The organism is Streptomyces sp. NPDC047525 (genome assembly GCF_040643025.1).
In the GTDB taxonomy this organism is placed as follows: domain Bacteria; phylum Actinomycetota; class Actinomycetes; order Streptomycetales; family Streptomycetaceae; genus Streptomyces; species Streptomyces durmitorensis.
In genome coordinates, this window is the sequence record NZ_JBEYTL010000007.1 from 1 (window position 1) to 99129 (window position 99129).

Sequence of the window (99129 nt, forward strand, 5' to 3'; positions counted from 1 at the left end):
TACTGCAGGGGGGACCCTGTGGGAGAGTAGGACGCCGCCGAACTATTATTAACGGGAAACCCCCGCACCCTCTGGGTGCGGGGGTTTTCTGCGTTTAGGGGCAATCTTTCTCAGGTACTCGGGATGCACCGCTTACTCCGGGCTCACCAATTTCGTGTCGTACGCCAGAATGACCGCTTGCACCCGGTCCCTCGCGCCCGTCTTCGCAAGAATGCGTCCCACATGCGTCTTCACCGTCGACTCCGCGACGTGCAGCCGCCCCGCGATCTCCGCATTCGTCCATCCCTGCCCGATGACCGTCAGGATTTCGCGCTCCCGGTCCGTCAGCGAGGCAAGGCGCGGGTCCCGGGCAGGGTCGTCGGTGTCCGCGCCCGTACGCGTCGGCAAGTGATCTGCGTATGCGTCGAGGAGGCGGCGGGTCAGGCTGGGGGCCACGACCGCGTCTCCCGTGGCGACCGCGCGGATGCCGGAGAGGAGCTCCTCCGGGAGCGCGTCCTTGATGAGGAAGCCCGAGGCTCCCGCGCGCAGGCCCGCGTACGCGTATTCGTCCAGGTCGAACGTGGTGAGGATCAGAACCCGGGTGCGGTCGCCCGCCGCCACGATGCGGCGTGTGGCCTCGATGCCGTCCAGGCCCGGCATGCGGATGTCCATCAGGGCTACGTCCGGGTGGAGTTCGGCCGTCATGCGGACCGCCTCGCTGCCGTTGCCGGCCTCTCCCACCACCCTCATGTCGTCCTGGCTCTCCAGGAGCATGCGGAAGCCGAAGCGTTGCATCGGTTGGTCGTCGACGATGAGCACGGTCGTCACTGAGTGGATTCCTTGGGGATGTGGAGTTCTACTTGCCAGCCGCCCGGCGGCTTTCGCCGCGGGCCTGCCTCAAGTGTCCCGTCGTACAGGGCCGTTCGCTCGCGCATTCCCGTGATGCCTCTGCCGCCGGAGTCCGCGGTCGGCGGCCCGCCCACCCCGGTGTCCGTCACTGTCGCCCGCACCCCGTCATCGCCGTACGCGACGTCCACATAGGCCGTCGCCTCAGGACCCCCGTGCTTGAGGGTGTTCGTGAGGGCCTCCTGCACCACGCGGTAGACCGTGAGCTGCCTGCCCGCCGGGAGCGAGTCAGGGCGGCCGCGCACCGTGCTGCGTACCGGAAGGCCCGCGGACCGTACCCCGTCGATGAGTTGGTCCAGGTCGGTGAGTGCGGGCTGGGGAGTGAGGGCTGCGGTCTCCGGAGCCTCCTCCCGCAGGACGTCCAGGAGGCGGCGCAGCTCCGTCAGGGCCTGGCGGCTCGTGGTGCCGATGGCCGTCAGGGCCTGGGCGGCTCGCTCCGGGGACTTGGCGGCGGCGTACGAACCGCCGTCCGCGAGGGTCGTGATGACCGAGAGGTTGTGACCGATGATGTCGTGCATCTCGCGGGCGATGCGCGTGCGTTCGGCGTTCGTGGCGAGCCGTGCCTGCTGGTCGCGTTCGACTTCGAGTTGCTTGGCGCGCTGCACGAGCGATGCCATGTACTCCTGGCGGGTGCGGAACGCGATGCCCATCAGGGCGACGATGGCGAAGCTCATCATCATCGGGACCACCTGCTGGTCCCAACTGCCCTGCGGGTAGCGGATGTGGCCGACCACGCTCGGCACCACGGTCAGGCAGTACGTCCAGGCCAGCGTGCGCGCCGGCAGCCGCATCGCGATGTTGAAGACCACGATGAGCAGCGTGAGCGAGGCCTGGAGGGCCGCGCCCGTCCAGGCGTTGACCAGGGTGGTCACGGCCATCACGCCGTAGACGGCGAGCGGATGGCGGCGGCGCCACAGCAGCGGCACCGAGAAGACGACCGTCATCGCGTACACCAGCCAGAGCGGGACGTTCTCGTTCTCGGTGATGTTGCGCCAGCCGTCGCCCGCGACGTCGATGAAGGCGGCGACCACGAAGAACCCGGTCAGCAGGAGGTCCCAGACCAGCGGGCGGCGCCGGTCGAAGGAGCGCACCCACTGGACGCCGCGCTCGACGTACCGGGTCAGCGGCTGGGCGCCCGCGGACCAGTCGTGGTCCGGGGCGCCGTCGTCGGCCGGGTGCGGGGAGATCCGGGGGGTCACGGCCTCATCCTCGTACGAGATCCGCTCATACGTCCCGTCGCTTCAGCAGATACGCCGCCGCTGCCAGGGATGCCACCGCCCACACGCACAGGGCCAGGAGGCCCGCGCCGGGCGAGAGGTCGCCGGACGAGGTGTGCAGGGCCGCGAGGGACTCGGCGGCCGGAAGCGGGAAGTAGCCGAGGGCGTCCTGCACCGTGTCGTTCGGGATCATCGTGGCGAGCTGGGGCAGGAGGATCAGGCCGCCGACGTACGCGCCGATCGTCCCCGGGACGCTGCGCATCGCCGAGCCGAGGCCGAGCACGATGACGCCGATGAGGGCGGTGCCCGCGGCGGAGCCTGCCAGGGCGCGTGCGATGCCGGGGTCGCCGAGCGCCGCCTCCAGGTCCGTGCCGCCGAGGAACATCTGGGCCAGCGGGAACGTGACGAAGTTCGTGACCACGAGCGTGCCGAGCGCGACCGTACCGAACACGGCGGTCTTCGCCCAGAGCACCGGCAGCCGGCGCGGCACCGCGGCCATCGTGGCCCGCACCATGCCCGTCGAGTACTCGCCCGCGGTGATGAGGATGCCGAGTACCGCGATCGCGACCTGGCCGATCTGGGTGCCGAGCAGGGCGTAGGTGACCGGGTCGATCTCGTCGTCGGGGCTGGGTGTGTAGGTAGCGGCGAGGATCATGCCGAGGACGACGGTGAAGACGCTCGCGAGGCCGAGCATGATCCAGGTCGAGCGGAGCGTCCACAGCTTGTGCCACTCGGAGCGGAGGATTCCGGGGGTGGTGAGGCGGTAGGGGGCGGTCGTGGTGGGGGCGGTCGGCGTGGCGGTGCTCATGCTGCTGCTCCTTCCGGCATGGGGGCGGAGACCGACGCGACGTACTCGACCGAGTCCCGCGTCAGGTCCATGAACGCCTGCTCCAGCGAGGCGGAGTGCGGGGTGAGTTCGAAGACCGGGATGCCGTGCTGCGCCGCCGTGCGGCCGATGTGCTCGCCGTCCGTACCGCGTACGTCGAGGATGCCGGGCGCGTCACTCGTGATCTGTACGCCGGGTGCGGCGAGCAGCTCGCCGAGCAGGCCCGCCTCGGGGGTGACGACCTTGACGGAGCCGGTGCCCGAGTCGCGTACGAAGGCCTCGACCGTCGTGTCCGCGAGGAGCCTGCCGCGGCCGATGATGATCAGGTGCTCGGCGGTCAGTGCCATCTCGCTCATGAGGTGCGAGGAGACGAGGACCGTACGGCCTTCCGCCGCAAGGGACTTGAGGAGGTTGCGGATCCACAGGACGCCCTCGGGGTCGAGGCCGTTGACCGGCTCGTCGAGGATGATCGCGGCCGGGTCGCCGAGGAGCGCGGCCGCGATGCCCAGGCGCTGGCCCATGCCGAGCGAGAAGCCCTTCACGCGCCTGCGGGCCACCTCGTGGATGCCCACGAGGTCCAGGACCTCGTCGACGCGGCGGCGCGGGATGCCGTGCGTGTGGGCCAGGGCCATCAGGTGGTGGAAGGCGGTGCGGCCCGGATGGATGGACCGGGCCTCGAGGAGCGCGCCCACCTCGTGCAGGGGCGCGGCGTGCGTCGCGTACGCCCGGCCGCCGACGGTGGAGCGGCCGCGGGTCGGGGCGTCGAGGCCGAGGAGCATCCGCATGGTGGTGGACTTGCCCGCGCCGTTGGGGCCGAGGAAGCCGGTGACGGTGCCCGGGTGGACGGTGAAGGTCAGGTCCTCCACGACGGTCTTGTCGCCGTAGCGCTTGGTGAGTTCGTATGCCCGAATCATGCTTCTGATGCTGGCGCTCGCGGGGGCGCGGGGCGTCGGACCAGGGGCGGGACGTGGGCGGGGAGGGGTAGTACCGGGGTAGGACGGCGACCCTGAGGCTTCGTCGGCGCCTAGCCGGGGAGCTCCGCGTGGGGCCAGCGGGTGCGGGCCTGTTCGCGGGAGCGCAGGAGGGCCAGGGTGGGCAGACCGCGGTCCGCGCCGGTGGACAGGAGCTCGGGGAGCTGGGGGAGCGGGGCCACGGCGGCCACGTCGTCGAGGACCAGCGTCATTGGTGGGTCGAGCCGACCGGAGGATGACCGTTCGGCCATGCGCCGGCCGTGCTCGACCACGCTTGAGGCGAGGGCCGTGAGGAGGGGCATCGCGCCCGGCCCCATGGGCGATTTGGGGTCCTCGATGGCTTCACCCACCACAAAAAGCGTGCCCCCTTCATCGATGAAGGAATCCAGGGTGAGGGCATCGGTTCTGTTTGGGGTGCACGATTCTCGTACGTTGAGAGTGAAGAGGGCGGAGAGCGCGCGTGCCGTCAACTCCTGGGCCATGTCGCGACGTTCCGGGTACGCGGTGAGGGCCGCCTCCAGTTCGCCCGCTGCTCCCGAGGCGGCCTTCTGGTGGGTGCGGAGGATGCGGACGGCGTCCTGGACGCCGGTTCCCTGGGCCCAGCGGTGTACGTGCTTGACGGGGCGGCCGTCCACCGCGGCGGCGTGCAGGAAGCTGCGGAGGAGGGTTTCCGCGGTGTCGGCGACGGTGCTGTCCAGCTTGGCGCTCGGCCTTATGGCGGCCAGCAGGGCGGTGGCTCGTTGGGCCGCTGTTGCCTTGTCCTCGCAGTTGGTCGTGGGGGACCAGTGCATTCTTGCGGGGGTGTCGCAGAGGTGGGAGGGGTCGTAGACCAGGACTGGGCCGAGCTTCGCTCTGGCGTCCTTGGTCTCTTCCCACAGGGTGGGGTCCGAGGTGAGTACTAGGGCTGCGCTTTCCGCGTCGCGGATGGCCTGGATTGCGTGTACTCGGCGGGTCTCAGCGGGGCCAAGTACCAAGGGCGTACGGGGTGTAGGGACCGTGACTGTCTCGGTGCTCGGCATCTTCGTGCTGTAACCCTCAGCGGGGTCGGCGCCCTGGTCATCCGCACCCGGCATAGTGGGCTGTGCCCACCCGTTCCGCCCTGCGGAACGCCTGCCCACAGCCGGGACGGCTGCGGGAGCGGCGGGCTCGGCGGCGGGGGCCGCCTCGGCCTGAGCCGGAAGCGCCTCGACAGGAGTCGGAGCCGCCTCCGCCGGAGCCTGCGTCTGCGGAGCCGGTGCAAGGCGTTCCTCGCGCCTGGCCCTCCGTACCGCCCGCCACCGCGTGACCGTGCCCATCACGAAGATCGTGAGTACCACGAGCACCATCAGCTGGCCGATGAGCAGGCCCCAGAACAGGCCGTAGCCCGTGAGCTGTGCCGCCGGGGTCGCCGGCCACGCGCCCGCGATGTCGTGGGGCTGCTGGAGCAGGTGCCGCATCGCCACCGGCGTATTGCCGAAGGTGACGTTCTTGGGCCAGGAGCCGTGCGAGAACAGGCCCGCGAGGCCCGTCGCCGACCAGACGAGGACCGTCAGGCCGAGCACGAAGGCGAGGCCGCCCACCAGGAGGCCGTCGGGGATGCCCCGTTCCCGTGACTCGCGGCGGCCGCCCCGGTAGCGGTCATCGGGCTCCGGCTCCCGGTATCCCATCGCTCATGCCACCCCGGAACGCGACGACGACGGACCGTTCATCTGTTGCTCCATGTAGGCCGCCCGCTCCTCCGCCTCCAGGTCCGCGGCCCGCAGCGCGTCGTCGCCGAGCAGTTGGTCCGCCGACGATTCGGTCATGGCGCGGTCGGTGAAGACCAGGGGGCGTTCGGTCTCCGTGATCAGGTGTTTGACCACCTGGACGTTGCCGTTCACGTCCCACACCGCGATGCCGGGCGTGAGGGTGGGGATGATCTCCACCGCCCAGCGGGGCAGGCCGAGGACCCGGCCGGTCGCTCTCGCCTCGTCCGCCTTCTGGGCGTAGATCGTTCGCGTCGAGGCCATCTTCAGGATCGCGGCGGCTTCCTTGGCCGCCGCCCCGTCCACCACGTCGCTCAGGTGGTGGACCACCGCCACGAAGGACAGGCCGAGCCGTCGGCCGAACTTCAGCAGGCGCTGGAAGAGCTGCGCGACGAAGGGGGAGTTGATGATGTGCCACGCCTCCTCCACCAGGAAGATGCGCTTCTTGCGGTCCGGGCGGATCCAGGTGTGTTCGAGCCAGACGCCCACGATCGCCATCAGGATCGGCATCGCGATCGAGTTGCGGTCGATGTGCGAGAGGTCGAAGACGATCAGCGGGGCGTCGAGGTCGATGCCGACCGTGGTCGGGCCGTCGAACATGCCCCGCAGGTCACCGTCGACCAGACGGTCCAGGACGAGCGCGACGTCCAGACCCCACGCCCGTACGTCGTCTATGGCGACGTTCATGGCCTCGGCCGACTCCGGTTCCGGGTGCCTGAGCTGCTCCACGATGTCCGTCAGGACGGGCTGGCGCTCCACGATCGTCTCGTTCACGTACGCGTGGGCGACCTTGAGCGCGAAGCCCGAGCGCTCGTCGAGGCCGTGCCCCATCGCGACCTCGATGATCGTGCGGAGCAGGGCCAGCTGTCCGGTGGTCGTGATCGCGGGGTCGAGGGGGTTGAGGCGGATGCCCATGTCCAGGGCGGCCGTCGGGTCGAGCCGGATGGGAGTTATTCCCAGCTCCTGGGCGATGAGGTTCCATTCGCCCACCCCGTCCTCGCCCTGCGCGTCGAGCACGACGACCTGGCGGTCCTTGAACCTCAACTGCCGCAGGACGTACGTCTTCTCGAGCGCCGACTTGCCGTTGCCCGACTCGCCGAGCACCAGCCAGTGCGGGGCGGGGAGCTGCTGGCCGTAGAGCTGGAAGGGGTCGTAGATGTATCCCTTGCCGGAGTACACCTCACGCCCGATGATCACGCCCGAGTCGCCGAGGCCGGGGGCGGCCGTCGGCAGATAGACCGCCTGGGCCTGCCCCGTCGACGTACGCACCGGGAGTCGGGTCGTCTCCACCTTCCCGAACAGGAAGGACGTGAAGGCGTCCGTGAGGATGGTCAGCGGATCCCGCATGTTGGCAGCCCTCGCCTCTAGCGTCGGATGCCGGTCGCGAACGGCAGCGTATTGACGAAGGCCCTGTGGTGCTCGCGGTCGCACCACTCCAGCTTCAGATACGACTTCCCGGCCGAGGCCCGGATGGTGCGCTTGTCGCGCGCGAGGGCTTCGGGGGAACGGGAGGAGACGGTGATGTAGCCGACGATGTTGACTCCCGCCGCGCCGCTCGCCAGGTCCTCGCCGCGCTGGTCCAGACGGGAGTTCGATGCGATGTCGCGGGGGTCGACCGTGCGGTTCAGCTTGGCCTGGCGGCTCGCCTCGGCCTCGTCGTTCGTCTTCTCCGTCAGCATGCGCTCGATGGCGACCTCGGTGGGTTCGAGGTCCATGGTCACCGCGACCGTGCGGATCACGTCCGGGGTGTGGACGAGCAGCGGGGCGAGGAAGTTGACGCCGACGGGCGTCATCGGCCACTCCTTCACCCAGGCCGTGGCGTGGCACCAGGGCGCGCGGGTGGAGGACTCGCGGGTCTTGGCCTGGAGGTAGGTGGGCTCCATGGCGTCGAGCTCGGCGGGCCAGGCGTTGCGCTTCGTCATCGCCTGGATGTGGTCGATGGGGTGGTCCGGGTCGTACATGGAGTGCACGAGCGACGAGAGCCGCCCCTGCCCGAGCGGCTGACGCACCCGGATGTCCGCTTCCTGGAGCCGCGAGCAGATGTCGGTCAGCTCGCGCGCCATGACGACCGCGAGACCGCCGTCCTTGTCGAGCTTCCGGCCGCCGTGCGGGCGGCTGGCGCGGGCCATCGCCTGGGCCTCTGCGGCCAGGTCGCGCGAGTAGTGCATGCAGGCCACCAGATACGCGCGGTGCTGCTCGCTGCTGGTGGAGACCATCGACTGGAGCTGCTCGTACGACTGCTGAAGCCAGGGCAGTGCCCGGTCGTCGCCTCGTACGCTGACGTCCTTGGCGTGGGCGTCCGGGTCGGCCGGGAGCGTGCGCGCGAGCATCTGAAGCCGCGTCACGAAGCCGTCGCCATTGGCGACATGCTTGAGCAGCGTCCCGAACCGGTCGACCAGCGCCTCCTGGTCCTCGGAGTCACGAAGACCCACACCGGGGCCCTCGATCTCGATGGCGGCGGTGACGGTCCGCCGGTCGGCATGCAGCAGCACGGCGATCTCATCCGGCCCGAACGGGGCGGCGAGCCAGCTGATGCGGCCGATGCCGGGCGGCGGGCCGACCTCGATCTCCCGGCCGTCGAGGCGGACGCCCGCCTCGGGGGTGGCCGAGCGGTAGGCGGTGCCGCGCTTGAGGGAGCGCTTGTAGCTGCGGTTGATCTCGAACCACTTGAAGAACGTGCGGCCCTTGTAGGGGACGTAGACCGCGGCGATCGCGAGCATCGGGAAGCCCATGAGCAGCACGATGCGCAGGGAGAGGACAGGGACGAGGAGTCCGCACATCATCCCGAGGAAGGCTCCCGCGATGATCAGTGCGATCTCGCCGGTCTCCCGGTTCTTGCCGACGATGGCGTTCGGCCGCGCGCGGCCGATCAGATATGTGCGGCGGGGCGCGACCGGTTGCGACACGTGGGACTGAGTCGTCAACGCCCTTCACCTCCCGTGCGTTTGGTACTTCCAGTGGAACCGTTTCCTGCCCCGCCGCGGTTGCGCGCGTGCGGTGTGCTGGTCGCGCTGCCCCGGGGCGGGGGTGCGGCGGAGGGGACAGATCCGCCGCCGTTCGATGAGCCGCCTCCGCCGCTGGGGCGGCTGCTGTGGGCGGCGACGCCGCCGCTGGCGGGGTTGGCGGGCCGCGGCTGGCTGTTGCCGCCGCCTCCGCCGCCTCCACGGGAGCTGTGGGTCTTGATGCCCTGGGAGACGAGGGACGCGGGGGAGGTGATGACGGCCGCGGCTCGGCTCTCTGCGCCCTGGGAGATGCGGTTGTTCCGGGAGTTGGCGATCTCGTCGCCGAAGCCGGGGACGAAGCGGTAGATCATGGCGCTCGCGAAGATGGCGAGCAGGATGATCGAGAGCCCGGAGACGACCGCGGAGAAGGAGTCGGGCCCGTCGCCGGCGGAGAGCGCTCCGGCCAGGCCGAGCACGATGACGATGATGGGTTTCACCAGGATCACCGCGATCATGATCCCGGCCCAGCGGCGGACGTGCGTCCACAGGTTCTTGTCGACGAGACCGGCGTACACGACGGTGCCGAGCAGCGCGCCGACGTAGAGCAGGGCGGCCCGGATGACGAGCTCGAGCCAGAGGATGCCGGCGGCGAGGATCGAGACGAGCGAGACGACGATCAGCATGATCGGCCCGCCGCCGATGTCCTCGCCCTTCTTCAGCGCACCCGAGAACGTCCCGAAGAACGTGTCCGTCTGACCGCCCGTCGCCTTCGCGATGACGTCGGTCACGCCGTCGGTCGCCGAGACGACCGTGTAGAGGATCAGCGGCGTGAAGGCGGAGGCGAGGACCGTGAGCCAGAGGAATCCGATGGCTTCGGTGAGCGCGGTGGTGAGGGGGACGCCTCTCACTGCGCGTTTGGCGACGGCGAGGAGCCACAGGAGCAGGGTCAGGATGGTCGAGGCGGCGAAGACGACCGCGTACTGCTTGAGGAAGCTGGGGTTCGTGAAGTCGACCTCGGCGGTCTCCTTCACGGCGTCGGAGAGCTTGTCGACGGTCCAGGAGGCGGCTTCGGCGCAGCCCTTTGCGAGGGAGGAGAGGGGGTCGGCGGTGGAGTCGATGGGGGCGTCGGTGGGGTATTTGCCGCTGCCTCCGCTTCCGCCGCCGCTGTCGTTGCCTTTTTCGCAGTACTTCTTGGCGGGGCCGTGGATCAGGTCGCAGGGGTCGTCTTCCGGTGCGGCGAAGGCACGCGTCGCGAAGAGAACCGCCGTGGTCTGCACGGCAGCGACGGCAGTGGCGAGCTTGAGTACGTGTCGGCTACCGGGCATACGTGAACCCTCCGTACCCTTCGACTGCCTTGGTGATCTCGTCTGATCCGGATGCACGGTCGTCGCCGGGGACAGGCGCCGGGCCGTCCTTCTGGGAGTGCGTGACGGCCTTCCAGTCGTCGCCCGTCCATCCAAGCTTCATGGTCATGGTGAACCAGCTGTTGGTGACGGGCTTCGTGGACTGCTCGCCGGCCAGGCCGAGCAGTCCACTGCACCAGACCTCCACCGTTGCCTTGTTGCCGGAAAGGCTGGTGACTTTGGTTCCGATCGGGGTCGTGCGCGAGACGAACTGGTAGCCCTTCGGCGTCGTCCCGTCCTCGTTCAGGCCCACGTTCTTGAAGAAGGCAGCGCCGTACGCCTTGTCGAGCCGTGCCTTGAACGTGCTCACGCTGGACGGTGCCATGACCACCTGGAGAATGCTGTCCCGCGTGGTCTTGTTGAACATGTCCGCCGAGCCCAGCGCCACCGCGTAGTTCGCGGCAGCGGACTCAGCCCCCTGCTCGCTCTTTGCGAACCCCGAAGGAATCCCCGACGTCTTGCCGTCGACCGGCTTCTGGCCGGAGGCGGCAGTGGGATCCGCCCCCGCCTTCTTGTCCCCGCCTCCCCCTCCGGAGGAGCCCTCATCCCCGCCACGGTTGGCGAAGGCGATGGCCGCGATCAGGAGCACCACCACACCGACCACCGTCACGAGACTCCGTGACGAAGAACGGCCGGATCTGCGCGGTCCTCCGTACCCGTCCTGGCCGCCCCCCTCGCCCTCGGGCAGCCGCGTCCGGGTCTCGCCCGAGCCGCCGTAGAGGCCGTCGTTCCGCTCGTCGTCGAGACTCATGCCGCGTACGCCCCCTCAACCTCTCGGTGAACCGCCACGTACGACGGTAGCCGTGCTGGTTCCCGCGCGGGCGCGGTGTGGTGACTCGACATCAGGGAGTTGCAACCTCAGCCGGTGGGCACGACGGATGGGTGGGTCGGAGGGGGACAGGGGGAGGGGGGACAGGGGGGAGGGGGACGTAAGGGAGTGGCGGGGCTATACCGCCATGCCGTACACGATGGTGAAGACCGTGCCGAGCGATCCGATGATGAAGACGCCGGTCAGGCCCGCGATGATCAGGCCTTTGCCCTGCTCCGCGCTGAAGGTGTCGCGCAGCGCCGTCGCGCCGATGCGCTGCTTCGCCGCGCCCCAGATCGCAATGCCGAGACAGAGGAGGATGGCGATCGCCATCACGACCTCGATCATCACCCGCGCCTCGTTGCCCAGGCTCCCGAAGGGACCCCAGTCGGGGGCGATCCCGCCGATGATGGTGGTGATGTCGCCCTTTTCGGCTGCCATAAGCATGTGTAACTCACCGCCCCTAGTGGGTTGTTCCGTCACCTCTGCCTACCGCAGTACAGAGGACAGCTCATTCTCGCCGACAAATGGGCCAGTGCATGTCGACTTGGCGTCATTCGTTGGCTGAAACGTATGGTCACTCTGTGTATCACGGTGAGTGACGCCGGGCAATGACGGCCCGGCGTGCCCTCTGACCAGGTCTCATTCTGACCTGGTCCGGTGACGGAGACTCACATCATGGGTCATGCAGGCCCGTCGGGGCCATCGAGGTCGGTGACGTCACTGACGTCATCGAGCCCGTCGAGCCCGTCGAGCCCGTCGAGGCCGTCGAGGTCGCCGAGGCCGCCGCCCGTCACGACGTACGAGCAGTCGGTGTAGCGGTAGCCGGGCTGGACCTTGCTGCCCTCGGCGTTGTTGCGGACGCTTCCCACGCTGCTCGCGTCGCGCTTGTAGAGGAAGTGGTAGTTGCCCGGGGGCAGGCGGAGCGTCTTCTGCGGGTGGCCCTTGCCCGCCAGGCAGGCCTTCTTGCCCTGGGCCTTGCTGGTGTACGTCTTGCAGCCGCCGCACGACGCTAGCTTGAGGCTGCCGGTGGTGGGGCCGGTGTAGAGGACTTCGAGCGGGCCGGGGCCGCCGTTCTCGACGACGTACGTGAGCTTCGCGCCGCCGGGCGACTTGGCCGGCGGCAGGCTGCTGCCGGCCGAGGGGCGGGCTTCGGCGATCTCGGCGGCGATGGCGATGTCCTTGGCGCGGTCGCGCTTGCCGTTGCTCTTGTAGGTCCCCGTGAAGTCGTTGAGCGTCTTGGCGGCCGCCCCGAACTTCCCGTCCTTGAACTCGTCCACGCCGCACGCGTACACCCCGGACTCCACCGCGCTCGCGGCGTCGCCGGAGAGGCCGCCGCCCGCGTCGGCGGGGAGCGCCTTGGCGGTGGTGCCGATGCCGCGGAGTTCCTCGGTGGCCTTGCAGGGGGCGGAGCCCTTCAGGTCCGAGGAGCGCGCGTCGATGGCGTCGCGGATCGCGGGCTCGACCTTCCCGGCCTGGTCGGATTCGGGGAACGTCCGCAGGAGCTCGCCGAACTCGCCGCCGGTTCCCGTGGCTGCCGTCGTGCCGGCCGCCGTGCCGAGGCCCTGGCTGCCGCACTCGTAGAGGGAGGTGGCGAGGCGGTCGTCGGGCCAGGTGGCGAGGGTGCCGACGCGGTCCTTGCCGAGGGTGCTGGGGAGGGTGCGCAGGTACTTCAGGGGTTCGAGCGCGTCGCAGTACTTGCGCTCGTCATAGGGCGCGGCGACGGACTTGTAGTACGCGCTGAGGCTGTCCGGCACGCGCTTGGCGGCCTTCGAGTCCGGGTGGTCGTCGCCGAGGTCGCGGTAGATGGCGAGGGCTGAGCGGTAGTCGTCCTTGACGGAGTCGAAGGTGCGGCCGTCGGCGGCCGTGACGATCTTGTCGGCCTTGTCGAGCCGGTCGAGCAGCATCTCCTCGACCGCGTCGTCGCGCGCGGCGTCGTACGCGATGACGCCGCCGGCGGGGACGGCGAGCAGGACGAGCCCGAGCCCGACGGCGAGCGGCGCGCGCAGCGGCCAGGTCCGGTGCGTACGGAGGGCGCGGCGGGCCCCGTCGGCCGCCGCGATGAGCAGGAAGGCCACGAAGCCGATGAGTACGCCGCCGGGGACGCCGTCGACCTCGGCGGGAAACGCCACGAAGAGGAGCCCGGCGGTCGCGGCCCAGCAGACGGCCGCCAGGAGCCAGCGCTTCAGGAGGACGTAGCCGAGGCCGAGGCCGGTGAGGTTGAGGAGCCCGGCGGAGAGGGCACGCAGGGTGTCCGGGGCGGCTGGGGGTGGGGGTGGCGGTGCGGGTGGGCCGATGGTGGGCGGGGCTGCGGGAGGCGGAGGCGGGGGCGTGGGCGGAGGTGATGAGGGAGGCGGGGGCGGCGGCGACGCGGAGGGGGGCGGTGAAGTGGCGGGTGGCGGTGGTGTCATCGGGGGCGGTGGCCCGAAGTGGCCGCCCTGACTCGGTGGTACCGCATCGCTCGGCTCCGCGCCGTGCTCGTCCCCAGGTTGCATTTCGGCTCCCCCCAGCCGTCACAACGCAGCGCTTTGATTTGCGCCCAATTCCCCAACGATCGGGGAAAGTTGGACACCCGTCAACCGCCCGCGCGCCCCTCAGTTCCGGTCAGTTCCGGTCGGCTCAGGTCAGTTCCGGCGGCCGAGCGCCTTCGCCCGGGTGTGGGACCAGCCGGTCAGGAGTACGCCGGCGGTGAGGGCCACGGCGTAGGCGATCAGGAGGGCCGCGAAGCCGCCGGGGAGCCAGCCCATGAAGCCGGTGTAGTCGTGGTCGATGAGCAGTCGGATGAGGCCTTGGGCGGAGAAACACATCAGGACTGCGCCGAGGGTCTGCAGGATGTCGTACTTCACGTTACGAACGTATCAGCGGGTTCTTCAAATCCCCTTCCACAGCAAGGGATTCATCTCTATTACGTCACACATTCCAGGTTCTAGAATGGGAGCCATGCGTGACGAAAAGAAGGCCAGCTGCACGGTCTGCCGTGCCGGAATGGGCACCTCGGGCAAGCGCGGCCGCCCCGCTCTCTACTGCTCCCGCAGTTGCCAGGCGCGGGCCTACCGGCGGCGGAAGCAGCCGCCGGTACCGGCGCCCGAGCGCCCCGCGCCCACGTCCGACGCCCGGTCGCGCAGGCGCAGGCAGATCGCCGAGGCGGTGTGGCGCATCGCCGCCGAGCGGGGCCTGGACGCGGCGAGCATGCGGGAGATCGCGGCCGAGGCGGGGGTGTCGCTGAGGATGGTCCAGTACCACTTCGGCAGCAAGCATCAACTCCTGGTCGCCGCCCTGCACATGCTCCACCGCGAGAACGAACGCCTCGCCAGGACCCGCATCCACTTCGACCCCGCGAACCTGCGGGGCGTACTGAGCGCGATGCTCGACGAGTTCCTGCCCCTGGACGCCCAACGGGCCATGGCCCTGCGGGTGTTCTCCGCGTACTACGCCCGCAGCCTCACCGACCCGGCCATCGCGGCGGTCTTCCTGAGCGACGACCACCCTCTGGAGGAACTCGTCGCCGGTTTCATCGCCACGGCCCAGGAGAGCGGGCAGACGGCCCCCGGCCTGGACGCCCGGCGCGAGGCCGACCTGCTCGTGGCCGCGGCGGTCGGGCTCGGCGGGGACGTACTGCATGGCCGCCGCACGCTGGACGACGTCCGGGGCACGCTGGATTACCACCTGGCCAAGATTTTCACCTCGGCCGCGGCCTGAGGATCCGATCGGGCTTGTGGGGTACGTCGACGGGACCAGTGGGCCCGCGACTTCTGCCCGATTTCCTTGCGCGGAAGGGGACTTAGCGTCGTACTCATGCGAATCGGACTGCTTGGAACAGGGAATGTCGCTCGTGCGCTGGCAGCTGGATGGCAAGGGGCGGGGCACGATGTCGTGCTGGGGTCGCGGTCTCCCAAGGAGCGGGGAGACGCGGAGGAGTTGGGCGGGTTCACCGTCGTGGGTCTTGGGGAGGCCGCCGCGCACGGGGAGGTGTTGGTGAATGCCACGCCCGGCACGGAGTCGGTGGGGGTTCTGCGGGGGATCGGCGCCGCTGCCCTGGCCGGGAAGACGTTGGTCGACGTCGGTGTCGGGTTCACCGAGAACATGGAGCTCTCCCACCCCAACTACAGCCTCAGTGAAGAGATTCAGGCGGCGTTCCCCGAGACGCCCGTCGTCAAGACGCTCGTCACCATGGACTCGGTGGTCATGACGAATCCGGGGAGCCTGGAGGAGACGGGCATGGTCTTCCTCTCCGGTGACGACGACGCCGCCAAGCGGACGACGCGGCAGTTGCTCGGCGACCTGGGATGGCCCGATGCCGCCCAGCTGGATCTGGGGGGCATCGGGACCGCGCGCGGTCAGGAGCACGCCGCGCTGCTGTTCATCGGGGTGGGGGACGCGATCGGCACGTACGGCTTCGGCTTCAAGGTGGTGCGGCCGACAACCGCTTGAGCGGCGGGAGTTGGGGCGTAAGAAAACCTCTGATCTGGTTCTTTCGGGCTCCGCCGAACTGTATGGCCCGTACCGGGACAGTCCGGGCAGAGTGACGTGTGCACGGCGGGAAACACACCGCCGATGCGTCATCCCAGACAGCGCCAGTACGGGGGAGACATGAACATCGGAACCAACGGAAGCGTCGAGTCCAACGGAAGTGCCGGGGTCAAGCGGCGCATCGCGGGGGCGGCCGTGGCCTGTGCCGCGGTCCTCGCCGTGGGCGGCGCCACGGCGTCGGCACAGGCGCAGGCGCCGACGCAGACGTCCTCGGAGGCATCTGCGGCCGCCTACCGCTGCAACTCCGGGGCGATCTGCGTGCACGGCTACAAGTGGGTGGACGGCCACAAGAAGTACTACTGGGCGAAGCCGTACTACTCCTGCATCAACCACGGTCCGTGGACGAAGTTCCACCCGACCTACTACATCAACAACCAGACGCGCGGCACCGTCGCGAAGTTCAAGGACAAGAACAAGAACACGATCCAGAAGACCGGAGGGGCCTACAGCAAGGGCAAGGTCAGGAGCCCCGGCGGCACCTACTACGTCAAGCCCTGCTGACACCGTCTCTCCACCTGTGCGGGCCGCCGGAGCCGTCCGGTGGCCCGCATGCCGGTTCGGCCGGGTCAGTCGGGTTCAGTCGGGTTCAGCCTGCCGGGGAGTCGCTGACCTTGCTCACCGGGCTGATCTCCAGCTTGACCGCGCCCTCGCCGTCGGTGACCGGGAGCGTGCCCGCGGGCCAGTCGAGGGTGACGTGCTTGGTCTCGTTCGGGGGCGTGACGACGAGGCTGGTGATGCGGACGCCGGAGCCGCCCGTGTTGTTGTACGGGAACGTGATGTTGAAGGCGGCGGACTCGCCGTCCTTCAGGACCCCGGGCGCGGGCTGCTCGCCGTTGCGGTTCACCGAGAGGGTGTCGCCCGTGGACGCCGTCAGGTCGACTCCGGCGAAGCCCTTGATGGTGCAGTCGCGGCCGCCGCCGTTCTTGAAGACGACGGTGACGACGCCTTCCGTCTTGTCCGTGGTGTTGTCCGTGGCATTCACTTCGAGCTCGTCGGTGCGGCAGATGCCGACCTCGCCGTTGCTGTTGTCGCCGGTGCCCGCGGCCGTGCCCTGGGCGGCTTCGCCGCCGCCGGAGGACTTGCCGGTGTCGGCGGCCTCTCCACCGCCGGACGCCTCTCCGGTGCCGGTGCCGGTGTCGGTGTCCCCGCTGCCGCCCTTGTCCGCCGACGCGGGAGGCGCGGTGGTCCTGCTGTCCGCCGCCCCGGTGTCGTCGCCGTTGCAGGCGGTGAGCGAGAGGGCGGCGACGAGACCGATGACTGCGGCGACGGCCTTGCGGGTGTGCTTCATGGGGTCCCCCGTAGTGGTGCTGCTGTTCAGTGGTGATCACAGCTAAGGGGGCGGGGTCCGGCGGGGGCAAGGAGCGCCGGGTCATCCGGGACGCTGGGATGGTTTCAGGGGGCTGACCTGCGTGAACGTGCCTTGCCTGGGATGGGGGAGTGGGATGGGTGAGGGGTGGTTTGATCATGGACATGCTGGTGATCTAGGGTCCCGGCGTCATGATTCGACGGGGGAACGGATACACGCATCATGCGTACGCGCTTCAGGCTGGCCGCGGTTGTCGGAGCTGCGGCACTTGCTCTCACGGTGACCGGGTGTGAGGGGGAGAGCGACGGGGCTGACGGTGCCGGTGCCGGTGCCGGTGCCGGGGATGGCTCCAGTGCCAGCACCAGCGCCAGCACCGCTCCCGGCATCGGCTCGGACCAGGCTCCCGCCCGTAACGGCGGTACCAGCGGTGGGCCCGAAGTCCGGCAGAAGTGGATGCTGGAGAACCTGCCCCAGGCGGACACCGTCATGGCCGCGGGCGAGTACCTCCAGCGCTTCACCACGTGCGAGCGGTACAGCATCGATCCGTCCGACGAGCGCTACTACCCCATGGACGAGAAGTTCGACATGTCCTGGGGCGTGCAGTCCCGCGGCACGTGCGACGACAGCGGGGACGGCTGGATCCGGGTCTTCAAGACCAGCGACATGGAGCAGTTCCAGACGGCGTACCGGGCGGAGATCGCCGAGGAGATGAAGACGAACGAACTCGCCGGTGTGAAGGGCGGTTTCGCCGTCGGCAAGGACTTCGCCGTGATCGCGCCGGACGGCGACACGATCCGGGATCTGTCGGCCTCCGGGCTCCTGGTCCTCAACTGCAACCCGAACTTCCAGCCGCGGGGAGATGTCTCGACGGCGCCCGCGTCGGTCGACGGATGCGTGCTGACGGACGAGTTCGTCCAGCAGTGAGCCCCGCCGTGCGGCGCCCTGCGCGAAGTGGTCGACGGAGGTCGGCGGTGATCCCCCGCAGGCACAGGTGCCGCCTCTACACTGATGCGCGGTGGACTCCCGCGCGGTGAGGGGTGGTTGACGGTGCGTAAGACGTGGCTGGTCGCAGCCGTCGGCATCAGTGGGGCGATGAGCTTCATCGCCCTGCTCGTCGTGGGGACGTACATGGCCGCCGGAAGCATGGCGAACGGGGCGGGCCAGGGGAACGTGGGCCTCGCCAAGGGCGCCGTTCCCAGCACCTATCAGCCCCTCGTGCAGAAGTGGGGCAACCTCTGCAAGGCGATCAACCCCGCCCTGCTCGCCGCGCAGCTGTACCAGGAGAGCGGGTTCAATCCGAACGCCAAGAGCCCGGCCAAGGCCCAGGGGATAGCGCAATTCATCCCGGGGACCTGGGCCACGCACGGGGTCGACGGTGACGGCGACGGCGATCGCGACGTCTGGGACCCGCAGGACGCCATCCCGTCCGCCGCCTCGTACGACTGCAAACTCGCCAGCTATGTGAAGGACGCCCCGGGAAGCCCGACGAAGAACATGCTCGCCGCGTACAACGCGGGCGCCTACGCCGTCATCAAGTACGGCGGCGTACCGCCATACAGCGAGACCCAGAATTACGTGAAGACCATCACGAACCTGGAGAAGAGCTTCGCCCGGCCCACCGGCAGGGTGCAGCCCTCGCAGCAGGCGGCAGGAGCCATCTACTACGCGCAGAAGAAGCTCGGCACGTTGTATCTCTGGGGCGGCAATGGGACCCCCGAACAGGGCGGCCGCTTCGACTGCTCCGGCCTTACTCTCGCGGCCTATCGCAGCGTGGATATCGATCTGCCGCGCGTGGCGAACGACCAGTACAACGCAGGACCACATCCGAAACGGGACGAACTGCTCCCGGGCGACCTGGTGTTCTTCTCCGACGACCTCACCAATTCCCGTGCCATCCGGCATGTCGGGATCTATGTGGGCGGCGGCTACATGATTAACGCCCCGCGGGCCGGTGCGGTGATCCGGTTCGACCCGATCGACACCCCGGATTATTTTGGCGCGACTCGCGTCACCGAGGACGGGGCGAATGCCGTGCCGGACAAGCTGTCGGACGCCTGAGAGCGCCGTGCGAGCGCGCCGCGAGCCCTTGTGAGGGGCCCTCACGGGGCGCGTGCGCGGGGGGTGATGTGGCTTGAACTCTCCGTCAGTACACTTCTCTGAGCTGCGGCGATGAGTCTCTCTTCGGTAACGTCTGCGTGATCATTCAGTGGAGAGTGGAACGTAGTGAAGGGGACTGCGCGTTCCCTTGACTGGAAGAGCGCGACCACCCAGTAGCGAGCGGCATTGACCACGCAGCAAGCGGCACGAAAACACGGGGGTTGATGGAAGGGCGCACGGCAAGGTGCGTCCGAGGCGAGAAGACAAGGGGCCGCAGCACCATGGCTGGACTCGATACAACCGGGTCGAACCCCGACGTCAGCCTGCTCTACGACATCAACGGCCTGGCTGAGGATTCGCCGGACTGGCTGGCAAAGTCGGTGGCATTCATCGGCGAGTACGGACTGCTGCTCGCACTCGTTCTGCTCGTGCTCTGGTGCTGGTGGGGCCAGCGAAAGCGCGGGGTGCTCGATGACGCGGCTTCCTCTGTCGCCGCTGTTGTCTGGGCGCCGTTGGCGGCCGGGCTCGCTGTCCTGGTGAATGTGCCGATCCGTGGATTTGTCGAACGTCGTCGCCCTTTCAAGGATCACGACGGTCTAGAGCTCCTTGTGCACGGAAAGACCGACTTCTCCTTCGTGAGCGATCACGCGACGCTCGCGATGGCTCTTGGCGTCGGCCTTTTCGTGGCCAACCGAAAGTTCGGTCTTGTCGGCATCGCCCTCGCCTTGCTCGAAGGGTTCTGCCGGGTGTTTATGGGCGTGCACTATCCGACGGACGTCGTGGGCGGATTCGCGCTCGGGACGGCTGTCGTGCTGCTGCTCTCGCCGCTTGCGATGGCCGCGCTCACGCCTGTGGCCAAGGCTGTCGGGCGGACGGGGTGGGGCGGGCGGCTGGTGTGGTCGCCGCAGCCGGAGGAGGCTGTGGCGGAGCTTCCTCAGCCTTCGCCCTCGGCGGCGTCCCCTGCGTCGGCCTCCGTTCCGGACGAGCGGGATCTTGCCGCGTAGCGTCCTCGCGGCGCCGCTTCAGGAGCCACCAGCCCGCGCCGGCCGCGGCAGCGGTGACACCTGCGGATGCGGCGGTCAGGGGCCCCGCGGCCGGGTGCTCGGGTTCGGCGGCGTGGGCGGCGGGGGCCGCCAGGGCCAGGAGGGCGGCGGTGGCCGCTGCGGTGGTGGCTATGCGTGGTCTCATACCCCCAGGGCAGCGGTGTCCTGCTGAGTGGGCCACCTGAGGGCGTGTCGGGTGAGCTGTTCGGGTTGCGGGGGCGGCCGTCCGGGGGACGGGGACGGATTTCCCAGAGCCAGTCACAACGCCTGGGGGAAGTCGAAGAAGCGCTTCGGGTCGTACTGCTTCTTCAGCTGCTTCAAGCGGCCCGCGGCCGAACCGTAGTAAGCCTCACGCCAGTTGCTCAGGGTCGGGTCCGCGTAGTTCTGGTACGCCGCCCCGGACGCGTACCGGCCCATCGCCCCATGAGCCGTTTTCAGCCATGCCTGCGCCGGCTTGCCGGACGTGCCCGGGCGCCAGGACGCGATGTACTGCGCCAGCATCCGCGAGCGGCGGTGCACGAAGGCCGTGGCCGTCGGGTCGACCCGGTTGATCGCGCCGCCAAGGGCGGTCAGCGCGATGCTGCCCGCGCTCGCGCCCGTCACGTTCTCCACCTGGGTGAGCAGCGCGCGGATTCCCGCCGCCGAGAGGGAGCGGTCGAAGAAGTCCGAACTCGCCGCGTACGTCTCGCGGTTCAGGGCCCCCTGCGGGCTCCTGCCCGGCGTCGCGCCGGGCAGGTGGCACTGGGCGTCCGCCGAGAAGGACGAGCAGCCCGCGTACACCTCCATCGACTCCTCGTACGAGCGCCGCTTCAGCGAGACGCTGCGGGCCGGGGCGCCGATCTTGTCCGCCAGGCGGTCCACCGCGTTCTGGAGTTCCCCGTACGTCCCGAGCGAGAAGCACGCGACCGAGACCGTGGGGGTGCCGCCGGGCGAATTCGCCAGGTGCGCCGACGACCAGATCTCGTCCGGCTGGTCGGGCCCCCACTCCTGCCACGCCTTGATGACCGCGGCCGCCTTCGACCAGGGCCAGGTCATGTAGGCCGAGACTCCCTGCGGCGCCGCGTGCGTGCGGAACCGCAGTTCCGTCACCACGCCGAAGTTCCCGTTCCCCGCGCCGCGCAGCGCCCAGAACAGGTCCTTGTTCTCGCTCTTGCTCGCCGTCAGCTGCTTGCCGTCCGCGGTGATGAGCGTCGCCGACGTCAGGCTGTCGCAGGTCAGGCCGTAGGCCCGTGACACCACTCCATGGCCGCCGCCCAGGGTGAGGCCGGAGACGCCGACCGTCGGGCAGGAGCCCGCCGGGATCGTCACGCCCTTCGCGGCGAGCGCGCGGTAGACGTCGATCAGCTTCGCGCCCGCGCCGACCGTCGCCGTCGAGCCGCTGGCCCGCGTCTTGTTCAGCTTCGACACGTCGACGATGAGACGGCCCGTGCCGGACGACCAACCCCCGTAGGAGTGGCCGCCGTTGCGTATGGAGACCGGGACGTCGTGCGCGCGGGCGTAGGCCAGGGTCGTGCGGATGTCGTCCGGGTTCGCCACGTACGCGACCGCCGTCGGCTTCAGGCTGTCGTAGCGCGTGTTGTAGAGCTGACGCGCCGCCGCCCACTTCGCCTCGCCCGGCTTGACCAGGGTGCCGTCCAGGTCCTTGGCGAGGGCGGTGAGGTTCGCCGCGGCGGACGCGGCCGCGCTCGACGTGCGGAGGGGAGTGCCGGAGCGCGGGCCGCTCGCACTGCGGGAGGTGGCGCCGCCGCTCCCGCTGCCCCCGCCCGAACCGCTGCAGCCCGCGGCCGCGAACGCCGCCGTCGCCGCCGCTGTCGTGCTGATGAACGTACGTCGCTCCATGACCCGCCTCCCGTTGCTTCCCGGAGTACGAGACGGGCTGCGGGACCCATGGGTTCCGGTGAGCGGAAAGGGGTGTTGGTCTATCCGTCCGACATGTGGGATTCGGCGTCCGTCCGCGCCTTGCTGCGCGCTCTGCGGGCCGGACCGCGCCAGCCACAGCTGCACCGTGCTGCGCAGAATCGGCCCTGCTCGACCGTTGTCGTGCGGTGGGGTTCGTCCTGTTGGTCCTCGGCCACGTCTCCACCGTACCCACGGCGGGTGAACGCTCTTACGCGTGACGGGTCAACGTACCGGTCGTTACACGGAACGACAGGGGGCTACAGCACCTCGCGGGAAGGCTTGGGGGTAGTCGGGCGATGGGTCAGCAGCACAGGCGCACAGGCGGGGCGGTCGTCACGGCCGCGGCGGTGGGTCTCATGGCCGTCGCCACGGGGTGCTCGGGAGGCGGGGCCGCGGCGGACGACGGGCGCAGCGCCTCCGAGGACGCCGTCGACGTCGTGCGGGACTCCGCGGACGCCCTTGTCCGCGCGGGGAGTTCCAAGGCGCGTACGTCCATGGAGATGGCGAGCGGCGGTACCCGCGTGACCATCCGCGGGCACGGCTCGTACGACTTCCGGCGGCAGGTGGGGCGGTTCGTGGTGGTGCTGCCGAAGGATCCCGCCGGGGACGAGGAGCACCGCCCCATCACCGAGCTGATGGCGAGCGGCGCGCTCTACATGAAGAACCGGGGCGCCGGGGTGCCCGCCGACAAGTGGGTGCGGATCGACACGGCGTCGCTCTCCGACGGCAATCTGGTCACGGGCGGGGCCACCGATCCGCTGGCCGCGGCGGAGCTGCTGCGGGGCGTGAGCAAGGCGTCGTACGTCGGGGAGACGGCGGTGGCGGGCGTGAAGGTGCGGCACTACCGCGGGACCGCGGACCTGCCGAGCGCCGCGAAGTCCGCCTCCGAGGGGCAGCGGCGGGCCCTGGGGGCGGCGGCGAAAGGGTTCAGCAAGGGCGGGGTGCCGTTCGACGCGTACCTCGACGAGCAGGGGCGGCTGCGGAAGCTGCGGCAGCACTTCAGCGTCGCGAACGCCGAGGTGGCGTCGACCACGCTGCTGTACGACTTCGGGGTGCGGGTGGACGTGCGGTTGCCGGCGAGCGAGGACATCTTCGCGGGGAAGATCGCCGAGAAGTGAGTGCCGCGGAGCGGTAATCACCGGGAAGTAGGGGTACCCGGCTAGTCGCGCCCGGGGGTGTGGAAATGGTCCGTCCGTGCCATGCGCGGTGTGTAGGCCGCTCCCTACTCTAGGAAGTCGGCAGCGGCAGGAAGCAAGGTCAGGAAGAGGTGATGGACGTGGCTCTGGTGCGCGGTACGACTGTTCAGGACCACGTTGCCCTTGCCGAGATCGAACTCTGCGGCGAGCTGATCATCGCGGCGAGTGCTGCTGGGGAGGAGCGGTTGAGCGCCGACCGCATCGACGAGGTCCTGAACGTCTCCACTGACGTGGAGCGGCACCTGGGCGAGGGCCTGGACTAGTCAGTCCCGGGCTCCGGTTTCCCCCAGGGCCGGGCGCGGCCCTGGGCTGAGGTCGTCGTGTCGCCTCGCCGTGCGTCTCAAGCCCGCCGCTTCGCGGCGGATCTTCCCCACCCGCCCACCCGTTACTCGGCGGGCAATCGGGGGCACGCCGCGGGGTAATCGGTGGGTGGGAGAGATGGGTGCGCCGCGGGGTAATCGGGTGGGTGGGTGGGAGACATCCGCCGCGAAGCGGCGGTCTCGGACCCGGCCGGTCTCGGCCCGGCCCGCCGCGGGGTGAGCCGGAGACAGGGCTGAGGGCCGGGCAGTGGTTTCCCGAGGCGGGAGCCTTACGTTCGCATCATGCGCGCGATCGCCTTCGTCGCTTCCTCGACCTTCGCGTCGATCTCGTCGCCGCCCTTGACCGCCGCGTCCGCCACGCAGTGCCGCAGGTGTTCCTCGAGGAGCTGGAGGGCGAAGGACTGCAGGGCCTTCGTGCCCGCCGAGACCTGGGTGAGTATGTCGATGCAGTAGACGTCTTCCTCGACCATCCGCTGCAGGCCACGGATCTGCCCCTCGATGCGCCGCAGGCGCTTGAGGTGCTCGTCCTTCTGCTTGTGGTAGCCGTGGACACCCTGGTCGTGGCCGCCGGGCTCGGAGGGCGCTTCGGTGTTCATGGCCACACCGGCCGCATCGGTGGTCGTCATCGCGTCCTCCTGCTCGGACTGCTTGGACAGTCACTCTTCTGGGCAGTGATAGAAAAGCCGCTGGCTCAACTGGCTTCCTATACCCCTAGTGGGTATAGAATACTCGATTGCTCGGGGGGCGTGCTGATCACTGTGCCTGATGGGCGACACTGGGGTCTGGCCGGTTAGCCGTGGCCGGATGATGCGCCTAGCATCAGCCTGACCGAATCCAAAGCACCCCGAGGACCCCACGTGCGCTTTCGTCTGACCCCCAGGGAGACGAGCTTCTACGACATGTTCGCCGCATCCGCGGACAACATTGTCACGGGCTCGAAGCTCCTGATGGAACTGCTCGGGGCTGACGCCTCCGCCCGAGCCGAGATCGCAGAGCGTATGCGGGCCGCGGAGCACGCTGGAGATGACGCGACACATGCGATCTTCCACCAGCTGAACTCCTCCTTCATCACGCCGTTCGACCGCGAGGACATCTACAACCTGGCGTCCTGCCTGGACGACATCATGGACTTCATGGAGGAGGCCGTCGACCTGGTCGTCCTTTACCAGGTCGAGGAACTCCCCAAGGGAGTCGAGCAGCAGATCGAGGTCCTGTCGCGAGCCGCCGAGCTCACGGCCGAGGCCATGCCGAATCTGCGGACGATGGACAACCTCACCGAGTACTGGATCGAGGTCAACCGTCTGGAGAACCAGGCCGACCAGATTCACCGCAAGCTTCTCGCTCAGCTCTTCAACGGCAAGTACGACGCCATAGAGGTGCTGAAGCTCAAGCAGATCGTCGACGTGCTCGAAGAGGCGGCCGACGCGTTCGAGCACGTCGCGAACACGGTGGAGACCATCGCGGTCAAGGAGTCCTGAGGCCTCTCCATGGACACCTTTGCTTTGATCGTGACCATTGGCGTCGCGCTCGGATTTACGTATACGAATGGCTTTCACGACTCTGCGAATGCCATTGCCACTTCCGTCTCCACCCGTGCGCTGACGCCCCGTGCGGCACTCGCGATGGCCGCCGTCATGAACCTCGCCGGTGCCTTCATGGGCAGCGGGGTCGCCAAGACGGTCAGTAAGGGCCTGATCGAGACGCCCGAAGGCAACAAGGGAATGTGGATCCTCTTTGCCGCCCTGGTGGGCGCCATTGTCTGGAACCTCATCACCTGGTATTTCGGGCTTCCTTCCTCCTCATCGCACGCACTGTTCGGTGGAATGGTCGGAGCCGCGCTCGCCGGTGGGATCGGGGTGATCTGGTCCGGAGTGCTCGACAAGGTCGTCATTCCGATGTTCATCTCGCCCGTTGTCGGCCTTGTCGCCGGCTATCTGGTGATGTGCGCGATCATGTGGATGTTCCGGAAGTCCAACCCGCACAAGGCCAAGCGCGGATTCCGCATCGCGCAGACGGTCTCCGCGGCCGGCATGGCGCTCGGACACGGTCTTCAGGACGCGCAGAAGACGATGGGCATCGTGGTGATGGCCCTGGTCATCTCCGATGTGCAGGACGCCGACGCGCCCATTCCGATCTGGGTCAAGATCGCGTGTGCGCTGATGCTCTCCGCCGGTACGTATGCCGGTGGCTGGCGCATCATGCGTACGCTCGGCCGCAAGATCATCGAGCTGGACCCGCCGCAGGGATTCGCCGCCGAGACCACCGGCGCGGGCATCATGTTCACCACCGCGTTCATGTTCCACGCGCCGATCTCGACCACGCACGTGATCACTTCCGCGATCATGGGTGTGGGCGCCACGAAGCGTGTGAATGCCGTGCGCTGGGGTGTTGCCAAGAACATCATCCTCGGGTGGTTCATCACGATGCCTGCCGCTGCCATTGTTGCTGCGGTGAGTTTCTGGATCGTGAATCTCGCGTTCCTGTAACCGGCCGTAAAAGCAAACGGAAAGGCCCGCCCCCCGGGAGCCAGGGGGCGGGCCTTTCTTTGTTGCCCCTGCGGTGGCACCGCCATGCAGCACCGCAAGGAGTCGGGGATACCCGGGGCGAGGCCTAGCCGAAACGGCCCGAGATGTAGTCCTCGGTGGCCTGCACGGACGGGTTGGAGAAGATCCGCTCCGTCTCGTCGATCTCGACGAGCTTGCCGGGCTGGCCGACCGCCGCGAGGTTGAAGAAGGCCGTACGGTCCGAGACGCGCGCCGCCTGCTGCATGTTGTGCGTCACGATGACGATCGTGAAGCGCTCCTTCAGCTCGCCGATCAGGTCCTCGATCGCGAGGGTCGATATCGGGTCGAGGGCCGAGCAGGGCTCGTCCATGAGCAGGACCTGGGGCTCGACCGCGATGGCCCGCGCGATGCACAGACGCTGCTGCTGACCGCCGGAGAGGCCGGAGCCGGGCTTGTTCAGGCGGTCCTTGACCTCGTTCCAGAGGTTGGCGCCCTTGAGGGACTTCTCGACGATGGCGTTCAGCTCGCTCTTCTTGTACGAGCCGTTGAGCCGCAGGCCCGCGGCGACGTTGTCGAAGATCGACATCGTCGGGAACGGGTTGGGGCGCTGGAACACCATGCCGATCGTGCGGCGCACGGCGACCGGGTCGACACCGGGACCGTAGAGGTCCTCGTCGTCCAGGAGCACCTTGCCCTCGACGCGGCCACCGGTGGTGACCTCGTGCATGCGGTTGAGGGTGCGCAGGAAGGTGGACTTGCCGCAGCCTGAGGGGCCGATGAAGGCCGTCACGGAGCGGGGCTCCACGGTCATCGAGATGTCCTCGATGGCCTTGTGGGCGCTGTAGTACGCGGTCAGGCCCGATACGTCGATTCGCTTGGCCATGGGGATCACTGCCTTAAGGGGGGTACGAGAGGGTCGCTGAGTGGCCGCGTCAGCGGCCCGTCTTGGGGGCCTTCCAGCGGGCTACGCCGCGGGCCGCCAGGTTGAGGATCATGATGAAGCCGATGAGGGCCAGGGCCGCCGCCCAGGCGCGGTCGTAACCGGCCTGGTTGCCCGCCGCGTACTGCTGGTAGATGTACAGCGGCAGCGAGGCCTGCGAGCCTTCGAACGGGTTCGTGTTGATCATGGGGTTGACCCAGACCAGGAGCAGGACCGGTGCGGTCTCGCCCGCGATACGGGCGACCGCGAGCATGACGCCCGTGGTGATGCCGCCGATCGCGGTGGGCAGGACCACCTTCAGGATGGTCCGCCACTTCGGGATGCCGAGGGCGAGTGACGCCTCCCGCAGCTCGTTCGGGACGAGCTTGAGCATCTCCTCCGTGGAGCGCACGATCACCGGCATCATCAGGATGGCGAGCGCCATGGCGCCGGCCCAGCCGGAGAAGTCGAAGCCCAGGATCAGGATCCAGAAGCTGAGGACGAACAGGCCCGCGACGATCGACGGGATGCCGGTCATGACGTCCACGAAGAACGTGACGACCTTGGAGAGCTTCCCGCGCCCGTACTCGACGAGGTAGATCGCGGTGAGCAGGCCGATCGGCACGGCGATGACGGAGGCCAGGAGCACCTGCTCCAGGGTGCCGATGATCGCGTGGTAGATGCCGCCGCCGGGCTCGTCGTCCGCGACCACGCCCATGGAGTGGGTCAGGAAGTAGCCGTTGAAGACGGTCGTGCCGCGCTCGACGGTCTCGTAGATCAGCGAGGTCAGCGGGACGACCGCGAGCAGGAACATCACCCACACCATCGAGGTGGCGAGGCGGTCCTTGGCCTGGCGGGTGCCCTCGACGGCGACCGCGAGGACGTACGAGGCGACGATGTAGAGGATGGCCGCGATCAGGCCCCACTGGATGCGGCTGTGCAGGTCCGCGCCCACGCCGATGCCGATGGCGACGGCCGCGGAGCCGAGCGCGACGACGGCCGGTGTCCAGCGCGGGAGGCGGGCGCCCTGCAGGCTCGCGGGCTTGACGATGGTGGCGCTCATGCGTTGGCCCCCGAGTACTCCTTGCGGCGCGCGATGATCATGCGGGCCGCGCCGTTGACCAGCAGCGTGATGATGAAGAGGACCAGGCCGGATGCGATGAGCGCGTCACGGCCGTACTCGGTCGCCTCGTTGAACTTGCTGGCGATGTTCTGCGCGAAGGTGCCGCCGCCGGGGTCGAGCACGGACGCGCTGATGAGGAAGGTCGGGGAGAGCACGGTGGCCACAGCGATGGTCTCGCCGAGCGCGCGGCCAAGGCCCAGCATCGAGGCGGAGATCACGCCGGAGCGGGCGAAGGGGAGCACCGACATGCGGATGGTCTCCCAGCGCGTGGCGCCGAGCGCGAGCGCGGCCTCCTCGTGCATCTTCGGGACCTGGAGGAAGACCTCACGGCTGACGTTCGTGATGATCGGCAGGATCATGATGGCGAGCAGGATGCCGACCGTCATCAGGGAGCGCGGGGCGCCGCCCTGGTACTCGAAGACGCCGGTCCAGCCGAAGTAGTCGTCGAGCCAGCTGTAGAGGCCGGTCAGGTTGGGCGCGACCACGAGGGCGCCCCAGAGGCCGTAGACGATCGACGGCACGGCGGCCAGCAGGTCGATCACGAAGGCGATGGGGGTCGCCAGCTTGCGCGGCGCGTAGTGCGAGATGAACAGCGCGATGCCGATGGCGACGGGGACGGCGATCACCAGGGCGATCACCGAGCTCACCACCGTGCCGAAGACCAGGACCGCGATGCCGAAGAACGGCTTGCCGCCGGTGGTGCCGCCGGCCGGGTCCCACTCGAACGTGGTGAGGAAGTTGCCCGTGTTGTCCGAGAGCGCGAGGGCCGCTCGGTAGGTCAGGAAGGCCGCGATGGCGGCCATGATCACGAGCAGCGCGATGCCGGAGCCGCGCGAGAGACCGAGGAAGATCCGGTCACCGGGGCGGGTCGCGCTGCGGCGTGGACGCTTCGGGGTGATGCCCGATGGCTTCACGTCATTGAGGGGTGGAGGTGCGGTCGTACTGCTGGGTATATCCATGGGATTCTCCGGTCTGCGGAGCCAATCACCGCTTCTTCAGCGGGAGTTGCTCCTGGCGGCGGTGCACCGGACGGTGCGGCCGGCCCTGACTCACGGGACCGGCCGCACTCGGTTCAGCTAGCTCAGGCCCGCGACGGTCGTGCGGACCTTGGAGATGATCTCGGCCGGGATCGGCGCGTAGTCGTTCTCCTTGAGGACGTTCTGGCCGTCCTCGCTCGCGATGTAGGTCAGGAAGGACTTGGTCGCGGCCAGGGTCTCGGCCTTGTTGCCCTTCTCGCAGAGGACCTCGTACGTCACCAGGGTGATCGGGTACGCGCCTTCGGCGGTCGGCTTGTAGTTGAGCTCCAGGGCGAGGTCGTTGCCCTTGCCGACGACCTTGGCCTCGGAGATCGCCTCGGAGGCGTTGTCGACGGTGGCCTTCACCGGCTCCTTGGCATCCGTCTTCAGGTCGACCGTGCTGATGCCGTCGGAGGCGTACGAGAGCTCGAAGTACGAGATGGCGCCGGGGGTCTGCTTGACCTGGCCCGCGACACCGGAGGAGCCGTTGGCGGACTGGCCGCCCTTGGCCTCCCAGGACTTGCCGGGCTCGTGCGACCAGGCGGAGGGGGCCGCGCCCTTGAGGTACTTGGTGAAGTTGTCCGTGGTGCCGGACTCGTCCGAGCGGTGGAACGCCTGGATCTTGGTGCTGGGCAGCTTGGCGTCGGGGTTCAGCTTCTCGATCGCCTTGTCGTCCCAGGTCTTGATCTTGTCGTCGAAGATCTTGGCGAGGGTCTCGGCGTCCAGGACGAGGTTGTCCACGCCGGGCACGTTGTAACCGACGGCGATCGGGCCGCCGACCATCGGCAGGTCGATGGCCTGGCTGTTCTTGCAGACCTTCTTCGAGGCCGCGATCTCCTCGGGCTTCAGCGCCGAGTCGGAGCCCGCGAACGCGGTCTGGCCCTGCATGAAGGCGGTGATGCCGGCGCCGGAACCCGTCGGGTTGTAGTTCAGCTGAACGTCCTTGCAGGTGGTCGAGTAGACCTTGCGCCAGGCGTCGATCGCGTTCTTCTGCGCGGACGAACCGGAGGCCGCGAGCTGGCCCTTGGCGTCATCGCACTTGATGTTGGCGTTGGCGTTGGTCTCCTTGCCGGTGCCACCGTCGCCGCCGCTCGTGTCGTCGGAGCCGCACGCCGTGAGGGCCAGGGCGCCGGAGACGGCGATGGCGCCGAGGGAGAGGGCGCGGAGCCGGTTCTTGCGCTGAAGCTTCACTTTTCGGGTCTTCCTTCCGGGAGCCGCCGGCCCTTTGCTGGCGGCGTGCGAGGTCTTCGTCGAGCGGTTCTGCGTTCTGCGTCCTGCGGTTCTGCGGTTCTGCGGTCTTACGTTGTGTTGTAAGGCTGAAATTAGGCAGGGCAGGTGAAGCCGCCAAAGGGCATGAGTGAACGGCGGGTGAACCTCGGCGGTCGGCCTGGTTAGGCAACGTGCTACGGAACGTAGCGGATCTGTTACGCCGGGTTGAGGACGCCGAGCAGGGCGTCGACGAGGTGCTGGTCACGGGGTTGCGTGAGCCTGTTGCGGGCCGCCGTCGGCGAGAGCCAGAGGATGCGGTCGACCTCGTCATTGGGTATGAAGTGGCCCTCGGCCACCTCCGCCGCCCAGTAGCGGACCTCTTTGGGGCGGCCCTGGGCCAGGTACCGGACCGTGGGGAGGCGGGCCCCGGGGGTGCAGCGGTGGCCGGTTTCCTCCTCGACCTCGCGCAGGGCACCGGCGAGGGCGTCCTCGGTCCGCTTCAGCTTGCCCTTGGGGTGCGACCAGTCGTCGTACTTCGGCCGGTGCACCAGGCAGATCTCCAGGCGGCCGTCGTGCGGGGAGTGACGCCACAGGACGCAGCCCGCGGCCAGGACGACTCCGCGCTCGTCGAGCGTCATGGGGCGCTCACCACCTCTGTCTCGCGGAGCCAGGCCTGGTGGAAGGCGAAGCGGGCCGCCTCGACCTCGTGGCGCTGGTCGGCGTGCAGGACGCCCAGGGCGTACGCCGTCGCCGGGGCGATGCGGGGGGTGCGGGCGGCCGATGCCGCCGCCGATGCGGCGTCCGCGGCCTCGCGGTGGCGGTCCAGGGCGTGGCCCGCTTCCGTCAGGCGCGGGTCCCCGCAGGGGTCGCCCGCGCTTCCGGTGAGGACTTCCTGGGCGTACCTGTGCAGGCGCAGGAGGGCGCGGGCCTTCAGCCAGGGGGTGTCCTGGGCCTCGGGGGCCTCGCCCGCGGCGAGGCCGTGCGTCAGCGCTTCCGCGTTGTACGGGTGGCCTGCCTGGCCGAGGGGGAGTGCGGCGACGGCTTCCGCGAGGTTCTCCTCGGCCTTTGCCGCCAGTGGCTTCAGGTCGTGGATGCCGGTGCTTCGGAGCGGGACCTCGCTCGCCAGTACGGCGACGTTGTCCGCCACTGCGTGGAAGCGGGAGGAGCCGAAGGCTTGCAGCGCGGCTGAGTGGGCCCTGGTCCGCGCCAGGGTGAGCTGCCGTTCCAGCAACGCCGCTGCCTTGGCTGCGCCTACTGTCAGGCCCCTCGGAGTACCGCCCTGTTCATCCGTACCCTGCGGTGAAGGCTGTGCCCACCCTCCCCCACTCTCGGCTGCGCTCGAGCGGGGGGACCCCCATCGCCGTGCGGAACGCCTGCCCACAGCCAGGACATCGGCATGATCCGTGGGCGGCGGTACCACCGGCGTACCCGAAAGGCGGTGCAGTGCGTCAAGCAGGCGTTCCAAGCGCGCCGCGTACGCATGTTCCCTCGCCAACGTGCCGGACAGCCAAGCCAGTTCGGGACGCAGCGCCGCCGCCCACTCCTGGTCCAGGAGCGGGCGGAACGTGTGCAGTGTGCCGCCGATGCGGCGGGCCGCGCGGCGCAGGGACATGGCCGCCTCCAGGGACACCTCGGCGCCCTGCGCGTCCGTCGTCGACTCGCGGTGCAGCCGCAGCGAGCGCAGGAACTCCGTGGCCTGGCCCTGCAGATAGGCCGACAGGACATCGCCTGTCGTCGTCTCATGGTTTAGCTGTGCCACGCCGGCGCCTCCGGGCGTCTATGAGCATCTCCTGTACGTTCCGCAGGGGCTGGCCCTCCGGATCCAGCGCGTGCCGGGTCCAGTTGCCGTCCGCGCCGAGGTGCCAGGAGGCGGTGGTGTCCGACATGCCGGTCTCCAGGAGCCGGTTCAGGGCCGCCCGGTGTGCCGGGTCGGTGACCCTGACCAGTGCCTCGATACGTCGGTCGAGGTTGCGGTGCATCATGTCGGCGCTGCCGATCCACACCTCGGGCTCGCCCGCGTTGCCGAAGGCGAAGACGCGGGAGTGCTCCAGGAAGCGGCCGAGCACGGAACGCACCCGGATCGTCTCCGAGAGCCCCGCGACGCCCGGCCGCACCGCGCAGATCCCGCGCACCCACACGTCCACCGGCACGCCGGCCTGCGACGCGCGGTAGAGGGAGTCCACGACCGCCTCGTCGACCATCGAGTTGCACTTGATGCGTACGTAGGCGGGGCGGCCCGCGCGGTGGTGCTGTATTTCCTTGTCGATGCGTGAAATGAGCCCGTCGCGCAGGGACTTGGGGGCGACGAGGAGACGGCGGTAGGTCTCGCGGCGCGAGTATCCCGAGAGCCGGTTGAAGAGGTCGGACAGGTCGGCGCCCACCTCCTGCTTGGCGGTGAGCAGCCCCAGGTCCTCGTAGAGGCGGGCCGTCTTGGGGTGGTAGTTGCCCGTGCCCACGTGCGAGTAGCGGACCAGCGACTCGCCCTCCTGGCGGACGACGAGCGAGAGCTTGCAGTGCGTCTTCAGGCCGACCAGGCCGTAGACGACATGGCAGCCCGCCTCCTCCAGCTTCCGCGCCCACTTGATGTTCGCCTGCTCGTCGAAGCGCGCCTTGATCTCGACCAGGACGAGCACCTGCTTGCCCGACTCGGCGGCGTCGATCAGCGCGTCGACTATGGGGGAGTCGCCCGACGTCCGGTACAGCGTCTGCTTGATCGCCAGGACGTCCGGGTCGGCGGCCGCCTGCTCCAGGAAGGCCTGCACGGACGTGGAGAACGAGTCGTACGGGTGGTGCAGCAGGACGTCGCGCTCCCGCAGGGCGGCGAAGATGTCCGGCGCGGACGCCGACTCCACCTCGGCGAGGTCGCGGTGCGTGCCCGCGATGAACTTCGGGTACTTCAGCTCGGGCCGGTCCAGGGCCGCGATGCCGAAGAGCCCGGTCAGGTCGAGCGGGCCCGGCAGCGGATAGACCTCGGCCTCGCTGATCTTCAGCTCGCGCACGAGGAGGTCGAGGACGTTCCGGTCGATGGACTCCTCGACCTCGAGGCGCACCGGCGGCCCGAAGCGCCGCCGCATGAGCTCCTTCTCCAGGGCCTGCAGGAGGTTCTCGGCGTCGTCCTCCTCCACCTCCAGGTCCTCGTTCCGGGTGAGCCGGAACATGTGGTGCTCCTGGATCTCCATGCCCGGGAACAGCTCCGCGAGGTGCGCGGGAGCGGCGATGACGTCCTCGATGGGGACGTACCGCGAGGGGGAGGCCTCCAGGAAGCGGGAGAGCAGCGGCGGCACCTTCACGCGGGCGAAGTGCGTGTGGCCCGACACCGGGTTGCGCACGACCACGGCGAGGTTGAGCGAGAGCCCCGAGATGTACGGGAAGGGGTGCGCGGGGTCCACGGCCAGCGGGGTCAGGACGGGGAAGATCTGCTGCCGGAAGAGCGTGAAGAGGCGGGACTGCTCCTTCTCGGTCAGCTCGTTCCAGCGGACCAGGTGGATGCCCTCGTCGGCGAGGCCGGACGCGACGTCCTCCTGGTAGCAGGCGGCGTGCCGGGCCATGAGCTCGCGGGAGCGGTTCCAGATCAGCTCCAGGACCTCGCGGGGCTGAAGGCCCGAGGCCGAACGGGTGGCGACGCCGGTCGCGATGCGGCGCTTGAGACCGGCCACCCGGACCATGAAGAACTCGTCCAGGTTCGAGGCGAAGATCGCCAGGAAATTAGCCCGTTCGAGTAGCGGTGTGTTCGGGTCCTCGGCGAGCTCAAGGACACGCTCGTTGAAGGCGAGCCAGCTGCGCTCCCGGTCCAGGAATCGGCCCTGTGGAAGCTCCTGGCCGTCGTGTCCTACCTGGCCGTCCTCGTCGTACGCGTCGAGATCCGCGTCGATGTCGGGGTCGAGATCCGACACCGCCGCCGACAGCGTGTGCGGGCGGTGCGCGGCGATGGAGCCGACGGAGGGCTGGGCGTGCTGGACCTGACCTTGCGTGCTGGGCTGGCTCATGGCCCCATTCTTCCGCGCGGGGACCCCGATGGGCGCGTCGGAGAGTGCCGGGGTGAGGACGAGCTTCCCGTTCATGGGGGGAGGGTCGGGCACGGCGGGCTGCATTGAGCGAGGGTCGCAAGCCAGTCTGAATCACTGGTTACGGCGACATGACGTGCGGGACATGTGCCGGAGTCCCCCGGACGTCTACACGTCCGGGGGTCTGTTCCCGCCGGGCGCGGGCTTCAGGGCGTACGGCGCCTGAGCACGCGGAACGCGGCGTACGCGGCTGCCGCGGCGAGGGCAAGGACGATGCCGGTCTCGATCAACTGGACGTACCAGAAGTGGGAATGGGGGTGGACTTCGGCGTACCAGCCGGTGATGCGGGTGTCGGACGGGCAAGGGAAGTCGGCCATCTGCTCGGGGGAACACTGTCCGGCCACGAACCGTTCACCGGCGGCGTTGTGGACCCCCATGTCCATGATGAGGGAGTCCACGGGGACGTCATGCATCGTGTAGCCCGTGCTCCTGCCCGAGGCGGGCCCCGAGACCGTGGTCACCGGGAACAGGTGCCAGCGCACGCTGCCCAGGGCGAAGAGAATGCCGCCGGTGACGACGCCGGTGACGGACATGCCGAGCAGCGTGCGCCGCAGGAGCAGTCCGGCGAGCGCGCCGACGGCCACCGCGAGCAGGCAGTATGCGATGAGGACGGGGCCGATCGCCTCATACACGCCCCGGTCGGACCAGGACAGGTTCCAGCGCCCCAGGAGGCCGGAGGCGCCGAGCTGGAAGACCCCCATGAGCGCGAGCGCCCCGGCCGCGCTCAGCGCCGCGGCCACGGTCAGCTTCGAGGCGAGCCAGCGCGCGGGGGAGACCGACTGGGTCCAGGCGAGCCGGTGCAGTCCGGTCTCCAGCTCACGGCCGACCATCGGGCCCGCGACGAAGGCACCGGCCAGCAGGGGAAGGATCAGGAGGGCCAGCGCGGCGTTGGCCATGTAGGCGTTCAGGAGGTCATGGGCGCTGGCGAAGCCGAGGAAGGCGTTCTCGCAGGGGCCGCCGCTGCTGCCGCAGTCGTTGATCGTCGCGGGATAGGCAGCCGCGGCCCACCGGAAGTAGCCCGTCAGCAGGGCCGCGAGGACGATCGCCGCGCCCGCGGTCCACAGCGCGGTGCGATGCACCCGGACGTCGGCCCAGCGCGGACCGCGCAGAAGAGGGGAGCTCATGCCGTCACCTCGCGCTCGGCGGGCGTCGTGCTCGGCGTCAGCAGCGCCGGTGCTTCGGGGGAGCGCAGATGAGCCAGCAACAGTTCCTCCAGGGACGGCTCTTCGACGTCCCAGCCGTCGGCGACCGGGCGGCCGTCGGGCCGGATCAGCGAGGCCAGGCCGCGCCCGGTGGCGCGGGACTCGACGACGGTGTGCGGGGCGAGATCCTCGACGGGGCGGCGCCCGGTGACCAGGGCGTGCGCGGAGACGAGGTCGTCGATGCCGCCGCCGAGCCGGACCCGGCCGCCGGACACCAGGAGCAAGTGGTCGCAGGACTCGGCCAGTTCGCCGACGATGTGCGAGGACATCACCACGGTCGTGCCGTGCTCGGCGGCCTGTGCCATCAGCGTCCCCATCAGCTGATGGCGGGCGAGCGGGTCGAGGTCGGCCATCGGCTCGTCCAGGAGCAGGAGCCGGGCCCGCTTGCCAAGGGCGAGGGCGAGCGCGACGCGGGTGCGCTGACCGCCGGAGAGCGTGCGCACGCGCAGCTTCGGGTCCAAGTCCCCCTCACCTACGACGCGTTCGGCGATGGCGGCGTCCCAGCGCCCGGGGTTCAGCTCGGCGCCGAGCCGCAGGGTGTCGGCGATGCTGAGCTGCGGATAGAGCGGCTTGTCCTGGGCGACGTACGCGACGTGCTCGCGCGCGGCGGCCGGGTCGGTGCCGAGCACGGTGAGCGTGCCCTCGGTGGGCCTCATGAGCCCGGCCGCGAGGGTGAGCAGCGTCGACTTGCCCGCGCCGTTGGGCCCCACGACCGCGCATATCCTTCCGGCGGGCAGCCGGAAGGAGCAGTCGCGCAGGGCATGGCCCCGCCGCCCGTAGCTCTTGGCAAGCGCGGCCGCCTCGATGGCGGTGTCGGTCATGCGTGGTCCCCCTTGGTCACGTGCTGTGCGTGCTCGGAGTCGTCCGAGTGCCCTGACTGCGTGAACTGCTCTTCGAGTACGGCGCTGAACAGCGCCGCGACGTCGTCCCTCTCCAGACCGGAGGCGCGGGCACGGGCGGCCCACTGGCTCAACTCGCCCCGCAGTGGGGAGTCGGCGGGCGTGGACCCCAGCGACTTCCGCACGAAGGTGCCGAGCCCGCGGCGGGCCTCGACCAGGCCCTCGCGCTCCAGTTCGCGGTAGGCCTTCAGGACCGTGTTCGGGTTGATGGCCGTCGCCTCGACGACCTCGCGGGCCGTGGGCAGCTTGTCCCCCGGTTCCAACAGGCCCAGGCGCAGGGCCTGTTGGGTCTGCTGGACGATCTGGAGATAGGTGGCGACGCCGCTGCGCCGGTCGATACGGAACTCGACCATGCTCTGCACCACCCTTTCACTAATTGAGTAGTGAAAGGGTGGTGCAAGGGGGTGCGTTCCGTCAAGGGGTCGATGACCTTGTAACGTCTGCCGCTCAGCATTGACGTGAACACGTTTGGAAAGTCGGGGGACTTACCTTGTCCATGCCTCCGCCGCCTCAAGGCGGCTACCAGCAGCCGTACGGTCAGCAGCAGCAACCGCAGTACGGCCAGCAGCCCTACGGTCAGCAGCCCTACGGTCAACAGCCGTACGGTCAGCAGCAGTTCGCACCGCCCCAGCCCCAGCCGCCCCAGCAGCCCCAGCGCCCGCGCGGCGGCGGCTCGTTCAACCGGCAGTCACCGCTGATGAAGGTGGTGACCCTGCTCATCGCCGCCGTCATCGCGGGCGTCTGGTGGTACAGCAGCCGGGGCAACACCACCGGCCCCGGCAGCGAGGCCGCCAAGGAGCCCGCGGCCACCGAGGTCGGCGACTGCGTACGGAACAAGGGGTCCGACAGCAGCCCGGACATGGAGACCGTCGACTGCTCCGGCGCCACGGCGGAGTACAAGGTCACGAGCACGCACGAAGTCGAGTGCGAGCCGGGTGAGTCCCGCTACGAGCAGACGCGGCGCGGGCGGGTGCAGTACAGCATGTGCCTGAAGCCGCTCGAACCGAAGTAGGCGAGAGGGCCCGGACAGCAGGAAGGGCGCGGTGTTCCTCCGGGGAACACCGCGCCCTTTCCGCGTTTCCTGCGGGGCCTATGACTCCGTCCGGTACATCAGATCCGTCTCGTGCGTGATGAACCCCAGCCGCTCGTAGACGCTCACCGCCGCCTTGTTGTCCGCGTCCACGTAGAGCATCGCGGTCGGCAGGCCCGCCCCCGCCAGGTGGTTCAGGCCGATGGTGGTCAGCGCCTTGCCCAGGCCGCCGCCCTGTGCGCCGGACCGCACCCCGAGGACGTACACCTCGCCGAGGCCCTCGTCCGCGTGCACCTTGGTCCAGTGGAAGCCGATCAGTTCGCCGTCCTTCTCGGCCAGGAAGAAGCCCTCCGGGTCGAACCACGGCTCGGCCTTGCGGTCGTCCAGGTCGCGCTGGGTGAGGGAGCCCTGCTCGGGGTGGTGGGCGAAGGCGTCGGCGTTCACCGCGAGCCAGGCCGCGTCGTCCTGGCCGGGGACGAAGGCGCGTACCGATACACCGTCGGGCAGGACGGGGTCGGGCAGGTCCAGGTCGCCCAACGAGCGCCGCATCTGGCGCAGTTCGCGGAAGAGGGTGAGCCCGAGCACCTGCGCGAGGTGCCGCGCGGCCGAGTGCCCGCCGTGCGCCCAGATCCGCAGCCGCCGGCCGGACTCGGCGAGCAGCGCGGTGCCGAGCGCGCGCCCGTGCCCGCGGCCCCGGTGCGCGGGGTGCACGACGAGCTCGGCGGCGGGGGCCTCGATGGGGTCGGTGTCCTCCAGCTGCGCGTACCCGACGAGCTCGTCGCCGACGCCGAGCAGCAGGTGCCGCACGCCGGTCCGCGCGCCTCCCCGCAGCTGCAGCCGCCCCTGCTCGGACACGGCCTGCTGGCCGTCCGAGCGGGCTGCTTCCGCGATGAGCCCGAGAACGGCGTCGGCCTGGTCGGAGGTGAGGGCGGCGACCGTGTCGATCTGCCGCAGGGGGGCGGGAGGCTGCTGCTCGTCAGTCATGGAGTCGAGGGTACGGCGACGGCAGGTCGAGCAGCAGATCACGGACGTATTCACCCGCGCGCTCGCTCGTCCCCGCTCGTCCCTCGTACGCCGTCACGCTTGTCCCAAGTGTCCGCAACGCCCCCCACGGCAACCACCTCGTAACCCGTAACCCCCTGTCGCGCTACGCGCGTTGACTTTAGGCTGCGCGGAGTTTCACACCCTCAGCCGTCTCATACCTCTCCCAGGGGGACCCGTGCCAGCCACTCCTCAGCCACGTCGGCCCAGACGCCGCGCCACTCGTGTGCTCGCCGCCGCGGCCGGTCTCGCCACGCTCGGTGCGCTGGCCGCCGCGCTGCCCGCGAGCGCCGGGCAGTCCGCCGGACAGGATGCTGCGGGCGCGGCGGGCAAGAAGCGCACCGTCGACGTGCAGCTGCTGTCCTTCAACGACTTCCACGGCAATCTGCAGCCGCCGGCCGGATCATCGGGCCAGGTCACGGAGAAGCAGCCCGATGGGACCGAGAAGAAGATCGACGCGGGCGGTGCCGAGTACCTCGCCACGTCTCTTCGTACGGCCCGCAAGGGGAACCCCTACAGCGTCACGGCGGCGGCCGGTGACCTCATCGGCGCGAGCCCGCTCCTGTCCGGCCTGTTCCACGACGAGCCGACGATCGAGGCGATGAACAAGCTCGACCTGGACGTCACCAGCGTCGGGAACCACGAGTTCGACGAGGGCGCCAAGGAGCTGGCCCGCATGCAGAAGGGCGGCTGTCACCCCAAGGACGGCTGCTTCGAGAAGGGCAAGAAGTTCAAGGGGGCGGACTACCCCTACCTCGCGGCCAACGTGACCGACGAGAAGACGGACAAGCCCGTCCTCAAGCCGTACTGGGTGTGGAAGCACAAGGGCGTGAAGGTCGGCTTCATCGGCGTGACCCTTGAGGGCACGCCCGACATCGTCTCGGCCGACGGCGTCAAAGGGCTCAAGTTCCACGACGAGATCGAGACGGTCAACAAGTACGCCAAGATCCTCGACAAGCAGGGCGTGAAGTCGATCGTCACGCTGATCCACGAGGGCGGCGCCCCGGCGTCGCAGAGCTACAACTACGACTGCGACTCCCCGGGCGCGGGCGACGGCATCTCGGGTCCGATCACCACCATCGCCAAGGGCATCACGCCCAAGGTCGACGCCCTGGTCACCGGGCACACGCACGCCGCGTACGTCTGCACGGTCCCGGACCCGGCGGGCAAGCCGCGCATGGTCACGTCCGCCTCGTCCTTCGGGAAGCTCTACACGGACACGACGCTCACGTACGACCGCAAGACCAAGGACATCGTCCGTACGAGCGTGAAGTCCGCGAAGTCGAAGAACCACGTCGTCAGCCGCGAGCAGGCCAAAGCCCGCGACATGACCTCGCTCATCCAGCGCTGGGACAAGCTGGCCGCGCCCATCGCCGACAAGCCTGCCGGTTTCATTTCCGGCGACATCCCCGGCCGTGGCGCCACCACTCCCGAGGCGCCGCTCGGCGACCTGATCGCGGACGCGCAGCTCGCGCACGGCAAGTCGCTCGACCCCGAGACGGATCTGGCGCTGATGAACCCCGGCGGCATCCGCTCCGACCTCGTCCACAAGGCGAGCGGGAGCGAGGGTGACGGCGTGGTGACGTACGGCGAGGGCTTCACCGTGCAGCCGTTCAGCAACACGGTCAATCTCGTCGACCTGACCGGCGCCCAGCTGATCACCGGCCTCAAGCAGCAGGTGAGCGGGTCGAACGAGGCATCCCCGAAGATTCTGCAGATCTCGGACGGCCTGACGTACACGCTCGACATGACCAAGTCGGGCGCCGATCGTGTCGTGACGGACTCGATCAAGCTGGGCGGCAAGGCGATCGATCCGGCCACCACGTACCGTGTGGCAATGAACTCCTTCCTCGCGGGCGGCGGCGACGGCTTCGCCGAGCTCGGCAAGGGCACGAAGCCGCTGGTCGGCAGCGATGACCTGAAGGCATTCAACGACTACCTGACCGCCAACTCCTCGGCGGACAAGCCGATCGCGCCGCCCAAGGCGGACAGGATCACCATCGTGAAGTGAATGACGCGTTAACAGATGCGCTCAGAAGGTGGCCCAAATCGGTGGTTACTGGGCGTGAGGCTTGGGGTGGGGTGTGAACGTATGGTGAAATCAGCTGATGCGTTCCCCCCACCGCATAGCCACGCTTCCGCCCGATCACAACCAGGCCTATCCGTCTGATGGTTGGCACGCCGCATCGGTTCCCCCAGAAGCAGCCTCAGAGGCGGTAGAGACCACCGCTCCCCTGAATCCGTACGACGAGCTCGGCGCCCTCGCGTCGCCGAACCCGCTGGAGGACTTCCTCCACGAGACGGACGACGAGGCCGACAGGTCCGACGCCCCCTGGCAGCCGCCGAACCACCGCCGCGGCAGCCGCAGCCGCCGCCGCAGCAACCGGTTCGCCGGGCTCCCGCTCGCCGCGAAGGCCGTCGTCGCACTCCTGGTCGCCACCGCCTTCCTCGGCCTCGGTGACCGCTGGGCCCTGCTCTACGCCGAGCACGAGGCCGCGGAGAAGCTCAAGGACTCCATGCACCTGAGCGCCACGCCCGAGGTCGACATCGAGGGCTTCCCCTTCCTGACCCAGGTCGTCGACAAGCGCGTGGACAAGGTCAAGGTCACCGTCCCGGACGTCGCGGCCGACCGGATCTCGCTCGCCCAGGTCTCCGCCACCGCCAACGACGTGAAGATCACCGGCGACGGCGCCACCGACATCAAGGGCGCCCTCATCTCCGAGATGAACGGCGAGGTGCTGCTCTCCTTCGACGACCTGAACCGTGAACTGGGCGCGTCCCAGGTCACGTTCACCGGCCACGGCCGCGACCAGGTGCTCGCCCGCGGCACGCTGCCCGTCGCGGGCCACGACCTGAAGCTGCGCGCCGACGCCCGCATCCAGCGCAACGGCGACCGCGGCATCTCCACCGACATCGGCAGGATGAGCCTGCAGATCGGCGACCTGGCGACCTACCGGCCCGGCACCCGCGAGTCCGAGGGCCTGCACCTCAGCAAGAAGTCCGCGGACCGGCTCGCCGAGGAGACCGCCAAGGCGAAGGCGCTGCTCTCCGTCCCGTCGATCGTCGAGCGGCTCGGGGTGCCGGACTCGGTGGTCAGCGGGGCACTCAAGAGCGACTCCAAGCTCCACGACCTGGTGGGCTCGCCGCGCTTCATCAACGACGTGATGGGCCTGAACCTCATCGACGTCGCCATGGGCCACCCCGAGCTCCTGAAGAAGCTGGGCCTCGACCCGGCGCTCCTCAAGGGCCTCTCCCAGCTCACCCGCCCCGTGCTCGCCGACCGCCTCACTCTCGCCTTCCAGCTGCCGAAGCTGCCGGGGGACGGGCACGTGTGGCTGAAGGACGTCAGCGTGCAGGACGACGGGATCCGGGTGCGGCTCACGGGTACGGGGCTGAGCATCGGCAAGTAGGGGCCTAGCCGGTCGGGGGCGGGGTGGGCGCACCCGGCAGGCGGACCGTCGCCACCGTCCCGCCGCCCTGAGCGTGCTCCAGCGCCACCTGGCCGCCCGACTGGTGCACGGTGCGGGCCACGATGGACAGGCCGAGGCCCGATCCGGGGAGACTGCGGGCCGACGGGGAGCGCCAGAAGCGGTCGAAGACGTGCGGGAGTTCGTCGTCGGGGATGCCGGGGCCGTGATCGCGGACGGTCAGCGCGCCGTCCTTCAGGGCCACCTCGACGGTGGAGCCGGGGGGTCCGAATTTCACCGCGTTGTCCAGGATGTTCACGGTGGCCCGCTCAAGGGCCGCGGGCTCCGCGCGGACGTACCAGGGGGCGAGGTCCGCGGCGAACGTCAGCTCGGGCCCGCGCAGACGCGCCCGCTCCAGTGCGTTCTCCACGACCTCGTGCAGGGCGATGACCTGCACCTTGCCGCCCTGCCCGGTGTCCGGGCGGGACAGCTCCTGCAAGTCGCCGATCAGCGAGGCGAGTTCGGTCATCTGCGCCGTCACGGAGGCGAGCAGGGCCTTGCGGTCGTCGGGCGGGATGGCCCGTCCGGTGTCCTCGCTGCGGGCGAGCAGCTCGATGTTCGTACGGAGCGAGGTGAGGGGGGTGCGCAGCTCGTGTCCCGCGTCGGCGATGAGTTGTTGCTGCAGGTCGCGCGATGAGGCGAGCGATGCGGTCATGGAGTTGAAGGAGCGCGAGAGGCGGGCGATCTCGTCGTCGCCCTCGGCGGGGATCCTCAGGTCCAGATCCTCCGTGCGGGCCACGTGCTCCACGGCCGCGGTGAGCTCGTCCACCGGGCGGAGGCCGGTACGGGCCACCCAGAGGCCGGCGGCGCCTGCGCCGAGTACGCCGATTCCGGCGACGAGGACGAGGACCAGGACCAGGTTGCCCAGGGTGTCGTCGACCTCGCTGAGGGGCCGGGCCACGGAGACCGCGAGAGGCTGTCCGTCCAGGGGGTAGGTGAGGACGCGGTACTTGGCGCCGTTCGACGCCGTGGCGGTGTGGATCACCTGAGTAGACGTGCGGTCGGCGACATCGACGTCCCCGGGGGAGACCTCGATGGACTGCTTGCCGGAGATGACGCAGCTGTTGCCCTTGCGGTCGACGACCTGGACCGTCGACTTGAACGGGTTCGGATCATTCTCCTGGTTGCTGATGACCGACGCGTGGCGGCACTGTCCGTTGCCGTCGATCAGGCTGAGCACGAGCTGATCCGGCACCCGGTTGGAACTCAGCGCTTCGTCCAGCGAGTTGATCAGCGCGGTGCGCACCACGAACCAGCACACGACGGCGGCCGCCGCGACCGCCAACGCGACCGCCGTGGCCACCAGCATGGCAAGGCGTGAGCGGAGCGGCAGCGCCCGGAAGCGCCGGACGAGCCCCTTCACTCGCCACCCCCGGACCCCGGCCGCAGCACGTACCCCACACCCCGCACCGTATGAACGAGGCGAGGCTCGCCCCCCGCCTCGGTCTTGCGGCGCAGGTACATGACGTACACGTCCAGGGAGTTGGAGGAGGGCTCGAAGTCGAAGCCCCAGACGGCCTTCAGGATCTGCTCCCGCGTGAGGACCTGCCGGGGGTGCGCGAGGAACATCTCAAGGAGGGTGAACTCCGTGCGGGTCAGCTCCACCGTCCGCGCCCCGCGAGTGACCTCACGCGTCGCGAGGTCCATCCGCAGGTCGCCGAAGGCGAGCGTGTCGCCCTCCTCGGCCTGGCCCGCCGCAGCCGCGTACGAGCTGCGGCGCAGGAGTGCCCGGATCCGGGCGAAGAGCTCGTCGAGCTCGAACGGCTTGACCAGATAGTCGTCGGCGCCCGCGTCGAGCCCCGTGACGCGGTCGCCCACGGTGTCGCGCGCGGTGAGCATCAGGATGGGCGTCAGGGACCCGGTGGCGCGGAGCCGGCGCGCGGCGGTGAGGCCGTCCATGCGGGGCATCTGGATGTCGAGGACGACGAGGTCGGGGCGGTAGGCCGCCGCCTTCTCAAGGGCGTCGGCGCCGTCGACGGCGACCTCCGTGCCGTACCCCTCGAAGGCGAGGCTGCGCTGCAGCGCCTCCCGCACGGCGGGCTCGTCGTCGACGATCAGGATGCGCTGCTGCTGCTCGCCTTCGGCGGGGCTCATCGGCTTGTGACTTCCTTGAGTGCGGGTCGGACGGGGCCGGTATCAGCCTCGCACGCGCGCGCGGGGCTTGCGGCGCGCGGCGGGGCGGGACGACACCTGGGAGGCGGCCACTTCCGGGGCACGGGCCGCGGTGGCGCCGTGCAGCTCCCCGGCCACGGCGAGCGGGAGGCCGAGCCCCGCCGGATCGGTGTCCGGCTGCCCCCAGCCGATGGTGACGGCGAGCGCGTGCCGGGCGCGGTTGACGGTGATCAGGGTTCCGGACATGGCGGCCTCCAAGGAGGGGTGGTCGGGGTCAGTCGGTGGCGCCGGCGCGCAGGGTGTCGAGGTCGGCCTTGACCGTGTTGATCGGGATGGCGAATCCGAGTCCGACGCTGCCCGAGCTCGACTCGGTGCCGCTCTGCGAGGAACTGGGCGAGTACATCGCGGAGTTGATGCCGACGATGTTGCCGTTCATGTCGATGAGGGCGCCGCCGGAGTTGCCCGGGTTGAGCGAGGCGTCGGTCTGCAGGGCCTTGTACGTGGTCTTCGACGACCCGGTGTCGCCGTTGAACTGCTCGCCGCCGTACTCGAACGGCCAGCCGCCACCGCCCTGCTGTTGCTGCTGCCCCTGGTCCTCGTCCGTCGAGACGGTGACGTCACGGTCGAGGGCGGAGATGATGCCGCTGGTGACGGTGCCGGTGAGGCCCTCGGGGGAGCCGATCGCCACGACGTCGTCGCCGATCTTCACGTTGTCGGAGTTGCCGAGGCTCGCGGGCTTGAGGCCGGATGCGCCCTCGACCTTGATCAGCGCCAGGTCCTTCTTGCTGTCGGTGCCGACGACCTTGGCGTCGTACGTCTTGCCGTCGTTCGTCTTCACCTTGACCGACGAGGCTCCGGAGATCACGTGGTTGTTCGTGATGATCTCGCCGTCGTCCGTGATGACCACGCCGGATCCGGTGGCCTCGCCCGCGCTGGACTTCGCGCTGATCTCCACGATGCTGGGGCTGACCGCCTCGGCGACGCCGGAGACGGTGCCCTTCTGGCTGGTGGGCACGACGTTCGTGTTGGTGGCGCTGCTGGAGGAGCCGTCCTTGCCGGTCAGCTCCTGGAAGGCGTAGGCGGTGCCGCCGCCGACTGCCGCTGCCGCGATGGCGACGGCGGCGAGCAGGGCCAGGGGGCCGCGTGCCCGGCGCCGGTGCTTCGGCGGCTCTTCCGGTGCGTAAGCGGGCGGGGGCGGGTACGCGCCCGGCGTACCGCCATGGTGAACAGGCGCTGACGACTGCTGCTGCTGGGGGTACTCACCGCTGGTTGTCATGGAATCCAGGCTGCGGGGCCTTCATGAGAGGCGGCTGAGTACGCCCTGAGAACACCGGTAGAAGTGCGTATGCCCCATATAAAGGTGCTCAAGGCTGCCGCTGCGCGGCGATGCTTTCCCGCCCACCCACCCGATTACCCCGCAGCTGCCCGCCCTTGCCAGCCGCTCCCGCTGTGGGTGGGGGTGGTGGGGGCCGCCGGGCCGCTCCCGCTGTGGGCAGGCGTTCCGCAAGGCGGAACGGGTGGGCACAGCCCACCGCTGCCGGGTGCCGATGGAGCCGAGGGTCAGCTGCAGCCGCAGGACTGCCGGACCACAAGACGGGACGGGAACAGCTTCAACCGCTCCCGGCGCGAACCGGCGACCCGAAGCCCGTCGTCCAGGACAAGATCGACCGCGGCGCGAGCCATCGCGGGCCGATCCGAAGCAACCGTCGTCAGCGGCGGGTCCGTAAGGCCCGCCTCCTTCACATCATCGAACCCGGCGACGGCCAACTGCCCCGGCACATCGATCCGCAGCTCCCGCGCAGCGCGCAGAATGCCGATCGCCTGGTCGTCGGTGGAGCAGAAGATGGCGCTCGGCCGATCCGGCCGGGCAAGCAGCTCCAGCGCCATCTGATACGCGTCATAGCGGTTGTACGGCGCCTCGAAGAGCCGCCCCTCCACCGACCGCCCGGCCTCCCGCATGGCCCGCCGCCACCCCTCGACATGGTCGGAGACGGGGTCACCCACCGTCGGGGTCTCGGCCGTGCCGCCGACACAGGCGACGTACTCGTGCCCGTGCTCGAGAAGGTGCCGCGTGGCCAGCTGCGCGCCGCCCAGGTCGTCCGTGACGACGGCGACGTCGTCGATCGCCTCGGGCCGCTCGTGAAGCAGCACGACCCGCGCGTCCCACGCGTCGATCTCCGCGGCCGCCGAATCGGTCAGGCCGTGGCTGACGAGGATGAGGCCGGAGACCCGCATGCCGAGGAAGGCCCGCAGATAGTGGGCCTCGCGCTCGTCCACGTAGTCCGTGTTGCCGACCAGCACCATTTTTCCGCGCTCGGAAGCCGCCTGCTCCACGGCATGCGTCATCTCCGCGAAGAACGGCTGGCGCGCGTCCGGCACGATCATGCCTATGAGGTCGGTACGCCTCGACGCCATGGCCTGGGCCACCCGGTCAGGGCGGTACCCCAGCTCTTTGATCGCGGCGAGTACACGCTCGCGCGTGGCCGGGGCAACCGGCCGGGGTCCGTTGTTGATGACATAGCTGACGACGGCGGTGGAAGTACCCGCAAGTCGCGCCACGTCATCCCGAGTCACCTTGGCCACGCGCGGAGTCTACGCGGATGGAACTACCGCTGGGCAGGGCGTACGGCAGCTTCCTTCGGCGCGGACGCGGCGGGTGCCGCGTCCCGCTTCGGGATCTCCCTGTGCTGCTCCCTGCGCTCGCCCTCGGCCGGCGGAGTGGCCGCCTTCGTCTTGGCCTCGTCGGCCGCACGTTCGACCTTCTCCGGGGTCACGAAGCGATAGCCGACATTCCGGACGGTGCCGATGAGCGACTCGTGCTCGACACCGAGCTTCGCGCGAAGGCGCCGTACGTGGACGTCGACCGTCCGCGTGCCGCCGAAGTAGTCGTAGCCCCAGACCTCCTGGAGCAGCTGGGCCCGCGTGAACACGCGCCCGGGGTGCTGCGCCAGGTACTTGAGCAGCTCGAACTCCTTGAAGGTCAGGTCCAGGACCCGGCCCTTGAGCTTCGCGCTGTACGTCGCCTCGTCCACGGAGAGATCGCCGTTGCGGATCTCCATGGGGGAGTCGTCGGCGGTGATCGACTGGCGGCCCATCGCGAGCCGCAGACGCGCCTCGACCTCGGCAGGACCTGCCGTGTCGAGGAGTACGTCGTCGATGCCCCAGTCGGCGGTGACGGCCGCGAGGCCGCCCTCCGTGACGACGAGGACGAGTGGACAGCCGGGTCCCGTGGAGCGGAGGAGCTGGCAGAGGCTGCGGACCTGAGGCAGGTCACGGCGGCCGTCGATCAGGATGACGTCGGCACCAGGGGTGTCGACGAGGGCCGGGCCTTCGGCGGGGGCCACCCGCACGTTGTGCAGCAGCAGGCCGAGGGCGGGAAGCACCTCCGTCGACGGCTGAAGGGCATTGGTAAGGAGCAGCAGAGAACTCATCGCCGCCCACCTGCCTGGGTCGTCCTACGGTTGTGCACGGTTCGCTCGCCCATAACGTCGGTTCCTCCTCGGTCCCTGCGAGGACGTTTACGGCACTGCTTCGTACTGATTCCTGCGGCGGGGACCCCGCGCCCTGGGATCCCCACGTGCGGTTTCCCCACTTCGTGACGGCCGATGCGACTGGCCGTATACAAGGCTTCAGAAAGCACGAAAGGACCCGGGGGCTTCGCTGCCCGGATCCTCTGCCAAGGAGAATAGCCCACATGACATCCGGTCCGGCAGGTCAAGCGGCGGGATCTTCTGTGCCGCCGATCACTCGCGCTCCTTCCCGCGTTCAACGGAGCGCAACGCTCCGTACACAGGACGGGGTCGGCATCGACGCGGCGTACGACCCCGGGCCCGACCCCGCGGGGGAGCTCGCGATCGTGCTCGCGCACGGCTTCACGGGCGGCCTCGACCGGCCGCACGTGCGCCGCGCCGCGGGTGTCTTCGCCCAGCGTGCGGCCGTGATCACGTTCTCCTTCCGGGGCCACGGGGCATCCGGCGGGCTCTCCACGGTCGGTGACCGCGAGGTGCTCGATCTGGCGGCCGCGGTTCAGTGGGCGCGCTCCCTCGGCCATGCGCGGGTGGTGACCGTGGGCTTCTCGATGGGCGGTTCCGTGGTGCTCCGGCACGCGGCGCTCGCCGGTGCCGCGCATGGGGGGCGCACGGAAGCGCGGGTTGACGCGGTGATCGCCGTGAGCGCTCCGGCGCGGTGGTTCTACCGCGGGACGGCGCCGATGCGGCGGCTGCACTGGGTCGTGACGCGTCCCCTGGGGCGCGTGGTGGGCCGCCTCGGCCTGCGCACGCGAATCCACCCGCACGAGTGGGACCCCGTCCCCCTCTCACCGGTGGAGTCGGTCCCGCTGATCGCGCCCACGCCGCTCCTGATCGTGCACGGCGACCGGGACCCGTACTTCCCCGTGGACCACCCCCGGATGCTGGCCGCCGCCGCGGAGGGCGGGGCGGAGCTGTGGCTGGAGGAGGGGATGGGGCACGCGGAGAACGCGGCGGACGACGCCCTGCTCGGTCGGATCGCCGAGTGGGCCACGGCATCATGGACGTCGGCAACCGCCGATACGTGAGTCGGCAACCGCCGATCGAGAGGAGCTGCCATGGTGAACGGCACCATTCGTTACTGGGCCGCGGCCAAAGCAGCCGCAGGCGTCGCGGAGGAGCCGTACGCCGCGACGACGCTCGCCGAGGCGTTGGACGCGGCACGCGAGCGACACCCCGGTGAGCTGGTCCGTGTACTGCAGCGATGCTCGTTCCTCATCGACGGCGACCCCGTGGGTACCCGTGGGCATGAGACGGTACGGCTGGCCGAGGGCGGCACGGTCGAGGTGCTCCCGCCGTTCGCAGGAGGGTGAGCAGCGACATGAGCGATCCGCGCTATCAGGGGTACGAGGGTTACGGGGACTACGACCCGTACCGCCAGGAGCATCCCCCTGCTCCCGAGCAGCAGCAGCCTTACGCTCCTGAGCAGCAGGGCTATCCCTCCGAGCAGCAGCAGTACGCCGCTCAGCAGCAGTACCAGTACCCCCCGCAGCAGCAGCCGTACGCCCAGGACTCGTACACCCAGCAGTGGGAGGGGCAGACCTGGGACACGCAGATCCAGCCCTCGCCCGCGGTGGACGTGACGGATACGGCCTATCTGCCCCCGCAGGCCTATGGGCAGCCGTTGCCTTCGGAGCCCGCCGTTGCTCACGCCGAACCCGGCAGCCTTGGTCGCCATGCCCACCTGCCCATGGCCGGGGCGGAGCCCGAGCCCGAAGCCGACCCCGCCACCTACGGCCCCGCCACCACCACCGGCAACCCCCGCGTCACCGACGCCCAGCGTGCCCGTGCCGAAGGGCGGTCGCCGGTCATAGAGCCGGGGATCCAGCCCGCCGCGCTGACCGCCGTCCTCGGTCTTCTGCTGGCCGGTACGGCCGCCGTCGGGCAGTACGCACTCCTCGTGCCGCTGATCCTGCTGCAGGCCGTCACCGCCGCCGGCTGGTTCCGGCTCAACGGGATGTGGCCCGCGCGGCAGGGCATCGCGCTCGCCTTCATGGGCGGTGTCGTCGCCGACATCGCGCTGCTCGTCACCGGCAAGGCGCACGCGCCCGCCGCCATCCTCGGCACCCTGGGCGTGTGGGTGCTGCTCGTGCTCGTCCTGCAGCTGCGCAGCCGCGCCTCCGCCGACGAGCGGATGTACGGGCTGATGGCGACCGTCGTGTCCGCCGCGCTCGCGATCATCGCGACCGGGCATCTCGCGGCGTCGGAGGACGCCGTGACGGTGGGCGGCATCGCCGTCGCGGTCGCCGTGATCGCCCGCGCGCTGCCCCTGCCGACGCCCGCATCCGTGGTCGTCGCGCTGCTCGCCGCGGCCGGAGCGGGCATCGCCGTCGGCGGCACGACGGACTTCGGCAGCAAGGGCGCGCTGCTCGGCCTCGGTGCCGGTGTCTGTGCGCTGATCGGCCACCGCGTGGCCAGCTACGACTATCCGTCGCGCTTCGTGCACATGACGGCGGGCGTCGCCCTGCCGCTCGCCGCCGCCGCCCCGGCCGTCTACGTCCTGGGCCGTGCCATCGGCTGACGGCTTACGGCGGAAGTCGGTCGTCGCGGCTGATCGTCACAGCTGATCGACAGGTCCCCGGTCGGGCTCTCCCGCCGGGGACCTGTCCTTTAGGCTCGCGGCAAAAGCAGTTGAGTCGGGGGCACAAGGTGGGGGAACACCGGACATGAGCAAGCGCGCCGTACGAATATCTCTGACCGTCGTCGTGATCCTGGGGGGCCTCTTCGTGGGCGCCGACCGCCTCGCGGTGGGCTTCGCGGAGGACGAGGCGGCGGAGAAGCTGCGTACCAGCGAGGGGCTGAGCGAGACACCCGACGTCTCCATCAAGGGCTTTCCCTTCCTGACGCAGGTCGCGGGCGGCACGCTCGACGACGTCGAGATCGGCATCCAGGACTACGACGCCACCTCCGGCTCCGACAAGATCCGCATCGCCGATCTGAACGCCCGCATGCAGGGCGTCGAGTTCTCCGGCGACTACAGCTCCGCCACCGCCGACAAGGCCACCGGCACGGCCCGGATCTCGTACGACGAGCTGCTCAAGGAGGCGCAGGGCGAGCCGCCGGTCGAGCTGCCCCTCGGCGCCACCGGCAAGGTGGTCGGGCTCTCGGACGGCGGCGACGGCAAGATCAAGGTCGAGGTCGAGGTGAGCAAGGGCGGCACGAAGCTGCCCAAGCCGGTGCACGTGCTGAGCTCGGTCCGGGTCGAGGACGACACGATCAAGGTGAACGCCGACGAGATCCCGAAGAAGTTCGAGGTCATGGGCGTCTCGATCCCCCTCCCCGAGGGCCTGGTCCGCGATGTGACCGACTTCGAGGAGAAGGTCAGCGGCCTGCCGGGCGGCATCAAGATCGACGAGGTGACGCCGGCCGAGGACGGCGTGGACATCTCCGTCAAGGGCACGAACGTGAAGCTCGCGGGCTGAGGCCTGGCGGGGCCGCCCGGAGCGGCCGTTCCGCAGTACGAGACAGAGCCGTCCGCGCGATGGATGCGGCGAGGGTGAACCCGGCCCTCCGCCCCCGCGCGGGCGGCTTCGTCGTTCAATCAATCTCACGATACGGATGATCGCGTCTCATCATCCGACACGCCGGTGACACGGCAGCCCTTGCGTCCTTACGATCGGACGCATGCAGCGACAGGCGGACCTCACGAAGCGGCGGGCAGTAGACCTGTGCCGCGTCGCCGCCATGCTCTGTCGCACCTTCTGAGCGGGAGCTCCGACTCCCGTATCCCCCGGCCCGTTGACCTCGTCAGGGCCACCCCGTGCCGCGTACGCAGCGACTCGACGCACCCGCGCCATCACAGCCCGTACCGGCACCCCCTCGCACAGCACCGCAGCCCCGCCGCAACTGCCCCGGAGGAGAAGAAGTATGAGCCGCAGCGACGTCCTGGTAGACGCCGACTGGGTCGAGGCCCACATCGACGACCCGAAGGTCGCCATCGTGGAGGTCGACGAAGACACCTCCGCGTACGACAAGAACCACATCAAGAACGCGATCCGCATCGACTGGACCGACGACCTCCAGGACCCGGTCCGCCGCGACTTCGTCGACCAGGAGGGCTTCGAGAAGCTCCTGTCCGGCAAGGGCATCGCGAACGACACGACCGTCGTCCTCTACGGCGGCAACAACAACTGGTTCGCGTCCTACGCCTTCTGGTACTTCAAGCTCTACGGCCACCAGGACGTGAAGCTCCTCGACGGCGGCCGCAAGAAGTGGGAGCTCGACTCCCGCGACCTGGTCGACGGCTCCGAGGTTCCCAGCCGCCCGGCCACCTCGTACAAGGCCAAGCCCCAGGACAAGTCGATCCGCGCCTTCCGCGACGACGTCGTCTCCGCGATCGGCGCCCAGAACCTGGTCGACGTGCGCTCGCCCGACGAGTTCAGCGGCAAGCTGCTCGCCCCGGCGCACCTTCCGCAGGAGCAGTCGCAGCGTCCGGGCCACGTCCCGTCCGCGCGCAACATCCCGTGGTCGAAGAACGCCAACGACGACGGCACCTTCAAGTCGGACGACGAGCTCAAGGCCCTCTACGAGGACGAGCAGGTCGACCTGGCCAAGGACACCATCGCGTACTGCCGCATCGGTGAGCGCTCTGCGCTCACCTGGTTCGTGCTGCACGAGCTGCTCGGCCAGACCAACGTCAAGAACTACGACGGCTCCTGGACCGAGTACGGCTCCCTCGTCGGCGTCCCGATCGAGCTCGGCGCCAACAAGTAGTACCCCTCCCCGAACCCCCGCAGTGACCAGTTAAGGACGAACGCATATGTGTGGAGCGAAGGCCGGCGGACCCGACGCCTCGACGATCAAGCCCGGCGAGACCACCATCCAGGGCCAGGTGACCCGCGACGGCGAACCCGTCAGCGGCTACGTGCGCCTGCTCGACTCGACCGGCGAGTTCACCGCCGAGGTCCCCACCTCGGCGACCGGCCAGTTCCGCTTCTACGCGGCCGAGGGCACGTGGACGCTGCGCGCCCTGATCCCGGGCGGCACGGCCGACCGTACGGTCGTGGCGCAGACGGGCGGCCTCGCGGAGGTCGCGATCGCGGTCTGACGACCGCGGATCACTGACGGCCGGAGAGCCGCGCCCCAGGGGGTTGGACGCCACTTGGAACGGGGTGCGGCTCTTCGGCTTACGCTGGATCCATGTACGCGCGAAGGCGGCACGCCTACTTCGCCATGATGGGGACGTGCATCGCCCTCTTCGTCCTGGCGTGGGGTGTCGTACGGCTCTGGTCGATTCCCGCCGCGGTCGCGATGTGCGTCGTGGCGATGGTGATCCCGCCGGTCGCCGCCATGGTCGCCAACCGGCGCGGTCCCGACGACCGCTGGTGGGACGACCCCTCGGGGGACTCGAAGTCCGACGAGTGGTGGGACGAGCTGGACGGGAAGCGGCGCCCGCCCGGTCAGTAGGCCAGAGCCTCAGTAGACCAGCGCCTGGGTGCCCTCCGCCATGGCCTCCTGCACGAACACCTGTGCGCCCGCGATCCGCACCCCGTCGATCACGTCCTTCTCGGTGATCTCGCGGCGCGCCGCGCACTGCGTGCAGAGCGTGATCTGTCCGGCGGCCACGATCGAGTCGATCAGGTCGGGCAGCGGTGCCGCGTGCGGCAGTTCGAACTCCGCCGCGCGGCCCGGCAGCGCGAACCACGCGGACTCACCGGTCAGCCAGAGGGAGACCTCCACGCCGCTGGCCACGGCCACGGCCGCCACCGTGAACGCCTGCGAGCAGCGCTCGGGTGCGTCGGCCCCGGCGGTCACCTTGATCACGAGCTTCTTCGCCATGGCCGCATCGTAAGGCCACCCCACGCGACCACCCATAAGGCCACCTCGCAGAGAGGGGCGGGCCGCGCACGACTACAGTGGGAGCGGCTCTGATACCTGCCCCAATAGCTCACCGAGGAGCACCCCGTGCTTGAGGCCTTCTTCTCCGCCCTGCTGGTTCTGGTCTGCGTCGGCGTCATCGCGTTCGCCGGACTGTCCGTGAAGAAGCTGTACCAGGGTCAGCGCTGAGCCCCGTACACCCCGTACGCCACCTAGAGATCGCCTGAGCTTCCCATGATCGAGATTCCGTCCGACCTGCACCCCGACCTCGTGCCCCTCGTTTGGCTCCTCGGCAACTGGGCCGGCGCGGGCGTCACCGACTTCCCCGGCGCCGAGAAGGCGAATTTCGGCCAGGAAGTGTCCTTCTCCCATGACGGGCGGGACTTCATCGAGTACCACTCGCACACGTGGGTGCTCGACGCCGAGGGCAACAAGGTCAAGCCGCTGGAGTCCGAGTCGGGCTTCTGGCGCATCGACAAGGACCGCAAGGTCGAGACCGTGATGGTGCGCGACGACGGTGTCGTCGAGGTCTGGTACGGCGAGCTCGCCGACCAGAAGCCGCAGATCGACCTGGTCACGGACGCGGTCGCCCGTACGGCGGCCTCCGGCCCGTACACCGGCGGCAAGCGTCTGTACGGGTACGTGAAGGGCGACCTGATGTGGGTCGGCGAGAAGCAGACCCCCGAGGTGCCGCTCCGTCCGTACATGTCGGCGCAGCTGAAGAAGGTCGTCTCGCCCGAGGACGTCGCCGAGATGGCCAGGGGCCTGGGCGATCTGCCGGACGACGGCATCGCCTTCTTCAAGTAGGCCGTCGGCTTCTCCCAGCAGGTCCTGGGTCCGGTGGGCCTAGACTGCCTGTGTGGCGAGCACCGATTCCGACTGGAAGAGCGACCTGCGACAGCGCGGCTACCGCCTGACGCCGCAGCGTCAGCTTGTCCTCGAAGCCGTCGACACCCTTGAGCACGCGACCCCCGACGACATCCTCTGCGAAGTGCGGAAGACGGCGTCGGGGGTCAACATTTCCACGGTGTACCGGACCCTGGAGCTCCTGGAGGAGCTCGGCCTCGTCAGCCACGCGCACCTGGGGCACGGGGCTCCGACGTACCACCTCGCGGACCGCCACCACCACATGCACCTGGTGTGCCGGGACTGCACGAACGTCATCGAGGCGGATGTCTCGGTGGCCGCGGAGTTCACCGCGAAGCTGCGGGACACGTTCGGCTTCGACACGGATCTGAAGCACTTCGCGATCTTCGGCCGCTGCGAGAACTGCTCCGGCAAGGGCGCCGACGGGGCCGAGGAATAAGAACGCCCGCCACCGGGTCGTAGTGTGGGTGAACATGAAGAGCCCCCTCCTGTCCTTGCCCGGCGCCGTCCCCGCCGAGGGCGTGGACGAAGGCGTCGCCGCCCACTACGGCGACCTGTTCCGTGAGCAGCGCGCACTCGCCGACGGCACCGGTCTCGTCGACCTCTCGCACCGCGGTGTCGTCTCCGTCTCCGGCCCCGACCGGCTGAGCTGGCTGCATCTGCTGCTCACGCAGCACGTGACCGAGCTGCCCGTCGGCCAGGCCACCGAGGCCCTGATCCTCTCCGCGCACGGCCACATCGAGCACGCCCTCTATCTCGTCGACGACGGCGAGACGGTCTGGGCGCACGTCGAGCCCGGCACGCAGGACGCGCTTGTCGCGTATCTGGAGAGCATGAAGTTCTTCAACCGGGTCGAAGTCGCCGACCGCACGGACGAGTTCGCGGTCGTGTATCTGCCGGCCGGTTCGATCGCGCCGGTGCCGGACGGTGTCGTCGTACGGGAGACCGCGCACGGGCGCGACCTGTTCCTGCCGCGTGCGTCCCTGGAGTCGTACGCCGCCGAGAACGGCCCCGCGATCGGCATCCTCGCCTACGAGGCGCTGCGCGTGGAGGCGCACAGGCCGCGGCTCGGCTTCGAGACGGACCACCGCACGATCCCGCACGAGCTGGGCTGGATCGGTACGGCGGTGCATCTGCAGAAGGGCTGCTACCGCGGCCAGGAGACGGTCGCCCGCGTCCAGAACCTGGGCAAGCCGCCCCGCCGCCTGGTCTTCCTGCACCTGGACGGCAGCGAGGTCCACCTGCCGGTGGCGGGGACGGAGCTGCGCCTGGCCTCGGAGGGCGAGGAGGGCCGGAAGCTGGGCTTCATCACGACGGCCGTACGCCACCACGAGCTGGGCCCGATCGCCCTTGCCCTGGTGAAGCGGAACGTGCCGCTGGACGCGGGGCTCCTTGCGGGGACGACGGCGGCGGCGCAGGAGGTCGTGGTCGAGCCGTAGCCTGGGCGGCTGGCCCTGGGCGGTGTGCTGTACGCCGCTGCGCGGCGAATCTTTCCCGCCCACCCACCCGATCACCCCGCGGGGAAACGGGTGGGAGGGCGGGAGGAATCCGCCGCGAAGCGGCGGCCTGGTCAGAGGGCGGGCTCTCCTCGGGTCACATCTCCAGAAGCACCGTGAACGGCCCGTCATTCGTCAGCGAGACCCGCATCTGTGCGCCGAAGCGCCCCGTCGCCACCGTCGCTCCCAGCGAACGGAGTTGGGCCACCACCTCGTCGACGAGGGGCTCGGCGACATCGCCGGGCGCGGCCGCGTTCCAGGTGGGCCTGCGGCCCTTGCGCGCGTCGCCGTACAGCGTGAACTGGCTGATGACCAGCAGCGGTGCGTCGATGTCCGAGCAGGACTTCTCGTCGGCCAGCATGCGAACGGACCAGAGTTTGCGGGCCAGTTGGGCCGCCTTCTCCTTGGTGTCCTCGTGGGTCACGCCCACCAGGACGCACAGTCCCTCGCCGTTGATCTCGCCGACCGTCTCGGGGTCGTTCTCGCCCTCGACGACGACGCTCGCTCCGTCCACCCTCTGCACCACAGCACGCATATGGCCCCTCATGCCGTGCTCCGTACGGCCGCGATGCGCCGGATGCGCCGCCCGAGAGGTTGGCCTGAACCCCCCATCTGGGGCCGAATGGGGCCACTCGCTCACATAGCGGCCACTGGTGGTGGCACCATGCTCACACGCGGTGTACCGCGCCGGTCGAGGGGACGGTAGAGCCACATGAGCACATCCAGTACGGGGCAGCCGCCCGGACCTGTGTCGCTGACCCGCATGAGCGCTGCGCGACGTACGAACGTGCCGCGGCCGCCCATGCAGCGCACGGGCAGTGCGGTCCTTTCCGAAGAGCCCGAGCACGACCTGGCCACGCTGCTCCTGCGTGAGCTGCGTGAGCTGCGCAGGGACGCGCAGCAGAACGAGGCGGACCTGAGCTATGTCCGGCGCCTGCTCCAGGGGCGGATCGACATCCTGCGGGCGGAGGTCGCGCGCCGCAAGGACCCGTCGGCACCGGGCCCCGTGGGGCCACTCGTGCACCGGCTCTCGGAGATCCTCACGGACGGGCCCGCCCGGCACCGCTCGTCGGCCCGGCACGTGACGCTGGGCACGCCGCACAGCGCGGAGTACGGCCTCCTGGCCACGGAGATGCTCGCCGAGGTCGAGCTCTCCGACCTGGACGCGCGCACGGACGACGAGCTGCACACGGCCATGGGACGGCTCATCCGTTACGAACAGCAGGTTTCCCGGCGCCGCCAGCAGCTGCAGCGCACGGCGGACGATTGCAGCGCGGAGATCGCCCGCAGGTACCGTGAAGGTGAAGCACAAGTAGACGACCTGCTCGCGTGACCCGGTGATCCCGGCCTCCGCGGGCGGCCGTCACGCCACCCCCGCCCCGGAAGGCCGAAGATGACCTCGACGTCCGCCGAGTCCGCAGCCACCCCTGTCATATCCCCGGTCCTCGCCGAGGTCGTACGTTCCGGCTTCGTGGAGGGCCGTCACAGGGGAAGCCTGGTGCTGCTCGCGGCGGACGGCAGCGTGGATCTTGCCATGGGGGACGTGACGGCCCCCGTCTTCCCGCGGTCCGCCAACAAGCCGATGCAGGCGGCGGCCGTGCTGCGGGCGGGGCTCGACCTGGCGGGCGAGCGCCTCGCGCTGACCGCGGCGAGCCACTCCGGTGAGACCTTCCACCGGGACCTCGTCCAGAAGATGCTGGCCGAGCACAGCCTGACGGCGGCGGACCTGCAGTGCCCGCCGGACCTCCCGCTGGACGCGGTCGAGGCCGAGACATATCTGGCAGCGGGTGCCGTTCGTGACCGGGTCACGATGAACTGCTCCGGCAAGCACGCGTCGATGCTGGCGGTGTGCGAGCTCAACGGCTGGCCCACGGATTCCTACCTGGACCCGGCCCACCCCCTCCAGCAGCTGATCCTCCAGGTGGTGGAGGAAGCGGCGGGGGAGAAGGTGGCGGCCGTCGGCACGGACGGCTGCGGAGCGCCCCTGATGGCGATCTCCCTGACCGGCCTCGCCCGCGCCTTCCGTCACTTCGTCCTCGCCCCCGACGGCTCGGCCGAGCGCCGGGTCGCGGACGCGATGCGGGCCCACCCCGAGTACGTCGCGGGCACGCGCCGCCCCGACACCTGGCTCATGCGGGAGATCCCCGGGGCGCTCTCCAAGATGGGCGCCGAGGCGGTCCAGGCGTTCGCGCTGCCGGACGGCCGTGCGCTGGCCTTCAAGGTCGACGACGGAGGGATACGGGCCCTTGGCCCCGTCCTGGCCCGTGCGCTGCAGCTGGCGGGCGTGGAGGCGGACGTACTCGCCCGCGTCGGCCGTGCGCCCCTGCTGGGCGGCGCCGCCGAGGTGGGGGAGATCCGCGCGGCGTTCTAGCGCGGTGCCCCCCCCCGCGAGGGCCCGGGAATCCGGATGCGGGGCCGGTCGGCGTGGATCTAGCGTGAGGCCATGAGCGACATAGGCGTCAGGCCCATCAACGAAGACGAACTGCCCGAGTGGATCCGGGCCGTCAACGCCGGGTTCCTGCGGCCGCTGGCGAAGGTCTCCGACGCGGTCATCGCCGACCGCAGGGCGATCTTCGACCGCGACCGCACCCAGGCCGCCTTCGACGGCGACCGCATCGTGGCGACCTTCAGGTCGTTCGCGCAGCAGCTCACCGCGGTGGGCGGCGCCCCCGTCCCCGCGGACGCCATCTCGGGCGTCACCGTCTCCCCCACGCACCGCCGCCGCGGCCTGCTCAGCCGGATGATGTCCGCCGACCTCACCGCGGCCAAGGAGCGCGGAGACGTCGTCGCCACGCTGATCGCCGCCGAGCACCCGATCTACGGGCGGTACGGCTTCGGGCCCGCGACCACCGCCACCGAGTGGACCGTCGACGTACCGCGGACCGGGCTCGACCCCCGCTGGGCGGGCCCGGCGGACGGCGCCCGCATCGACCTCGTGGACGGCGGCGACGTACGCAAGGAGGGACCGGCGCTGCACGACCGGCAGCGCGCGCGTCAGCACGGCGTCGTCGACCGCGACGAGCGCTGGTGGCTGGAGAACACCGGGCAGCTGGTGACCCCGGAGAATCCCTGGTCCGAGCCCTTCTACGCGCTCTACCGCTCCCCGTCGGGCGAGGTCGAGGGCCTGGTCGCGTACGAGACGGAGGACAGCTGGAGCGACAGCAGCCAGCCGCGGAACACCGCGACCGTGCAGCGGCTGACCGCCACGACGCCGGCGGCCGAGCGCGCCCTGTGGCACTACCTCTGCTCGATCGACTGGGTGACGGTGGTGAAGTCGGGCAACCGCGCCCCGGACGACCTGCTCCCGCTCTTCCTGCCCGATCCGCGCGCCGCACGGGTCAGCAGGCAGACGGACTGGCTCTGGGTGCGGATCCTGGATGTCGTACGGGCCCTGGAAGCACGTACGTACGAGGCGTCGGCGTCCCTCGTCCTGGAGATCGGCGACCGCGCGGGCCTCGCCGGTGGCCGCTACCGGCTGGACGCGTCGCCGGGCGGGGCGGTGTGCGCACCGACCGCGGACCCGGCCGAACTGTCCCTTGGCGTGGGTGAGTTGGGGACGCTGTGGCTCGGTGACGAGTCCGCGGTGCGGCTGGCGGCGGCGGGACGGGTGACGGAGGAGCGGGCGGGCGCCGCGGCCGTGGCCGACGCCTTGTTCCGTACGTCCCGGAGGGCTTGGTGCCCGGACATCTTCTGAGCCCCGCGGATGACCGCGGAGCTCTTCGTGTCTCTCGTATCTCTTCCCTTGTATCTCTTCAGTTGGTGGCTGACCGGACTCCCGGCTCCCCTCCGGATGGGAGCCCGGTCAACCAGCTCTGTCAGCCCGACTGGGCGAGCAGCAGGACGAGGAGCGCAGCCCCGGCGCCGCTGATTTTGATGTTGTTGGCCTTGATGCCCACGGTCAGCAGGACGAAGGCGACGATGCCCATCGGTCCGTACTTCCACTGGATGAGCTGCTCGAATCCGATGGCGAGGGCGGCGATGACGATGGCGATGAGCGGCATGACGTTCCCCCTTTCGGGACGGGGCTGTCGGGCCCCGGCCCATCAGGTTGGCGGCCTTCCGGTGGGCGATTCCTGGCGGCCAACCCCTGAGGGTTCCTGCCAGGTTGCCTAAGTTGGCTACCAACTTCACCTGAGTTATCTCCGCGATGGCTCGATTCATAACCACCCTCCGAGCAACTCCCCAAAGATGGCGCGAAGTTGTACTGTTTGGTTGTGAGCCCGGATCCTGCACCAGTCAATGGGTTGAAGAGGCCGCACAGGTCTCACCGCGAGGTGGCCGACGAGTTGCGCGACCGGATCAGGTCCGGGTCGCTGCGGCCGGGTCAACGCATGCCGACTCAGGCCGAGTTGGCCGACGAGTTCGGTGTCGAGCGCGGCGCGATACGCGAGGCGCTGCGCACGCTGCAGGGTGAGAACCTGCTGGCGAACGTGTCCAAGGGGAGCCCGGCCACGGTCGCCGAGAACTCGAAGCACGCGCTGTCCGGGCCCGGCGGCGTCAAGCCGCAGCCCACCATGGTCGGTCTCGCCCCGCGCATCGCGGCGGCGTTCGAGGCCGACCACGTGGAGATCGACGCGCTCTGCCTGACGTCCATCTCGCTCACGATGGCGATCGGGGAACCGCTCCGTCAGATTCACGCCGGGCAGCGGAATCCGGCCAAGGTCTCCGTCCGCGTCCTGCTGCCGAGCCGCAGCATCGACCTCGCCTTCCCCGCGCCGGTGGACAGCGGCGACGACGAGGGCGGGCAGGTGCACAGGCGCTGGCTGGACCAGCGCAACGCACAGGGGCAGGTGCTCCGCCACAACCTCCAGGCGCTGCGGTCGTCGCACGGCATCGACGTGGACGTCTCGTTCCGTGCGCTGCCGTTCACCCCGCCGGTGAAGCTGTACCTCCTGAACGGCTCGGAGGCGCTCTTCGCGTACTACACCCTCACCAGGCAGAGCGAGCAGATCGACCACGAGCCGCTGGAGATGTACGACGCCCAGGGCGCGCAGTCGATGCTCTTCCCCTTCCACCAGGGCGACGGGCTGCGGGACACGACGTTCGTGGAGCAGTCGCATCTGTGGTTCAACGCGCTGTGGGGCACGATCAGCCAGGACCTGGAGCTGGCGCGGGGCTAGATCGCGCGGCTAGATCGCGGGGCCGGTCATCATGAGTGCGAGAACGACGGCTCCGATGGAGCTGCAGGTGGGGCTCTTCGCCTTGATCCCGATGGTCAGCAGCAGAAATCCGATGAGGCCGGTGGCCCCGTACTGCCACTGCACGAACTGCTCGAGGGTGATGGCGAACGCGGCTGCGAGGAGGGCGAGGACGGCCATGATGGTTCCCCCTTCTGCCATCTCGTATGAGTTGGCAACCAACTTCACTTAAGTTGTCCCCACTTGGTCCCACAACATAAACAACTTCAAGACAACTGCCCTGAGATGGTGCGGAGTTGTATCGTCTGGTCGTGACCCAGGAGAACGTTGCAGTGAACGGCAGCAGAAAACTCACCCCCCAGGACATCGCCGACACCCTCCGCGACCGCATCCGCTCCGGCGACCTCAAACCGGGCGACCGCCTCCCCACACAGGCGGTGCTCGCGGAGGAGTTCGGCGTGGAACGGGGGACGGTGCGCCAGGCACTGAAGACGCTGCAGGGCGACGGCCTCCTTGCCAACGTGAGCAAGGGCAGCCCGCCGCGGATCGCGGCGGAGCCACCGGGGGCGCCGTCGGCAGGGGTGGAACCGCAGGCGTCGATGGTCGGCCTCGCGCCGAGGCTCGCGGCGGCCTTCTCGGAGCCCCAGGTGCGGATAGACGTGGTCTCGTACACGGCGGAGACGCTGATGATCGCGCTGGGGGAGCCGGTGCGGCACATCCATGAGGGGCTCATCCACCCCAAGTCGATCAGCGTACGGATCATGCTCCCCAGCAGCGACATCGACCTGGCCTTCCCCCGCCCGATCAGCGGCAGGGACGAGGGCGGCAAGGTCCATGGGCGGTGGCTCGCGCTGCGCAACACCCAGGGCCAGGTCCTGCGCCACAACCTGCGCGCGCTGCGGTCCTCGCACGGCATCGACGTGGACGTCTCGTTCCGCGCGCTGCCGTTCACACCGCCGGTGAAGCTGTACCTCCTGAACCAGCGGGAGGCGCTCCTCGCCTACTACACGGTCGAGCGCAGCATGCTGGACGTGGACAGTGCGGAGGTGGAGGCGTTCGACGTCTCGGGGCTGAGATCCCCGCTCTTCTCCTTCGAAAAGGACGCGGCACCGCGGGACGCCGCGTTCGTGGAAGAGTCCCAGAAATGGTTCGACGCGCTCTGGGCAACCATCGCGACGGAGCTGACACTCTCTTAGTGACTCCTGATACGACGCAGACTGAGTGGATGGCAGAAGAGACCGAAAAACTGCGGGAACTGATCAAACGCGCCCGCTTCGTACTCTTCGACTTCGACGGACCCATCTGCCGGCTGTTCGCCGGGCACTCGGCCGAGCGGATCGCGAGTGATCAGGTCCGCTGGCTCGAGGAGCGGGGGCTGCGGGGGCTGCTGACCGAGGAGGAGCGTGCCGAGCCGGACCCGCACGCGGTCCTGCGCGCGGTCGACCGCAGACACCCCGGCAGTGATCTGGTGGCCGAGCTCGAGGAACGGCTCACCCAGCAGGAGCTGACGGCGGTGGCATCGGCGTGGCCCACGCAGTACGCGGATCCGCTCATCATGACGTGGCATGCGATGGGGCCGCGGCTTGCTGTCACCACGAACAACTCGCCGCGGGCGGTCGCTGACTACCTGGAGTCCCGCCGCCTCGACCACTGCTTCACCCCACACATCTATGGCCGCACCCAGGACCTCCAACTCCTCAAGCCGGATCCGCACTGCATCAACCGCGCCCTGAGCGCGATGGGCGCGGCCCCGTCGGCGGCGTTGATGATCGGCGACGCGCCTACGGACTATCAGGCAGCGGTCGGGGCCGGAGTGCACTTCATGGGCTACGCGCGTAACGATCGCAAGGAGGGCCTGCTGCGTGACGCGGGCGTCAAACGCGAGTACATCGTGAGCTCGCTCGAACCCGTCCTGAAGATCCTCCGGGCGCAGAGCTGACCCGATACCAGTCAACTACCTGTGCAATTGGACTGGATGACTGTCGGGTCGATGGAAGTCCTCGCTCATTGGCCTGATGGAGCAGTCATATCTGACGGAAGTGGCTTCCCCTCTTCCGGGCGGAGGTACGGTCGCGGAGTGATGCGTGAACGGACTGGTGAGGGTGGCGGCAGCGAGTTCCAGCGGGTCTCTGACGCGCTGCACTCTCGGCTGGCCGACGGCACGTACCCGCTGAACAGCCAGCTCCCCACTCAGCGCGAACTCGCGCGCGAATTCGACGTCTCCAGAGACACCATCCAGCGAGTGATGAGGGAACTCATCAGCGAAGGCGTCGTCCGTTCCAGGCAGGGGAGCGGGTCACGGGTGGTGAAGGCGCAGATGGCCCACTCGAGTTCCGGCAGGCAGCCAGGGCGGGGCATCGGCCGGGTCTCGCTCGGCTCGATCATCGGGGAGGGGTTCGAGGCCTCCCAGGTCACCCTGGATGTCTTCACCCTGACCTCGGAGTCCCTGGACGCACATATCCGCGTCCAGGCGGAACGTATACGCGTCCGGGAGATCGCACCGGAGCGTATAGCGGTCCGCATCTTGCTGCCCTCAGAAGACCTCGGCCTTCCTTATCCCCGTACCAAGGACGACCCCGCCGACCCGCGTCCGCAGCAGCGCCTGCGCGACATCACACGGCGGCATACGGCATCGCTGCGCAACGCGCTGCGGGACCTGCACACCGAGGGGCTGGTGCCGGAGGTGAACGTAGAGGTGCGCCGCGTGCCGCTGACACCCGCGTTCAAGCTCTACCTGCTCAATGACGCCGAGGCGCTGCACGGTCCGTACGAGGTGATCGAGCGCCGCATCCAGCTGGACGACGGCGAGGAGATCGACGCACTGGACGTGCTCGGCCTCGGATCGGCCCTCACGCACTACGTACGGGACGACGAACCGGAATCCCAGGGGACCCTCTTCGTCGACAGTATGCAGGCCTGGTTCGACTCCTGCTGGAGCCTGCTCGCCAAGTCTTGAGGGCGGGCTACCTGGCTATCCGGTCGGCTGTCCGCCGGGCGGTTCCGGCCATATCGGATCGAGTATTACTGGAACTGGTGGTTTCTTGTTCTCCAGTACTTTCCAGAGGTTCTCGAACCATTCCATGTGGTGCTCGGCGATCCGGCAAGTCGACCATGACTCCGACCGTTTGTCCCAGCCTATTATGCGCGCTGCGCCATGCCTTTTTCCGAAACCCTCTGCATCTAGAATATAGTAAGGGTCGCCACGCCAAGTGATCGTAGTATCAGTGATGCCATACGGAGCGAAATATACATACTGTTGATTGAATACGTAGAGCTTGTACGATGGAGACTGTGGTGACTCTCGTATCTCGCACCTTATGCGGGTGCTCGGGTTCTTTATTTGTGCCTGCTCAAGTAGATACTTCAGCTCGTTCCAGTTTTTCTTGGTGAAATCTTCGCGCATGCGCTCCCGATTCTTGTCGGAATCCATGTACAGGAGAGTTCCGGGCGGGAGGCTACTGTGGGCCGGCGGGCTTTCCAAGCGTCCGGGAAGATTCATCGGGGAGTTTAGGTGAACAACGGTGATGCGTAAGGAGAGCTCCTGTGTCTGCACCAATTCGTCCGCCATCTTGCGCAGGGGGGCTCCCAATAATTCCAGCAGGGTCTGCATGGTGAAACCGGAGAAGTCGATCTGCACCTTCCGGTCCTCGAACGCCGTCCGAACTGATGCGCTGATGTCGTTCATGTCGGCGAGGATCTCGACGCCATCGACTTCCTGCTGCCCTGATTCGCTGATCGCGCTATAGAGGACGAGGGCCACGAGGGCCGCGAAGGAACTTCCCAGGAATCCCTGTCCCTTGAGCGTGTCACCGAGAGGGGTGATGATTTCGGCGCCTACGCCCAGAACGGCGACCACTGACAGGGACCACTTGAAGATGCGGGGCTTCCAGCGATTGAGTAGCCGGCGTATACGAGTCAGCGTGGTTGAGCTGCCCCCGCCCGGGTGGCCTGGAGCCAACCCTCTACACCCCCTGTGTACTGCCCATCGCCGGAAGAGTGATGAGCTCTGTCGCCTTGGTGGCACTGCTGACGTGTCATCATGCCGCAGGCAACTCGTCTGCACCAGAAGGCTAGTTGTGGCTCCTTGACGCCATCAAAACCTGCGCGGCTTCGATCGTCGGTTGGTGAGAGGTGACAGCCCAGGCTGCGCCGGATGTCTTCATCTCGGCCGCAAGAGCTGTGCTGTAGCCGAGGAAAGGTGTCTTGGCGGCGCGGGCTGCCTCGAGGTCAGTGAGTTGGTCTCCCACCATGAGGCAGGAGTTGGGTGACTGCGTCAGGCCAAGGTATGCCAGAGCCCGGAGGATGCAGTCGGGATCAGGTTTCATGTGCCTTGGTTCGTCGGGATCGCGGCCGAAGATCCCCTTGATCTGTGGAAGGAGCCCCACGCCGTCGAGGTACTCCCGTACTGGTTCCTCAGCGTTGTTGCTCACGATGACCAAGCTTTTTCCCAGGCCGCGTAGGTGATCTACCAGGTCCTGTACGCGGTCTGCAGGCCGGGCGGTCTGTACGGCCTCAACCTCGAACTCCCTGACGACTGACTCCGCGAACTTCAGCGGCATAGGGTCGCGGGTCAGTCCGTGTGAGTCCGGCTCGAGCATGTCCCGGAGGCACTGAAGCAGGCCATGCGAGTCGACGCACGCCTCCACCTCCGGTGTCAGGGTTCCCCAGACGCCTCTTGCTTGATCCTTGATCAGGGCTGCGATCGGCGCCGTCGGCTTGCCGTAGAAGAGATCGCAGATGGGGCCGTCAAAGTCGAGCAGGACTGCCTCTGCGCTGTTGAGAAGCCTTACCAAGACGTCCTGCTCGCTCAGTCCCTTGTCCATGGGCCTCCCCAAACTCATTCAGCCAGTGTGGACCAGGGCGGCCCGCCGGGCTACTACCGAGCCGCTCTGGTGATCAGGGCTTCGAGAGGGCGTTGTCGCACGAGCGCACGCGCGTTCCATCACGCAGGCGACAGGCTCGGTCAATCCGATGCAATCTGGCGAGATGCCCTCGCGAGATGGAGTAATGTGCTGCTCCTTCTCTACTCATCTCCATCGTCAGAACGGCACCAGGCGAGAGAACGGGCAATGTCACCCGAATCGTCCTCCATGGCGTGGCATCGCGCCGTTGAATTGAGCGGCAGTGAGAGTGCGCTTGAAGGCCCGCTCAAGGGCTACCACCACGAGACGTATGTCTTCCCGTTGCCTGGAGGGCGATCGGATGGGACTGAGCAAATCCGGTGGAAGTGCCGGGAGCCGCGCGAAAATCTCCTTTGGTTCGACCGACGCTGCTTCGTATCCGAGGAGGCGTTGCTTCGGGAATTGGCCGGGCGCGTCAAGGGAATCCCTGACATCATCGAATCCGGCAGTATCGGGTTGCAGAGATTCATCGAGGGGCGGACGCTGGGAGCGCATTACAGTTCGGGGCGCGAAATCCCCGAATCGTTGTTCCTGCAAGTCGTCGAATTCTTCAGGCAGTTGGCCGGTGTGCGGCCAGGAGCCGTTACGGTGGCCCGGCGCTGTGTCCCTGGCGACCAAGCCCGGGAGGGGGATACTTCAGAATTTCTGGAACGACTGATTTGTTTTACCGAGGAGCAGGTGTATCAGAAGAATCTGGATGTGTTCGGTGGCCTATTCGCGTCACTGGGAGTGGATGAGGGAAATTTTGAGCGACTGAGAAAGCATGTGCTCGGGCTGAAGGTTCGGCCTTTCTGTCTACTGCATGCCGACCTGCATCGCGAGAATTTCATCATTGATCTTAAAGGTCAACTCTGGGCAATTGACTGGGAGTTGGCCATGTTTGGAGATCCGCTGTATGACTTGGCAACGCATCTCTACTTGATGAACTATCCGGAGCATCAGGAAACCCTGATGGCCCGACATTGGCGTGAGTCCGTCGAGGCAGCCAGTCCTGGTAGCTCCCGAGGTTTGGAAGAGGATCTTCCGCGCCTGCTCGGCTTCAAGAGGGCGCAGTCCGTCTTCACAGATGTCATCCGTGTCGCATTGACGCTGGGCGCCGGGACGAAGTTCAACTGGTGGTTGCTTCCGCATGCCTGCCGAAGGATTCAGCGTGTGCTTGTCGCCGCTCGTGATCCCTTGGGTCTGGACTCCGTGCCGTCTTACTGGCAGATCGCGGTCGCGTTGGCGGAGTGGTCTCAAACCAAGGATTCCTCGAGGGTGTGACGGTGCCCGACTGACCACAGCCACGCGGATCCTGTCCGACTCCCGCTATCTCGGCGGGTTCGTGATTGAGTTCGGGGGTGCCACCAGGCCTCTCTTGCACCTCACGCCGTCCGCCTCCTGAACAGCGCCCCCGAAGCCCCCACCGAGACGGCAAGGATTCCCGCGCACCAAGCCAGGGCCACCCAAGGGGTCGAGCCCACCTGCTGGTTGAGGAGCAGGCCCCGTAGGGAGTCGATGACCTGCGTCACCGGTTGGTTGTCGGTGAAGGGGCGGAGCCAGTCCGGCATGGTCGACGTCTCCACGAAAGCGCTGCTCGGGTAGGGGAGGAAGCTCACGAAGAAGGTGAAGCCTCCTGCCGCTTCCGGGGACTTGGCCAGTAGGCCCACCGTTGCCGAGAGCCAGGACAGGGCCAGGATGAAGGCCAGGAGGATCGCTGTTGCCGCCAGCCAGGCCGCCGGTGTCGCCGACGGGCGGAAGCCGATGGCGAAGGCCAGCGCGAGCACCAGGGTCGTGGCGATGAGGTTGCGGGCCACCGAGGCGATGACGTGGCCCGTCAGGATCTGCGTGGCGCCGATGTCCAATGAACGGAAGCGGTCGATGATGCCGCCCTTCATGTCCTCCGTCACCGCTATCGCCGTGTTCGACGAGCCGAAGCCGGCGCAGAGGAGGAGGACTCCCGGGACGACGTACGTGACGTACGACTGCGTGTCCGTCTTGATCGCGCCGCCGAAGAAGTAGACGAAGATCAGCAGGAGCATCACCGGGAGCGCCATCGAGGTGATCAGGGCGTCCACGTTGCGGCGGCTGATGCGGATCGCCCGGCCGGTCATGATCAGGGCCTCAGACATGGGTCAGCCCCCCCCTTCGGCATCGGTGGCATCGGTGGGGTCGGTGGGGTCGACGGGGTTGTGAGGGAGAGGAAGACTTCGTCCAGCGTTGCCGTGAGGATGTTGAATGTTGCCAAGTCCGTTTGGTGTGGGTCGAGTTCCGTCAGTAGCGCTCGTATGGCGTTCGCTGTTCCGTCCGTCGGGAAGCCGAGCGTCAGGGTCTCGGGGGAGTGGTGTGTCGCCCTGGGGGAGAGCCGCAGGTAGGCCTCCTTGGTGGTGAGCGTCGTGTCCAGGCGGTGGCCCGACACCCGGGACTTCAGCGTCGACGGTGAGCCTTCCGCCGCGATCACTCCCTCGTGCAGTACCGCTATGTGGTCCGCCAGTTGGTCCGCCTCCTCCAGGTATTGAGTGGTCAGGAAGACCGTCGTGCCCTGCGCCGTGAGGTCCCGTACCACCTCCCACATCTCCTGGCGGCTGCGCGGGTCCAGGCCCGTCGTCGGCTCGTCCAGGAAGATGACCTCCGGGTCGCCCACGAGGCCCGCCGCCAGGTCCACGCGGCGGCGCATGCCTCCCGAGTACGTGCGGACCAGGCGGTCGCCCGCCTCCGTGAGGCCGAAGCGGGCCAGGAGTTCGGCTGCCCTGGCGCGGGCCGCCGGGCGGGGCAGGCCCGCGAGCCTCGCCATCATGCGGAGGTTCTCCGCGCCGGTCTGCGTCTCGTCGACCGCCGCGAACTGGCCGGTGAGGCTGATCGCGCGGCGGACCTCGCGTCGCCCCGTACGGATGTCGTGGCCCGCCACCCGCGCCGTACCCGTGTCGGGGGTGGTGAGCGTGGTGAGGATGCGGACGGCCGTCGTCTTGCCTGCGCCGTTCGGGCCGAGGAGGGCGAAGACGGTGCCGGGCTGGACGTGGAGGTCGATGCCGCGCAGTACGGGGACTGCGTTGCGGTCGCCGGGGTCGCCGTACGTCTTGGCGAGGGCCTTTGCCTCGATGGCGGCGGCCGGGGCTCTTGTGAGTGGTGGGGGTGGCGCGGGTGGCATGTGTGCTCCTGGGGTTGTGGCGCTCTCGCCGTGCCATCTTCTATTGCGTAAGGCCTACGCATTACTGAGTAAGGGTTACGCAGAACTACGATGTGCGTCAAGCACGGCAGCTCAGGAGGAGGCGGCGGCGGGTCATGGCGGCAGGCGGCGAAAGTGCGCGGGGCGAGAGCGCGTCGGGTGAAGGTGCGCGGGGTGAAGGCGCGCGGGGCGAAGGTGCGCAGGGTGACGGTGGTACGGGGTTGTCCGTGAGCCTTGAGACCGCCTGGGGGTTGCGCGAGCGGCCGTCCAAGGGGCCCAAGCCCGGCCTGAGTCTTGACCGCATCGTCGACGCGGGCATCGCCATCGCCGCCTCGGAGGGGATCGGCGCGGTCACCATGGGGCGGGTCGCCAAGGCGCTCGGCGTCTCGCCGATGTCCCTCTACCGGTACGTCTCCTCCAGGGACGAGCTGTACGTCCTGATGCAGGACGCGGCCACCGGGGCGCCGCCCGAGATGCCCCCGGAGGTCACGGGGTGGCGTGCGCGCCTGGAGTGGTGGGCGCGGGCTCAGCGCGAGGTCTTCCGGCGCCATCTGTGGCTCGTGCGCATCCCCATCACCTCGCCGCCCGCGTCACCCCACTATCTGGAGTGGATGGAGCAGGGGCTCGCGGCGCTCGACGACAGCGGTCTCGAGGAGGGCTGGAAGCTGTCCGTGCTCATGCTGGTGGGCGGGTTCGTGCGCAACGAGGTCACGCTCATGGCCGATCTGGACAGGGCCATGAGGGCGGGGGGCCAGGAGCCCGACGAGGTGATGCGGCGGTACGCGCGCACCATCGACGCGCTGACCTCGACCGAACCCGAACGGTTTCCCGCGCTGCGGCGGACCCTCGCGGCGGGGGTCCTCGACGTCGCGGACGCCGAGCCCATGGAGTTCGAGTTCGGGATCGGGCGGGTGCTGGATGGGGTGGCTGTGCTGGTGGGGGATCGGTAGGTCGTGGGCCGTCTTCTTTTGGGTGCGGGATGCATGTGGGGAGGCCTGCGGCGCAGCGGCGGTGGGTGGGGGTTGCGGGTGCGGAGTCGCCTCGCGGGTGGCGGCGGGGCCGTGCCGGTATGTCCGTACTCGCTATCTCGGTCCGAGCGCATGGGTGCTTCGGCGGGGGAGTTGATTCGTACCGTGCTCCGTGCGGACATACCGGCACGTCCCCTCGCGTCTCGGCGCCGACTGCGGGCGCGTGGGTCCGGCCGGGCTCTCAGGGCCGGTTCATCCCGTTTCTCCTCCGAGGTGGGATTGCCCTAAGTGCTCGTCACGCGTATGTCGTCAATCCCGAACGCAGCTGCCCGAACGCTCTGTTCGCCGCCACCACCGCCTCCGGCCACACCGCTTCCGCGCTCTCGCCCGCGTCGATCCGGCGCCAGTTCTCCAGGGCGAGGATGCGTTGTACGGCGATGATCTGGCCGGCTGCCAGCCGTGCGGCCAGTGCGTCCGCGTCCGGTGATCCAGTCCGTGGTCCGGTTCGTGGTCCGGTTCGTGGTCCGGTCGGCGATTCTGCCGAGGTGTCGACCGCCGCCTTGCTCAGCGCCTCGCCCAGCGCCGCCTCCGACCGTTCCTGGTAGCCGTACAGCCGTGCCACCAGCGACGGCGTTCCGTACAGGAGTCGGTGGAAGGCGAGTACGTGGACGTTGTCGCACAGGCCGGTCACCGGGTCCCGGTGCTCCAGGCCGTCGAGGAACCGGCGCTGCAAGGCGTCCAGGGGGGAGCGCTTCGCGGGGCGCTCGGCCACCACCCGTGCCGCCTCGTCCACGTGGTCGGCGAACCGGTGGAGTACGAGGTCCTCCTTGGCCGGGAAGTAGCGGAACAGGGTCGGCTTGGAGATCTCGGCGGCTGCCGCCACCTCCGCTACCGGCACCTTCTCGAAGCCCTTCTCCAGGAAGAGCGCGATCGCCGCGTCGGAGACCGCCTGGTACATCCGCTGCCTCTTGCGCTCGCGCAGGCCGGGGCCGCCCGTGTCGGTCGTCTCGGTCGCGGGGCCGGTGTCAGCCGGGGTGCCCGCCTCTTCGTCCGTCATGGCCATGGTGCGAGCCTACCGCATGTGTGATTCTGAGTAACAAATTTAACTCGGTTACATCTTTCGTTACCCTTGGCTGCATGACGCCAAGCGACGCAGCCCCCGGTACGGTCACCGAAGATCCCTTGGAAGCCGCCCTCGCCGCCGAGCGCCGGTACCACGACACCTGCCGCACCGCCCTCACCGGCATGGTCGACGGTGCGGAGGAGCAAGTCGTCAGAGGAGCGGACGTCTCCGCGTCCGGCGCCGACGCCGAAGTGCTCGGCTACCAGTTCCGCAGCCACGCCAAAGCGATGCGCGAACTCCCCGAAGCGCCCCTCTTCTTCGGCCGTCTCGACTTCGCCGCCGACGGTCCCGAAGCCGCCCAAGCCGGTGATCACCGCGGGCAGAGCTACCACATCGGCCGTCTCCGCATCACGGAACATCCCTCGGCCCCGCCCCTCGTCGTCGACTGGCGCGCCCCCGTGTCCCGCGCCTTCTACCAGGCCGGAGCCCGCGCCCCCCAAGGCGTCGCCGTCCGCCGCCGTTTCGGCTGGGCGCCCGGCAGCAAGGGTGAATCCGCCGACCTCACGGGCCTGGAGGACGAGCCGCTGGCCGGCAGTGCGACGAACACCCCGGCCGCACCCAGCACTCCGCCCGTGCACGGCAGCCGCATCCTCGCCGGAGAGATCGAGCGGCCCCGCGTCGGCCCCATGCGCGACATCGCCGCCACCATCCAGCCCGAGCAGGACGACCTCGTCCGCGGTGAACTCACCGCGTCCGTCTGCGTCCAGGGCGCCCCCGGCACCGGCAAGACCGCAGTCGGCCTGCACCGCGCCGCGTATCTGCTCTACACCCACCCCCAGCGCGTGCAGCGCGCCGGACTGCTCATCCTCGGCCCCAACCGCACCTTCCTGCGCTACATCGCCGAGGTGCTCCCCTCCCTCGGCGAGACCGGCGTGCGCCAGTCCACCGTCGCGGACGAGATCGCCAGGTCCGCCGCCCCCGTCCGGGCCCGGGACGGCGAGGCCGCGGCGCGCGTCAAGCACGACGCCCGGATGGCGGCCGTCCTGCGCCGCGCGCTCTACTCGCGCGTCGCGGCGCCCACCGACTCCATCGCGGTGCCGGACGGTTCGTACACCTGGCGGGTCGCGCTCGACGACCTGGAGCGGATCATCGCAGACGTACGCGCCGAGGAACCTCCGTACGCCGTCGGGCGCGAGCGCGTGCGCACCCGTGCCGTCCGGCACATCCAGGATCAGGCCGAGCGCCGCGCAGGCGCCGTGAACAACGTCTGGCTGCAGAAGATCTCCCGCGCCCGTTCCGTCTCGGCCTTCGTCGACGCTGCCTGGCCCAAGGTCAGGCCGGAGGAGGTGCTCGCCGCGCTGCTGGCCGACCCCGAAGCGCTCGCCGCCGCTGCCGTCGGCATCCTTGATGCCGACGAGCAGCGGGCGATCCGCTGGGGCAAGCCCCCGCGTTCGTACAAGTCGGCGAAGTGGTCCGCCGCCGATCTCGTGCTGCTCGACGAGGTCGCCGGGCTGCTCGAACGGCCCGAGGGGTACGGCCACATCGTCGTCGACGAGGCGCAGGACCTCTCCCCGATGGAGGCTCGCGTGATCGCCCGCCGCGCCGGTTTCGGCTCGCTCACCGTCCTCGGCGACCTCGCCCAGGGCACCACCCCGTGGGCCGCCCGCTGCTGGCCCGAACTCCTCGCCCACCTTGGCAAACCCGACGCCTCCGTCACTCCTCTCGCCGTCGGTTTCCGCGTGCCGAAGGCGGTCGTGGGGCTCGCCAACCGCGTCCTCGCCTCGCTCGACGTCGACGTACCGCCCGCCCGGTCCCTGCGTACGGACGGTGAGTTGAGGATCCGGGAGGTGCGGGACGTGGGTGTCGCCGCCGTCGACGCGGTGCGGGCCGCGCTCTCCCGTGAGGGTTCGGTCGGCGTCATCGCCGCCGACGCCGACACCGCCCGCCTGCGCGAGGCCCTCGCCGCGGCGGGCATCGACAGCGCCGGGCCGGACGACCTGGGCGCGCGGGTGACGGTGCTGCCCGCGTCCGTGGCGAAGGGCCTGGAGTACGACCATGTCGTGGCCGTCGAGCCCGCCGCCATCGCGGAGGCGGAGAGCCGCGGGCACCACCGCCTCTACGTGGTCCTGACCAGGGCGGTGTCCCGGCTCGACGTACTGCACAGCAGGCCGCTGCCCTGGGAGGCGTGAGGGTGCGGACGGGTAACATGCCGTTGCGGTTATATAGCCCGAGAGGTATGTTCGATGCATGCCCATACCGTTCGACGTCCTCGCCGAGCCGAGCCGACGGAAGATCCTCGATCTGCTCCTCGAGCGTCCCCATCTGGTCGGTGAGATCACCGAGCGGCTCGGTCTGAGCCAGCCCGGCACGTCCAAGCATCTGCGGGTCCTGCGCGACGCGGGGCTCGTGCGGGTGCGGCAGGACGCGCAGCGCCGGTGGTACGAGCTGCGGCCCGAGCCCCTCGCCGAGCTCGACGCGTGGCTCGCGCACTACCGGCACCTCTGGTCGGACCGGCTCGACGCCCTCGAACGGCACCTCGACGTCATGGACGGTGAGTCCTGATGAACGATGAACATGGACGGTGACTCCTCATGAACCCGCACTCCGACACCCTCACCCCCGGCGACGACGGCGGCCGGAACGTCCTGCGGATGGAGCGCCGCCTCGCGCACCCGCCCGCCAAGGTCTGGGCCGCGATCACGCAGCCCGCACACCTCGCCCAGTGGTTCCCCTCCGAGGTGACCCTCGAGCTGCGGCCCGGCGGCGCGATGGGCTTCCACTTCCCCGGCGACGAGGGCCCCGGCATGACCGGCGAGGTCACCGACGCCGACGAGCCACGCCTCTTCGCCTTCAGCTGGGGCGACGACCACCTGCGCTGGGAGATCGCCCCGGACGGCCCCGACGGCCGGGGCTCGCTCCTGACCCTCGTCCACACCTTCGGCGACCGCTTCGGCGCCCCGAGCTTCGCCGCGGGCTGGCAGCTGTGCATCTCGGCTCTCGGCCAGTTCCTGGACGGCGGGCAGGCCGAGGTGAGCCGGGACGCGGGGGAACTGCACGAGGCGTATCTGGAGCAGTTCGACCTGGGGCACGGGGCGGTGACCGGCGACGGCATCCGTTTCGAGCGTCAGCTGGTGCGGTCGGCGGACGCGGTGTGGGCCGAACTCTGCTCGGGCGAGGAGCCGTTGGAGGGCGACACGGCACCCGACGGGTTCCTTGCGGACGGCGTGTCCGCGGGTCCCGTCACCGCGCTGCGGGCACCGGTGTCGCTCACGTACGCCGTGCATCCCAAGGGTGAGGTGCGCTGGGAGCTCGGCGAGGGCACGGGCTACGGCACCCGGCTCGTCCTGACGCAGACCGGGCCCTTCGGCGGCGCGGCGGCCACGGACGAGGCGCTCGCCGCCTGGCACGCCCGCATCGAGCGGCTCGCGGGACGGCTCCTGGAGGGCTGACGGGTCAGCCAGGACTAGTCGTCCAGTACCGCCTCCATCACCGCCTTCGCGATCGGCGCCCCCAGCTTCCCGCCCGCGATCTCCTCGCGCGGGATGTTCATGTCCTTCGGGTCGACGAACACCGCGACCGCGACCGGCGACGAGCCGTCCTCGTTCTTGGCGTAGGAGACGAACCAGGCGTACGGACGCTCGTCGTTGACGTCCGAGCCGTGCTGGGCGGTGCCGGTCTTGCCGCCGACCGTGACGCCGTCGATCTGCGCCTTGTTCGCCGTGCCCTCCTCGACGGTGTGCTCCATCATTTCCTGCACCTTGCCCGCGGTGTCCTCGGAGACGGCCTGCTCGAGGACCTCCGGGCTGCCCTTCTCGATCGTCGAGAGGTCGGGGCCGCGCAGCTCCTCGACCATGTACGGCTTCATCAGCTTGCCGTCGTTGGCGAGTCCCGCGGCGACCATCGCCATCTGCAGCGGCGTACTGGTCAGGCTGCCCTGGCCCATGCCGGTCAGCGCGGTCTGCGGCTTGTCGAGGCCGTCCGGGTAGCTGCTCGCGGACGAGCGGACGGGGATGAACTGCTGCTTGTTGAAGCCGAACTTCTCCGCCGTCTCGCGCATGTCGTCCTCGCCGACCTTGAGCGCGGTGTCGAGGAAGACGTTGTTGCAGGACCACTGCATGCCGACCTTCAGCGAGGCCTTGTCGCAGGGGGCGCCGGTCACGTCGTTGCCGATCGTCGTCGAGCTGAGCGGCAGCTTGTAGGGGGCCTTGGCGCCGGTGGGCTCGTCGATGTCGTCGATCACGCCGTGCTCCAGGGCGGCCGCCGCGGTGAGGATCTTGAAGGTGGATCCGGGCGGGTAGATCTCGCGCAGCGCGCGGTTGGAGAGCGGCTTGTCCTTGTTCTTGCTGAGCCGCGTGAACTCCTTGCCCTCCTTCTGCGAGATCCCCGCGAAGACGGAGGGGTCGTACGAGGGGGTGCTCGCCATCGCGAGGACCTTCCCGGAGCGCGGGTCGAGCGCGACGACCGCGCCCCGGGCGTTCAGGTCCACGAGACCCTTGTAGGCGGCCTGTTGGGCCTTGGGGTCGATGGTCGTGATGACGTCGCCGCCCTGGCGCTTCTCACCGGTCAGCATGTCCAGGGTGCGGCGGATGAAGAGGCGGTCGTCGTCGCCGCTGAGCACGTCGTTCTCGACGCCTTCCAGGAAGGTCGCTCCCTGGGCCTGCGAGAAGTAGCCGGTGATCGGCGCGTACATGGGGCCGTTCTTGAAGACCCGCTGGTACTTGAAGTCGGTGCCGCTGACTTCCTTCGAGCCGGTGATCGGCTTGCCGCCGACGATGATGTCGCCACGGGGGTGCGAGAAGGCCTCGATCTGCACGCGCCGGTTCTTGTCGTGCTTGGCCAGCGACTCGCCCTCGGCGAACTGCACCCAGGTCGCGCGCAGGAGCAGGGCGAGCGTGAGCACCCCGCAGAAGACGGCTATGTGGCGCAGCGGCCTGTTCATACGGTCCCCCCAAGACCCGTGACACCAGGACAGGATGAGGCTTCATCATGCACACGGATGTACGGGTCTTACCCGGGTTGTTGCCGAATGGTCACACGCGAGTTCCGTCGCCCTGCCGTTGTCCGCGAAGCACCTCGATCACGCTCGCGTAGCTGTCGGAGCCGTGCCCGGCCGCGCTCGCGCGCTCCATGGTGGCCTTCAGGAGCTCCGGCAGCGCGTTGTCGATGCCGCGGTCGGCCGCCGCGTGGATGAGGTGGCCGACCGTCGCGATCTGTACGTCGACGGTGGCGTCGTCGCCCGGATAGTGGCCCGCGTCCACCTGAGGGGCGTACGTGGCGAGGAATCCGGCGACCGCGTGGGTCATCCAGCGGATGGCGACGGGCGTGAAGTCGGCGGCCTTGGTCGCGTCCGCGCCGACCAGGGCCGTTCCGTGCAGCCAGCCGGTGAACGTCGACCACATCAGGCCGAGCAGGGCCACGTCGTAGAGCGAGGCCCGGCCCGGCTCCTGGCCCAGGTAGAGCGGGTCGCCGAGCACGGCGAGCGCCGCACGGTGCTCCTCGAACACCTCGGCCGAGCCGCTGTAGAGGAACATCATCTCCGGGGTCCCGACGCCCGGCGGCGTGGTCATGATCGCCCCGTCGAGATAGCCGAGCCCCAGCGGTGCGGCCCACGCCGCCGCCTCGTCGGCCTGCTCCGGTGAGCCGGAGGTGACGTTGACCAGGGCCTTGCCGGAGAGGGATCCGGCGAGGGATTCGGCGACGGGGTCCAGGACGGTGTGCAGGGCGTCGTGGTCGAGGACGCAGACGAGGATCAACGGGCTTGCCGCGACGGCCTCTTCGGGGGTCGCGGCGAGGTGTGCGCCCCGGTCGACGAGGGGCTTGGCCTTGGCCGCGGAACGGTTCCAGACGGTGGTGGGGTGGCCGTTCTCCAGGAGGGTGGCGGCGAGGGCGGAGCCCATGTTGCCGAGGCCGATGACGGTGACGGGGGTCTTCCCCGCGGTGACGGTGTTCTCTGTGCTCATGCGGACCACGCTCGCAGCGGGCGGCCTCGCAGGACAGTGACAGGGATGACGGCGCCCACCAAATTCCTGCCACGTCCCGCCGTGCCGCGCGGCGGCCTAGTCTCACCGTATGAGCGCTGGTTCCGTCGCCCTGGTCGTGACCGATGAGATAGCGATCCCGTCGTGGGATCTGTACGAACTGAGCATCCCCTGCACGGTGTTCGGGAAGCCGCAGCCGGACCTGTCGGACCACTGGTACGACTTCCGGCTGTGCAGCGCGTACGAGGGCGAGGGCTCGGGCTCGGGAGCGTCCGACTTCGGCCTCTCGGTGCGCACGCCGTACGGCCTGGACGGCATCGTCGGGGCGGACACGGTCATCGTCACGTCCGTGCCGGACGCCTGTGTGGAGGAGGGCCGCCCGCTGCCGGACGGTCTGGCCTCGACGCTGCGTCGCGCGTACGACGCGGGCGCCCGCATGGTCTCCCTGTGCACCGGCGCCTTCGCGCTCGCCGAGGCGGGACTGCTCGACGGCCGCAGGGCCACCGCGCACTGGATGCACACCGCCCAGCTCGCTGCCCGCTACCCGAAGGTGGAGGTCGACGACTCCGTGCTCTACGTGGACGACGGCGACGTCCTGACCAGCGCGGGCGTGAGCGCGGGCCTCGACCTGTGCCTGCATCTGGTCCGCCGCGACCTGGGCGCGCACGTCGCCAACCAGCTGGCCCGCCGCATGGTCGTACCCGCTCACCGCCCAGGGGGCCAGGCCCAGTTCATCGATCTCTCCGTCCCGCCGACGGACGACGAGGGCCTCGGCCCCGTACTCGACTGGGCGCGGGCCCGCCTCGACCGCCCCCTGACGGTCGATGACCTGGCGCGCCGCGCGGCGATGAGCCCGCGCACGCTCTACCGCCGCCTCCAGGCGGCCACCGGCACGACCCCGCTCCAGTGGCTGCTCAACCAGCGCCTGGCCCGCGCGCAGAGCCTCCTTGAGTCGACGGCCGCCCCGATCGACAAGGTCGCCGAGCTGAGCGGCCTCGGCACGGCGAACAACCTCCGGCACCACTTCCTCAAGCAGGTGGGGGTGTCACCGGGGGACTACCGGCGGGCGTTCGGTGCCGGTGCTGGTGTCGACACCGGTGTCAGTCCTGGGGTGTAGGACCAGCGCCCCATGCGCGGTGCGAGGACGCTCACTAGGGTCGGCGATCATGCAGAACTCGGAGATCGTTCGACGCGAAGGCCCGCAGCGCAGGCGCGAGACGCTGGAACGCCTCGACCGGGAGCGGGACATCTGGCTGTCGACGTCCCACCCGCAGCACGGCCCGCACCAGGTGCCCCTGTGGTTCTGGTGGGACGGCCTGGCGCTGTGGATGTGCACCGGCGCGAACTCCGCGACGGCCCGCAACGCGCGCCAGGAGCCACGCGTACGCCTCGCGCTGCCGGACACCGCCGACGTGGTGCTCGTGCAGGGCGAGGCGGAGTGCTTCTTGGCCCGTGACGTCCCGCAGGACGCCGCGGACGGGTTCGCGGGCAAGTTCGGCTGGGACCCGCGCAAGGAGGAGGGCCCCTTCCTGTACCTGCGCGTGACGCCGGGAACGGTGCGCGCCTGGCGCGGCGAGCACGAGCTGACCGGCAGGGTCCTCATGCGGGACGGGGCATGGGTGGCGTAGCCCCGCCGAAGCCTGTTCGTACCCCTGCCGCTACTTCTTGCTCGGCTGGTTGATCCGCAGCATGTTCCCCGCCGGGTCGCGGAAGGCGCAGTCGCGGACGCCGTACGGCTGGTCCATCGGCTCCTGGAGCACCTCGCCGCCCGCGGCACGGACCTGCTCGAACGTGGCGTCCACGTCGTCGGTCCGGAAGATGACGCCGCGCAGCAGGCCCTTGGCCATCAGCTCGGCCACGGCCTGCCGGTCGGCGTCGGTGGCGTTCGGGTCCGCGAGCGGCGGCTCGATGACGATCTCGACGTCCGGCTGCGACGGCGAACCGAGCGTCACCCAGCGCATCCCCTCGAAGCCGACGTCATTGCGTACTTCGAGGCCCAGCGCGTCACGGTAGAAGGCGAGCGCCTTGTCGTGGTCGTCGACGGCGATGAAACACTGTGCGAGGTTGATTTCCATGCGTTTCACGCTACGGAGTGGCCGGGGGTTTCGCTTCTCCGTTCCTGACCGGACGGGTGCGGATCTTGGCGATGCAGGCCGGGATGGCGGCGCTGTCGCCGTGGTCGCGGGCCCGGTAGGCGCTGGGGCTCTCGCCGACCAGCTCGGTGAACCGTGAGCTGAACGATCCGAGCGAGGTACAGCCCACCGCCATGCAGACCTCCGTCACCGAGAGGTCGCCGCGCCGCAGCAGCGCCTTGGCCCGCTCGATCCGGCGGGTCATGAGATAGCTGTACGGCGTCTCGTCGTAGGCGGCGCGGAAGCTGCGCGAGAAGTGCCCGGGCGACATCAGGGCAGCCCGTGCCAGGGCCGGGACGTCCAGGGGCTCCGCGTAGTCGCGGTCCATGCGGTCACGGGCCTGGCGCAGCCGGACGAGGTCGGAGAGAGACACAGACACACCAGCTACGTTACCGACCGCCGGCGAACGGGGGACGCCGGTCGGGCTACCGCCACACCAGTGCGGCGACGCGGCGGAAGTTGCCGCCCAGAATCGCGGCCACGGCGTCGTGGGGGTACCCCCGTGCGAGAAGCGCGTCTTCGACGGTCAGCAGCCCTTCCGGCGGCATGAAGTCGATCGGCCCCCAGCCGGTGTAGCAGGCGGGGAACAGCTCCGGGTTCTGTGTGAGCATCGCGTTGAAGTCCTCGTGGTCGAACGGGTAGTCGCTCGAGACTCCGACGTGTTCCGGTCCGACGAGGTCGACGGCGTGGTCGATGTGCCGCACGAACGCGTCGATGCCGGCGTCGTTGGGGCCGAGGAAGATCCCGACACCGGTGATGCCGATGACTCCACCCGTGGCGGCACACTCCTTGGCCTGCTCGTCGGTGATGTTGCGGGGGTGGTCCCACACCGAGCGCATGCACGAGTGGCTGTAGATCACCGGCTGCTCGGAGACCTCGCACAGGTCGAGGCCGGTACGGGCGCCGCAGTGCGATCCGTCCGCCACCATGCCGACCGCGTTCATCTCCCGCACGAGTGCCCGGCCGTAGGCGGTGAGCCCCTCGTCGACCTCGTCCAGGCAACCGCCGCCCGCGGCGTTCCGGTTGTTGTAGCTGGGCAGCATCGTGCGGACGCCGAGGTCGTAGAAGTGACGTACCCGGTCCAACTGCCCCTCCAGCGGACCGGAATCCTCCAGGTCGAAGGCGACCGCGACCTCATCCGCACGCCCGGCGGCCTCGACGGCATCGATGCTCGTGGCCAGGCGCAGACGGGCGTCCGCGGCGATCCGCGCCCGCCAGGCGGCGGCCAGCCCTGTGACGTCGTAAGCGCTGTGCGGCGCATAGCCCACGTTCACCGAGACGAAGCTGCCGCCCGGCCGGCTGTAGCGGGCCAGTTCGCCCACGTCCGCGTGCCGCTCCAACGGCAGACAGCAGTGCTGCTCCCACAGCAGGGGCGGGCGGCGCGGTCCTGAGGATTCATTCGGCACGGTACGCATCATGCCGACTGCCTTGGCGCGAGCCCCAGTTGAGATACCGGCCGAAGGCGTCGTGACTGTCCGGGGTGAAGCGCCACTCCAGCAGGGCCGACCGCAGCTCCGGCTCGGTCAGCCAGCCGTGCCAGGCGACCTCATCGGGGTCGGCGACCACGGCATCGGGCACCACGGCTTCGTGCACGCCGAGCCAGTGAGGGCTCAGACCGCCGCGGCTGAGGAACGTGAACAGCAGGCGCGGCAGCACACGAACGCCCAGCTCTTCGGCCAGCTCCCGCGCGGCGGCCTGTTCATAGGACTCACCGACAGCCACGGCGCCACCGACCGTGACCTCGTAGAGCCCGGGGAAGCGCGCCAGGTGCTCCGACCGCCGGTGAACGAGGATCCGCCCCCGCCCATCACGGCACAGCGTCACGGCGACCCGGTGCAGCCAGCCCTCCCGGACGGCCTGCCGGCGGCTGACCACCGCCCCCAGCACACGATCGTGCTCGTCGACACGCTCCACCAGTTCATCAACGCCTTCATCAACGCCTTCATCCACGCCGCACACCCTGACAGGGCCCACTGACAGCGCTGCCTCCCTCAGGCAGTGGCGTCCAGTGGCGTAGCGCACTTTTGCAAGCAGGTGCTTGCAATAGTTAGCAAGGGGCGTGCAGTATCGGGGCATGGCATCACTCAACGTCGGCAATCTCGGTGAGTATCTGCGTGAGCAGCGGCGCAACGCGCAGCTCTCGCTCAGGCAGCTCGCCGACGCCGCCGGGGTGTCCAATCCGTATCTGAGCCAGATCGAGCGCGGCCTGCGCAAGCCGAGCGCCGAAGTGCTGCAACAGGTGGCCAAGGCGCTGCGGATCTCCGCCGAGACGCTGTATGTCCGGGCCGGGATCCTCGACGAGAAGGAGCGGGACGAGCTGGAGACGCGCGCCGTCATCCTCGCCGACCCCTCCATCAACGAGCGGCAGAAGCAGGTCCTGTTGCAGATCTACGAGTCGTTCAGAAAAGAGAACGGCTTCGAGGTCTCGGGGTACGCGGATGACGCGTCGTACGCCGACGAGGCTTCGTACGCGGACGACGTGGATGCCACCGCTGACGGCCCCCGCACGGCCGACGGCAGTGATGCCGACCCCAAGGACCATCCCTCAAACTGAACGCGAATCCGGGAGGACCATCGCCATGGCCATCAAGGACGACCTGCGCAACACCCTCACCGACACCACCCCCGCCTACTTCGTCGTCGGCACCGCCGACCTGGCGTTCCAGCAGGCGAAGAAGGTGCCGGGCGCCATCGAGCAGCTGATCGCCGAGGCGCCCGCCCGTATCGACGCCGTGCGCAACACCGACACCAAGGCCGTCCAGGACAAGGCCGTCGCCCGCGCCAAGGAGGCGCAGGAGACCCTTCAGGCCAGGGTCGCCGAGCTGCTCGGCACGCTCGACACGGACCTGAAGAAGCTGGGCGAGAGCGCTCAGGGCCTCGCCCTCAGCTCGGTCGGCGTCGCCGCCGAGTACGCCGTGAAGGCGCGCGAGAAGTACGAAGAGGTCGCCGAGCACGGCGAGCAGGCCGTGAAGACCTGGCGCGGCGAGGCCGCCGAGGAGATCACCGAGCTGGCCGTGGCCGTCGAGCCGGACGCCGACGAGAAGCCGGCGTCGGCCGACGCGGGGACGTCCGCGTCCTCCGAGCCGAAGGCCGCGGCCTCGGCGAAGAAGCCCGCCGCCAAGAAGGCCCCGGCCGCCCGCAAGCCCGCGGCGAAGAAGACCACGCCGCCCGCCAAGTAACCGGTGAGAAGGGGACGGGCACTCCAGAAGTGCCCGGCCCGTTCTCCGGGTAGCGGGTACGGTGTCCGCGTAATCAAGAGCCGAGACTGGTGGTGGACGTTGTGCTGATGCAGGGGTTCGCGAACTTCATGTGGCTGCTGTCGTTGGCGCTGATCGTCTTCAGCGGCTTCGCGCTGGTCGACGCGGCCATCCGGCGTGAGGACGCCTATCGCGCGGCGGACAAGAAGACCAAGCCGTTCTGGCTGATCATCCTCGCGCTCGCCTTCATCGTGAACCTGATCTTCAACATCCTGTCGTTCCTGCCGATCATCGGGCTCATCGCGACCATCGTCTACATGGTCGACGTGCGCCCCGCGCTGCGGCAGATCACCGGCGGGGGCGGCGGACGCCGCGGCGGCGGCTCAAGCAGCGACGGTCCTTACGGGCCGTACAACGGCGGTCGCTAGAAGTCTGGCGCGGTGCCGGGCCCCGTGAGGGGCGCGGGGAACTGCGCGACCAGCCCCCACCGGCCCGCAGGTTCACGACTGCACTTCCTGCGGAGCGCTCAGCGGTCCCGGTCCCGGTCGAGCAGCAGCACGGCCACGTCATCGGTCAGGTCGCCGCCGTTCAGCTCGCGCACCTCGTTCACCGCGGCCTCAAGCAGCTCGTCGCCGCGCAGGCCCGCGGCGATCTGGCGGCGCACCATCTCGACCATGCCCTCCTGCCCCAGGCGTTGGTTGCCCTCGCCGATGCGGCCCTCGATCAGGCCGTCCGTGTAGAGCATCAGGCTCCACTTGCCGCCGAGCTCCACCTGGCGGCGCGGCCAGCGTGCGTTCGGCAGGAGTCCGAGCGCGGGGCCGTTGTTCTCGTACGGAAGCAGCTCGGCGAGGCGGCCGTCGCGGGCGATCAGCGGGGACGGGTGTCCCGCCAGGCAGAGCCCGGCCCTGCGGCCGTCCGGGGCGATGTCGACCGTGCAGAGCGTCGCGAAGATCTCGTCGTCGGCGCGCTCGTGCTCCAGGACCTTCTGCAGCGTGCCGAGCAGCTCGTCGCCGCACAGGCCCGCGAAGGTCAGCGTCCGCCAGGCGATGCGCAGCTCGACGCCGAGCGCGGCCTCGTCGGGCCCGTGGCCGCAGACATCGCCGATCATGACGTGCACGGAGCCGTCGGGGGTGCGCACCGTGTCGTAGAAGTCGCCGCCGAGCAGCGCCCGCGAACGTCCCGGGCGGTAGCGCGCGGCGAACCGCAGCGGTGAGCCGTCGAGCAGCGGCGTCGGCAGCAGGCCGCGCTCCAGACGGGCGTTCTCCTGGGCCCGAAGGCGCGACTCCGTCAGCTGGCGCTGGGCGGCGTCCGCGCGCTTGCGCTCCACGGCGTACCGGATGGCGCGGCTGAGGAGGCGCCCGTCCAGCTCGTCACGGAAGAGATAGTCCTGGGCGCCGACCCGCACGGCCTCCGCGCCGCCCTCGGTGTCGCCGCTCGCGGTGAGCGCGAGGACGGCGTGCCGGGGCGCGAGGCGCAGGACGTGCTTGAGCGTGGCCAGCTCGTCCTCGTCGTCCTCCGGGGTGGTGGGGCCCGCCAGGGCCAGGTCGAGCAGGATGCAGTGCACGTCGTCGGTGAGCAGCCGCTCGGCCTCGGTGAGGTTGCGGGCGGTGCGGACCCTGATGGGCTTTCCGGCGGAGTCCAGCATCTGGGGAACGCTGAGGGAGCCCACCGGGTCGTCCTCGATCACCAGGAGGCTGAGGCCGGTGCTGCTCGCCTGCTGGTCGATGTCCGTGGACGTGGGCATGGGACCCACGGCTGTGGGTCCGGCTGTGGGCACCGGCGCAGGGGCCGGCGTCGGCAGAGTGTCAGCCTGACCGCTTTCCACGGCCGGGATCGCTCTCTGCCGCGGTATGGGTACGGGCATCGCTTTGGTTTCCTTCCCTCCCCCCGAGGGCACGGTGGATCGACGGTCGAACGCTCCACCGACGGGGACCATAGCGTTAGCCGCGCCCCGATTGGAATGGCGCACAGAAAACAGCCACCGTCATATGCCGCATCAAGGACCGCAATTGGGCACGACAGGCCCTGACCGGGATGACGAACATCACGCCTGAAGGGTTGAGAGGCGCCCGAAGGGCGGGAACGAGGTGCGGTGGGTCACATGACGTACGGCACAGACCGGCCGTTCACCTGACACACCGCCCCCGGAGCAGGCACTTGCCGGGCGTGACGCCTGCTTTTCGGGGGCGGCGGCTGCTTCTCGGAGGGGGCGACGGCTACTTGTCGGGCCGCACGACCCCGAGAATCCGCATCGACCCCGCGCCCGCGACGGTGACATCGCGGCCAGGGCGCGGCGCGTGCACGATCGCGCCGTCGCCCACGTACATCCCGACATGGCTGGCGTCCGCGTGATAAATGATCAGGTCGCCGGGGCGCATGTTCTTGATGTCGATGTGCGGGAGCTGCTTCCACTGCTCCTGTGACGTACGCGGAATTCCCTTGCCCGCGGCGGCCCAGGCCTTGGACGTGAGGCCGGAGCAGTCATACGAGGACGGGCCCTCGGCGCCCCAGACGTACGGCTTGCCGATCTGCGCGGTGGCGAACTCGACGGCCTTCTTTCCCGGCCCGGTCGCCTTGCTCTTGATGTCCTTCAGGACACCCGAACTCACCCACGCCGACTGCTTCTTGAGCTGGGCCTCCTCCTCGAGCTTCCGGAGCCGCTCCAGCTCCTTCTTCTCGAGCTTGGACTCCATCTGCTCGGCGTCCGCGATCTTCTTCTTGATCTTCTTCTTCGACTCGGCCTTCGCCTTGCGGTTGGCCTCGAGCTTCTTCCACTGGGCCGTGGCGTCCTTGGCGTAGATCCGCAGGTCTTCCTGCGTCCGCTCCATGTCGGTCAGCATGCCCTTGGTGGCCTTGTGGCCCTGCCGCATGCGCCCGGCGCTGTCCAGGAACTCCTGGGGGTCGTCGCTCAGCATCAACCGGGCCTCGGAGGACACCCCGCCGCTGCGGTACTGCTCGCGGGCGGCGGCGCCCGCGCGGGACTTGAGCTTCTCCAGCTTCTGCTGGCCCTTGGTGATGGAGCGGGCGAGCTTCACGATCTGCTTGGACTGCTTCTCGCTCTTCTCCTCCGCCGCGTTGTACGCGTCCGTGGCGACGCCCGCGTCGTGGTAGAGCTTCTCGATCTCCTTGCGCAGGTCCTCAAGGGACTTGGTGTTGCCGGGCGTTGGCTTCGCCGGACTCGCGTGGGCCGCGCCCGGTGCGCCAAGGACCGCTGCCGCGCAGACCAGCGCCAGGCCAGCCACTGTCGAACTCCGCTTGCCGGTCACGTCCGCCTCCCCCAAAGCTGATTTACCGTCAGTAACTTCCGGTTGGTCCGGGGATGGTGCCACGTCAGCGCGCAATTCGACAGAGCGCGCAGGCAACTCCCCACCCCAACCGCCCCATGTGACGAACGGCACGCGGAGATCGTTCCCTCCGCGGCGCGCCGCACGCGGAGTTCACCCGCCGTCGCCTCGTGAGTTCACCCGCAGGCACCCCGCGCGTTCACCCCTGAGGCGCCTGCCGCTACGCCTGACGCGCCTGACGCGGCGCCAATGCCTCCCACCGCACGGTCACTTCGCCCTGCCGCCACCGCGCTGGACGGTCCGCCACCGGCCAGTCGGCGGCCAGGTCCCGCACCGTTCTGATCCACCGCTGCCGGGCGCCGTACGAGGCGTAGGGCGCGGCGGCGGCCCAGGCGCGGTCGAAGTCGCGCAGGAACGCGTGTACGGGCTCGCCCGGAACGTTCCGGTGGATCAGTGCCTTGGGCAGGCGCTCGGCCAGGTCGGAAGGGCGGTCGAGCGATCCGAGCCGGGTCGCGAAGGTCACCGTGCGCGGGCCCTCGGGTCCGAGCGCGACCCAGACGTGCCGCCGCCCGATCTCGTCGCACGTCCCCTCGACGAGCAGCCCGCCGGGCGCGAGCCGCCCGCGGAGTCGCTCCCACACGGCGGCGACCTGCTCCTCGTCGTACTGCCTGAGCACGTTCGCGGCCCGGATCAGGGTGGGCCTGCCCGGCAGCGGGACCTCGAAGCCGCCGTGCCGGAAGGAGAGCCCTTCCCTCTCGTACGGCTTCGCGGCCGCGACCCGCGCCGGATCGATCTCGACGCCGACCACGCGCGCGTGCGGTGCGGCGGTCCTGAGCCGGACGAGCAGCTCGACGGCGGTCCAGGGGGCGGCTCCGTAGCCGAGGTCGACGGCGACGGGGTCGGTGGAGCGGCGCAGCTCGGCGCCGTGCGCGGCGGCGATCCAGCGGTCCATGCGGCGCAGGCGGTTGGGGTTGGTGGTCCCGCGCGTCACCGTTCCCACGGGGCGGGAAGGGGTGCGGGAGGCCATGGGGGAAAGGGTATGCGCCGGGGACGCGTGGGTACGCGTCGATCTTCGCGCGGTCATCGGTTGAGCCGCGTCCAGTAATCATTTGGCAAAGAGGAAATGGAGTCGCGCCTTCCGATGTTCTCGCCTCTGGAGGACCGTGCACGCCCTCCCTTAAGCCATGCCCGCGCGCGCACAAGGAGGACCGCCACGTGAGCCAGTACGTGACCAGGCTCGGTCGCCGCTCACCGGCGGCACCCAGCAGGCTCCGGCTCCCCGGCACACACCGGCGGCCACGCCGGGTGGCCATGCTGAGCGTGCACACGTCCCCGCTGCACCAGCCGGGGACGGGCGACGCCGGCGGCATGAACGTCTACATCGTGGAGCTGGCCAAGCGCCTCGCGGCGATCAACATCGAGGTCGAGATCTTCACGCGCTCGACGACGGGCGCGCTGCCGCCCGCCGTCGAACTGGCCCCGGGCGTCCTCGTACGTCATGTGGACGCGGGACCGTACGAAGGCCTGGCCAAGGAGGAGCTGCCCGCCCAGCTCTGCGCCTTCACGCACGGCGTCATGCAGGCGTGGGCGGGCCACCGCCCCGGCCATTACGACCTGGTCCACTCGCACTACTGGCTCAGCGGCCACGTCGGCTGGCTGGCCGCCGAGCGCTGGGGCGTGCCGCTGGTGCACGCCATGCACACGATGGCCAAGGTCAAGAACGCGGCGCTCGCGGTCGGCGACACCCCGGAGCCCGCGGCGCGCGTGATCGGCGAGACGCAGATCGTCCGCGCGGCCGACCGCCTGATCGCCAACACCTCCGAAGAGGCCGACGAGCTCGTACGTCACTACGAGGCGGAGGCGGGCAAGGTCGCCGTCGTCCACCCCGGCGTGAACCTCGACCGCTTCCGCCCCGCCGACGGCCGCGCGGCGGCCCGGCACCGCCTGGGCCTCCCGCAGGACGCGCTCGTGCCGCTCTTCGCGGGCCGCATCCAGCCCCTGAAGGCCCCGGACGTCCTGCTGCGCGCGGTCGCGGTCCTCCTGGACCAGCGCCCCGAGCTCCGCTCGAACATCGTCGTCCCCGTGGTGGGCGGCCCGAGCGGCAGCGGGCTCGCGAAGCCCGAGGGCCTGCAGAAGCTGGCCGCAAGGCTGGGCATCGCGGACGTGGTCCGCTTCCAGCCGCCGGTGGGCCAGGAGCAGCTCGCGGACTGGTTCAGGGCGGCCTCGGTCCTGGTGATGCCCTCGTACAGCGAGTCCTTCGGCCTGGTCGCCATAGAGGCGCAGGCGGCGGGCACTCCCGTCCTCGCGGCGTCGGTGGGCGGCCTGCCGGTCGCCGTACGCGACGGGGAGACGGGCTTCCTGATCGACGGCCACGAACCGGCCCACTACGCGCGCGTGCTGCGCGATTTCGCCGAGAACCCCCACCTCGTGGACCGCATGGGCGGAGCCGCCGCCCGGCATGCGGAATCCTTCGGCTGGGACACGGCCGCGTCCGCCACGGCGGACGTGTACACGGCCGCCGTGCATGAGCACAGGCGTCGCGTACGCTCGCATCATGGCTGATGAGGCGGGCGCGGCGGAGATCATCGAGGGGACGCTGGCGGAGGCGGACCTGGAGTGGGAGAACCCGGAGCCGGGCTCGTACGTGGTGACGCTGCCCGGAACGCGCAAGCTGTCGACGACGCTCTCCCTGAAGGTCGGCAAGCACGCCCTGACGCTGATGGCGTTCGTGATCCGCCACCCCGACGAGAACGACGCCGCGGTCCACCGCTGGCTCCTGGAGCGGAACCTCCGCCTGTACGGCGTGAGTTACGCGATCGACTCCCTCGGCGACATCTACCTCACCGCCAAGCTCCCGCTCTCGGCGGTCACCCCGGACGAGCTGGACCGGCTGCTCGGCTCGGTCCTGGAGAACGCGGACGGCTCCTTCAATACGCTCCTTGAGCTGGGTTTCGCTTCGGCGATCCGCAAGGAGTACGCGTGGCGGGTGTCGCGCGGAGAGTCCACGCGCAACCTCGACGCGTTCACTCACCTGACTCAGCCTGAGGGCTGAACTCGCCCTTCCAAGAGGCCCCGTAGGACGTCTTCCCCGTAGAGGGTGCCCATGGCATGCTCGCGCCCATCGCAGACATGAATGGCGTTCACATCCATGGAAGGTGGCGGCGGGCATGGGCATGGAACACCCCACGAGACGTGGCGTACTGGGCGGTGCGATAACGGTGGCGGCGGTCGCCGTGACCGGCGGGGCAGCAAGCGCGGGGACGGGTGAAACCCCCGCCCTCTGGCGGGAGTTCAAGGCAACCCCGTACACGCACCCCCAGATCCCCTACATCGCCCGAGCGGGCGCCCGCTCCGGCGCCCGCCGCCTGCCCCGCCCCAAAGTGGTCGCGAACGTAAGGGACTACGGAGCGCGGCCGGACGGCACGACGGACGCGGCCCCCGCGATCAACCGGGCCCTTGCGGAAGCGGGGGCGAGGGGCGGCGGCACGGTCGTCATCCCGCCCGGCAGGTACCGCGTCGACGACGTCATCCGCATCGCCCACGACAACGTGGTGCTCCGCGGGGCGGGCAGCACCCGCACCACACTCCACGCGACGAAGAACCTCACGGAACTGATCGGCCCGTACGGCTCCCGCTACGGCGGGGACAAGTCGAGCTGGTCCTGGGCGGGCGGCCTCATCTGGCTCTGCCCGCAGTCCCGTTGGGAGACACTGACGACGGCGATCAAGGCGAAGGCGTGGCCCTTCGAGGGCTGGACGGGCAACAAGCGGGACGAGTGGCAGACCCTCACCACGACCGCCCCCGCGAGACGGGGCGACCGCACCCTCAGGGTCACGGACACCTCCCGCCTCCACCCGGGAGACCTGGTGCTGCTGCGCCTGGCGGACGACGCGGACCACACGCTCCTGGAGCACATGGCGGGCGGGGGCGAGGGCCCGGAGGCGTATGTGTGGGACGACAAGACCAAGCTCACGTCGTACGTCCCGTACGAGTGGCCGGTGCGCATCACGTCACTGAAGAAGAACACGGTCACTCTGGAACGCCCGCTCCCTCTCGACGTACGCGAGGAGTGGGACCCGCGCCTGACGACGCACGCGAAGGCACTGACGGGAGCGGGAGTCGAGGCACTGACCCTGGAGGCGGTTCAGACCCCTCAGTCCCCCCACCTCCTGGACAAGGGCTACAACGGAGTCACCTTCCAGTGCGCGTACGACTGCTGGGCGGACGACATCGTGGTCCGGCACGTGGACAACGGCTTCGGCCTGGTGGCGGCCTCGGCCTGCACCCTGCGGCGCACGCGGGTGACGGGCCGGGGCGCGCACCACCCCTACTTCTGCCGGGAGGGCTCGCACGACAACCTCGTCGAGGACTTCAGGATCGACGAGCGCACGGTCCCGGCGCCCTCGGGCACCCAGCTCCACGGCATCAACGTGGAGGGCCTGTCCTCCTACAACGTCTGGTCCCGAGGCGTCATGGAGATGGGCACGTTCGACAGCCACAGGGGCATGCCCTTCGCGAATGTCCGCACGGACATCACCGTCGACAACAACGGCCGCCACGGCGGAGACGCGTCCGCGGGTCCGCTGTTCGGAGCGCGCTTCACGCACTGGAACATCCGCGTCACCAACGAGCGGGCGGGCCTGATGAAGATCGACGGCCTGGCGCCGTACAGCGCCACGGTCGGCATCAACGAGGTCAGGGAGTTCGACCAGACCGACGTACCGGACTTCTCCGGAGACCTGCACTCCCGCATCGAGCTCTACGGGACGACGGGTGTGGTGCGGCCGCGGAACCTGTACGAGGCACAGAGGGAGCTGTAGCCCTGGCAAGTCCGCCGATTGAGCCCCAGACGGGTGCTTTGCCGCCAAACCCGTCCAACTAGGTGCCCGCATCAGGCAGTTCGAGCTACACAGGAGAGCTGGGACGTTCTTGCCTGATGAGGGACCTGGTGGGGGATCCGGTGGGGGACCTGGTGAGGGGGCTTGCCACGTGGTGCTGACGATCGATCTCGCGGTTCTGCTGGCTGTCGTCGTCTTCTTGCTGTGGCGCAGACGAGTGAAGCCCCGGACCCGGCTCGACACGGGCATGACCATGGCCGTGGTCCTGGTCTTCGGGGTGCTGATCGCTCCGACGGCCTTCGGGCACTGGATCCTGGGCACCGTGGGCGAAGTCGCGCAGGGGATCTCGGACGCGGGCAGTCCGTGAGCCCCGGCCCGGGCCAGTACGGTGCTTCTCTGCGGCGCAGCTGAACCCGCCCGCGGACGCCGACAGGACGCGGAGAAGAACACCGGATGAGCGCACGTTTCGAAGAGATCGACTGGCGGGCGACTCCCATGGGCGAGATCAGCCTGCGGCGCCGGCGGGACCCGGCATCGGGGGAGGACGTCTACGAGGTGAAGCTGGACGACGAGTACCTGATGTCCAGCCTCTTCACCGCGGGAGAGGTCGAGCTGACCCGGCTCGGCCTCGCGGCGCTGCCCGATGGCCCGCTCGATGTCGCGGTGGGCGGACTGGGCCTCGGGTACACGGCCAGGGCCGCGCTCGACGATCCGCGGGTGCGCTCGCTGATCGTGGTCGACGCCCTGGCCGAGGTGATCGACTGGCACCGGCGCGGACTCGTACCGCTGGGCGCGGGCCTGGCGTCGGACCCCCGCTGCCGGCTCGTCCGCGGGGACTTCTTCGCGATGGCCGCGGGGGGCGCGGCGGCGGGCGGCCCGGTGCCCGCGGACGGGGTGAAGGCGGCCGACGGCTCCGACGAGGTCCCGCACGGCCTGGACCCCGAGACGCCCGGCCGCCGCTTCCACGCGATCCTGCTGGACGTCGACCACTCACCACGCCACGTGCTGCACCCCGGCCACGCGGCGCTGTACCGCCCGGCCGGCCTGACGGCCCTGGCCGAACTGCTGCACCCCGGGGGCGTGTTCGCCCTGTGGTCGAACGACCCGCCGGACGAGGAGTTCGGCGCGGTGCTCGCGGAGGTCTTCACGGAGACCGCCGCGCACGTGGTCGACTTCGCCAATCCGCTCCAGGGCGGGACGGCGACGAACACGGTCTACGTCGCCCGCAGGCGCGAAGGCTGAGACCACCCGGCAGCAGCCGCCCCCAGCAGGCAAAAGCCCCCTACCCGCGGCGAAACCGCAGGCAGGGGGCTCAGTGAACCCAACAGATGAGTGGGTTACTTCTTCTTGCCCTGATTCTTGACCGCCTCGATGGCCGCCTTCGCCGCGTCCGGGTCGAGGTACGTGCCCCCGGCCTTCACGGGCTTGAAGTCCGCGTCCAGCTCGTAGGCCAGCGGGATGCCCGTCGGGATGTTCAGGCCCGCGATGTCCTCGTCCGAGACGCCGTCCAGGTGCTTGACCAGGGCGCGCAGCGAGTTGCCGTGGGCCGCGACCAGGACCGTCTTGCCCGTCAGGAGGTCCGGGACGATGCCGTCGAACCAGTACGGGAGCATGCGGACGACGACGTCCTTGAGGCACTCCGTCTGGGGGCGCAGCTCGGGCGGGAGCGTCGCGTAGCGCGGGTCCTCGAACTGGGAGTACTCCGCGTCGCGGTCGAGCGCCGGCGGCGGGGTGTCGTACGAGCGGCGCCAGAGCATGAACTGCTCCTCGCCGAACTCGGCGAGCGTCTGCGCCTTGTCCTTGCCCTGAAGGGCGCCGTAGTGGCGCTCGTTCAGGCGCCAGCTGCGGTGGACCGGGATCCAGAGGCGGTCGGCGGACTCCAGCGAGAGCTGCGCGGTGCGGATCGCGCGCTTCTGGAGGGACGTGTGGACCACGTCGGGGAGCAGGCCGGCGTCCTTGAGCAGCTCGCCGCCGCGCGTCGCCTCCTTCTCGCCCTTCGCGGTGAGGTTGACGTCCACCCAGCCGGTGAACAGGTTCTTCTCGTTCCACTCGCTCTCGCCGTGGCGGAGGAGGATCAGCTTGTACGGTGCGTCGGCCATGCCCCTGAGCGTAATCGAACCGCCGGGTGCCTCGCGCGTCCGCCCGGACCCCGGACAGAGTGGCCGCGGGCACGGCGACAGTTGACGGTTTCTGCTAATCCACTGGCTCTTCCGGGGCTCGGGATCGTAATGTGCACTCGTCGCTAGAGACGCTTACATACCGCTGGTGACGCTTACACATCTGCCTGATCCTGTGGGGGACCCCGATGCCACTCGCCGCCCTGAGACGTGCCGCCAAGGAGTCCGTCTCCGGCCTTCCCCGCGAGTTCTGGTGGCTGTGGACCAGCACCCTCGTCAACCGCCTCGGCGCCTTCGTCGCCACCTTCATGGCGCTCTATCTGACCCTGGACCGCGGCTACTCCGCGACGTACGCCGGTCTCGTCGCCGCCCTGCACGGCCTCGGCGGCGTCATCTCCTCGCTGGGCGCCGGTGTCATGACGGACCGGCTCGGGCGGCGGCCCACCCTCCTCATCGCCCAGGCCTCCACCGCCCTCTCCGTCGCCCTCCTCGGCTTCATGAAGGACCCCCTGGCCATCGCGGCCGTCGCCTTCCTCGTCGGCATGGCGAGCAACGCGTCCCGGCCCGCCGTCCAGGCGATGATGGCCGACATCGTCCGCCCCGAGGACCGGGTCCGTGCCTTCTCGCTCAACTACTGGGCCATCAACCTCGGCTTCGCCATCTCGTCGGCCGGAGCCGGATTCATCGCCGAGTTCAGCTACCTCGCCGGGTTCCTCATCGAAGCCGTGATGACCATGGTCTGCGCCGTCGTCGTCTTCGCGAAGCTGCCGGAGTCGCGGCCCGTGCGCACCGCCCTGGAGAAGGAGTCGGAGCCGGACGTCGGCCTCGGGACCGTCCTGCGCGACGGGCGCTTCATGGGCGTCGTCGGTCTGTCCTTCCTCATCGCGCTGATCTTCATGCAGGGCTCCGTGGGGCTGCCCGTCGCCATGGGTGAGGCCGGGTTCACGCCCGCCGACTACGGCATGGCCATCGCCGTCAACGGCGTACTGATCGTCGCCCTCCAGATCCCCGTCACGCGCTTCATCGAACACCGCGACCCACAACGCCTGTTGGTCATCTCCGCGCTGCTCGCCGGATACGGCTTCGGGCTGACCGCCTTCGCCGGGTCCATCGGCGTCTTCGCCCTCACCGTGTGCGTCTGGACCCTGGCCGAGATCATCAACGCCCCCACGCAGACGGGCCTCGTCGTCCGGCTCTCGCCGACCCACGGCAGGGGTCGCTACCAGGGCATGTACACCCTGTCGTGGTCCGTCGCCGCGCTCGTCGCCCCCCTGATGTCCGGCTTCGTCATCGACCGCTTCGGGGCCCGGTGGCTCTGGGGCATCTGCGCGGTCATCGGAACGGTCGCCGCCCTCGGCTACTGGTCGCTGATGCGCGGGCTGCCCGAGGAGGAGACGGCGGGCGGCGTGCTGCCGACGCCCACCGTCCCCGCACCCGACGCGGTCGCCGACCGCGTGCCTGGCGTCACCGGGTGAACCGGTGTCACCGGGTGAAGTTGAGGTACTTCCAGGACCCGTGCGTCGTCGAGTTCACGTTGTCGCCCGAGGTCCCGTTGACGTACGAAGCACGCATGCGGGCGCGGATGCCCGACTCACCGGGAGCCTCGACGCGCACGGCGGACGTGCCGTCGGCGCCGAGCCTGAAGTACTCGGACGCGCCCGCCGAGCGCCACCGGCCGTCCACGCGCACCTGCATCTCGAAGCGGTGCTTGCGGCCCTTGTAGTACGACATCGTCGTGTTCAGGACCGGGTCGGTGTTCTTGTGGAAGTAGCGGTACGTCGTCGAGCCGATCTTCCCCGTCTTGTAGTGCCCGGCGACCGACGCGGAGACCTTGACCTTGGCGTACGCCGTCGACGTGGCCTTCTTGGACGCGTAACGGGCGTCACCGGCGAAGACCGCGGTGACCTTCGTGTCGCGCTTCATGTCGACGGTCGCCGACACGTCGCCGCGGGCGTTCACGGCGCCCTTCTTGATCAGCTTGTTGGGCTTGTCCGAGCCGTAGGGGTCGGCCCAGATCTCGACCGTGCGGTTCTTGTACGTGGTGCCGAGGTGCGCGGTGAAGGAGACGTCGGCGCCGTAGGAGTAGACGTTGCCGTTCTTGTTCAGCGTCAGCTTGGTCGCGCTCCGCGAGACCTCCACCGCGTCCGACCCGGAGGCCGCGGCGTGCGTGGCGTCGCCCGCGTACGTGACCTTGTACGCCACCTTGCCGCCGGCGGGCGGGGTGTCGTCGAAGGAGAAGGAGCCGTCCGCCCTGGTCTTCACCGCGGGCAGCTTCTTGCCGTTCGGGGTCTCGATGTCCGAGCGCGTGACGGTCAGTTCGGTCCCGGCGGGCAGCGGCGCCGCCGCGTCGGTGAGCTTGCCGGTGACGGTGAGGGACTTGGCGCGCGTCCCCTTCTCGGGGGCCGCGACCGTGAGCTCCGGCAGCGACTTGTCCGGCTCGGTCAGGACCCGCAGGGAGAAGACGCCCTCGCTGTTCTCGGAGACCGCGAAGAGCCGGCTGCCGTCCGGCGCCCAGGCGAGGCCGCCCTCGGCCAGGGTGTCGGCGCCGCTGCTGTTGCCGGTGTTCGGGAACTCGTACTCCCGCACCTTGGACCACTTGCCCTGCTGGTAGATGTGCACGTCGGGCCCGTACCAGGAGGAGGTGCCCGCCGCCACGGTGCCGTCCGGGGCGATGTCCACGGCGGCGCCGTAGTCGCCGGAGTTGTAGCGGCCGATGGGGGACAGGTCCTCGGTGGAGTACACCGGGTGGTAGTACGGGGCGCCGCTGGCCGTGACGATCTGGGTCCCGTCGGGGGAGACCGCGATGTCGTCGAAGAAGGCGCCGTCCACCGACTTGGTGACCTTCAGCTCCGGCTTCGGTCCCGACACGTCGTACACGGTCAGCTCGCCGGTGCTGATGTCCTTCTCGCCGGCCACCAAGACCCCGGAGTCGGGGTCGGAGCCGAGCTCGGGCGCGGCGTAGAAGCTCGCCTCGCCGTCCTGCCCGAGCGCGACGACGGGTTCGGCGCCGGAGAGGTCGAGCGAGCCGATGCCGCCCCCGCCGGACCCGTAGCCGAACCACAGCTTGCCGCTCGCCATCGCCAGGGTGCGCGGCTTCTCGGCGCCGTCGAGCTTGTGGCTCGCGCTCTGGGCGTACGTGGACGTGTCCACGGCGACGATGCGGTTGAGCCCGGCCACCGCCGCGTACACCTGCCCGGAGTCGGGCGAGAGGGCCAGGCCGTCGACGTCCGGCAGCCCGTCCAGGGTCGCCTTGACCGCGCCCGCGTAGTCCGTGACGACGATCTTGCCTTCGACCGGGTCGGAGACGTAGACGCGCTGGTGGGCGCCGTCCACGAGGACGTCGGCCGCCGACTTCACGGCCAGGAGGTGCGCCGAGTCCGCTGCCGCGGGTCCTGCCGTCGCGGCGACCAGGGCCGCGGAACTGAAGAGGACCGCGAGAGCTGTCGCGGTGGAAATGGTGCGTGTACGTGTGCGTGTGCGGCTGTGTGTGCGCACGGTATGTGACCCCCCACATAAGAAGAACCCAGGTCAGGCAACCCGGGCCTCGAACCCCCCGTTACGGCGCCATCACAGTAAGGCATTTCCGTGAAGGTTGTGGAGAGAGTTTCGTGAGTGAGTTGTGGGGTGCCGGGGCGGCGCTGCGGGCCCGCCGAACGCGCGCGTGCGCCGTTGGTGCGCCCCTTCCCGGTGGGCATGGAACGGGCATCAGGCAGTACGCCTTCGAGGAGGAGACCCATGGCTGAGTCCCCGATGACCGAACCCGTCCCCGAGCAGCCGGCCGATACGCCAGGTCTGCCCGCCCTCGTGCTCCTCGGCGCCTGCGGCTGCGGCTCGGGCTGCGGCTGCGGCTGCCAGTCGGGCGGACCGTGCCAGTGCGGTGGCTGCTGCGGCTGAGGCATCCAGCGCTACGGGGTGTGCCCTGCCCCGCCACAACGGGGTGTGCCCCGCACCGATGGTGCGGGGCACACCCCGTCTCGCACACAGGCCGACCGCTGCGGGACTCAGGCCCCCTCCACCGGCGTCCCCGTCGTCTGGATCTCGTCCGCGTGCTCGCCGGTGACCAGGTAGACGACCCTCTTCGCCACCGAGACCGCGTGGTCCGCGAAGCGCTCGTAGTAGCGGCCCAGGAGCGTCACGTCCACGGCCGTCTCGATGCCGTGCTTCCAGCGGTCGTCCATCAGGTGCTGGAAGAGCGTCCGGTGCAGCAGGTCCATCTCGTCGTCGTCCTGCTCCAGCTGGAGCGCCAGGTCGACGTCCTTCGTGATGATGACCTCCGCCGCCTTGGCCATGAGGCGCTGCGCCAGCTGCCCCATCTCCAGGATGGTCGCGTGCAGGTCGTGCGGAACGGCCGACGCGGGGAAGCGCAGCCGGGCCAGCTTGGCGACGTGCTGGGCGAGGTCGCCCGAGCGCTCGAGGTCGGCGCTCATCCGCAGCGAGGTGACGACGATGCGCAGGTCGGTGGCGACCGGCTGCTGCCGCGCGAGCAGGGCTATCGCGCGCGCCTCCAGCTCGTGCTGGAGATCGTCGACCTTCTGGTCGGCGGCGATCACGCTCTCCGCCAGCTTCAGATCGGCGTCGAGCATGGCCGTCGTGGCGCGCCCGATCGCGGACCCGACCAGACGGGCCATCTCGACCAGGCCCTCGCCGATCGAGTCAAGTTCCTCGTGGTACGCGTCCCGCATGTGGATGTCCCTCTCTAGTACGTCCCGGGGGGTGACCCCCACGCTCCCACGGTGCGGGTCGGACGCGTCCGTTTCCGACATCCCGAATGAACCACCCCTGTCACCGAGGTGAACTGTGGGCGACGCGTGGCACGCTCCCGGGAGCCGCGCCGACGAGGACCGGAGTAACCCGTTCAGCGGAAGTGAACCACCACCGTCCCCTCGGTGAACTCTGGGCGACGAGTGTTCGAGTGCGCACCCGTATGGCTGTGGTCCGTGCGTAAAGGGCGCATAACCTGGAGCCATGGACGTGAACGCGGCGGTCGCCGCAGCGGCAGCGATCGCCGGGGTGTGCACCGGCGTCATCGCCATGCTGGCGTTCCGCTGGAGCGAGCGCGACCTGAAACGCCCCACCCGGACCTCCCTGCACACAGACCCCGTACTGCCGCCGGGCGTCGACACGGTTCTCTCCGTGCTCCGCTCGTCCGCCGTCGTCCTCGACGAGGCGGACAGCGTCGTCAAGGCCAGCTCGGCCGCGTACGCGCTCGGCTTGGTCCGCGGCGGCAAGCTCGCCGTGGAACCCATGCTCCAGATGGCGCGCGACACCCGGCGCGACGGCGAGATACGCCAGGTAGAGCTCGACCTGCCGCGCCGCGGGACAGGCCGGGGCGAGGCCCTCGCCGTCTCCGCACGCGTGGCCCCCCTCGGCTCCCGCCTGGTCCTGCTCCTGGTGGAGGACCTCACCGAGGCCCGCCGCATCGAGGCCGTACGACGCGACTTCGTCGCGAACGTGAGCCATGAGCTCAAGACCCCGGTGGGGGCGCTCTCCCTTCTCTCCGAGGCCGTCATGGACGCCTCGGACGATCCCGAGGCCGTCGAGCGCTTCGCGGGCCGCATGCAGATCGAGGCCACGCGCCTGACCAACCTCGTCCAGGAACTCATCGACCTCTCCCGGGTCCAGAACGACGACCCCTTGGAGGACGCCGAACCCGTCCGTGTCGATGAACTGGTGGCGGAGGCGATCGACCGCAGCCGTCACCAGGCCTCCCACAAGCAGATCACCATGGCCGCGGGCGGCACCGCCGACCTGCAGATATGGGGCAACCGCGGCCAGCTCGCGGCGGCACTCGGCAACCTCGTCGAGAACGCCGTGAACTACTCGCCCGCACGCACCCGCGTGGGCATCGCCGCCCGCCGGGTCACCGCACCGGGCGGAGACCTCATCGAGGTGGCCGTCACCGACCAGGGGATCGGCATCTCCGACAAGGACAAGGAGCGCATCTTCGAGCGCTTCTACCGAGTGGACCCGGCGCGCTCCCGCGCCACCGGCGGCACCGGCCTAGGCCTCGCCATCGTCAAACACGTGGCCGCCTCGCACGGCGGGGAGGTCACCGTGTGGAGCTCCGAGGGACAGGGCTCCACCTTCACCCTGCGGCTGCCCGAAGCAGCCGTGAACCGCGACCGCGGATCCGGTCACGGCGGGGTCGGCAGCGAAGCCGACACCGCACGGCCCGACGAGACCACTGCGTACGAACCCATTCCTGCCCCGGAGGTCCTTCCGTGACCCGAGTGCTCGTCGTCGAGGACGAGGAATCCTTCAGCGACGCCCTGTCCTACATGCTCCGCAAAGAGGGCTTCGAGGTCGCCATCGCGGCCACCGGCCCGGACGGACTGGACGAGTTCGAGCGCAACGGCGCCGACCTCGTCCTGCTCGACCTGATGCTGCCGGGCCTGCCCGGCACGGAGGTCTGCCGCCAGCTGCGCAGCCGTTCCAACGTCCCGGTGATCATGGTCACCGCCAAGGACAGCGAGATCGACAAGGTGGTCGGCCTGGAAATAGGAGCCGACGACTACGTCACGAAGCCGTTCTCGTCCCGCGAGCTCGTGGCCCGCATCCGCGCGGTCCTGCGCCGCCGCGGCGAGCCCGAGGAGGTCGCACCGCAGGCCCTGGAGGCGGGCCCGGTCCGCATGGACGTGGACCGCCACGTGGTGACGGTCTCCGGCTCCAAGGTCGACCTGCCCCTCAAGGAGTTCGACCTCCTGGAGATGCTCCTGCGCAACGCGGGCCGCGTCCTGACCCGCATGCAGCTCATCGACCGCGTCTGGGGCGCGGACTACGTGGGCGACACCAAGACCCTGGACGTCCACGTCAAGCGCCTGCGCGCCAAGATTGAACCGGACCCGGGGGCGCCGCGCTACCTGGTGACGGTGCGGGGTCTGGGCTACAAGTTCGAGCCGTAAACCGCA

The 99129-nt window shown here is 69.5% G+C and carries 103 protein-coding genes; 50 read left to right on the plus strand and 53 right to left on the minus strand.

The features are described from left to right. Window positions 1-132: 132 nt before the first annotated feature. The 12 genes from ABZ833_RS20895 to ABZ833_RS20950 all read right to left on the minus strand — a co-directional run bounded on the left by ABZ833_RS20895 (window position 133) and on the right by ABZ833_RS20950 (window position 13622). The gene (locus ABZ833_RS20895; RefSeq protein WP_361048778.1) at window positions 133-807 is read right to left on the minus strand and encodes a response regulator transcription factor; all 675 of its coding nucleotides are present in this window, start codon (window positions 805-807) and stop codon (window positions 133-135) included. Continuing rightward, window positions 804-2072, minus strand: coding sequence for a sensor histidine kinase (locus ABZ833_RS20900; protein WP_361049634.1), 1269 nt, complete (start codon window positions 2070-2072; stop codon window positions 804-806). Before ABZ833_RS20900 ends, ABZ833_RS20895 begins: the two co-directional genes overlap by 4 nt. A gap of 37 nt (window positions 2073-2109) precedes the next feature. After that, window positions 2110-2910 carry an ABC transporter permease gene (locus ABZ833_RS20905; protein WP_361048780.1) on the minus strand — a complete coding sequence of 267 codons (801 nt, stop codon included), beginning with the start codon at window positions 2908-2910 and terminating at the stop codon, window positions 2110-2112. Next, window positions 2907-3842: an ATP-binding cassette domain-containing protein gene (locus ABZ833_RS20910; protein WP_361048782.1), complete on the minus strand. Its 936-nt coding sequence runs from the start codon at window positions 3840-3842 to the stop codon at window positions 2907-2909. Before ABZ833_RS20910 ends, ABZ833_RS20905 begins: the two co-directional genes overlap by 4 nt. 110 nt (window positions 3843-3952) lie before the next feature. Next, complete coding sequence (locus tag ABZ833_RS20915; protein WP_361048784.1) at window positions 3953-5545, minus strand: type VI secretion protein; 1593 nt, start codon at window positions 5543-5545, stop codon at window positions 3953-3955. A gap of 3 nt (window positions 5546-5548) precedes the next feature. After that, a complete protein-coding gene (locus ABZ833_RS20920; protein ID WP_249589079.1) occupies window positions 5549-6970 on the minus strand; it encodes an ATP-binding protein in 1422 nt (473 codons plus the stop codon). A gap of 17 nt (window positions 6971-6987) precedes the next feature. Next, window positions 6988-8547 (minus strand): SCO6880 family protein, encoded by a 1560-nt coding sequence (locus ABZ833_RS20925; protein WP_361048786.1) that lies wholly within the window; start codon window positions 8545-8547, stop codon window positions 6988-6990. Next, window positions 8544-9890: a hypothetical protein gene (locus ABZ833_RS20930; protein WP_361048788.1), complete on the minus strand. Its 1347-nt coding sequence runs from the start codon at window positions 9888-9890 to the stop codon at window positions 8544-8546. The genes ABZ833_RS20925 and ABZ833_RS20930 overlap by 4 nt, the downstream gene beginning before the upstream one ends. Beyond that, window positions 9880-10719: a hypothetical protein gene (locus ABZ833_RS20935; RefSeq protein WP_361048790.1), complete on the minus strand. Its 840-nt coding sequence runs from the start codon at window positions 10717-10719 to the stop codon at window positions 9880-9882. The genes ABZ833_RS20930 and ABZ833_RS20935 overlap by 11 nt, the downstream gene beginning before the upstream one ends. A 195-nt stretch (window positions 10720-10914) precedes the next feature. Further along, entirely contained in the window at window positions 10915-11223 is a 309-nt protein-coding gene (locus tag ABZ833_RS20940) for a hypothetical protein (RefSeq protein ID WP_160505898.1), read from the minus strand. Window positions 11224-11459: 236 nt separating this feature from the next. Then, window positions 11460-13271: a hypothetical protein gene (locus ABZ833_RS20945; RefSeq protein WP_361048792.1), complete on the minus strand. Its 1812-nt coding sequence runs from the start codon at window positions 13269-13271 to the stop codon at window positions 11460-11462. A gap of 129 nt (window positions 13272-13400) precedes the next feature. Next, window positions 13401-13622, minus strand: a complete 222-nt coding sequence (locus ABZ833_RS20950; RefSeq protein ID WP_361048794.1) for a hypothetical protein — start codon at window positions 13620-13622, stop codon at window positions 13401-13403. Between the two features lie 94 nt (window positions 13623-13716). Between ABZ833_RS20950 and ABZ833_RS20955 the strand changes: the two genes are divergently transcribed. The 3 genes from ABZ833_RS20955 to ABZ833_RS20965 all read left to right on the plus strand — a co-directional run bounded on the left by ABZ833_RS20955 (window position 13717) and on the right by ABZ833_RS20965 (window position 15807). Further along, complete coding sequence (locus ABZ833_RS20955; protein ID WP_361048796.1) at window positions 13717-14475, plus strand: TetR/AcrR family transcriptional regulator; 759 nt, start codon at window positions 13717-13719, stop codon at window positions 14473-14475. A gap of 66 nt (window positions 14476-14541) precedes the next feature. Further along, a complete protein-coding gene (locus tag ABZ833_RS20960; RefSeq protein ID WP_361048798.1) occupies window positions 14542-15207 on the plus strand; it encodes an NAD(P)-binding domain-containing protein in 666 nt (221 codons plus the stop codon). Between the two features lie 159 nt (window positions 15208-15366). After that, on the plus strand, window positions 15367-15807 hold the full coding sequence (locus ABZ833_RS20965) for a hypothetical protein (RefSeq protein ID WP_361048800.1): 441 nt from the start codon (window positions 15367-15369) through the stop codon (window positions 15805-15807). An 85-nt stretch (window positions 15808-15892) separates the two neighbouring features. Here the strand turns inward: ABZ833_RS20965 and ABZ833_RS20970 are convergent, their stop codons facing one another. After that, window positions 15893-16594, minus strand: coding sequence for a DUF4232 domain-containing protein (locus ABZ833_RS20970; RefSeq protein ID WP_361048802.1), 702 nt, complete (start codon window positions 16592-16594; stop codon window positions 15893-15895). A gap of 297 nt (window positions 16595-16891) precedes the next feature. Between ABZ833_RS20970 and ABZ833_RS20975 the strand changes: the two genes are divergently transcribed. The 3 genes from ABZ833_RS20975 to ABZ833_RS20985 all read left to right on the plus strand — a co-directional run bounded on the left by ABZ833_RS20975 (window position 16892) and on the right by ABZ833_RS20985 (window position 19713). Beyond that, window positions 16892-17536, plus strand: coding sequence for a hypothetical protein (locus ABZ833_RS20975; RefSeq protein ID WP_361048804.1), 645 nt, complete (start codon window positions 16892-16894; stop codon window positions 17534-17536). 123 nt (window positions 17537-17659) lie between these two features. Continuing rightward, on the plus strand, window positions 17660-18670 hold the full coding sequence (locus ABZ833_RS20980; RefSeq protein ID WP_361048806.1) for a bifunctional lytic transglycosylase/C40 family peptidase: 1011 nt from the start codon (window positions 17660-17662) through the stop codon (window positions 18668-18670). 320 nt (window positions 18671-18990) lie between these two features. Next, a complete protein-coding gene (locus ABZ833_RS20985) occupies window positions 18991-19713 on the plus strand; it encodes a phosphatase PAP2 family protein (protein WP_361048808.1) in 723 nt (240 codons plus the stop codon). 297 nt (window positions 19714-20010) lie between these two features. Here the strand turns inward: ABZ833_RS20985 and ABZ833_RS20990 are convergent, their stop codons facing one another. Further along, entirely contained in the window at window positions 20011-21591 is a 1581-nt protein-coding gene (locus ABZ833_RS20990; protein WP_361048810.1) for an FAD-binding oxidoreductase, read from the minus strand. Between the two features lie 356 nt (window positions 21592-21947). Between ABZ833_RS20990 and ABZ833_RS20995 the strand changes: the two genes are divergently transcribed. Both ABZ833_RS20995 and ABZ833_RS21000 read left to right on the plus strand, forming a co-directional pair. Continuing rightward, window positions 21948-22769 carry a hypothetical protein gene (locus tag ABZ833_RS20995; protein WP_361048812.1) on the plus strand — a complete coding sequence of 274 codons (822 nt, stop codon included), beginning with the start codon at window positions 21948-21950 and terminating at the stop codon, window positions 22767-22769. A gap of 152 nt (window positions 22770-22921) precedes the next feature. Beyond that, window positions 22922-23110, plus strand: coding sequence for a hypothetical protein (locus tag ABZ833_RS21000; RefSeq protein ID WP_361048814.1), 189 nt, complete (start codon window positions 22922-22924; stop codon window positions 23108-23110). A gap of 326 nt (window positions 23111-23436) precedes the next feature. Here the strand turns inward: ABZ833_RS21000 and ABZ833_RS21005 are convergent, their stop codons facing one another. Further along, a complete protein-coding gene (locus tag ABZ833_RS21005; protein ID WP_283779105.1) occupies window positions 23437-23793 on the minus strand; it encodes a metal-sensitive transcriptional regulator in 357 nt (118 codons plus the stop codon). A gap of 231 nt (window positions 23794-24024) precedes the next feature. Between ABZ833_RS21005 and ABZ833_RS21010 the strand changes: the two genes are divergently transcribed. Then, a complete protein-coding gene (locus tag ABZ833_RS21010; RefSeq protein ID WP_249589094.1) occupies window positions 24025-24645 on the plus strand; it encodes a DUF47 family protein in 621 nt (206 codons plus the stop codon). Between the two features lie 9 nt (window positions 24646-24654). After that, window positions 24655-25653: an inorganic phosphate transporter gene (locus tag ABZ833_RS21015; RefSeq protein ID WP_361048817.1), complete on the plus strand. Its 999-nt coding sequence runs from the start codon at window positions 24655-24657 to the stop codon at window positions 25651-25653. Between the two features lie 124 nt (window positions 25654-25777). On the opposite strand, the gene pstB is transcribed toward ABZ833_RS21015, so the two are convergent. The 10 genes from pstB to ABZ833_RS21065 form a co-directional block, all read right to left on the minus strand. Then, window positions 25778-26554, minus strand: a complete 777-nt coding sequence (gene pstB, locus ABZ833_RS21020) for a phosphate ABC transporter ATP-binding protein PstB (RefSeq protein ID WP_361048819.1) — start codon at window positions 26552-26554, stop codon at window positions 25778-25780. 49 nt (window positions 26555-26603) lie between these two features. After that, window positions 26604-27653: a phosphate ABC transporter permease PstA gene (gene pstA, locus ABZ833_RS21025; protein WP_361048821.1), complete on the minus strand. Its 1050-nt coding sequence runs from the start codon at window positions 27651-27653 to the stop codon at window positions 26604-26606. Next, on the minus strand, window positions 27650-28672 hold the full coding sequence (pstC, locus tag ABZ833_RS21030) for a phosphate ABC transporter permease subunit PstC (protein ID WP_361048823.1): 1023 nt from the start codon (window positions 28670-28672) through the stop codon (window positions 27650-27652). Before pstC ends, pstA begins: the two co-directional genes overlap by 4 nt. Window positions 28673-28789: 117 nt before the next feature. Next, a complete protein-coding gene (pstS, locus tag ABZ833_RS21035) occupies window positions 28790-29920 on the minus strand; it encodes a phosphate ABC transporter substrate-binding protein PstS (RefSeq protein WP_361048825.1) in 1131 nt (376 codons plus the stop codon). 233 nt (window positions 29921-30153) lie between these two features. Beyond that, a complete protein-coding gene (locus ABZ833_RS21040) occupies window positions 30154-30576 on the minus strand; it encodes an NUDIX hydrolase (protein ID WP_361048827.1) in 423 nt (140 codons plus the stop codon). Beyond that, window positions 30573-31697, minus strand: a complete 1125-nt coding sequence (locus ABZ833_RS21045) for a CHAD domain-containing protein (RefSeq protein ID WP_361048829.1) — start codon at window positions 31695-31697, stop codon at window positions 30573-30575. Before ABZ833_RS21045 ends, ABZ833_RS21040 begins: the two co-directional genes overlap by 4 nt. After that, a complete protein-coding gene (locus ABZ833_RS21050) occupies window positions 31678-33924 on the minus strand; it encodes an RNA degradosome polyphosphate kinase (protein ID WP_249589102.1) in 2247 nt (748 codons plus the stop codon). Before ABZ833_RS21050 ends, ABZ833_RS21045 begins: the two co-directional genes overlap by 20 nt. Window positions 33925-34148: 224 nt before the next feature. Continuing rightward, window positions 34149-35126: an ABC transporter permease gene (locus tag ABZ833_RS21055; protein WP_361048831.1), complete on the minus strand. Its 978-nt coding sequence runs from the start codon at window positions 35124-35126 to the stop codon at window positions 34149-34151. Beyond that, window positions 35123-36025, minus strand: a complete 903-nt coding sequence (locus ABZ833_RS21060; RefSeq protein ID WP_361048833.1) for an ABC transporter ATP-binding protein — start codon at window positions 36023-36025, stop codon at window positions 35123-35125. Before ABZ833_RS21060 ends, ABZ833_RS21055 begins: the two co-directional genes overlap by 4 nt. Beyond that, a complete protein-coding gene (locus tag ABZ833_RS21065; protein WP_361048835.1) occupies window positions 36022-36456 on the minus strand; it encodes a GntR family transcriptional regulator in 435 nt (144 codons plus the stop codon). The genes ABZ833_RS21060 and ABZ833_RS21065 overlap by 4 nt, the downstream gene beginning before the upstream one ends. A 143-nt stretch (window positions 36457-36599) precedes the next feature. On the opposite strand from ABZ833_RS21065, the gene ABZ833_RS21070 reads away from it, so the two are divergent. Next, window positions 36600-37115 carry a hypothetical protein gene (locus ABZ833_RS21070; RefSeq protein ID WP_361048837.1) on the plus strand — a complete coding sequence of 172 codons (516 nt, stop codon included), beginning with the start codon at window positions 36600-36602 and terminating at the stop codon, window positions 37113-37115. 78 nt (window positions 37116-37193) lie between these two features. Here ABZ833_RS21070 and mshD read toward each other — a convergent pair whose 3' ends face one another. After that, window positions 37194-38117: a mycothiol synthase gene (gene mshD / locus ABZ833_RS21075; protein ID WP_361048839.1), complete on the minus strand. Its 924-nt coding sequence runs from the start codon at window positions 38115-38117 to the stop codon at window positions 37194-37196. Between the two features lie 235 nt (window positions 38118-38352). On the opposite strand from mshD, the gene ABZ833_RS21080 reads away from it, so the two are divergent. After that, window positions 38353-40185: a bifunctional metallophosphatase/5'-nucleotidase gene (locus ABZ833_RS21080; RefSeq protein ID WP_361048841.1), complete on the plus strand. Its 1833-nt coding sequence runs from the start codon at window positions 38353-38355 to the stop codon at window positions 40183-40185. Between the two features lie 97 nt (window positions 40186-40282). Next, a complete protein-coding gene (locus ABZ833_RS21085) occupies window positions 40283-41584 on the plus strand; it encodes a DUF2993 domain-containing protein (protein WP_361048843.1) in 1302 nt (433 codons plus the stop codon). 4 nt (window positions 41585-41588) lie between these two features. Here the strand turns inward: ABZ833_RS21085 and ABZ833_RS21090 are convergent, their stop codons facing one another. The 6 genes from ABZ833_RS21090 to ABZ833_RS21115 form a co-directional block, all read right to left on the minus strand. Then, a complete protein-coding gene (locus ABZ833_RS21090) occupies window positions 41589-43004 on the minus strand; it encodes a HAMP domain-containing sensor histidine kinase (protein WP_361048845.1) in 1416 nt (471 codons plus the stop codon). Beyond that, a complete protein-coding gene (locus ABZ833_RS21095; RefSeq protein WP_361048847.1) occupies window positions 43001-43735 on the minus strand; it encodes a response regulator transcription factor in 735 nt (244 codons plus the stop codon). Before ABZ833_RS21095 ends, ABZ833_RS21090 begins: the two co-directional genes overlap by 4 nt. 42 nt (window positions 43736-43777) lie before the next feature. After that, window positions 43778-43999 carry a hypothetical protein gene (locus ABZ833_RS21100; protein ID WP_361048849.1) on the minus strand — a complete coding sequence of 74 codons (222 nt, stop codon included), beginning with the start codon at window positions 43997-43999 and terminating at the stop codon, window positions 43778-43780. Between the two features lie 28 nt (window positions 44000-44027). Beyond that, entirely contained in the window at window positions 44028-45029 is a 1002-nt protein-coding gene (locus ABZ833_RS21105) for a trypsin-like peptidase domain-containing protein (RefSeq protein ID WP_361048851.1), read from the minus strand. Window positions 45030-45313: 284 nt separating this feature from the next. Next, window positions 45314-46336 (minus strand): LacI family DNA-binding transcriptional regulator, encoded by a 1023-nt coding sequence (locus ABZ833_RS21110; protein WP_249589113.1) that lies wholly within the window; start codon window positions 46334-46336, stop codon window positions 45314-45316. Between the two features lie 23 nt (window positions 46337-46359). After that, complete coding sequence (locus tag ABZ833_RS21115; RefSeq protein ID WP_361048853.1) at window positions 46360-47184, minus strand: response regulator transcription factor; 825 nt, start codon at window positions 47182-47184, stop codon at window positions 46360-46362. A gap of 263 nt (window positions 47185-47447) precedes the next feature. Here ABZ833_RS21115 and ABZ833_RS21120 point away from each other — a divergent pair, with 263 nt between their 5' ends. The 8 genes from ABZ833_RS21120 (at window position 47448) to ABZ833_RS21155 (ending at window position 52686) form a co-directional block, all read left to right on the plus strand. Then, entirely contained in the window at window positions 47448-48308 is an 861-nt protein-coding gene (locus tag ABZ833_RS21120) for an alpha/beta fold hydrolase (protein ID WP_361048854.1), read from the plus strand. Between the two features lie 30 nt (window positions 48309-48338). Then, window positions 48339-48593, plus strand: coding sequence for a MoaD/ThiS family protein (locus ABZ833_RS21125; RefSeq protein ID WP_249589116.1), 255 nt, complete (start codon window positions 48339-48341; stop codon window positions 48591-48593). An 8-nt stretch (window positions 48594-48601) separates the two neighbouring features. Next, complete coding sequence (locus ABZ833_RS21130; protein ID WP_361048856.1) at window positions 48602-49801, plus strand: hypothetical protein; 1200 nt, start codon at window positions 48602-48604, stop codon at window positions 49799-49801. A gap of 145 nt (window positions 49802-49946) precedes the next feature. Further along, window positions 49947-50702, plus strand: coding sequence for a DUF2993 domain-containing protein (locus ABZ833_RS21135; RefSeq protein ID WP_249589118.1), 756 nt, complete (start codon window positions 49947-49949; stop codon window positions 50700-50702). Window positions 50703-50904: 202 nt separating this feature from the next. Further along, window positions 50905-50985, plus strand: a complete 81-nt coding sequence (locus tag ABZ833_RS21140) for a putative leader peptide (protein ID WP_351007875.1) — start codon at window positions 50905-50907, stop codon at window positions 50983-50985. Window positions 50986-51147: 162 nt separating this feature from the next. After that, window positions 51148-51993, plus strand: coding sequence for a sulfurtransferase (locus ABZ833_RS21145; RefSeq protein ID WP_361048858.1), 846 nt, complete (start codon window positions 51148-51150; stop codon window positions 51991-51993). Window positions 51994-52039: 46 nt separating this feature from the next. Further along, window positions 52040-52327: a DUF1416 domain-containing protein gene (locus tag ABZ833_RS21150; RefSeq protein WP_160505842.1), complete on the plus strand. Its 288-nt coding sequence runs from the start codon at window positions 52040-52042 to the stop codon at window positions 52325-52327. 92 nt (window positions 52328-52419) lie between these two features. Continuing rightward, window positions 52420-52686: a DUF3099 domain-containing protein gene (locus ABZ833_RS21155; RefSeq protein ID WP_361048860.1), complete on the plus strand. Its 267-nt coding sequence runs from the start codon at window positions 52420-52422 to the stop codon at window positions 52684-52686. 9 nt (window positions 52687-52695) lie between these two features. Here the strand turns inward: ABZ833_RS21155 and ABZ833_RS21160 are convergent, their stop codons facing one another. Continuing rightward, window positions 52696-53058, minus strand: a complete 363-nt coding sequence (locus ABZ833_RS21160) for a DsrE family protein (protein WP_160505840.1) — start codon at window positions 53056-53058, stop codon at window positions 52696-52698. Between the two features lie 273 nt (window positions 53059-53331). On the opposite strand from ABZ833_RS21160, the gene ABZ833_RS21165 reads away from it, so the two are divergent. The 3 genes from ABZ833_RS21165 to ABZ833_RS21175 are packed head-to-tail and all read left to right on the plus strand — an operon-like array spanning window position 53332 to window position 55403. Further along, a complete protein-coding gene (locus tag ABZ833_RS21165) occupies window positions 53332-53904 on the plus strand; it encodes an FABP family protein (protein WP_249589121.1) in 573 nt (190 codons plus the stop codon). Window positions 53905-53956: 52 nt separating this feature from the next. Next, window positions 53957-54403, plus strand: coding sequence for a transcriptional repressor (locus tag ABZ833_RS21170; RefSeq protein WP_249589122.1), 447 nt, complete (start codon window positions 53957-53959; stop codon window positions 54401-54403). A gap of 34 nt (window positions 54404-54437) precedes the next feature. Further along, a complete protein-coding gene (locus ABZ833_RS21175) occupies window positions 54438-55403 on the plus strand; it encodes a folate-binding protein (protein ID WP_361048863.1) in 966 nt (321 codons plus the stop codon). Between the two features lie 154 nt (window positions 55404-55557). Here ABZ833_RS21175 and dtd read toward each other — a convergent pair whose 3' ends face one another. Further along, window positions 55558-55995 carry a D-aminoacyl-tRNA deacylase gene (gene dtd / locus ABZ833_RS21180; protein WP_361049636.1) on the minus strand — a complete coding sequence of 146 codons (438 nt, stop codon included), beginning with the start codon at window positions 55993-55995 and terminating at the stop codon, window positions 55558-55560. A 177-nt stretch (window positions 55996-56172) separates the two neighbouring features. Here dtd and ABZ833_RS21185 point away from each other — a divergent pair, with 177 nt between their 5' ends. The 3 genes from ABZ833_RS21185 to ABZ833_RS21195 all read left to right on the plus strand — a co-directional run bounded on the left by ABZ833_RS21185 (window position 56173) and on the right by ABZ833_RS21195 (window position 59154). Beyond that, the gene (locus ABZ833_RS21185) at window positions 56173-56793 is read left to right on the plus strand and encodes an ABC transporter substrate-binding protein (RefSeq protein ID WP_361048865.1); all 621 of its coding nucleotides are present in this window, start codon (window positions 56173-56175) and stop codon (window positions 56791-56793) included. A gap of 60 nt (window positions 56794-56853) precedes the next feature. Next, on the plus strand, window positions 56854-57831 hold the full coding sequence (locus ABZ833_RS21190; protein WP_361048867.1) for an asparaginase: 978 nt from the start codon (window positions 56854-56856) through the stop codon (window positions 57829-57831). A 72-nt stretch (window positions 57832-57903) separates the two neighbouring features. Then, the gene (locus ABZ833_RS21195; RefSeq protein ID WP_361048869.1) at window positions 57904-59154 is read left to right on the plus strand and encodes a GNAT family N-acetyltransferase; all 1251 of its coding nucleotides are present in this window, start codon (window positions 57904-57906) and stop codon (window positions 59152-59154) included. Between the two features lie 121 nt (window positions 59155-59275). Here ABZ833_RS21195 and ABZ833_RS21200 read toward each other — a convergent pair whose 3' ends face one another. Further along, window positions 59276-59461 (minus strand): hypothetical protein, encoded by a 186-nt coding sequence (locus tag ABZ833_RS21200; protein WP_361048871.1) that lies wholly within the window; start codon window positions 59459-59461, stop codon window positions 59276-59278. A 207-nt stretch (window positions 59462-59668) separates the two neighbouring features. Between ABZ833_RS21200 and ABZ833_RS21205 the strand changes: the two genes are divergently transcribed. Continuing rightward, the gene (locus ABZ833_RS21205) at window positions 59669-60580 is read left to right on the plus strand and encodes a GntR family transcriptional regulator (RefSeq protein WP_361048873.1); all 912 of its coding nucleotides are present in this window, start codon (window positions 59669-59671) and stop codon (window positions 60578-60580) included. Between the two features lie 9 nt (window positions 60581-60589). Here ABZ833_RS21205 and ABZ833_RS21210 read toward each other — a convergent pair whose 3' ends face one another. Continuing rightward, window positions 60590-60778: a hypothetical protein gene (locus ABZ833_RS21210; RefSeq protein ID WP_361048875.1), complete on the minus strand. Its 189-nt coding sequence runs from the start codon at window positions 60776-60778 to the stop codon at window positions 60590-60592. A gap of 125 nt (window positions 60779-60903) precedes the next feature. Between ABZ833_RS21210 and ABZ833_RS21215 the strand changes: the two genes are divergently transcribed. The 3 genes from ABZ833_RS21215 to ABZ833_RS21225 all read left to right on the plus strand — a co-directional run bounded on the left by ABZ833_RS21215 (window position 60904) and on the right by ABZ833_RS21225 (window position 63554). After that, a complete protein-coding gene (locus ABZ833_RS21215) occupies window positions 60904-61794 on the plus strand; it encodes a GntR family transcriptional regulator (protein WP_361049638.1) in 891 nt (296 codons plus the stop codon). A 29-nt stretch (window positions 61795-61823) separates the two neighbouring features. Next, on the plus strand, window positions 61824-62537 hold the full coding sequence (locus ABZ833_RS21220) for an HAD family hydrolase (protein WP_361048877.1): 714 nt from the start codon (window positions 61824-61826) through the stop codon (window positions 62535-62537). A 141-nt stretch (window positions 62538-62678) separates the two neighbouring features. After that, on the plus strand, window positions 62679-63554 hold the full coding sequence (locus ABZ833_RS21225; RefSeq protein ID WP_361048879.1) for a winged helix-turn-helix domain-containing protein: 876 nt from the start codon (window positions 62679-62681) through the stop codon (window positions 63552-63554). A gap of 15 nt (window positions 63555-63569) precedes the next feature. Here the strand turns inward: ABZ833_RS21225 and ABZ833_RS21230 are convergent, their stop codons facing one another. Continuing rightward, window positions 63570-64454, minus strand: coding sequence for a hypothetical protein (locus ABZ833_RS21230; protein WP_361048881.1), 885 nt, complete (start codon window positions 64452-64454; stop codon window positions 63570-63572). Between the two features lie 214 nt (window positions 64455-64668). Beyond that, entirely contained in the window at window positions 64669-65421 is a 753-nt protein-coding gene (locus ABZ833_RS21235; protein WP_361048883.1) for an HAD family hydrolase, read from the minus strand. A 246-nt stretch (window positions 65422-65667) separates the two neighbouring features. On the opposite strand from ABZ833_RS21235, the gene ABZ833_RS21240 reads away from it, so the two are divergent. Next, a complete protein-coding gene (locus ABZ833_RS21240) occupies window positions 65668-66762 on the plus strand; it encodes an aminoglycoside phosphotransferase family protein (protein ID WP_361048885.1) in 1095 nt (364 codons plus the stop codon). Window positions 66763-66863: 101 nt separating this feature from the next. Here the strand turns inward: ABZ833_RS21240 and ABZ833_RS21245 are convergent, their stop codons facing one another. Continuing rightward, window positions 66864-67610: an ABC transporter permease gene (locus ABZ833_RS21245; protein WP_361048886.1), complete on the minus strand. Its 747-nt coding sequence runs from the start codon at window positions 67608-67610 to the stop codon at window positions 66864-66866. Continuing rightward, window positions 67595-68626: an ATP-binding cassette domain-containing protein gene (locus ABZ833_RS21250; protein WP_361048888.1), complete on the minus strand. Its 1032-nt coding sequence runs from the start codon at window positions 68624-68626 to the stop codon at window positions 67595-67597. Before ABZ833_RS21250 ends, ABZ833_RS21245 begins: the two co-directional genes overlap by 16 nt. Before the next feature lie 245 nt (window positions 68627-68871). Between ABZ833_RS21250 and ABZ833_RS21255 the strand changes: the two genes are divergently transcribed. Next, on the plus strand, window positions 68872-69594 hold the full coding sequence (locus tag ABZ833_RS21255) for a TetR/AcrR family transcriptional regulator (RefSeq protein ID WP_361048890.1): 723 nt from the start codon (window positions 68872-68874) through the stop codon (window positions 69592-69594). A 313-nt stretch (window positions 69595-69907) separates the two neighbouring features. Here the strand turns inward: ABZ833_RS21255 and ABZ833_RS21260 are convergent, their stop codons facing one another. Next, window positions 69908-70570, minus strand: coding sequence for a TetR/AcrR family transcriptional regulator (locus ABZ833_RS21260; RefSeq protein WP_361049640.1), 663 nt, complete (start codon window positions 70568-70570; stop codon window positions 69908-69910). A gap of 179 nt (window positions 70571-70749) precedes the next feature. On the opposite strand from ABZ833_RS21260, the gene ABZ833_RS21265 reads away from it, so the two are divergent. The 3 genes from ABZ833_RS21265 to ABZ833_RS21275 are packed head-to-tail and all read left to right on the plus strand — an operon-like array spanning window position 70750 to window position 74124. Continuing rightward, window positions 70750-72864 (plus strand): AAA family ATPase, encoded by a 2115-nt coding sequence (locus ABZ833_RS21265; RefSeq protein ID WP_361048892.1) that lies wholly within the window; start codon window positions 70750-70752, stop codon window positions 72862-72864. Window positions 72865-72922: 58 nt separating this feature from the next. Then, window positions 72923-73237 (plus strand): metalloregulator ArsR/SmtB family transcription factor, encoded by a 315-nt coding sequence (locus tag ABZ833_RS21270; RefSeq protein ID WP_361048894.1) that lies wholly within the window; start codon window positions 72923-72925, stop codon window positions 73235-73237. A 29-nt stretch (window positions 73238-73266) separates the two neighbouring features. Next, a complete protein-coding gene (locus ABZ833_RS21275; RefSeq protein WP_361048896.1) occupies window positions 73267-74124 on the plus strand; it encodes an SRPBCC family protein in 858 nt (285 codons plus the stop codon). A gap of 14 nt (window positions 74125-74138) precedes the next feature. Here the strand turns inward: ABZ833_RS21275 and ABZ833_RS21280 are convergent, their stop codons facing one another. Both ABZ833_RS21280 and ABZ833_RS21285 read right to left on the minus strand, forming a co-directional pair. Further along, the gene (locus tag ABZ833_RS21280) at window positions 74139-75614 is read right to left on the minus strand and encodes a penicillin-binding protein 2 (protein WP_361048898.1); all 1476 of its coding nucleotides are present in this window, start codon (window positions 75612-75614) and stop codon (window positions 74139-74141) included. A gap of 91 nt (window positions 75615-75705) precedes the next feature. After that, window positions 75706-76635 carry an NAD(P)-binding domain-containing protein gene (locus ABZ833_RS21285; RefSeq protein WP_361048900.1) on the minus strand — a complete coding sequence of 310 codons (930 nt, stop codon included), beginning with the start codon at window positions 76633-76635 and terminating at the stop codon, window positions 75706-75708. A 109-nt stretch (window positions 76636-76744) separates the two neighbouring features. On the opposite strand from ABZ833_RS21285, the gene ABZ833_RS21290 reads away from it, so the two are divergent. Next, entirely contained in the window at window positions 76745-77770 is a 1026-nt protein-coding gene (locus ABZ833_RS21290) for a helix-turn-helix domain-containing protein (protein WP_361048902.1), read from the plus strand. A 49-nt stretch (window positions 77771-77819) separates the two neighbouring features. Beyond that, entirely contained in the window at window positions 77820-78281 is a 462-nt protein-coding gene (locus ABZ833_RS21295; protein WP_361048904.1) for a pyridoxamine 5'-phosphate oxidase family protein, read from the plus strand. A 30-nt stretch (window positions 78282-78311) separates the two neighbouring features. Here ABZ833_RS21295 and ABZ833_RS21300 read toward each other — a convergent pair whose 3' ends face one another. The 4 genes from ABZ833_RS21300 to ABZ833_RS21315 are packed head-to-tail and all read right to left on the minus strand — an operon-like array spanning window position 78312 to window position 80735. Then, window positions 78312-78728, minus strand: a complete 417-nt coding sequence (locus ABZ833_RS21300; protein ID WP_249589144.1) for a VOC family protein — start codon at window positions 78726-78728, stop codon at window positions 78312-78314. 10 nt (window positions 78729-78738) lie between these two features. Further along, window positions 78739-79158: a helix-turn-helix transcriptional regulator gene (locus ABZ833_RS21305; RefSeq protein ID WP_249592943.1), complete on the minus strand. Its 420-nt coding sequence runs from the start codon at window positions 79156-79158 to the stop codon at window positions 78739-78741. A gap of 52 nt (window positions 79159-79210) precedes the next feature. Then, window positions 79211-80200 carry a membrane dipeptidase gene (locus ABZ833_RS21310; protein WP_361049642.1) on the minus strand — a complete coding sequence of 330 codons (990 nt, stop codon included), beginning with the start codon at window positions 80198-80200 and terminating at the stop codon, window positions 79211-79213. After that, on the minus strand, window positions 80181-80735 hold the full coding sequence (locus ABZ833_RS21315) for an NUDIX domain-containing protein (RefSeq protein WP_361048906.1): 555 nt from the start codon (window positions 80733-80735) through the stop codon (window positions 80181-80183). The genes ABZ833_RS21310 and ABZ833_RS21315 overlap by 20 nt, the downstream gene beginning before the upstream one ends. Window positions 80736-80859: 124 nt before the next feature. On the opposite strand from ABZ833_RS21315, the gene ABZ833_RS21320 reads away from it, so the two are divergent. The 3 genes from ABZ833_RS21320 (at window position 80860) to ABZ833_RS21330 (ending at window position 82410) form a co-directional block, all read left to right on the plus strand. Further along, window positions 80860-81339, plus strand: a complete 480-nt coding sequence (locus ABZ833_RS21320) for a helix-turn-helix transcriptional regulator (protein WP_361048908.1) — start codon at window positions 80860-80862, stop codon at window positions 81337-81339. Window positions 81340-81364: 25 nt separating this feature from the next. After that, on the plus strand, window positions 81365-81964 hold the full coding sequence (locus ABZ833_RS21325; protein WP_361048910.1) for a hypothetical protein: 600 nt from the start codon (window positions 81365-81367) through the stop codon (window positions 81962-81964). Window positions 81965-82053: 89 nt separating this feature from the next. After that, a complete protein-coding gene (locus ABZ833_RS21330) occupies window positions 82054-82410 on the plus strand; it encodes a DUF2516 family protein (protein ID WP_361048912.1) in 357 nt (118 codons plus the stop codon). 98 nt (window positions 82411-82508) lie between these two features. Here the strand turns inward: ABZ833_RS21330 and ABZ833_RS21335 are convergent, their stop codons facing one another. The 3 genes from ABZ833_RS21335 to ABZ833_RS21345 all read right to left on the minus strand — a co-directional run bounded on the left by ABZ833_RS21335 (window position 82509) and on the right by ABZ833_RS21345 (window position 86293). Next, on the minus strand, window positions 82509-83846 hold the full coding sequence (locus ABZ833_RS21335; RefSeq protein ID WP_361048914.1) for a SpoIIE family protein phosphatase: 1338 nt from the start codon (window positions 83844-83846) through the stop codon (window positions 82509-82511). Window positions 83847-84198: 352 nt separating this feature from the next. After that, window positions 84199-85248, minus strand: coding sequence for an NlpC/P60 family protein (locus ABZ833_RS21340; RefSeq protein ID WP_361048916.1), 1050 nt, complete (start codon window positions 85246-85248; stop codon window positions 84199-84201). Window positions 85249-85486: 238 nt separating this feature from the next. Then, complete coding sequence (locus ABZ833_RS21345; RefSeq protein WP_361048918.1) at window positions 85487-86293, minus strand: class I SAM-dependent methyltransferase; 807 nt, start codon at window positions 86291-86293, stop codon at window positions 85487-85489. A 188-nt stretch (window positions 86294-86481) separates the two neighbouring features. On the opposite strand from ABZ833_RS21345, the gene mshA reads away from it, so the two are divergent. The 5 genes from mshA (at window position 86482) to ABZ833_RS21370 (ending at window position 91346) form a co-directional block, all read left to right on the plus strand. Next, window positions 86482-87828, plus strand: coding sequence for a D-inositol-3-phosphate glycosyltransferase (gene mshA / locus ABZ833_RS21350; protein WP_361048920.1), 1347 nt, complete (start codon window positions 86482-86484; stop codon window positions 87826-87828). Beyond that, complete coding sequence (locus tag ABZ833_RS21355; protein WP_361048922.1) at window positions 87821-88318, plus strand: YbjN domain-containing protein; 498 nt, start codon at window positions 87821-87823, stop codon at window positions 88316-88318. The genes mshA and ABZ833_RS21355 overlap by 8 nt, the downstream gene beginning before the upstream one ends. 115 nt (window positions 88319-88433) lie before the next feature. Beyond that, window positions 88434-90086 carry a glycoside hydrolase family 55 protein gene (locus tag ABZ833_RS21360; protein ID WP_361048924.1) on the plus strand — a complete coding sequence of 551 codons (1653 nt, stop codon included), beginning with the start codon at window positions 88434-88436 and terminating at the stop codon, window positions 90084-90086. 169 nt (window positions 90087-90255) lie between these two features. Then, window positions 90256-90471: a hypothetical protein gene (locus ABZ833_RS21365; protein WP_361048926.1), complete on the plus strand. Its 216-nt coding sequence runs from the start codon at window positions 90256-90258 to the stop codon at window positions 90469-90471. Window positions 90472-90557: 86 nt separating this feature from the next. Next, entirely contained in the window at window positions 90558-91346 is a 789-nt protein-coding gene (locus tag ABZ833_RS21370) for a spermidine synthase (protein WP_361048928.1), read from the plus strand. Window positions 91347-91441: 95 nt separating this feature from the next. On the opposite strand, the gene ABZ833_RS21375 is transcribed toward ABZ833_RS21370, so the two are convergent. Then, window positions 91442-92203 carry a phosphoglyceromutase gene (locus ABZ833_RS21375; protein ID WP_249589156.1) on the minus strand — a complete coding sequence of 254 codons (762 nt, stop codon included), beginning with the start codon at window positions 92201-92203 and terminating at the stop codon, window positions 91442-91444. A gap of 206 nt (window positions 92204-92409) precedes the next feature. On the opposite strand from ABZ833_RS21375, the gene ABZ833_RS21380 reads away from it, so the two are divergent. Then, on the plus strand, window positions 92410-93696 hold the full coding sequence (locus tag ABZ833_RS21380; protein WP_361048930.1) for an MFS transporter: 1287 nt from the start codon (window positions 92410-92412) through the stop codon (window positions 93694-93696). Window positions 93697-93703: 7 nt separating this feature from the next. On the opposite strand, the gene ABZ833_RS21385 is transcribed toward ABZ833_RS21380, so the two are convergent. Continuing rightward, window positions 93704-95716: an Ig-like domain repeat protein gene (locus ABZ833_RS21385; RefSeq protein WP_361048932.1), complete on the minus strand. Its 2013-nt coding sequence runs from the start codon at window positions 95714-95716 to the stop codon at window positions 93704-93706. Window positions 95717-95956: 240 nt separating this feature from the next. Here ABZ833_RS21385 and ABZ833_RS21390 point away from each other — a divergent pair, with 240 nt between their 5' ends. Further along, complete coding sequence (locus tag ABZ833_RS21390; RefSeq protein WP_249589159.1) at window positions 95957-96115, plus strand: hypothetical protein; 159 nt, start codon at window positions 95957-95959, stop codon at window positions 96113-96115. 107 nt (window positions 96116-96222) lie between these two features. On the opposite strand, the gene phoU is transcribed toward ABZ833_RS21390, so the two are convergent. After that, a complete protein-coding gene (gene phoU, locus ABZ833_RS21395; RefSeq protein ID WP_361049644.1) occupies window positions 96223-96903 on the minus strand; it encodes a phosphate signaling complex protein PhoU in 681 nt (226 codons plus the stop codon). Between the two features lie 283 nt (window positions 96904-97186). Between phoU and ABZ833_RS21400 the strand changes: the two genes are divergently transcribed. Both ABZ833_RS21400 and ABZ833_RS21405 read left to right on the plus strand, forming a co-directional pair. Then, a complete protein-coding gene (locus tag ABZ833_RS21400) occupies window positions 97187-98446 on the plus strand; it encodes an ATP-binding protein (protein WP_361048934.1) in 1260 nt (419 codons plus the stop codon). Further along, entirely contained in the window at window positions 98443-99123 is a 681-nt protein-coding gene (locus ABZ833_RS21405; protein ID WP_030362171.1) for a response regulator transcription factor, read from the plus strand. The genes ABZ833_RS21400 and ABZ833_RS21405 overlap by 4 nt, the downstream gene beginning before the upstream one ends. Window positions 99124-99129: the final 6 nt, after the last annotated feature.

Bases quoted from the DNA above. Each gene is read 5' to 3' on its own strand.
- ABZ833_RS20905 (WP_361048780.1), bottom strand. From the start codon at position 2,910: ATGAGCACCGCCACGCCGACCGCCCCCACCACGACCGCCCCCTACCGC.
- ABZ833_RS20910 (WP_361048782.1), bottom strand. From the start codon at position 3,842: ATGATTCGGGCATACGAACTCACCAAGCGCTACGGCGACAAGACCGTC.
- ABZ833_RS20915 (WP_361048784.1), bottom strand. From the start codon at position 5,545: ATGGGATACCGGGAGCCGGAGCCCGATGACCGCTACCGGGGCGGCCGC.
- ABZ833_RS20920 (WP_249589079.1), bottom strand. From the start codon at position 6,970: ATGCGGGATCCGCTGACCATCCTCACGGACGCCTTCACGTCCTTCCTG.
- ABZ833_RS20930 (WP_361048788.1), bottom strand. From the start codon at position 9,890: ATGCCCGGTAGCCGACACGTACTCAAGCTCGCCACTGCCGTCGCTGCC.
- ABZ833_RS20935 (WP_361048790.1), bottom strand. From the start codon at position 10,719: ATGAGTCTCGACGACGAGCGGAACGACGGCCTCTACGGCGGCTCGGGC.
- ABZ833_RS20940 (WP_160505898.1), bottom strand. From the start codon at position 11,223: ATGCTTATGGCAGCCGAAAAGGGCGACATCACCACCATCATCGGCGGG.
- ABZ833_RS20945 (WP_361048792.1), bottom strand. From the start codon at position 13,271: ATGCAACCTGGGGACGAGCACGGCGCGGAGCCGAGCGATGCGGTACCA.
- ABZ833_RS20955 (WP_361048796.1), top strand. From the start codon at position 13,717: ATGCGTGACGAAAAGAAGGCCAGCTGCACGGTCTGCCGTGCCGGAATG.
- ABZ833_RS20965 (WP_361048800.1), top strand. From the start codon at position 15,367: ATGAACATCGGAACCAACGGAAGCGTCGAGTCCAACGGAAGTGCCGGG.
- ABZ833_RS20970 (WP_361048802.1), bottom strand. From the start codon at position 16,594: ATGAAGCACACCCGCAAGGCCGTCGCCGCAGTCATCGGTCTCGTCGCC.
- ABZ833_RS20985 (WP_361048808.1), top strand. From the start codon at position 18,991: ATGGCTGGACTCGATACAACCGGGTCGAACCCCGACGTCAGCCTGCTC.
- ABZ833_RS20990 (WP_361048810.1), bottom strand. From the start codon at position 21,591: ATGGAGCGACGTACGTTCATCAGCACGACAGCGGCGGCGACGGCGGCG.
- ABZ833_RS20995 (WP_361048812.1), top strand. From the start codon at position 21,948: ATGGGTCAGCAGCACAGGCGCACAGGCGGGGCGGTCGTCACGGCCGCG.
- ABZ833_RS21000 (WP_361048814.1), top strand. From the start codon at position 22,922: ATGGACGTGGCTCTGGTGCGCGGTACGACTGTTCAGGACCACGTTGCC.
- ABZ833_RS21005 (WP_283779105.1), bottom strand. From the start codon at position 23,793: ATGACGACCACCGATGCGGCCGGTGTGGCCATGAACACCGAAGCGCCC.
- ABZ833_RS21015 (WP_361048817.1), top strand. From the start codon at position 24,655: ATGGACACCTTTGCTTTGATCGTGACCATTGGCGTCGCGCTCGGATTT.
- pstB (WP_361048819.1), bottom strand. From the start codon at position 26,554: ATGGCCAAGCGAATCGACGTATCGGGCCTGACCGCGTACTACAGCGCC.
- pstA (WP_361048821.1), bottom strand. From the start codon at position 27,653: ATGAGCGCCACCATCGTCAAGCCCGCGAGCCTGCAGGGCGCCCGCCTC.
- pstC (WP_361048823.1), bottom strand. From the start codon at position 28,672: ATGGATATACCCAGCAGTACGACCGCACCTCCACCCCTCAATGACGTG.
- ABZ833_RS21040 (WP_361048827.1), bottom strand. From the start codon at position 30,576: ATGACGCTCGACGAGCGCGGAGTCGTCCTGGCCGCGGGCTGCGTCCTG.
- ABZ833_RS21050 (WP_249589102.1), bottom strand. From the start codon at position 33,924: ATGAGCCAGCCCAGCACGCAAGGTCAGGTCCAGCACGCCCAGCCCTCC.
- ABZ833_RS21055 (WP_361048831.1), bottom strand. From the start codon at position 35,126: ATGAGCTCCCCTCTTCTGCGCGGTCCGCGCTGGGCCGACGTCCGGGTG.
- ABZ833_RS21060 (WP_361048833.1), bottom strand. From the start codon at position 36,025: ATGACCGACACCGCCATCGAGGCGGCCGCGCTTGCCAAGAGCTACGGG.
- ABZ833_RS21065 (WP_361048835.1), bottom strand. From the start codon at position 36,456: ATGGTCGAGTTCCGTATCGACCGGCGCAGCGGCGTCGCCACCTATCTC.
- ABZ833_RS21070 (WP_361048837.1), top strand. From the start codon at position 36,600: ATGCCTCCGCCGCCTCAAGGCGGCTACCAGCAGCCGTACGGTCAGCAG.
- mshD (WP_361048839.1), bottom strand. From the start codon at position 38,117: ATGACTGACGAGCAGCAGCCTCCCGCCCCCCTGCGGCAGATCGACACG.
- ABZ833_RS21085 (WP_361048843.1), top strand. From the start codon at position 40,283: ATGCGTTCCCCCCACCGCATAGCCACGCTTCCGCCCGATCACAACCAG.
- ABZ833_RS21095 (WP_361048847.1), bottom strand. From the start codon at position 43,735: ATGAGCCCCGCCGAAGGCGAGCAGCAGCAGCGCATCCTGATCGTCGAC.
- ABZ833_RS21100 (WP_361048849.1), bottom strand. From the start codon at position 43,999: ATGTCCGGAACCCTGATCACCGTCAACCGCGCCCGGCACGCGCTCGCC.
- ABZ833_RS21105 (WP_361048851.1), bottom strand. From the start codon at position 45,029: ATGACAACCAGCGGTGAGTACCCCCAGCAGCAGCAGTCGTCAGCGCCT.
- ABZ833_RS21115 (WP_361048853.1), bottom strand. From the start codon at position 47,184: ATGAGTTCTCTGCTGCTCCTTACCAATGCCCTTCAGCCGTCGACGGAG.
- ABZ833_RS21120 (WP_361048854.1), top strand. From the start codon at position 47,448: ATGACATCCGGTCCGGCAGGTCAAGCGGCGGGATCTTCTGTGCCGCCG.
- ABZ833_RS21125 (WP_249589116.1), top strand. From the start codon at position 48,339: ATGGTGAACGGCACCATTCGTTACTGGGCCGCGGCCAAAGCAGCCGCA.
- ABZ833_RS21130 (WP_361048856.1), top strand. From the start codon at position 48,602: ATGAGCGATCCGCGCTATCAGGGGTACGAGGGTTACGGGGACTACGAC.
- ABZ833_RS21135 (WP_249589118.1), top strand. From the start codon at position 49,947: ATGAGCAAGCGCGCCGTACGAATATCTCTGACCGTCGTCGTGATCCTG.
- ABZ833_RS21140 (WP_351007875.1), top strand. From the start codon at position 50,905: ATGCAGCGACAGGCGGACCTCACGAAGCGGCGGGCAGTAGACCTGTGC.
- ABZ833_RS21145 (WP_361048858.1), top strand. From the start codon at position 51,148: ATGAGCCGCAGCGACGTCCTGGTAGACGCCGACTGGGTCGAGGCCCAC.
- ABZ833_RS21150 (WP_160505842.1), top strand. From the start codon at position 52,040: ATGTGTGGAGCGAAGGCCGGCGGACCCGACGCCTCGACGATCAAGCCC.
- ABZ833_RS21155 (WP_361048860.1), top strand. From the start codon at position 52,420: ATGTACGCGCGAAGGCGGCACGCCTACTTCGCCATGATGGGGACGTGC.
- ABZ833_RS21160 (WP_160505840.1), bottom strand. From the start codon at position 53,058: ATGGCGAAGAAGCTCGTGATCAAGGTGACCGCCGGGGCCGACGCACCC.
- ABZ833_RS21165 (WP_249589121.1), top strand. From the start codon at position 53,332: ATGATCGAGATTCCGTCCGACCTGCACCCCGACCTCGTGCCCCTCGTT.
- ABZ833_RS21175 (WP_361048863.1), top strand. From the start codon at position 54,438: ATGAAGAGCCCCCTCCTGTCCTTGCCCGGCGCCGTCCCCGCCGAGGGC.
- dtd (WP_361049636.1), bottom strand. From the start codon at position 55,995: ATGCGTGCTGTGGTGCAGAGGGTGGACGGAGCGAGCGTCGTCGTCGAG.
- ABZ833_RS21185 (WP_361048865.1), top strand. From the start codon at position 56,173: ATGAGCACATCCAGTACGGGGCAGCCGCCCGGACCTGTGTCGCTGACC.
- ABZ833_RS21190 (WP_361048867.1), top strand. From the start codon at position 56,854: ATGACCTCGACGTCCGCCGAGTCCGCAGCCACCCCTGTCATATCCCCG.
- ABZ833_RS21195 (WP_361048869.1), top strand. From the start codon at position 57,904: ATGAGCGACATAGGCGTCAGGCCCATCAACGAAGACGAACTGCCCGAG.
- ABZ833_RS21200 (WP_361048871.1), bottom strand. From the start codon at position 59,461: ATGCCGCTCATCGCCATCGTCATCGCCGCCCTCGCCATCGGATTCGAG.
- ABZ833_RS21210 (WP_361048875.1), bottom strand. From the start codon at position 60,778: ATGGCCGTCCTCGCCCTCCTCGCAGCCGCGTTCGCCATCACCCTCGAG.
- ABZ833_RS21220 (WP_361048877.1), top strand. From the start codon at position 61,824: ATGGCAGAAGAGACCGAAAAACTGCGGGAACTGATCAAACGCGCCCGC.
- ABZ833_RS21225 (WP_361048879.1), top strand. From the start codon at position 62,679: ATGCGTGAACGGACTGGTGAGGGTGGCGGCAGCGAGTTCCAGCGGGTC.
- ABZ833_RS21235 (WP_361048883.1), bottom strand. From the start codon at position 65,421: ATGGACAAGGGACTGAGCGAGCAGGACGTCTTGGTAAGGCTTCTCAAC.
- ABZ833_RS21240 (WP_361048885.1), top strand. From the start codon at position 65,668: ATGTCACCCGAATCGTCCTCCATGGCGTGGCATCGCGCCGTTGAATTG.
- ABZ833_RS21245 (WP_361048886.1), bottom strand. From the start codon at position 67,610: ATGTCTGAGGCCCTGATCATGACCGGCCGGGCGATCCGCATCAGCCGC.
- ABZ833_RS21250 (WP_361048888.1), bottom strand. From the start codon at position 68,626: ATGCCACCCGCGCCACCCCCACCACTCACAAGAGCCCCGGCCGCCGCC.
- ABZ833_RS21260 (WP_361049640.1), bottom strand. From the start codon at position 70,570: ATGTACCAGGCGGTCTCCGACGCGGCGATCGCGCTCTTCCTGGAGAAG.
- ABZ833_RS21265 (WP_361048892.1), top strand. From the start codon at position 70,750: ATGACGCCAAGCGACGCAGCCCCCGGTACGGTCACCGAAGATCCCTTG.
- ABZ833_RS21270 (WP_361048894.1), top strand. From the start codon at position 72,923: ATGCCCATACCGTTCGACGTCCTCGCCGAGCCGAGCCGACGGAAGATC.
- ABZ833_RS21275 (WP_361048896.1), top strand. From the start codon at position 73,267: ATGAACCCGCACTCCGACACCCTCACCCCCGGCGACGACGGCGGCCGG.
- ABZ833_RS21280 (WP_361048898.1), bottom strand. From the start codon at position 75,614: ATGAACAGGCCGCTGCGCCACATAGCCGTCTTCTGCGGGGTGCTCACG.
- ABZ833_RS21285 (WP_361048900.1), bottom strand. From the start codon at position 76,635: ATGAGCACAGAGAACACCGTCACCGCGGGGAAGACCCCCGTCACCGTC.
- ABZ833_RS21290 (WP_361048902.1), top strand. From the start codon at position 76,745: ATGAGCGCTGGTTCCGTCGCCCTGGTCGTGACCGATGAGATAGCGATC.
- ABZ833_RS21295 (WP_361048904.1), top strand. From the start codon at position 77,820: ATGCAGAACTCGGAGATCGTTCGACGCGAAGGCCCGCAGCGCAGGCGC.
- ABZ833_RS21300 (WP_249589144.1), bottom strand. From the start codon at position 78,728: ATGGAAATCAACCTCGCACAGTGTTTCATCGCCGTCGACGACCACGAC.
- ABZ833_RS21310 (WP_361049642.1), bottom strand. From the start codon at position 80,200: ATGCGTACCGTGCCGAATGAATCCTCAGGACCGCGCCGCCCGCCCCTG.
- ABZ833_RS21320 (WP_361048908.1), top strand. From the start codon at position 80,860: ATGGCATCACTCAACGTCGGCAATCTCGGTGAGTATCTGCGTGAGCAG.
- ABZ833_RS21325 (WP_361048910.1), top strand. From the start codon at position 81,365: ATGGCCATCAAGGACGACCTGCGCAACACCCTCACCGACACCACCCCC.
- ABZ833_RS21335 (WP_361048914.1), bottom strand. From the start codon at position 83,846: ATGCCCGTACCCATACCGCGGCAGAGAGCGATCCCGGCCGTGGAAAGC.
- ABZ833_RS21345 (WP_361048918.1), bottom strand. From the start codon at position 86,293: ATGGCCTCCCGCACCCCTTCCCGCCCCGTGGGAACGGTGACGCGCGGG.
- ABZ833_RS21355 (WP_361048922.1), top strand. From the start codon at position 87,821: ATGGCTGATGAGGCGGGCGCGGCGGAGATCATCGAGGGGACGCTGGCG.
- ABZ833_RS21360 (WP_361048924.1), top strand. From the start codon at position 88,434: ATGGGCATGGAACACCCCACGAGACGTGGCGTACTGGGCGGTGCGATA.
- ABZ833_RS21370 (WP_361048928.1), top strand. From the start codon at position 90,558: ATGAGCGCACGTTTCGAAGAGATCGACTGGCGGGCGACTCCCATGGGC.
- ABZ833_RS21375 (WP_249589156.1), bottom strand. From the start codon at position 92,203: ATGGCCGACGCACCGTACAAGCTGATCCTCCTCCGCCACGGCGAGAGC.
- ABZ833_RS21380 (WP_361048930.1), top strand. From the start codon at position 92,410: ATGCCACTCGCCGCCCTGAGACGTGCCGCCAAGGAGTCCGTCTCCGGC.
- ABZ833_RS21390 (WP_249589159.1), top strand. From the start codon at position 95,957: ATGGCTGAGTCCCCGATGACCGAACCCGTCCCCGAGCAGCCGGCCGAT.
- phoU (WP_361049644.1), bottom strand. From the start codon at position 96,903: ATGCGGGACGCGTACCACGAGGAACTTGACTCGATCGGCGAGGGCCTG.
- ABZ833_RS21400 (WP_361048934.1), top strand. From the start codon at position 97,187: ATGGACGTGAACGCGGCGGTCGCCGCAGCGGCAGCGATCGCCGGGGTG.